Consider the following 103,208-nt stretch of genomic DNA (forward strand, 5'->3'; position numbering starts at 1 on the left):
TTAGAAAGGAAAAAATTGAGCGAAGCTTCGCAGACTCAAAAGAGCTGCACGGGCTTCGCTATTGCCGGTTACGGGGATTGAAGAAAGCAAGCGAACAGGCTCTCCTTACGGCAGCCTGCCAAAATATGAAAAAGATTGCAACACAATTAGCAAGGCTAGAAAAAGTGTGTTGCAATTCTTTAGGTTGATTACCTCCCTGTTGATTTCCGCGGAAGGCACGCAGACTCCTGCGGGAGTACGGGGCAGGGGAGACCCCGCAGGCGCTTCAGCGCCGAGGAGGCTCCCCGGCACGCCCGCGGAAAGCGAAGTGCCTGGAGCGCAAATCAACAGACATGCTGCAAAGCCTATATATTAATAATATTATAACGAATTAACGCGGTGAATTGTTAAAGTTATTGTAGAAAATAAGAGGCTGTCGAAAGTTTCTCGACAGCCTGAGCACAGAGAGAATTTATCTGTGCTATTTTCTATATATGTTCAACTAGAATTGCAACAAATTCTTCCAACATTTGTTGATCAAGTGCATCAAAACGGTTTTTTTCAGGTGAATCAATATCCAAAACTCCAATTAGCTGCTCATTTTTAATGAGAGGGATAACAATCTCGGATTGGGAGGCTGCATCACAAGCAATGTGGCCGGGAAACTGATGAACATCTGCCACAAGAACGGTTTCTTTTTTCAAAGCAGATGTCCCGCAAACACCCTTACCCAAAGGAATACGTACACATGCAGGAAGACCTTGGAATGGTCCTAATACTAGTTGTTGATTCGTATCCATTAAATAAAATCCGACCCAATTAATTCGGTCAAGAAATTGGTTCAAAAGGGCACTGGCATTGCTGAGATTCGCAATCTGATTGTTCTCATCGTGAATAAGAGCATGCAGTTGTTTTTTAACAAGATTATAATTTTCCTCGCGGCTCGCAGTATACATTTCGACGTTAAACATGGTATTTCCCCTTCGTTTCAACAATTTTATTTATTATTTTATCAAATTTACAAGAAAATGAGCAGACTTTGTCGATTTTTTCATAAAGGAATCTGTGTTATAACAAAGAATTATAACGTAAGGGGATTTTTGGGTATACCAGAAGGGGGACAATTTATGAAGAAAAATGCTAAAGAAGCAATTGTTAAGGCCGCTATAACATTGTTTAAGTCCAATGGATACTCTGGAACATCAATTCGGGATATCGCCCGACTGGCAAAAGTAAATACGGCAACGATTGCCTACCATTTCGAAAATAAACCAGGTCTGCTAGAATATTGCTTTACGCATTTTTTTGAACAGTATATTAGTAAAATGGAAGAAGCCTATGCATCGATAGATAAGGGAGCAAAGGAGTGTTTAAAGCGAATTGTCACTGATTTACTTCATTATCAATGTGAAAATAGTAAATTAGCCAGTCTTGTCTATCGGGAAATGTCCATGGATTCGCAAGTGGTTCGCGAAATCATGTCAACCTATTTACTTAAGGAAAAATACTATTTTCAATTAGTATTTGAGCGTGGTTTTGAATGGAATGAATTCCGCCCTCACTCGATTCCTTATTTAATTATTCAACTTAAAGGATTATTGATGATGCCATTTATGAATACACATTATATGAGGGAAGTCTTGTATGTCTTTCCAAATGAACCATTTTTTGAGCAGAAATATTTAAAGGATATTAATTTGTGGATTGATAAAACACTATGCTCGGATGTACCAATGAAAATGAGTGCAGTCATAAAATAGCGGCCATCGCTATTTTTTTTTAGTTAATAGGAAAGCATAAATTCAACTGCGCCTCATGAACCGTCCTATCAAACTCGCCAATTAGTGAGTTTTCATTTATTTTACAAAAAAAATGAAAATAATAGTCAAAAAATGTCGTTAACATGGTATCATAATAGCATTGAATCGAACATTAAGAGATTTTTTTATAATAGATGCATGAAAACTGGAATTTGGAAGAATGTTTTGGGAAATAGGGGGCTTACTTGTGAAATATTTCATTGGATTTTTTATCCTTTTACTAGCCTTATTTGTAATTGGGTATTTAATAAAGAAAAAGTACTTTAAGGAAATGGATCGATTGGAAGCCTGGAAAATCGATTTAATGAATCGTCCAGTACTGGATGAAATGTCAAAAGTGAAGCTGCTTAATATGACAGGGCAAACTGAAGAACTATTCGAACGTTGGCGAAATCAATGGGACGATGTGGTAACGGTACAGCTGCCTGATTTAGAGGAAATGCTTTTTGATGCCGAAGAGTACATAGATAAGTACCGATTCAGTAAAGCGAAAGGTGTTCAGCAAGCAATTGGAGCAAAGTTACAAGAAACTGAGGATCAAATAAAAAGTATATTAGAAGAGTTACATGAATTGGTTGGCAGCGAGGAAAAGAACCGAGTTGAAATTGAAGAGCTTAAAGAGCAGTATCGGGAATCAAAAAAAATGCTGCTTGCCCATCGTCACAGCTTTGGAAGTTCAGAAAAGTGCTTAGAGGAACAACTCAACGTCGTTTCACTAAAATTTCAGGAATTTGATGAGAAAACGGAACATGGTAATTATCTTGAAGCCCGTGAAGTAGTTTTAATGATTCATAGTCAGCTTGGAATGATTAAAAAAGATATGGACTTGATTCCGCAGCTGTTAATTGAATGTCAATCACTTCTGCCAAATCAGCTTTCAGATATTCTTGACGGATACCGTGAAATGTCTGATCAAGAATACTATTTAGAACATATTAATTTGGAAAAAGAAATCAAACGCTTAGAAGAGAAACTGGCTGAGAATCTAGAGCTTATCGAAGCAACGAAGATTGATGAGGCAGTAGAATGTATAAAAGAAATAAAGGAAAGAATTGATGTCCTTTTCGATTTATTGGAAAAAGAAGTACACGCCAAGCATTTTGTCATAAAAAATGAAAAAATAGCAAGTGAACTTCTTATTTCTGCCCAAGAGGAAAATAGTCATCTTTCAAATGAAGTCATTCATGTTCAAGAAATCTACCAGTTGTCTGAAGGTGATTTTGAAACGCAGCGACAGCTGGAAAAAGAACTTTCCACTGTGTATAAACATTTTGAGATTCTGATTGAAAAAGTAAAGTTAAACGAAACAGCACAAACGGTGATTAGTGAAGAGTTAGCTCAAGTAAAAGAACAGTTGGATATCATCCGAGAAGGGCAGCAAGATTTTGCTTTAAAACTTCAAGCCCTTAGGAAAGATGAATTTGAAGCAAGGGAAAAGCTTAAAGAACTTACCAAGAAAGTTGGAGAGACGGTTCGTCTCGTATCTAAGAGTAATGTCCCTGGCTTGCCAGAAGATTATAAGTATTTATTTGAGGATACAAATGAAAGTATTCAAAATGTGAGATACCAGCTTGGAGAAAAGCCACTTAACATTTCTGCTCTCAATCAATATTTAGAAATTGCTGTATTAACGGTGGAGAAACTTACCAATTCAACGATAGAATTGCTAGAAAATGTGATGTTAGCGGAAAAAGCCATTCAATATGGAAATCGTTATAAAAGCCAATATCCAAATGTAGCCAAAGGATTATTGGAAGCAGAAATGGCATTTAGACACTATGAATATCAAGAGGCTTTAGAACAAGCGGCAGCAACACTTGATGTTATTGACCCAGATGCATTGAAAAAAATAAAAGCCACATTTGTAACCGAATAAATAACAAAAAACCGATCAGTGCCATTTTCGCTGAATCGGTTTTTTTGTTATTCTTTTTTTGGTCTATATGATAAGATTTATTTTTGTAAGAGTTCGGAGGAGAAAAAATGATCTATTTTGATAATAGTGCAACGACAAAACCGTTTAAAGACGTTATAGATTCGTTTGTTACGGTGTCTAGTGAATATTATGGGAACCCTTCCTCACTACACAGTATGGGGGGACAGGCAGAGAAGCTGCTATCCCAGGCGCGGGAACAAGTAAGCAAGCTCTTAACAGTAAAGCCATCTGAAATTTACTTTACTTCCGGGGGAACGGAAGGTAATAATATAGCGATAAAAGGATCTGCTTTATTACATAAAAATAAAGGTCGGCACCTGATTACATCAAGTGTTGAACATCCATCAGTTAGAGCCGCAATGGAACAGCTTGAACAGGAGGGTTTTGAGATTACCTACTTGCCTGTTGACAGGTTTGGAAGAATTAATGTTTCGGATCTTGAAAAAGCGATAAGAAAAGATACCATTTTAATATCCATTATGCAGGTGAATAATGAAGTGGGTACGGTTCAGCCAATTAAAGAAATTGGAGACCTATTAAAAAAACATCCAACGATTTTATTTCATGTTGATGCAGTCCAAGGAATAGGAAAGATTCCCCTTTCTCTCTATAAAAACAGAGTGGATCTTTGTTCGATATCCGGTCATAAATTTCATGGCCTAAAAGGCACCGGTGCCCTTTTTATCCGTGAGGGTGTGAGACTTGCTCCATTATTTTCTGGCGGCAATCAGGAACGGAAGATTCGAAGCGGTACAGAAAATGTGGCAGGCGCCGTTGCGATGGCAAAGGCACTTAGGATGACATTAATGAAAGGCGAAGCAGAGATGGTACGAATGAAGAATATCCACAGCCTGCTCAGGAAGGGGTTAGCAGAAATAGAAGGTGCTCAAATTCATACACCTACTGAAAATGCAGCACCCCATATTTTAAATTTCTCATTAAAGGGAATAAAATCAGAAGTATTCATTCATTCACTTGAGCGGAAAGGGATCTTTGTATCCACCACAAGTGCATGTTCCTCAAAAAAGAAATCACCAAGTAAAACGCTTCTCGCAATGGGCGTTCATGAAACGCAAGCTGAAAGTGCCATCCGGATTAGTCTCTCATTTGAGAATACCAGAGAAGAGGCAGTGACAGCTCTAGTTGCTTTTAGAGAATCCGCAAACCAATTACGAAAGGTTATGAAATAGATGGAATATGATCGTATACTCATTCGCTACGGTGAAATATCGACAAAAGGAAGAAATCGCAATCAATTTGTAGAAAAATTAAGAAAAAGTGTTAGAATTGCTCTTGCTCCCTTTCCAAAAATTAAAGTAGAAGCAAGCCGTGATCGGATGTATGTCTTATTAAATGGTGAAAGCAGCGAAGCAATTATTGGAAAATTGAAGAATATATTTGGAATCCAATCCTTTAGTCCGGCCATCAAGCTGAAAAGAGATATTGAGGTATTAAAACAGACTTCACTTGATATGATGCGCTCCCTATACAAGAAGGGTCAAACCTTCAAAATTACTCCGAAAAGATCTGATAAAACATTTGAGTTGGATACGGACGGAATTAACCACGCCCTTGGCGGTCATTTGTTGCAGCATATTTCTGGAATCAAAGTGGATGTGAAAAACCCGGATATTAATTTACGGATTGAAGTCAGAAAGGAAGCCATTTACCTATCATGCGAAACCATACAGGGTGCTGGTGGACTACCGATTGGATCAAGTGGAAAAGCCATGCTCATGCTTTCTGGTGGAATTGACAGCCCTGTTGCCGGCTATATGGCAATGAAGAGGGGACTAGAAATCGAAGCGGTTCATTTTTTCAGCCCCCCATTTACAAGTGAACGATCGAAGGAGAAGGTCATTGACCTTTCAAAAAAACTGGCTGAAATATATGGATCGATGACCTTGCATATTGTTCCGTTTACTGATATTCAGCAAACAATTCGCGAACAAGTACCTGAAAATTATTCGATGACATCTACGAGAAGGATGATGCTTCGAATCACGGATGAGATTAGGAAAAAACATGAAGGTCTTGCTATAATTACCGGTGAAAGCCTCGGGCAGGTTGCGAGCCAGACGCTTGAGAGTATGTACGCAATTAATGATGTAACAAATACGCCTCTTTTGCGGCCATTGATTACGATGGATAAAACGGATATCATTAAAATCGCACAGGAAATTGATACACTTGAAATTTCGAATAGGCCGTTTGAGGATTGCTGTACCATCTTTGTCCCGGCTTCTCCAAAAACAAAGCCAAAAAGGGAAAAGGTTCAGCATTATGAAAGCTTCTTTGATTTCGAACCACTCATTCATGTAGCAGTGCAAGATACAGAGACACTTGTAATAAAACCTGATAACAAGCAGCACTCAGAATTTAGTGAATTATTTTAAAAAGGTAAAATTTGAATATTTTGCGAACAATTACCAATTGTAATTTAGAATGAAGCTTTTAAGTTCTACACATTCTATACTCACAAGGAGGTGATATCACATGGCAAACAACAACAACTCAAATCAATTATTGGTTCCTGGTGTTGAACAAGCTCTAAGCCAAATGAAATATGAAATTGCTTCTGAATTTGGTGTAAATCTTGGAGCTGACACTACTTCACGTGCCAACGGATCTGTTGGTGGTGAAATCACAAAGCGTCTAGTAGCAATGGCTGAATCTCAATTAGGCGGCGGATTCTCTCGTTAATAAAAAATTAATACGATGGCTACAGAGAGCGAGGGGCTTCCCCCCGCTCTCTTTTTTATGCTCAAGATAGTGAAAAATATTTTTAAATGAATAACAATTTAAAATTTTTAAATAATTCTGTATAATTAATTTTGTGGGATAAATACGAAAAAGTTAAGGGGGAGAAGTATGAAGCGGGAAGATTTAATTGCACCAGAAAAGTATAATCTTGTTTCTGAAATGGAGCGTTTTGCCAAAGAACCGAACAGAGTCGCATTGAAGTGGGAGAATGAGACTGGAGAGACAAAACAAGTTACATATCAGCAATTAATGAAGAAGGTTAACCAAGCAGGGAATGTTTTCGCCAAGAATGGTTTAAACAGGGGCGATGTGGTCCTTGTAATCGTGCCCCGTCTGATTGAAGCATATGTTGTTTATTTAGCCGCATTAAAAGCTGGAATGGTTGTCATTCCAAGCTCTGAAATGTTAAAGGAAAAAGACCTAAAGTATCGTATTACACACGGTGATGTTAAGGGGATCATTAGTTATTATCCATTCGTTGATCAATTTGAAAATATAACGGCACCACAAGCTTTGGTTAAATTTACAATCGGAGGGTCTGAAGAAGGCTGGATTCATTTGGACGAAGAGATGAAAGATGCATCAGAAGAATTGGTGCTCGCAGATACGTTTAGAGACGATATGGCATTTTTGTCCTATACCTCCGGCACAACGGGGAATCCTAAAGGGGTTGTACATACGCACGGCTGGGCCTATGCTCATTTAAAAACAGCTGCGCCAAAGTGGCTTTGTATTGAAGATGGTGATACGGTTTGGGCAACTGCAGGTCCAGGCTGGCAAAAATGGATTTGGAGTCCCTTCCTATCGGTACTTGGCTCGGGGGGAACAGGATTAGTCTACAACGGAAAATTTGATCCGAAAAAATATTTGAGCCTCCTTCAAAAATATGATGTCAATGTCCTTTGTTGTACACCTACCGAATATCGATTAATGGCGAAGGTAGATAATTTAGCTGAGTATCAATTGCCAAATCTTCATAGTGCGGTTTCAGCAGGTGAACCTTTAAATAGAGAGGTTATTGATACGTTTAGAAAGTATTTTAATATTGATGTCCGTGACGGTTATGGACAAACTGAAAATACCTTGTTAGTAGGGGTTACAAAAGGGATGGAATTGAAGTCTGGATCCATGGGCAAGCCGACACCTGGAAATAGAGTTGAAATCATTAACGAAGAAGGCCAAGTTTGTGCTGTCGGAGAAGTGGGCGATATTGCTGTCCATGTAGAAACTCCAGCTCTTTTCAAAAATTATTATAAAGATCCAGAAAGAACGGCAATGCAGTTCCGAGGTGACTATTATGTAACAGGCGATAAAGCCAAAATGGATCAAGATGGCTACTTCTGGTTTGAAGGCCGCGATGATGATATTATCATTAGCTCGGGCTATACAATTGGACCATTTGAAGTGGAGGATGCGCTCGTTAAACATCCATTTGTTAAGGAATGTGCCGTCGTGGCAAGCCCGGATGAAATTCGTGGCTTTATTGTCAAAGCATTTGTGGTCTTACAAGAGGATATTGATTCAACGGACCCAGAATTAACAAAGAACTTGCAGGAGCATGTCAAAACACTTACAGCTCCATATAAGTACCCTAGAAAAATAGAATATTTGAGTGAACTTCCAAAAACAACCTCAGGGAAAATCCGTCGAATTGAACTCCGCAAAAAGGAACTCGAGGCGGCTAAACAAGTTTAGTTTAATATTTCAAGGAAGCAGGCGGAATTCCGTCTGCTTTTTATTGGAAGCAAAAAATTCCCCATTTCAGGATGTTTCGAGTTATAATAGAAATTATTTCGAAACTAGAAAGAATAGGGGCTCGAAAACAGATGAAAAAAACTGAAACGCAAAAAGGAGTCATTTATGCCGGCTTTTCTTACTTGCTGTGGGGATTATTGCCGATTTATTGGAAGCTTTTAGACAATGTTAATGCAAAGGAAATTTTAGCGAGCCGTGTTTTATGGTCGTTTATTTTTATGATCATCATTCTCTTCCTAACAAAAAAATTAGGACTATTTCTCCAAACCATTAAAGGGTTTACTAAGAATAAAAAACAAATGTATGCCCTGACGATTGCCTCCTTATTAATAAGTGTGAATTGGTTCATTTATATTTGGGCGGTTAATAGTGGTCATATGATTGAAGCTAGCCTTGGATATTATATCAATCCATTAATTAGTATTTTATTAGGAATGATTGTTCTTAAGGAAAAATTAACTATTTATCAATACGTCTCTTTCATTTTAGCTGCAATAGGGGTATTGATTATTTCTATTTCGCATGGGCAGTTTCCGTGGATTGCCATTTCTTTGGCCCTATCCTTTGGCGTGTATGGTTTAGCGAAAAAGTTAATAAACGTTGATTCTGCAGTCGGATTAACATTAGAAACACTTGTTGTTACACCTGTTGCCGCCATTTATATTGGTTACTTATTTATGAATGGATCCAATTCCTTTATAACATCAGGGATCCAAACCGATCTGCTTTTAATCGGTGCAGGAGTTGCAACAGCAGTGCCGCTTCTATATTTTGCAAAAGGAGCACAAAAAATTCCCTTATCTTTATTAGGATTTCTCCAATATATTGCACCTACATTAACCTTATTATTAGGGGTATTTATCTATCATGAACATTTTTCAAAAATACAACTTCTATCCTTTATGTTCATCTGGTCTGCGTTAACAATTTATTCCCTTTCAAAAACAAAACTATTGTCTCCACAATGGTTACATTTGCGAAAAGAAAAGAGCACGAGCATATAAGCAAAAACCTTATCCCTTTAATAGGATAAGGTTTTTCTATTCTTAAGAAAAACTTATTACTTCGCTATACGGGCGCTTCCGCTTTTCTTATAAAAAAGTCCGTTTCACTTTTTCCCAGAAGGAGTTGTCCTTAAGCTTTAGTGTTTTTAACTTTTTATCACTTATTCTTATGCTGATTTTCTCAACGTGACGAATACTTAATGCTTCATTATCCATCCCCATGGTAGGATAATCATTGCCTTCGGATATTACATTGAATGTAAGTGTTCGTTCACTTCCAACAATAAAGGAGGAATCTAGTGTTCGGTAAAGATTTGTATTTAGGGATGCTACTTCACTCACCTGCATGCATGGGATAAGAGGGTCAACAATCGAACCCTTCACCGATTTATTATAAGCAGTACTTCCGGTTGGTGTCGCAACAATCAACCCATCCCCGCGAAAGGTTTCTAAATGGAGCTTATTAATAAAGACATCTACCACTAGTGTTTTTATGATCGAAGAACGTATGCTGAATTCGTTTAAACAAGTAAAAGTACCCTGACCATCAACGGATACGTCAATTAATGGATAACGACGGACTTTTAAATTTTCATTTGTAATAATAGCGTCAATCATTTTTGAAATATCATTAATTCGGAAATCACAATACATATTCAAGCAATCTTTAGTTGAAATCCCCATGTAAAGGCAATCATCACGGAAGCCGGTTTTCCTGACAGCTTGTAGAAATGTTCCGTCATCTCCAACACTGGCAATGATATTAGCATTTCGGTAATCAGTGACAATCGTAAAACCATAACGGTCGGCCACATCAAAAAGAGGAGCCATTTTTGAAAGCATATCCTCATCCCGTTTATGATAAAAGTAAATATTGCGCCTGTTTGCCATTTTATGTACCCCCTGGAAAAAGATGAGATAATTGTAACATGATTACCCAACCCAAAAATAATCTTTGGTAAAATAATGTTAGTCTGAAATTAGTTTAGCATTTTATTGAAACAATATAAGGAGGTCATAAATTTTAGACTAAAAGAAAAAGGGGGACTTGCATATCTATGAATGGAAAACGGTGGGCTGCTTTAGGGATTGCGGCAGCGTTATTTTTTGTTTCTGTGGTAATTAATTTTTTATCAGCTACTGCTTTTAAAGGAATTCAAACTGATTTTACCGACTTTATGGCATCTGCTGAGCAGCCTTTTACGGAAGAGGTTGTCAATGAAGGCAACGAATTAAAGAAAATAGTGATTCTCGATGTCAATGGTGTCATTCAGGACACTGGGGAATCAGCTTCTTTGCTTGGAAGTTCAGGCTATAATCATCAGGATTTTATGAAAAAGTTAAACTACGTAAACGAAGATGATTCTGTAAAAGGGATAATAGTAAAGGTCAACTCACCTGGCGGCGGCGTGGTTGAAAGTGCAGAGATTCACGATAAGCTAATTGAAATTCAAAAAAACAGTAAAAAACCAGTCTATATCTCAATGGGTTCAATGGCAGCATCAGGAGGATATTATATTTCAACTGCTGCAAAGAAGATTTATGCAAGTCCTGAGACGATGACGGGAAGCCTTGGGGTTATTATGGAAGGCATCAATTATGAAGGTCTTGCCGATAAGTATGGGGTTGATTTTGTTACCATTAAAAGTGGCAAGCATAAGGACATTATGAGCCCAACAAGAAAAATGACAGATGAAGAACGGCAAATATTACAGTCGATGATCAATAATTCCTATGAAGGATTTGTCAAAGTGATTTCAGAAGGGCGTAACTTGCCAGTCGCCCAGGTGAAAAAAATTGCTGACGGTCGTGTTTACGATGGACGACAAGCGAAGGATTTACACCTAATCGATGGGTTTGGCTACTTAGACGATGTAGTGAATCTTATGAAAAAACAAGAAAAGCTCAAAGGAGCGCAGGTGGTTCGTTATTCAGATTCTCTTGGTTTGGGTTCCTTATTTACTATGCAGGCAAAGAAATTAATGGGTGAAAATGTTGAAATGGCTGGATTAATGCAAATACTTTCGAAGCCGAATTCTCCACGGCTCATGTATCTGTATGCAGAATAGGGGGGCTAATTAATGGAAATAAATGAATATCAAGAAACCTCGACTGACAGAAAGGAAAATTATACCGTTCGTTATGCGGGCTTCTGGATGCGCTTTTGGGCGTATCTGCTTGATTTAGTGGTTGTGGGAAGCATTGTTCGGCTGCTAATTAAACCTATATTTCGATTATTGGATATTCCTTTATCAGAAACCAATATGTTTGCGCCAGTCTCCATTTCATCGGCGGTCATCTTTTATTTATATTTCGTCTTGATGACAAAATATTTTAATCAAACCCTTGGGAAAATGGTGTTTGGATTGAAGGTAGTCGATTTAAAAAATGATCATTTGACTTGGGGAACCATTCTCTTTCGTGAATGGATCGGCCGATTTATATCAGCAACGATTATCTTCGGATATATCATTGTTGCTTTTTTACCAAAAAAACAGGGCTTGCATGATCTCTTCACTGACACAACAGTTATCCATGTGGAACGGTAAAAATAAACCTATCAACAATTGTTGGTAGGTTTATTTTTTTATATAAAAGCAAATACTACCCGCTGAAAGGTTGTGATTAAAATTGTTTTGGGTGCTCTTGGTTTTGTCCATTCTATTGCTCTTATTCATTCTCATTCTTTTTACTAAATTAACAATCCTAATTAATTATTATCATCATAATGACAATGACGATCTAAAGATAAAATTAAAGATTTGGTTCGGGTTAATAAAATATACAATAAATGTTCCGTTAATAAAAGTGGATGATAATTCTCCTGACATAGTTGTAGAAAGTAATACTAAAATGGGAGATTCCGCACGAGAATCAGCTAAACAAGACACGAATCATATTACAACAGATGAGGTGGAGACTAATTTATCAAATGCCAAAAAATTACTCAATCATGTGTTTGGATTACATCGTATTGTCAGGAATTTTTTTCGGAAGGTCACAATGAAAGGCTTAGAATGGAATACACTGATTGGTCTAGGAGATGCGGCGCACACTGGGACAATAACCGGAGCAATATGGGCCTTTAAGGGGAGCATCATAGGGCTTCTCAGTCATTATTTCAAACTTAAAGAAATGCCCAAAATAACGGTTACCCCACACTTTCAAGCAGCCGTAATTCAAACAAGATTTACATGTATTATTCAGTTTCGTATCGGGTATGCTATTCTAGCAGGATTAAAACTGTTTAGATTCTGGAAGGGCGGACTTCCGCACTTTAAAAAGAAAACTAATTTTGCAAATGATAAAACAAAATCCGTTTGAAAAAGGAGGAAACAGCCATGTCTGACCACCCAATTCAAGGTTTGATGACAACTGCAATGGAAAGTTTGAAAGAAATGATTGACGTTAATACGATTATAGGGGACCCAGTTGAGACCCCAGACGGCAGTGTTATTTTGACAGTATCGAAAGTAGGCTTTGGATTTGCTGCAGGTGGTAGTGAATTTAAGCTCCAAGGGTCTCAAAGTCAAGGTCAAGGACAAGGAAAAGAACAAGGTCAAGGACAAGGACAAAGTCAAGGTTCATCCCATCCATTTGGGGGAGGGAGCGGGGGCGGTGTTTCAATCACACCAATTGCTTTTTTAATTGTCAATTCTCATGGAGTTAAAATGCTTCACCTAGATGAAAGTACCCATTTGTATGAGAAAATACTAGAACTTGCTCCATCAGCGATTGATAAAATTCAGCAAATGTTCTCAAAAAAGGACCAAGGCCAACAGCAAAATAGTTCGCAAGGATCTAAAAACGAGCATAAACCAAAAGAAGAGCTTGAATTATAGCATGAAAGGTTAATCTTCCAAGAGATTAGGAAGATTAACTTTTTTCATGTCGCTAAACGGGGCGCTAGCGATTTTCAATAAGTCTAAATAATTGCAAAATAGATATTGAAAAGATATATTTACACTGTACATATTTGAAGTGAAGTGGTTTACAACAATCGCTTGAACTTGGATACGACAAAGGAGGATGTATTATGGCAAATGTAACATTTAAAGGAAACCCAATTACTCTATTAGGCAATGAAGTAAAGGTAGGGGACAAAGCGCCTAACTTCACAGTCCTAGCGAATGACTTATCAGCAGTAACATTAGAGAATACAAAGGGTCAAGTGCGTTTAATTACTTCTGTCCCATCTTTGGACACGGGTGTGTGTGATGCAGAAACACGCCGTTTTAATGAAGAAGCAAACAGCTTAGGCAACGTGAAAATTTTAACTGTGAGCGTTGACTTACCATTTGCACAAAAGCGCTGGTGTGCTGCAAGCGGAATAGAAAACGTTCAAACGTTATCTGATCACCGTGACCTTTCATTTGGAGAAGCATATGGGGTTGCTATCCAAGAATTAAGACTATTGGCTCGTGCTGTATTTGTTGTTGATTCAAATGATACAGTGACATATGTTGAGTATGTTAGTGAAGCAACAAACCACCCTAACTACGAAGCAGCAATTGAAGCTGCAAAGGCTGCAAAATAGTAAAACAGAAGGCCTCGGTATTACGAGGCCTTTTTGTTTGGTTAAAACTTGTATAAAATAGCTATACTCGATTAAAATGGATAAGGAATTTAAAGAGGGAGGGGAAAAGATGAACGTTTCTCCAGTAGAACAACTTTTTACGTTATTTAATGAAACAGCACTTCTTTTACAGGAAGAACTTAATTGTACATATTTAGAGGCACTTGCAGAAACAGGAGAGAATTTATTCCATGGCTCTATCCTTCAGGATGAGATCAGCGAACTAACAGAAAAAAGGATTAAGAAACAATATGAACAGATCAATTTAAACAAATTTTCAAACGAGGAAATTCGAAAGGCATATCAGCTTGTCATTTTAAAAGGGATGAAAGAAAGTGTTCAGCCTAACCATCAAATGACACCTGATACAGTGGGGATGCTTGTCGGTTATTTAGTAAATAGATTTATGAAACAGTCAACATTCCGCTTGCTTGACCCAGCAGTAGGAACCGGTAATTTGTTAACAACTGTATTAAATCACCTCCAAAAAAAAGTAGAATCTGTCGGTGTGGAGATTGATGACCTGTTAATTAAGCTTGCCTATGTTAATGCAAATTTACAAGAGCACCCTATTCAACTCTTCAATCAAGACAGCCTTGAGCCACTGTTTATCGACCCCGTAGATGCGGTCATTGGTGATTTACCTGTTGGATATTATCCGAATGATGTTAGAGCAGCGGATTATCAAGTAAAGGCAGATGAGGGACATACCTATTCCCATCATTTATTCATTGAGCAAAGTGTCATGTCTACAACACCTGGTGGGTATTTATTCTTTATTATTCCTAATGGTTTATTTGAAAGTGAACAAGCCTCCCAACTAAGTGAATTCTTTAAAGATCATGTCATTGTGCAAGGATTGTTACAATTACCTACGAGCATGTTTAATAATAAAAATACAGCTAAGAGTATCATCATCCTCCAAAAAAAGGGTTTAGGCGTACAACCGCCAAAGCAGGCATTACTTGTCGATTTGCCTAGCCTTTCGAATGCGGTAGAGATGGATAAAATACTATCTAAAATGGAAAAATGGTTCCAAGAGAACAAAGGATGAACAGGGTTTAAACCCTGCTCATCCTTTTTTTCTGAGTGTTATAAATCTTATAAAATTACCGAAATATGTGAATATATTAACATTCGTAATGTAAGCGCTGCCAGGTGAATTATACCTTGAAATATAATATACACAATGATTAAATGAGGAAGGAAATAATCAAGAGCGGTTTGAGCAAAATAATGTTGTACTAACAAAAATAACTCCAAACCAGTGTTGTTATATAAAAGGAGCGGTAACAAAAATGGCAAAAATTATTGCAATTAATGCAGGAAGCTCTTCCTTGAAGTTTCAATTGTTTGAAATGCCAAACGAAGATGTTATTACAAAAGGATTAATTGAAAGAATCGGATTGAACGATTCGATTTTTAATATTACAGTAAATGGAGAAAAAATCCAAGAAATCAGTGATATTCCTGATCATGAAGTCGCGGTTAAAATGCTTTTGGATAAACTAACCACTTTAGGGATTATCAAATCACTTGATGAGATTGTCGGAATGGGACACCGAGTGGTCCATGGTGGAGAAACATTTAATGATTCAGTGCTGATCACCGATGAAGTATTAAAGAAAATTGATGAATTATCAGAACTTGCACCTTTGCATAACCCTGCAAATCTTACAGGAATTAAAGCTTTCATGAGTGTGCTTCCAAATGTTCCTGCAGTAGCTGTTTTTGATACGGCTTTCCACCAAACGATGCCAGAAAGTTCTTACCTGTATAGCCTGCCAATGGAGTATTACGAAAAGTATGGCATTCGTAAGTATGGCTTTCATGGAACATCACATAAATATGTTTCACAACGTGCTGCAGAGTTACTAGGTCGACCCGTTGAACAACTTCGCCTTATTTCGTGTCATTTAGGGAATGGTGCAAGTATTGCTGCGATTGAAGGCGGTATGTCGATTGATACATCTATGGGCTTCACACCACTTGCAGGGGTAACAATGGGAACTCGCTCAGGTAATATTGACCCTGCACTCATTCCTTATATTATGGAAAAAACAAATAAAACAGCGGATGAAGTCCTTGATGTTTTGAATAAAAAGAGTGGTATGCTCGCTATGTCAGGCTTCTCTAGTGATTTAAGGGATATTGAAATTGAAGCGAAAAAAGGTAATGACCGCGCTCAACTTGCTCTAGATGTATTTGCAAACCGTATCCATAAATACATTGGTTCCTATGCTTCAAGAATGAATGGTGTAGATGCAATTATTTTCACAGCTGGTATCGGTGAAAATAGTGATACGATTAGGGAGAAGATCTTAAGAGGCCTTGAATTTATGGGTGTTTATTGGGACCCTGCTTTGAACAAAGTGAGAGGCGAAGAAACATTCATCAACTATCCACACTCACCAGTTAAAGTATTAATTATACCGACCAATGAAGAAGTAATGATTGCTAGAGACGTCGTTCGACTAGCAAATACTCATTAATAAACAGAAGGCAAAAGCTAATTTAATGGCTTTTGCCTTTTGCCTTTTTATCCTTTTATTTCATTGTGATATACTGGAAATAGAAAGCCTTGCTGTGGAGGGGAATCGATCATGCCATTAACAGACCGTGAAGCAAAGGTCTTGAATGAAATACAGGATTGGGAAAGAAATTTACGTGAATTTGAGCCCAATGATTTCCAATTAACTTATGAAAAATATCTGCAACAATCATTCTTATTATTACCCGAAAAGGTTCAACGGCAATTCTTTACTGTTATTGATAGTTGGCTGTTTCATTTACATAGTATGATACAAGGCTCGCAGCTACAGATGGATGCAAAGGAGAGAATTCTTTCTGCGGGGCGGATATTTCATAATGACTTAGAAAAAGTAGAAGACTTACGCCAATTAAAAATTGAGCAATTACAATACATTGCAGAGCAGCAAATTGCGAGGCATCGTCTATACTCTTTTGCTCAAGGTGGTTTAGCTGGGACTGGTGGTCCACTTCTTCTAAGCACAGATATACCAGCAATAGCCGTTATTAATTTAAGGGCCGTCCAATTAATTGCAATGACCTATGGGATTGAGGTTAATACCCCGTTTGAAATGATGACCTCTCTGAAGGTGTTTCATACGGCAACATTGCCGCCAAGGCTTCAACTAGAGGGATGGACCTTGTTGATGGATGAATTGGAGAATCGGGATGACTATTATTTTTATAAAGGAAATGAAGAAATTATTGATATTACATGGATTGAACAGCCAGTGCAGCAACTATTGAAAGCGTTGGTTATTACATTGTTCCGAAAAAAGGTGATACAAGGTATCCCGCTTGTCAGTATGGCGATTGGTGCAGGCGCTAATTATCAGTTAACGAGAAAGGTAACTGATTTAGCCCATAAATATTATCAACTTCGCTACCTAAAAGAAAAAGAGGAGTTTAATGAATGAGTACTAAAGAACATAAACAGGAAGCCCCAAGGACGGTAAATTGTAAAGTAATCACAGTTAGTGATACAAGAAATAGCGAAACAGACAAAAGTGGTAAACTGATGATGGACCTGCTTGAACAAGCAGGTCACAAAATTATAGATTACGTGATTGTAAAAGATGAGGCCGCACCAATTCATGATGAAATAGTAAAGGGCTGTTCAAAAGAAGAAATTGATGTCATTTTAACAAATGGCGGCACAGGGATTGCTAAGCGAGACGTAACGATAGAAACCGTACAAAATCTACTAGATAAAGAAATTGTTGGATTTGGAGAATTGTTCAGGATGTTGAGCTATCAAGACGATATTGGAAGCGCTGCAATTCTTTCAAGGGCCATTGCGGGTGTAATAAAAAATAAAGCGGTATTCTCCACCCCAGGCTCAACTGGTGCAGTGAAACTAGCAATGAATAAATTAATTCTACCTGAACTTGGCCATGTAGTCAGAGAAATACAAAAAGACCTTTAATAGAGAAAACTCCCTTTTTCGATGGAAAGGGAGTTTTTTATTGATGGACTTTTGTTGAAAGAACTTCGTTTGCTCGGTACCATAGCCATAAATCATTAATAATCGAAGCTAGTTCTGCAATTTCGGTGTTCAGTTGACAGGAGCGAGGGAAATTACTTTCATTCGAAAGAAGTGCTTGTTTCTGATTAATTTGGATTTCTAGTTCTCCAATCCGGTCCGGGATAGAGCCGCGAACTTGTTCCCAATATAAGAGAATCTCTTCCTGTGTTTCTATGCTGTAATCAGCCAATTCCATTGTTAAATCGGGGAGCTGGATACCAAGACGATCATCAAATGAAAAATATTCTTTCATATAGTTGCCTCCAATCTGTTTATTAGTATTTTATTATACTATACATATTTAAACCATTCTCTACAAACCTATTTTTAAAGTCAATTTAGTGTATAAAAAAGCACGAAGCATCATTGCTGCGTGCTTTTGAAAACTTCATATTTATTCGGAATCTTTGTCTGTGCGAACGACGAGAACGTCACAAGCTGCATATCGGGTAATATGTTCAGAAACACTGCCGATAAAGAACCTTTCCACTACATTTAATCCAGTAGCACCGCAGAGAATTAAATCAACATTGTGTTTTTTAGCCAAATCTCTAGGAATTCTTATTTTAGGAGAGCCGTAGTCAATTTCATATTGCACTTTTGTTAATCCTGCATCCTCCGCTTGTTTTAGATAATTTTCAAGCATATCTTTTGCAAGCTTTTCTGCCCGATCACCAATAACTGTATCGTAAGCCTCAATTAATGCAAACGTCCTAGTGTCAATAACATGGACTAATAATAGGGTGGCGTCATTTCTTTTGGCAATTTCAATCCCCTTTTTAAAAGCCCAATCTGCTTCTTTTGAACCATCAATAGCGACTAAAATATTCTGATATTTAAGTCCCATGATTTATCATCTCCTTACTTAAATTATACATTATTTAACATGGAATAACTGTTGCAATTTTTCGAACAATAAAGAGGTAATTTACAAAGGAAAGGAGATTGTCGGATGGTAAAACATGACCAGAATAAAAAGTTTTTGTTTGAGTTTGATGAACAGGGTACAATTGAAGTAAGACAACAAATTATGAATTCGTATAATAGTGGTTTTATTGGCGAAGGAGCAGCGATTGCTGATAGTGAAGATTTTTCTGGTACTGAGAGTTAAATGGTGTGGTAATGTGGGACTGTCCTAAATAAGGGGCAGTTTTTTTTTGTATTAGAAGGCGCTTGCGCCTCTTGTTTATGGACAAATGCCTTGGAATTTTTGTAAATACAGGCAAATACCCAAGAATCTACTTTTGCAAATGCATATTCTTTAGTGTGTCATTAAATTAAAATGAGGAGGAGAATTATGAGTACAGAAATGTATGGAATGCCTAATAACATTGATGTGCAATATGATATGATGAACCCAGCAGATGAAAGAATTCATGGGGGATTCGGCCACGGAGGATTCGGACACTTTGGTGGATTCGGCCACGGAGGATTCGGACACTTTGGTGGATTTGGCCGTCCAGGATTTGGATTTGGTGGCTTCGGCCGTCCAGGATTTGGTTTTGGTGGCTTCGGAAGACCATTTGGATTTGGCTTCGGAAGACCATTTGGATTTGGATTTGGGTTCCCATTCTTAACTGGGTTAGCAGCAGGTGCCTTATTATCTCCAGGCTACGGATATGGTTACGGATATCCGTACTATCCACCATACCCATACCCATACCCATACCCTTATTATCCTTGGTATTAATGAATCATTAAAACATAGGCTTTGCCATAATCGGCAAAGCTTTTGCTATATTTTTTTGTGGAATTAAAATGTGTATTTGTTATCATCAACGAGAATACATCTAACTTATGAAAAAGGTTATAATAAAATTGGCTTGGTCTATTTTTCTATGAATAATAATACTTGGAGGAAAACACATGCGGATCGGAGTACCTACGGAAATCAAAAATAATGAAAACCGTGTAGCAATGACACCTGCTGGAGTGGTCAACCTAGTGAAATTTGGTCATGAGGTTTTTATTGAAAAAGGAGCAGGGCTAGGCTCAGGTTTTTTAAATGAGGATTATGAAACTGCTGGTGCGAAATTAGTAGATACAGCAGAAGAAGCATGGTCCATGGAAATGGTAATGAAGGTTAAAGAGCCGCTTCCTAGCGAATATAAATACTTCCGAGAAGGCTTAATATTATTTACATACTTACATCTTGCACCTGAACCAGAATTAACCAAAGCATTGATTGATAAAAAAGTAGTGGGTATAGCCTATGAAACGGTGCAGTTACCTAATAGAAGTTTACCATTATTAACACCGATGAGTGAGGTCGCTGGAAGAATGGCTGCTCAAATTGGTGCTCAATTCCTTGAGAAGGTTCATGGAGGGATGGGTATTCTTCTATCCGGTGTCCCAGGAGTCCAAAGAGGAACGGTAACTATTATTGGCGGAGGTGTGGCTGGAACGAATGCGGCTAAAATGGCGATTGGTTTAGGCGCAAAAGTGACCATTATTGATTTAAATCCAGATCGACTTCGTCAATTAGATGATATTTTTGGATCCGATGTGACAACCTTAATGTCCAATCCTTATAATATTGCCGAAGCAGTAAAGGAGTCGGATTTGGTCATAGGCGCTGTTCTTATTCCAGGGGCCAAAGCACCGAAACTTGTAACGGAAGCGATGATTCAATCCATGAAACCTGGCAGTGTCGTTGTCGATATTGCAATCGACCAAGGAGGTATTTTTGAAACGACTGATCGGATTACTACTCATGATAATCCAACCTATGTGAAGCATGATGTTGTCCATTATGCTGTTGCCAATATGCCTGGTGCTGTACCAAGAACATCAACCATTGCGTTAACAAACGTAACCGTACCGTATGCGGTTCAAATTGCCAATAAAGGATACAAACAAGCATGTCTTAGCAATGAAGCATTATTGAAGGGTATCAATACACTAGGCGGGTATGTAACTTACGAAGCAGTCGCAGACGCACATGGACTTGAATTTTTAGATACCAAAACATTGTTGGAAAAATAATGATTAACTAGGAAGGAGGAGGCACGGATATGTCCCTCCTCCTTTTTATAAAGGGTGATTCTACGTGACCGAAAAGAGCCAGGAACTTTGGCACATTTGGCGTATAAAGTCTAAAATTATTAACAAAGCATTTAATAAAAATAAAACCAGCTCCTAAAAAGGAACTGGTTTAATAAAACTAAATATGTAGCCGCATTTGCCGTATTAATATAAGAAAGTTTTAAACCACCACTCCTCAAAGTGGGTGTTCTCAGAAACTTTTCTGCATGTCCTCCAGGTCTTATAGACAGAGGCTTGTCATTCGAGCTCCAATGGTTAAACTCCCTTTTACAGCTTAAAGGTTAAAACTTTATTATGACTACGAACAACGCAGCTTGTATTTATATAATATATCAACTCTTCACAGATTTCAATGTAAAAAAAGTCCAAAAAAAATTATTTAATGATCTGTAACTCTTTTGGGAATTTTGTTAGGACCTTTGCCCCGTCTGCGGTAATAAACACATCGTCTTCAATGCGAACACCAGCCACATTTGGTACATAAATACCTGGTTCAATCGTGTATACCATACCTTCTTCAATAATAAGGTCATTTGTCTCGGTTAGAGATGGGTATTCATGCACGCTTATCCCGAGGCCATGCCCAAGGCGGTGTGGAAAATACTCTCCGAATCCGGCTTCAGCAATGATTCGACGGGCAGTTAAGTCCACTTCGGCTGCACGAACCCCTGGTTTGCTTGCTTCAATGGCAGCAAGCTGCGCTTTTAATACGGTGTCATAGATTTCCTTTTGCTTGTCATTAATGTCCCCATAAGCAACCGTTCTAGTGATATCAGAACAATACCTGTCAACGACCACTCCCAAATCAAATAAAACAAGATCGCCTTTTTGAATTTTTGTTTCTCCAGGGTTTCCATGGGGAGAAGCTGCATTTGCTCCGGTAAGCACCATTGTCGAAAACGACATTTCGGTCACACCCTTTTGTTTTAGGGCGTATTCTAAGGCATTAAGTATTTCCAATTCCGTTTTGCCTTCCTTGATTTCACTAGCACCGAATTCAACTGCGTAATCGGCTAGAGCACAGGCCTCTTCAATAGTTTTTAACTCCTTGGCATCCTTAATCATTCGAAGCATTCGTAATTTTTCTTCAGCAGAAACAAATAATGCCTGCGGGAATAACTTTGAGAGTTGTTCATAACGTTCCACATTCATATGCTCTTTTTCAATCGCTGCTTTTGACACATTGTTTATTCTTTTATTAATGGAATTTAGAATCATTTCCCACGGATTGTCAATGTCGCTATAGCCGAGAATTTCATAGTCCCAGCCAGAACGTTTGGCATCATGGACTTCCATCCCTGGGCAAACAAGGAAGGGCTCGTCTGTTTGAAAGACTGCTAGTGCGAGCAAGCGTTCATGTGGATTGGTGTAATATCCGCTTAAATAAAATACATTCTCTGATGAGGTTAGAAAGCTAACTTCAATATCGTTTTCTCTCATCCATGTTTGAAGCTTAGTTAATCTCTGATTCATTTTTACTCCCCCTATGTAATTCATGTACTATGATGAGATTATCAATTAAAACTTGAAATGTAAACTAACTGACCACCTTGTACTTCTCCTTGCTTAAAATCAATATATTAGGATTAAACTAGAGATATGGAAGGAATTCCAGTTATTGTATGGAAGTATATACTATATGAAAACCGAGAGGAGCAAGTCTAATGAAAATTTCGTATCATGGACATTCTGTTGTACAAATTCAAACAAATGGGAAAACCATCTTAATTGACCCATTCATAAATGGTAATCAATTGACGGACTTGAAAGTGGAGGAACTAAGACCAGATGTCATTATTTTATCGCATGGTCACAATGACCATGTCGGGGATACGGTTGAGCTGGCAAAGAAAAATAACTCCCTTGTCGTTGCTAACCACGAAATTTCTACTTACTTAAGCTGGCAGGGAGTTCATACCCATGGGATGCACATCGGTGGAGCCCATCAATTTGAGTTTGGCAAAGTTAAACTAACTCAAGCCTTTCATGGATCAAGCTTTACAACAGAAAATAATGAACTCATCTATTGCGGCATGCCTGCTGGAATCTTATTTATGAATGAAGGAAAGACGATTTATCATGCTGGTGATACGGGGTTATTTTCAGATATGAAGTTGATTGGTGAGCGCCATCCGATTGAATTAGCCTTCCTGCCCATAGGTGATAATTTTACAATGGGGCCTGAAGATGCAGCATACGCAGCCAAGCTGTTAAAAGCTAAAACAGTTGTGCCGATCCACTACAATACCTTCCCGCCAATCAAACAAGACCCGTTTACGTTTATTGAGATGCTGGAAGATAAAAACGGTAAAGTACTCCAACCAGGCGAAGCCATCGAAATTTAATTGTTCTTAGGTGATTTACATACTTTTTTCCCTCCACAATGCATAAATATGGAACAAGCAGTCTTTTAGGGGAGGAAATAAAATTGAAAAAGAACAGATATTTACTTTGCCTGTTACTCTGTGGCATCTTGCTTTATTATGGAGCACCAAGATTATCTATTTATGCTGAAGGGGCTCAAGGGATATTTTCATTAGCCTGGCTCTCATTTGCCTTATTCGTTATCGCTGGAAATCTTACTGGGCTTCTTTATAGCCCAAAAAAGCAAGGACAAAAACTTCAATCGGAGCGACGATCTAGGAAGAAATCTAGGTTCTATCATTGAGAATTAAGACTAATGTGAGAATCCGCATTGAATCAAGGCTTTCAACACTCTATAATAAAAATTATATGTAATCCGGGTTATTCTAAATAGAATAATTGGAATTTGACTATAAAGGGTGAAGGTCTTGGCCACTAAGCATGAACAAATTTTACAATATATTGATGGTCTCCCTATTGGGGAAAAGATATCTGTCAGACAAATTGCCAAGGCGATGTCTGTTAGTGAAGGTACAGCCTACCGTGCGATTAAAGAAGCGGAAAATAAAGGATATGTAAGTACCATCGAACGGGTTGGAACGATTAGAATAGAACGGAAAAAGAAAGAGAATATTGAAAAACTCACTTTTGCTGAGGTAGTAAATATTGTTGATGGTCAGGTATTGGGCGGAAGAACGGGCTTGCATAAAACCCTAAATAAATTTGTTATTGGTGCCATGAAATTAGAAGCCATGATGCGCTACACTGAGGCTGGTAACCTATTAATAGTTGGGAACCGGACTCAGGCGCATGAACTTGCTTTAAAAGCTGGAGCCGCTGTGCTCATAACCGGTGGATTTGATGCGGACGATCATATCAAAAAGCTAGCAGATAAACTAGAAATACCGATCATCTCAACGAGCTATGATACGTTTACGGTCGCAACCATGATTAACCGGGCGATTTATGACCAATTAATCAAAAAAGAAATTATTTTAGTCGAAGATATTTTAACCCCTCTTGCTGATACTTTTTATTTAAAAACGACGGATAGGGTGTCAAAATGGCATGAATTTAATCAACAAACTGCACACAGCCGCTACCCAGTTGTTGACCAAAACATGAAGATTCAAGGGATGGTGACAAGTAAGGACATTTTAGGTCAGGATTTAGAAACATCCATCGATAAGATTATGACCAAGCATCCCATGTCCGTTAATGGGAAGACAAGTGTGGCTTCAACTGCACATACCATGGTCTGGGAAGGAATTGAAGTACTTCCTGTTACAAATGACTCAAACCGTCTGGAAGGTATTATTAGCAGGCAGGATGTTTTAAAAGCATTACAAATGAACCAGCGGCAGCCACAGGTTGGGGAAACTCTCGACGATATCGTTACAAATCAAATGGTATTAATGCAGGGAAAAGCAAAAGGAGAAGAGGTATACTCTTGCGAAGTAACCCCGCAAATGACCAACCAACTTGGAACAATCTCTTATGGTGTGTTTACAACGATTGTCTCTGATGCGGCAAACCGTGTATTAAGGAGCTATAAAAAAGGCGATCTTGTCGTTGAAAATATGACTATTTACTTTATTAAACCTGTTCAAATGGAGAGTATATTAGAAATTTATCCGAAAGTACTTGAAGTCGGACGTAAATTTGGAAAAGTGGATGTAGAAGTTTTCAATGAAGGAATATTAGTTGGAAAAGCAATGATGATGTGTCAGTTGCTTGATAGAAATTAGACAGCTATCAAATTTATACTAATAAAAAAAGCCGCTTCACTAATGGAGAAGCGGCTTCTATATTTATTTTTGCATTTCAAAATTTTTAGCTTCCTCGATTGCGAATGGAAGGTAATGTTTATATTTTTTGAAACCGATCCAGCTGAATAATGCTCCATAAACAATAAATACTGCAGCAACTATATACATAACCGTTGTTTCGGAAATAAATAGCATGTGATTAACTCCAAATAAAAAGACAAAAAGCCCTAGGGCAATATTTGATTTAGCAGCAAGCCATTTCTTTTCTACTAAACGGTTGCTTCTGATGTATTTTGTTTTATAAAATAGATAGAAAGCAAAAAGTATAGCAATTAATACAACAAGTACAAACATATTATTTCCTCCAAGCATAGAAAATCTTCTATTATTGTAACTGTAAAAACAAAAAAATACCACATTTGGTTTATTAGTTGGTAAAGGAGCATTGCACATGATTGAGCAGATTTTAGCAGAGATTGAACAATTTGAAACCATCATTATTCATCGTCACGTACGTCCAGATCCTGATGCCTACGGTTCACAAGGTGGATTGGCAGCGATTCTTCAAGAATCCTACCCGAATAAAAAGATTTATGCGGTTGGTCTAGAGGAACCCACCCTTCATTACATGCGCAGGCTTGATGTGATTGAAGATGAAGTATATAAGGGTGCATTAGTGATCGTTTGTGATACCGCAAATGCTGAAAGGATTTGTGACAAGCGTTATTCTCTGGGTGAAAAGTTAATAAAAATTGATCATCATCCAAATGAGGACCCGTATGGTGATTTATTATGGGTGGATACAAGCGCTAGCTCGTGCAGCGAAATGATTTATGAATTTTATTTAAACGGAAAAGACAAAGGGCTAAAAATGAACGATGCAGCAGCGAGATTGTTATACGCTGGCATTGTCGGTGATACTGGAAGATTTCTTTTTCCGAGTACGACGGAAAAAACACTGGGGTATGCTGGGGAATTAATTCATTACAATTTTTCACGGACTGAGCTATTTGACAAGATGTATGAATTGGATACCAATATCATTAAGTTAAACGGTTTTATACTGCAAAATTTTGAGTTACAGAATAACGGTGTTGCCTCCGTTAAGCTAACAAAAGAACTATTACAAGAATACAATGCAAAACCCGCAGAGGCATCCCTCTTAGTTGGAACATTAGGAAATGTAAAAGGAATAAAGGCATGGGTATTCTTCATCGAGGAAGCCGAACAGATAAGGGTACGTCTGCGTTCAAAGGGTCCTGTCATCAATGGAGTTGCAAGGCAGTTTAAAGGTGGGGGACATCCACTAGCATCAGGAGCATCCATCTATTCTTGGAACGAAGTGGACGATGTATTGAAAGCACTTGACGAAGTATGTGAAAATTATTCTTTTAATAAATAGAAAAATCGGCCCTCGTGAGAGTGAGGGTCGATTTTTTATTATTCAAACTGAATCTCTAATTGGATCGAAAGGTTTGTATAAAAAACCATTTCTTTAACCTTTAGTTTATACCTTTTATCATTTATTTTAATTGGTTTATTTTCAATAATTTTTTTCAAAAGGTCCTTACTTTTGTAGACGGTTTCGATATCTTTTGCAATCATCATGCTAATATCATCTCTAACCGAGTCTTCTGTCTCTAATACACTTAACGAATCAAGTTTATATTTTTCCCAGTTCGCAATTCTAATGTTGATTTTCTGGACTGTAAGCTGTTCAATATTTCGCTTATTAATTTCTTTATATTCTTCCTGCCAAATTTTTTTCTCTTCGTTTAAGTCAACAATTGTCTGCGCTTGTTTCCGAATTAATTCGGTGTTCTTTTCCTGCCAAACGCCATAAATATATAAAAAAATACACCAGCTAATCACACCACCTACGGCCATTCCTCCAAAAAAACGCTGCCAGGAAGGTCTTCGATATAATGGCGGGATTCTCATGATGAGATATGCTCCTGGGTTAACCAATTAATCAGGAGGGCACCAGTCTGGGCCCCGCCTAAGGCAGAGAGTATTAATAAAAATTGTTTAAAAAGATCCTTTGTATTCGCATCAAATAAACCTCTTTCAAACGTATAAACCGCATCAAATGTCCCGCCAATCGCCGAAACAATCGCCCAAATTCTAAGCGCTGATGATAAGCGGTATACGGTCGTAAGTGGTGGCTGTCCGGTTAGAAATGAGGCTATCCCACCAATAAGCGAACCACCAAGCACCACACCTAAGGCAATAAAGTAGCTTTCTATAAAAGCAGGAAAAAAACCAATTTCTTTCATCTCGTCAACCGCCCTTACCCATAATCAATCCCAATACTCATTTATATGGACAAACAATTGCAAATATGTTTTTTAAAATGAGAACATATTTTCTTTTTTATCAATAACGTTCTATAATAAAGGGAGAGATTATGGAATTAAGGGTGTGACAATATGTCTTTTATTCACCTACATGTATATAGTGCATATAGTTTATTAACAAGTACGGCATCTGTCCCGGATTTAATTGAAAATGCACAAAAAAAAGGCTTTTCTGCGATCGCCTTAACCGACAGAAACGTCATGTACGGAACGATTGAATTTTATAAGTTGTGTAAGAAAAATAATCTTAAACCCATCATCGGGTTAACTGTGGATGTAGAAAGTGAAAACAACAATAACGAGTCCTATCCATTGGTCTTACTCGCAGAAAATGATCATGGCTATAAAAATCTATTAAAGATATCTAGTACAGTTCAAACAAAAACGGATCATGGGATTCCGCTCAGATGGTTGAAACATTATTCGGAAGGGCTTATAGCAATTACACCTGGACTAGAAGGTGAAATTGAGCAGTCCATCTTAAATGGTGAAGAAGAAATTGCCAGAAATATAATAAGAAAACTAGATACCATCTTCGGTAGAGACTGCTTTTTTCTAGCGATTCAAAATCATCAACTTGAACAAGAAACAACAATTAGAAATCAGTTTAACTTGATTTCAAAAGAAATGAATGTTCCGCTTGTAGCGACAAATCAGGTCTATTATTTAGAAAAAGAAGATATGTTTGCCCAAGAGTGTTTGTTAGCCATAAAAAATGGTGATAAATTGCAGGACGATCACAGAGAAAAGTTGGAAAACGATCAGTTCTATTTAAAAACTGCAGGTGAAATGGTGGATCGTTTTTCTGATGTCCCAGATGCATTAGAAAATACACTCAGGATTGCAAACAGATGCGACTTTAACATTGAACTGAATAAGACCTATCTGCCAGCATTCCCAACGGAGAATGGAATGCAAGCTCCGGAGTATTTGGAATTGTTATGCAAACAGGGATTAAGTGAACGTTTTCCTGCCCCATCTCAGGAATATTATGATCGTTTGTCCTATGAACTATCGGTTATTAAGCGAATGGAGTTTAGCAATTATTTTTTAATTGTTTGGGATTTTATGAGATATGCCCGCACGCAGGGAATTTTAACAGGTCCAGGAAGGGGTTCAGCAGCAGGATCGCTTGTTGCTTATGTTTTATACATAACGGATGTGGACCCATTAAAGCATAATCTATTATTTGAACGATTTCTAAATCCTGAGCGGATTTCGATGCCTGATATTGATATTGATTTTCCAGATCATCGGCGCGATGAGGTGATTAATTACGTTGCGGCGAAATACGGTGAACTACATGTCGCGCAAATCGTAACATTTGGAACCCTCGCAGCAAAAGCTGCATTAAGGGATGTCGGTAAGGTATTCGGGTTAAATTCAAAGGAACTAGAACATTTATCAAGGACGATTCCGTCGCGATTAGGAATAAACCTGCAAGGAGCCTATAAAGAATCGGAACCACTTAGAAGATTTATTAAGGAAAGCCCGATGAATCAACGGCTTTTTGAAACGGCTTTAAAACTAGAAGGTCTACCGCGCCACACTTCCACTCATGCAGCCGGTGTGGTCATAAGTGAGAAGCAGCTAATTGATTTAATCCCCATTCAACGCGGGTCTAACCATGTATATTTAACGCAATTTTCAATGGAACATCTCGAAGAAATCGGCCTCTTGAAAATGGACTTTCTAGGCTTACGGAACCTTACATTAATCGATTCAATTTTATCTTCTATTTATCGGAAAACTGGTAAGAAAGTAAACATCAACTCGATTCCATTAGAGGACACTGTGACCTTCGACCTGTTAGCGTGCGGAGAAACGACAGGTATATTTCAGCTGGAATCTGAAGGGATGCGCAAAGTTCTAACTCGCTTAAAACCTTCCCGATTTGAAGATATTGTGGCAGTCAATGCCTTGTACCGTCCAGGACCAATGGAAAATATCCCACTCTTTATTGATCGAAAACACGGCGTAAAGAAAGTAGAATATCCACACCCTGATTTGCATCCTATTCTTGAGAATACATATGGCGTCATTGTTTACCAAGAGCAAATTATGCAAATTGCTTCGAAAATGGCTGGTTTTTCACTTGGTGAAGCCGATCTTTTAAGAAGAGCGGTCGGGAAAAAGAAAAAGGAGATTCTTGATAAAGAGCGGAGTCATTTTGTCCAGGGAGCTCTTAGAAAAGGGTATGAACAAACACTAGCAAATGACATCTACGATTTAATAGTCCGTTTTGCTAATTATGGCTTTAACCGAAGCCACGCTGTTGCCTATAGTATGATTGCTTACCAGTTAGCTTTTTTAAAAGCAAATTATCCGGTTTATTTTATGGCCGGCCTGCTTACATCGGCAATCGGAAATGATACGAAAATAGCTCAATACATCATGGAAACAAAACAAAAAGATATCAAGGTCCTGCCTCCATCCATCAATAATAGTGGTTACTCCTTTCAAGTTGAACAGGAAGGAATACGTTACAGCTTAGCAGCCATTAAAAGCGTAGGGGCTGCCGCCTTAAAAGAGATCTTTCAGGCAAGGAAAAAGAAAAGATTTGTAGACTTATTTGATTTTTGCATTCGGGTTTCCTCAAAAGCCATCAATCGAAAAACGCTTGAGTTCCTAGTCCATTCTGGCTGCTTTGATGAATTTGGTGAGGATCGTGCCGTTTTGCTCGCTAGTTTAGATGTAGCGATGGAGCATGCACAAATATTTAAACCATCTGAAAATAACCAATTTGATTTATTTGAAGAAGAATTCATGCCAAGGCCTAACTATATGCAAGTCGATCCCATTAGTCTGGAGAATAAGCTGACATTTGAAAAGGAAGCACTTGGCTTTTATTTATCGGACCATCCGGTCTCTATTTTTGAAGAGCAACTCAAACATGCAGGGGCACACGCCCTATTTGGGATCAAAAATCAAGCCCAAAGGATCTCATCAGGCGTTTATGTCACCTCGATGAAATCCATTCGTACCAGGAAAGGAGATTCAATGGCCTTTTTAACGGTAAGTGATGCAAGCGGCGAAATGGAAGCAGTGGCATTCCCGAATGTTTACAAAAAATATTCGCATCTATTAGGGCACGGGAAATTTTTATTGATTGAAGGGAAAATTGAAGAACGTGAAGAGAAGCAGCAATTTATCATTCAACAAGTTTCAAACTTAGAAGAGTGGTTACAAACTAAAACTGTAAAACAGCCAGTCTTATATTTGAAAATAGTTGAGGATAAACAGGATGAATCTTCCCTTCAGCAACTAAATCAGCTGCTAAAAGAACATCAAGGAACAGCAGCAGTGATCTTACACTATGAAAAAAAACGGAAAACAATTAGACTGGGGTCAGAAAATAATATCAATCCTACCCCCAAATTACTGCAATTATTAAGAAATCTGCTAGGTCCAAAAAATGTTGTCCTGAGGGAATAATTCTTTACAACTTTCGAAGATATGTTATAGTGATAATGAGACAAGTGTGGTCTGACCACCAAAAAATCGAACTACATATAGCGGGATGTTAAATAATCTTTTGTAAAAATTTGAGGGGTGAACTATCTTGACTTTACGGGAAGAAGCATTACATATGCATCGAATTAATAAGGGAAAGTTAGAGTCGAAATCAAAAGTTTTAGTCCGAAATGCACATGATTTAAGTTTAGCTTATTCACCAGGTGTTGCAGAGCCATGCAAAGATATTTATGAGAAACCAGAATTGGTTTACGAATATACCATGAAAGGGAACATGGTTGCGGTTGTATCTGATGGCACCGCTGTTCTTGGACTTGGTAATATTGGACCTGAGGCAGCTCTCCCTGTTATGGAAGGTAAAGCAGTATTATTTAAAAGCTTTGCTGGTGTTGATGCTTTTCCCATCTGTTTGAACACAACTGATGTTGACAAAATTGTTGAAACTGTAAAATTACTTGAACCTACTTTTGGAGGCGTCAATCTTGAAGATATTGCTGCTCCAAATTGTTTCGTAATTGAAGAAAGATTAAAAAAGGAAGCAAATATTCCAATCTTTCATGATGATCAGCATGGCACAGCAATTGTTACGGTTGCAGGTCTTGTCAACGCACTTAAGCTTATCGGCAAAAAAATGACAGAAATTAAAGTGGTCGCAAACGGTGCTGGTGCAGCGGGAATTGCCATTATTAAATTGTTATATAGTTACGGTGTTAGGGACATAATTATGTGTGATACAAAAGGCGCCATCTACGAGGGGCGTCCACAGGGTATGAATGCAGTTAAAGCTGAAGTAGCGAAATATACAAACCGAGATAACCTAACAGGCAGCCTTGCTGATGTAATTAAAGGTGCGGATGTTTTTATCGGAGTTTCAGTTGCAGGTGCACTTACAAAAGAAATGGTAGCATCAATGCATCCAGATTCTATTATTTTTGCTATGGCCAATCCGGACCCTGAAATTATGCCTGATGAGGCAAAAGCAGCAGGAGCAAAAGTGGTCGGAACAGGCCGTTCAGATTTTCCAAACCAAGTTAACAATGTTCTCGCATTCCCAGGAATTTTTCGTGGGGCACTCGATGTTCGTGCCACCCATATAAATGAAAAAATGAAAGTCGCGGCTGTAGAAGCTATTGCCAACTTAATCAGTCCAGATGAGCTGAATGCCGACTATGTCATTCCCGGACCTTTTGATCCGAGAGTTGCTCCAGATGTTGCAGCAGCAGTCGCAAAAGCAGCAATGGAAACCGGGGTTGCCCGCATTAAGGTTGATCCTGAAGAAATAAAGGAAAAAACAAAGAGGCTCGCTATTATTGGCAAAAGTGAGTGATACGTTAGTGGGAAACAATACTAAGGTATATTTAGAGATTGTTAAGCAGTTACGAGAAATGATTAAAATCGATGGATTACAATCCGGAGATAAGATCCCATCTGAACGAGAGTTGTCGGAGCGCCTGAATTTCGGGCGCTCTTCCGTTAGAGAGGCACTTAGGGCATTAGAATTGCTTGGGTTAATTGAAACACGGAGGGGCGAAGGGACGTTTATTCGCGACTTTCGGGGCAATCATCTCGTCCAGCTTCTTAGTACATTTATTTTACAGGATGAAAAAGCGAAACGTGATGTATTTGAGACAAAGTGTTATATTGAGATGGACTGCCTAAGATTAGCCTTGCAAAAAATAGATAACAAAAATATAGTGAATTTGAAAGAATGGGCAAATCAAGATAACAGCGTAATTGATGATGAGTTTTTTTATCAAATTATTGAGATCGCTGATAACCATCTTTTCTCTAGAATTTGGTCTATTTTAAAAGAGTATTACCATTCGCTTGAATCAAAAAAAATCGTCAATCCTCGTCAAGACTATCTATTACTAATTGAGGCCCTGTCTGAAAAGAATGAAGTCAAAACACTATCTGCATATTACAATCTACGGAATTTGTCTGTTTTTAACGACAAATACTAACAGATTTTGAACCCATTTTAATTTATAGTGTAGGTTAACCAAGCCCTAAGATAGGGTATTTTTGTTTCAATGGTGGTCTGACCACAATGGATGTATGAAGTTTAGTATGAATAGAAAAACTTCTAAATAGTATTAATTGGAGAAACTTGCCAGAGTTATCGTAACACAAGGGAGGTTTAATTTTTGGCGCTAAAAGATCTTTTTTCAAAAAATCCTACAAAAAAGAAGAAATATGCTCAAATACCGACGGAAACTGCAAAAAATGATGTTCCTGAAGGAATTATGTCAAAGTGCCCTTCATGTAAGAAGATTATGTATACAAAAGAATTAATGAAAAATTTAAAAATATGTTTGCATTGCGGTCATCATTTTCCAATGAACTCAAAAGAACGGATTGACACTTTCATAGATAAAGGAAGTTTCATGGAAATGAATGATAATATGATTTCAAAAAATCCATTAAACTTTCCTGACTACCTTGAAAAGCTTGAAAAAGACCGACAAAAGAGTAAATTGAACGAGGCTGTTGTCACTGGAATTGGAACAGTTAACGGTCATAAAATTGTTCTCGCCATTATGGATGCATCGTTCCGAATGGGAAGCATGGGCTCAGTTGTTGGCGAAAAAATTACGCTAGCTATTGAAAAAGCGGATGAGTTAAATGTTCCGTTTATTATTTTTACCGCATCAGGTGGAGCGAGAATGCAAGAGGGTGCCTTAAGTTTAATGCAAATGGCAAAAACAAGTGTTGCCTTAAAAAGGTTTAGTAATAATGGTGGATTAATCATTTCGATTATGACGCATCCGACAACTGGTGGTGTATCTGCGAGCTTCGCATCATTGGGAGATTTCAACCTAGCTGAACCAGGTGCGCTCATTGCATTTGCCGGGCGGAGAGTTATTGAACAATCCATCCGCGAAGAATTGCCTGAGGATTTTCAAACGTCAGAGTTTCTGTTAAAACACGGTCAGTTGGATGCAATTATCGTTCGAAATGACTTAGTTGAGAAAGTCACAAACATTCTAGAAATCCATCAACCTGGAGGTGTGCTCAGATGGTAGGAGAATTAGAATTTGAACGCCCGGTCATCGAGCTGAGAAAGAAAATCACTGATTTAAAAGAGTTCACCAAAACCGCTGATGTTGACTTAAGTTCAGAAATTAGCAAATTAGAGACTAGGCTTGAAAAGCTTGAGCAGAGTATTTATGAAAACATTAAGCCTTGGGATCGGGTACAAATTGCTCGTCTTCCAAACAGGCCGACAACGCTAGATTATATTCCTTATCTGTTTGAGAATTTCTTTGAATGTCATGGCGACCGAACCTTTGCTGATGATGAGGCAATAGTGGGCGGAATTGCTAAATATAAAGGATTACCTGTAACAGTGATTGGCCATCAGCGCGGAAGAGACACGAAAGAGAATATTCGCAGAAACTTTGGAATGCCACATCCAGAAGGCTACAGAAAAGCACTTCGATTAATGAAACAAGCAGATAAATTTAATCGACCGATTATCTGTTTCATTGATACAAAGGGTGCCTATCCTGGAAAGGCAGCAGAAGAACGCGGGCAAAGTGAAGCAATTGCTCGTAATTTGTTTGAAATGGCTGGTCTTAGGGTTCCAGTGGTTTGTATAGTGATTGGTGAAGGCGGGAGTGGCGGCGCTCTTGCACTTGGAGTTGGTAATCGTATCTATATGCTGGAAAATTCAACCTACTCGGTTATTTCACCGGAGGGTGCTGCGGCAATATTATGGAAAGATGCAGCTTTGGCTAAAGATGCAGCTGAAACAATGAAAATAACCGCACCGGATTTAAAAGAACTAGGTGTCATTGATGGGATCATTCCCGAAATTAAGGGCGGTGCCCAAAGAGACGCAATCAAGCAAGCAGAAGAAATTGATAATGTACTTAAGACAGCGTTGCAGCAGCTGCTTAAGCTTTCAGAAGATGAATTAATTGCTGATCGTTACAAACGTTTCAGGACTATTGGTGAATTTGCAATTGTCAATGAATACATCGGGGTTAATTAATTTAACGTGCTCATAACGATGGGCACTTTTTTTGTTTAATTCACAAAATGTTCATCATAAATCCATAAAAAGTTTGTTGATGACGCTTACAAGAGTGAATAAAGCGTTTCCAGTTAATAGACTATTCTGCCTATTATAATTACTAATACCATAAGGTTGTTATAGTTATTTCTTCATGTTATTTTATAAATATTCGAGGGTTTTAAGTAAATAATAAAAGAAGTAATTTTTAATAAGATCGTAACTTTATTTTCTTTTTTCAAATGAGGATATACATATTTTTTTAAATTAAAAATAGAGGTGGTAACCATGAAAAAAATAGGAGTACTTACAAGTGGTGGAGATTCCCCAGGGATGAATCCAGCCATTCGTGCTGTGGTTCGGAAAGCAATTTATCACAATCTTGAGGTTTATGGTATTTATGGTGGTTATACGGGATTAATTTCTGGAAATATTAAAAAGCTAGAACTTGGTTCTGTTGGAGATATTATTCAGCGCGGCGGGACAATGCTCCAATCGGCACGCTGCCCAGAATTTAAAACAAAAGAAGGACAGCAAAAGGGAATCGAGCAGCTAAAAGCACATGGAATTGAAGGCCTAGTGGTTATCGGTGGAGATGGTTCTTACCGTGGGGCAAAAGCGTTAACAGAGCATGGCTATCCGTGCGTTGGGGTTCCGGGTACGATTGATAATGATATTCCTGGGACAGAACTTACGATTGGGTTTGACACAGCTTTAAATACAGTTATCGATTCATTAGATAAAATTCGTGACACTGCGACTTCTCATGAAAGAACTTTTATTATTGAAGTAATGGGGCGAAACGCTGGGGACATTGCTCTTTGGGCAGGACTTGCTGGCGGCGCAGAAACGATATTAATACCTGAAGAAGGCTATGACATGAATGATATCGTTGAAAAACTTCGAAAAGGGCAGGAACGCGGTAAAAAGCATAGTATTATTGTTGTTGCTGAAGGTGTGTGCAGTGGTGTTGAGCTTGGGAAGCAAGTTCAGGAGGCAACAAACTTTGATACGAGAGTTTCTGTCTTAGGTCATATTCAACGCGGCGGCTCACCAACTGCAGCTGACAGAGTTCTTGCAAGTAGATTAGGAGCAAGAGCAGTTGAGCTTCTTATTGAAGGGAAAGGCGGCCGAGCAGTAGGGATTGAAAAGAATCAGCTTGTAGATTATGACATCATTGAAGCGCTTGGCAGACAGCATACTTTAGATCATGATCTATACAAACTTTCTATGGAATTATCGATTTAAGGATTTATGAATTTAAGAAATGGCAAAATTGCTTTTCTAATACGGGAGGAAAAATAAGAATGTTACGTAAAACAAAGATCGTTTGTACGATTGGTCCAGCTAGTGAAAGCGTTGAAAAATTAACACAATTAATCAATTCGGGTATGAACGTAGCTCGATTAAATTTTTCACATGGAGATTTTGCAGAACATGGTGCACGAATCCAAAATATTCGCGAAGCATCTAGGCAAACTGGCAAAATCGTTGCCATCCTATTAGATACAAAAGGTCCTGAAATTCGGACAAACAACATGGAAAACGGTGCACTTGAGCTAACGGCTGGAGAAAATATTATCGTTTCCATGACCGAAGTAGAAGGAACACTTCAAAAGTTTTCAGTTACATATCCAGGGCTAATTGAAGATGTCCATGTTGGCTCAAAGATTCTTTTAGATGATGGCTTAATTGGCTTAGAAGTAACAAATGTGGATAAATCTGCGAATGAAATCCATACCAAAATTTTAAACAGCGGTACATTGAAAAATAAAAAAGGTGTTAACGTTCCAGGTGTATCAGTAAACCTTCCTGGAATTACAGAAAAAGATACTCAAGATATTCTTTTCGGAATTGAACAAGGTGTTGATTTTATTGCTGCCTCCTTCGTTCGACGTGCAAAGGATGTTTTAGAAATCCGTCAGTTATTAGAAGAAAATAATGCTACACATATCCACATTATTCCTAAGATTGAAAACCAGGAAGGCGTCGATAACATTGACGAAATCTTAGAAATTTCTGATGGCTTAATGGTTGCTCGTGGAGATCTTGGCGTAGAAATCCCTGCTGAAGAGGTTCCACTTGTCCAAAAGATGTTAATTAAGAAATGTAATGCGCAGGGCAAACCAGTTATTACTGCGACTCAAATGCTTGATTCCATGCAGAGAAATCCTAGACCAACTCGTGCAGAAGCTAGTGATGTAGCGAATGCGATATTTGATGGAACTGACGCAATTATGCTTTCTGGTGAAACTGCTGCAGGACAATATCCTGTGGAAGCAGTCCAAACGATGCACAATATTGCTTCCAGAGCAGAATCAGCTTTAGATCATAAAGAAATACTCTCAAGCCGCAGTAAAGATACAGAACATAATCTTACAGATGCGATTGGACAATCTGTTGCACATACTGCTTTAAATCTTGAAGTAAAATCAATTATTACCCCTACTGAAAGCGGACATACTGCTAGAATGATTTCTAAATATCGTCCAAAAGCTTCGATCGTTGCGGTAACTTCCGTTGAACATGTATGCCGCCGTTTATCCCTTGTTTGGGGTGTTTACCCGCAATTTGGGAGAGTCGCTACCACAATAGACGAAATGTTAGATATTGCTGTTGAAGAAAGCTTAAATAGCGGTATCGTTAACCGTGGTGATTTAGTTGTCATTACAGCTGGTGTGCCAGTGGGTGAAGCCGGTACAACAAACCTAATGAAAATCCATGTTGTCGGCGATATTATTACAAAAGCGCAAGGAATTGGCCGTAGATCAGCCTTTGGGAAAGTGGTAGTTGCCCATGATGCGAAAGAAGCTTTAGAAAAAGTAAAGCAAGGTTCGATTCTTGTGACAATTGGTACGGACCGTGATATGGTGCCAGCACTTGAAAAATGTGCGGCTGTTATTACCCAAGAGGGTGGATTAACGAGCCATGCAGCAGTGGTTGGACTAAACCTTAGCATCCCAGTGGTTGTTGGGGTAGATAATGCCTTAGAATTGTTTAAAGATGGCCAAGAAATAACCGTAGATGCTACTAGTGGAGTTATCTACAACGGACATGCTAGTGTCTTATAAGAGCAGATAAGAAAAAAAGAAGGGGAGACCCCTTCTTTTTTTAATAACCACAAAATCATCCCCATTGGTAATATAATAAGAATAAGCCGTTTGAAAGGGGACAATCTATGCGTTATTTATTTTTATTGATCATTGTAATTCCTGCTATGGATATTGGTGTTTTACTTTTTTCAGGTAAAGCTATTGGTGTTTGGCCAACCATAGCCCTAATTTTATTAACAGGAATCATTGGGGCTTATTTAGCTAAAAGAGAGGGACTCCAGACAATCAGAAGGGTGCAGGAACAACTAAGCTACGGTCAGATTCCAGGAGAAGCTCTTTTAGATGGAATTTGTATCTTAATTGGCGGAACACTTTTATTAACGCCAGGATTTATCACTGATGTTACCGGATTCCTATTTCTTTTCCCTCCAACCAGGAAGCCGATAAAATTTCTAATCCTCAAAGCGTGGCGAAGACGGATTAATAAAGGAAATATTAAAATCATAAAATAAGAAAAGTCAGCATCCAATTGGGGCTGACTTTTCTTATTAAGAAGTCTCAAACCTCTTTTCCTTTAATAAAAACCCATAAATCATGAAAAACATTAGCACGATACAAGGTGCTAATAATGACAAGGGTGACCGGGCCAACAATTAATCCTAAAAGACCAATCAATTTAAAACCGACAAATAACGCAATCAGTGTGGCTAATGGATCAAGTCCAATATTAGAAGAAAGGATTTTGGGCTCCATGACTTGCCGTTGAACGATGACAACAATATAAAGTACCCCTAAGCCAATTGCAAGACCCGTATTGCCTCCAATCGCCACATAAATAATCCATGGGACAAAAACAGCACCCGTACCCAGGTAAGGAATAACATCCACTATTCCGGTTACTAAAGCGATAGTTATCGCGTAATCAACACGAAGAATAAGTAAGCCGATTAGTATAATAACTGTGGTAATCGATATTAGTGTTAATTGGGCTTTTATAAAACCAAACAGCGCCTTCTTTAAATCAACAAAAACTGACCGGCTGCTTGTTTTTGCTTTCTCAGGTAAGAGTCTGCCGCCCAATGTCGATAAACGGTACCAATCTTTACTAATAAAAAAAGTAGCCAATAAGGAAAAGATTAAAACGGTAGCAGCATTTGGAAGCCAAGCGATGATATTTGGGATAATACCAAATAGGTTCTGAATAAAATTGCCAACGGTTGAGCCAATTCTCCTCCCAACATTCTGTATATTACCAATAATCGTGTCCTGCTGCCCTGATTCAAGTTTATTAAACACACTTGTTAATTGATCATATATCGGAAGAATTTGAGCAGTAAAATATTTCTCTATATATTCAATTAACGTATCTAGATGATCTGGGACTACCGTAGACAAGTAATTTGCACCAGAGACAATCTCGGCTATTAGTAGTGTAATTAAACCTGCAAATAAGGCAAAAATAATAATAAGTGCAATAAAAACAGCTAATGCACGAGGCATTCTAGCCTTTTTTTCAAAAATATCTACAAGTGGATTAATCATAAACGCAATAATTAGTCCAATTAAAAATGGATAGGTCACTTTTGACAGAAAGTAAAAAGAGTAAAGCGCCAAAACAATAGCACCTATTACAATTAAGAATCGTATTGTCCGGTATAAGTACTTTAGATTCAAAGACAAACCTCCTTTAAATGTATGTTTGGTAGTTCTAGTTTAACATTTTATGAAATAAACTGCATAACTTTTCCAGATAAATATCATAGGATTAAAAATATTACGAACATTTTATTTGAAGAATTCGCAAGTAGATAGAACAGAAACTTATTGTAATCATTAATTTCATGCTTATGCTGATATTATGTTACGATAATTTGGATATGGGATGGTGAGAACATGCTAAATGAGTCATTTTTATTTTTACTGTTATTGCTTGTTATTGGTTTTATTGCGAAAAACAGTTCCTTACTGGTTGCCATTGCAGTACTCATTACCTTAAAGGTAGTAGGACTGGATACAAAGGCATTCTCATTTATTCAGTCCAAAGGTATTAATTGGGGTGTCACAATTATTACAATTGCGGTATTAGTCCCGATTGCAAGTGGAGAAATTGGTTTTAAAGATTTAACAGGAGCATTTAAATCATCATATGCTTGGATTGCCCTGATCTCGGGCATGATTGTCGCTATGCTGGCAAAAGGAGGGGTTAAGTTACTAGCAGATGATCCACAGATTACAACAGCACTAGTTCTTGGCACTATTTTATCTGTGTCAATATTTAAAGGGGTCGCAGTTGGCCCTCTAATTGGAGCTGGAATTGCCTATACAGCAATGAAAATTTTTAGCTTTTTTACCTAGATTTTTTGTAAAATAATATTTTTTTGCATTTTTCGGTTCCTTTTCATTCACAAAAATCTGATAATTGTTTATAATAGGCTTGTAAGCGTATCCTTTTTTTACATAAACCACATAGATATGCTGACTTGATTGTAAACCAATTTATGCCTCTAAAAGGAATCTCATTTAAACTATTTGCTTTTTACCCGAGCAATCGCTCAGTCAATTTAAAGGATGAAATAAAGGGAAAAAATTTTTACTTAAAAGGTATGGGGAAATTTAGAATGTGAAGGAGAGATATACTATGACAGTAACACGCGGTTTAGAAGGGGTAGTGGCAACAACTTCCTCAATCAGTTCAATTATTGATGACACGCTAACATATGTTGGCTATGACATTGATGATCTAGCTGTGAATGCTAGTTTTGAAGAGGTAATTTATTTATTATGGCACTTAAAGCTGCCAAATGCAGAGCAGTTAACAGAATTGAAAAAAGAACTTTCTGAGAATGCAGCACTTCCACAGGAAGTAATTGAGCATTTTAAGATGTACCCAATCCAAAAGGTCCACCCAATGGCAGCCCTTCGTTCAGCCGTTTCCCTTTTAGGTTTATATGACGAAGAAGCTGATTTAATGGACGCAGAGTCAAACTACCGAAAAGCAATTCGCCTTCAAGCAAAAATGCCTGCCATTGTTGCAACATTTGCACGTGTTAGAAAAGGACTTGAGCCAATTCCTCCTAAAAAGGAATTAAGCTTTGCAGCAAATTTCTTATACATGTTAACTGGTAAGGAACCAAAACCAATTGCTGAAGAAGCAATAAATAAAGCGCTCGTATTACATGCGGATCATGAATTGAATGCATCTACATTCACAGCACGTGTTTGTGTAGCTACGTTATCAGATGTTTATTCTGGAGTAACTGCAGCAATCGGAGCCCTAAAAGGACCACTTCACGGTGGGGCAAATGAAGCGGTAATGAAAATGCTAAAAGAAATTGGCACTCTTGAAAATGTAGAGCCATACGTCCGTGGTAAGCTTGAGAAGAAAGAAAAAATCATGGGCTTTGGCCACCGTGTATATCGACAAGGTGACCCACGTGCCAAGCACTTAAGAGCAATGTCTAAAAAGTTAACTGAACTAACGGGCGAACCACAATGGTATGATATGTCTGAAAAAATTGAAAGCATTGTCACAGGTGAAAAGAATTTGCCACCTAACGTGGATTTCTATTCAGCCTCTGTTTATCACAGTTTAGGGATTGATCATGATTTAATGACACCAATTTTTGCTGTCAGCAGGGTATCAGGATGGCTTGCACATATTCTTGAACAATATGAGAACAACCGGTTAATCCGACCGCGTGCAGATTATATTGGTCCTGGAAAGCAAAAATATGTTGCAATCGGGCAACGAGGTTAATATTTTACTTTTGTTAAAATAATTGGTCTAATAGTTATGTATGAAAAGGTTAGAGACTAACCTCTCTAACCTTTGATAAGACAAAGGGTGTATGTTTTTTTTAGTTTTCTTTTACATAATAGGAGGGAGAATCAACTATGTCAGGCGAAAAAATCACGGTTACAAACGGAGTATTAAATGTACCAAATAATCCAATCATCCCATTTATTGAAGGTGACGGTATCGGTCCAGATATTTGGGCAGCTTCCGAGCGAGTTTTAAATGCAGCAGTTGAAAAAGCCTATAAAGGCGAGCGTAAATTGATTTGGAAAGAAGTTTTAGCAGGAGAAAAGGCATTTAACCAAACAGGTGAATGGCTTCCAAGTGAAACGCTTGACGTGATCAGAGAGTATTTAATTGCCATTAAAGGTCCATTAACCACTCCTGTTGGCGGAGGAATTCGTTCATTAAATGTGGCTCTTAGACAAGAATTAGATTTGTTTGTCTGCTTACGTCCAGTTAGATGGTTCGAAGGTGTTCCTTCTCCGGTTAAGCGCCCACAAGATACGGATATGGTTATTTTCCGTGAAAACACTGAAGATATTTATGCGGGTATTGAATATGAAAAAGGTACTGAAGCAGTTAAAAAGGTTATTGACTTCCTACAAAACGAAATGGGTGTTAAGAAAATCAGATTCCCTGAAACTTCAGGGATCGGTATTAAACCAGTTTCGGAAGAAGGAACAAGCCGTCTAGTACGTGCAGCGATCAATTATGCTATTAAAGAGGGCCGTAAATCCGTTACACTCGTGCATAAAGGAAATATCATGAAATTCACTGAGGGCGCGTTTAAAAACTGGGGTTATGAGCTTGCTGAGAAGGAATTCGGCGATAAAGTATTTACATGGATACAGTATGACCGCATTAAAGCGGAACAAGGTTCTGAAGCTGCTAATAAGGCTCAAGCTGATGCAGAAGCTTCAGGCAAAATCATCGTAAAAGATGCTATTGCAGATATCTTCTTACAGCAAATCCTTACACGTCCACGTGAGTTTGATGTGGTTGCAACAATGAACTTGAACGGAGATTTCATTTCTGATGCACTTGCAGCGCAAGTAGGCGGTATTGGTATTGCACCAGGCGCCAACATCAACTATGAAACAGGACATGCCATTTTTGAAGCAACACATGGTACTGCCCCTAAGTATGCGGGACTTGATAAAGTAAACCCTTCTTCTGTCATTTTATCAGGTGTGTTATTACTTGAGCACTTAGGCTGGAATGAAGCGGCTACAATGGTTATTAAATCTGTTGAAAAAACAATTGCTTCTAAAGTTGTAACTTATGATTTTGCTCGTTTAATGGACGGAGCAACTGAAGTAAAAACTTCTGAATTCGGTGACGAGCTAATTAAGAACATGGAATAAGAATGGAAAGTGAAGAGCAGATGCGGGCTGTTAATAAAAATAGCCCCTTCTGCCTTTTCTAGATTTAAGTGCAACATTAAAAAGTTCAAGGGGGAGAATTAAAATGTCATTAAAACGTAAAAAGGTATCTGTTATCGGCGGCGGATTTACAGGAGCAACCACTGCATTTTTACTGGCACAAAAGGAACTTGGCGATGTAGTTCTAGTTGATATCCCACAAATGGAAAACCCAACAAAAGGTAAAGCGTTAGATATGCTTGAAGCGAGTCCAGTACAAGGCTTTGATTCTAATATTACAGGTACTTCAAATTATGAAGATACTCGTGATTCTGATATTGTTGTTATCACTGCTGGTATTGCCCGCAAACCTGGAATGAGCCGCGATGATTTAGTCCAGACAAACCAAAAGGTAATGAGAAGTGTTACACAGGAGATTGTAAAGTATTCTCCAAACTGTACGATTCTTGTTCTAACCAACCCAGTAGATGCAATGACATATACTGTATTTAAAGAATCAGGATTCCCTAAAAACCGTGTAATTGGTCAATCCGGGGTTCTAGATAGTGCTCGTTTCCGCACATTTGTTGCTCAAGAATTAAATCTTTCTGTTAAAGACATTACGGGATTTGTATTGGGTGGACATGGAGATGACATGGTTCCGCTTGTACGCTACTCCTATGCTGGTGGTATTCCATTAGAAACATTAATTCCTAAAGACCGCCTAGAAGCAATTGTAGAACGCACAAGAAAAGGCGGCGGTGAAATTGTAAACCTTCTAGGTAATGGAAGTGCTTATTATGCGCCTGCAGCTTCTTTAGTAGAAATGTGTGAAGCAATCCTTAAAGATCAACGTCGAGTGATTCCTTCAATTGCTTATCTTGAAGGGGAATTTGGTTACGATGGCATTTACCTCGGAGTACCAACGATCCTTGGTGCAAATGGTATTGAAAAAGTAATTGAGCTTGAGTTAACTGCTGACGAAAAAGCTGCATTAGATAAATCAGCAGAATCCGTTCGCAATGTAATGCAAGTGTTAGCATAAAAAATTATAATAGAGAAATTCGGGGCTGCAAGGGTTTCCCCGAATTTCTTTGCATTCAAATGAAATCGCTTACAACAGAGGTGGAGTTATATGCTTTTAGGTAAAAAAAGAAAGTTAGGTAGAAGGATTGAAGAAATTACTGTCGGTGAAAAATTGTCTATGTCTGAAAAGATAGAAGACAAGGATATCCTCCTTTATTTAGGTTTAACAGACGATGCTAACCCTCTCTATATTCAACATGATTATGCTTCACAGACTCCTTTTGATAAACCAATCGTTCCTAGTATTATGCTTACGGGAATGATAACCTCTGCCATCTCAAAATATTTACCCGGTCCTGGGAGCCATATCTTAAGCCAAGATATTGAGTTTCCTAAGCCGGTATATCATTATGGAACCGTCGAGTTTTTGTTTGAAGTGATTGAGGTTGTAAGAGATGAGCATACCATAGTGATCAGTGTCATTGGAATGAATGAAAAAAATGAAACTGTCATACTGGGAAGGGTTAAAGTTTGTCCTCCACATCGTTTGGAGGAAATACATGGGAAGACGTTGGATAATTTTTAATAAAATTGATAAGGTTCCAGTATTTTTACTGAAATGATGCTGGAAAACTGGATCACTAAGTAATATCTGTGTTCAATAGTGGTCCATGAGGACAAAAAATGTTTGGAAAGAGCTAAAGTTGTCCTCATGAGGAGTTCATGAGGACAAAAAATGTTTGGTAAGAGCTAAAATTGTCCTCATGAGGGGTTCATGAGGACAAAAAATGTAAGAGAAGAGTTAAAGTTGTCCTCATGAGTTGTCATTAATTAAAAAAACATAACCCTAAAGAAAAACTAGTGGGTCTTTCGCTTACATTCAATTATCTACATAGTAAGAAAACCTCCCTTGCCCCATTCTTTTATAATATTTTGTTAATATTCTATTGATTTTCTTTTTAGAAACAACCTCCCCACACCAATCATAAACACAATTGGTGGTAATCTTCATTTCCGGAAATAGTAGTTTAATTTCCTCCACGCTGCGCAAAACAGCCGACTCTATCCCTTCTTGGAGCCCACATTGGTTACACGCTAAATGATTTCCATTTACAAAAAGTGAAAATGAATTACATTTCGCACAAGTAAACCCCATTCTTAGATGCTCATACTTATATGGTGGTAGCCTCCTATAAGGTGATTCAACTTGATGTAAGGAAATAAGCTTGTCAGCGAGCTTATTATGCCGACTAGTTAGTTTGGAGGTCTGCATATCTAATTTTTTCATGAATCGATTTAGTTGTGAATGATAAACAATGGGTTCGTTCAGGGGTGCTTGATATAATGTAAACTCGGGGTTAATAAACACAACGGTTCCCTCAATGGGGATATTATATCCTAGATTTTGCAGTAACTGGCGGAGCATGAATTTGGTGCGTTTCAATTGGTCTAGTGGATTTTTATAATCTTTACCGGAAATCCTCTCAAGCCTGTCAAGTTTGAAAATGAAGTCGCTTTCATAATTTTTTACCTCAAAAGGGTAAATCGTTTCTTGAAATATAATAGTGGTATCAATTTGGAATTTAGAATTGTTAACCTCAAGCAGCAGATCGTTTAAAATAAAGCACTCACATTGAAGTTTCTCTGTTAATAAATCAAACTGAACTTCACCTTCAAAGCCTTTTTCCTTGTTTTTATAATGCAACTGCTCCTCGGTTGTTAAATTCATTCGTTTATTCAAAATTCTTAGGATTAATAATTCTCCTGTTTCAAAACGTGGTTTGTACGCCATATTCCACTCCCTTTCATAGTTAATTTTATTAAAAAATATGGCGAAATTTGGCACCAAAAATGGATATTTTGTTAATTATTTAAAAAAAATTCAAACTCATTACGATGGCTATGTGCACACTCTTTTGAATGTTAAAGTTTTGTAAAACTAGATTATATGTAATGTTTATTATTATAATGGAGGTAACTTATTTAGTGGGGGATATTATGAAAAATAAAATACTTGTTGTCGATGATGAACAGTCAATTGTTACTTTGCTTCAATATAATTTGGAGCAGGCCGGGTATGAAGTGATTACAGCAATGGATGGTGAAGAGGGGAAACATCTTGCAGAGACACAAGACCCTGATATCATTGTTTTAGATCTCATGTTACCGAAGTTGGATGGAATGGAAGTATGTAAGCAGCTCCGTCAAAAGAGTATAATGACCCCAATTTTAATGTTAACTGCAAAAGATGATGAGCTTGATAAAATATTAGGTTTAGAGCTTGGGGCAGATGATTATATGGTTAAACCCTTTAGTCCACGAGAAGTGATCGCCCGCGTGAAAGCAATTCTTAGGAGGACACAAGCCCAAACGGAGGCAATTGACGCAAGTGAAAAAGAGACGGGGCAACTAGTGATCGCTAGTTTAAGAATCGATCCTGAAAAATATGAGGCTTATTTTAACGACCAACTTTTGGAGTTAACCTTAAAGGAATTTGAATTACTTCTTTATCTCGCGCAAAATAAAGGCCGCGTCTTGACGCGTGATCAATTACTTAGTGCTGTTTGGAATTATGACTTTGCTGGGGATACTAGAATTGTGGATGTACATATATCACATTTAAGAGAAAAAGTTGAAGTGGATACAAAAAAGCCGGCCTATATCAAAACATTACGTGGCCTGGGCTATAAATTGGAGGAGCCGAAAGGAGAATGACCAAATACCGAAAAGGTCTGCTAATTACACTAATCTTATTAATTATGGCGGTTTTAGTTGGATTAGGAATATTGCTTGGCCAATTTTTTAAAAGTTATTACATAGAGTCCCTAAATGAACATTTTAAAGTAGAAATCTTGTGGGTCCTTTCCATCTGTCTAGGGATTGCAATAATAATTATTATTTTTCTATCCATTAGAATTACCTCAAAGTATACAAAACCAATTGAAGCTGCCACAAATGTAGCAATTGAACTGGCAAACGGAAACTACCGGGCACGAACAAAAGTAGATCGATTGGATGAAACCGGCTTGCTTGGGTCATCGATCAATATGCTGGCCGAAAACCTCCAAGAACTTGTTAAAGCACAAGAAATGCAACAGGACCGGTTAAGTGCTTTAATTGAAAATATGGGAGCAGGATTAGTCTTAATAGACAGTCGCGGTTACATTAATCTCATTAATAAAGGGTTTATTGATATTTTTCAGGTGAATCCAAGTGATTATTTAAATAAACTCTACTATGAAGTGATTGAATATGAAGAAATTTGTCATTTAGTAGCAGAGGTTTTTCGGACTGAAAAGAAGGTTAGTGAACAATTACTTGTGCCTTTTTTGATCGAACGAAGGTATTTTGTTGTGTATGGTGTCCCGATAATCGGAACAAATAATGTTTGGAAAGGGGTACTGCTTGTTTTTCATGATATCACCGAAATAAAAAAACTCGAGCAAATGCGGAAGGATTTTGTCGCCAATGTTTCGCATGAATTAAAAACCCCAGTAACTTCTATTAAAGGATTTACTGAAACATTGCTGGACGGTGCTATGAACAATAAAGAAACATTAGAAGCGTTTCTTTCGATCATTTTAAAAGAGAGTGATCGCCTGCAAACACTTATACAAGACCTGTTAGAGCTTTCAAAAATAGAGCAGCAAGGCTTCAGATTAAACATTCAAGAAATAGATTTGTATATGTTATTAAAAGAAGTAATCACGATTCTTACAGGAAAAGCAGAAGCAAAGAATATCAAACTTGAACTTTACAGCAAGCAAAATCAAGTGTTAATCAATGGCGATTCGGACCGTTTAAAACAAGTATTTATCAATTTAATCGGCAACGCAATTAACTATACCCAGCAAGAAGGGGAAGTAAAAATTATCCTTCTTGAACATGGTGAGAACGTACGGATCCATGTGAAAGACTCAGGGGTAGGAATTAGTAAAGAAGAGATTCCACGTATTTTTGAACGATTTTACCGTGTGGACCGTGCCAGAAGTCGTAACTCGGGTGGGACAGGCCTTGGATTAGCAATCGTAAAACACTTAATAGAAGCGCATCATGGTAACATTAGTGTCAGAAGTAATTTGGGTGAAGGAAGCGACTTTATTATTGAACTACATAAATATTCGATATGATTTTCGGAAGGTGGATATAAATGGAAAAAAAGAAACTTGTCCTGATTGACGGTAATAGTATTGCTTACCGAGCATTTTTTGCATTACCCCTGCTTAATAACGATAAAGGAATCCACACGAATGCGGTATATGGCTTTACGATGATGTTGATGAAAATTCTTGAAGATGAAAAGCCAACACATATACTTGTCGCATTTGATGCTGGAAAAACTACTTTTCGCCATAAAACCTTTAGTGAGTATAAAGGTGGAAGGCAAAAAACCCCACCCGAACTATCCGAACAATTTCCGTTTATCCGTGATCTTCTTGATGCTTATGGGATTTCCAGATATGAGCTTGAAAATTATGAGGCCGATGATATCATTGGTACCCTTTCATTAACTGCAGAAAAGGATGGGTACGAAGTAAAAGTGATTTCAGGAGACAAAGATTTAACCCAACTCTCTTCCGCCACTACAACCGTCGGAATTACTCGAAAGGGTATTACGGATATTGAAGAATATACCCCTGATCATGTAGCCGAAAAATATGGACTTACACCAGAACAAATCATTGATATGAAAGGGTTAATGGGGGACCCTTCCGATAATATTCCTGGTGTTCCTGGGGTAGGTGAGAAGACAGCGATCAAATTGTTGAAGGAGTTTTCAACCCTCGAAAATTTATTAAACTCAGTTGAACAAGTAACAGGGAATAAGCTGAAAGAGAAGCTAGAAGAATTTAAGAACCAAGCATTAATGAGTAAAGAACTTGCTACGATTGAAAGACAAGCACCTGTCGAAGTTGATTTAGAAAACGTCGCATACGAAGGCTTTACGCGCGAAAAATTAGTAGCCTTATTTAAAGAATTGGGCTTTCATTCATTATTGGGCAAGCTTGGAGAAGGTCCAGACACTATTGAAGAGCAGGAACTTGAAGATATTGATTTCCAAATTCCAACTGAAATAACAGAAGAACTGTTTGCAGACACTAATTATTTTTACGTTGAAATGCTGGATGATAATTATCATTATGCAGAGATTATTGGTTTCTCTCTTGTCAATGAAATAGGACATTTCTACTTGCCAACTGACCTGGCATTACATTCAGAAGCTTTTAAAAAATGGGCGGAAGATGAGAGTAAAAAGAAAACAGTTTATGATGCCAAGCGATCTGAAGTTTCATTAAGAAGACATGATATTCATCTAAAAGGGGCCAATTTTGATATTCTAATGGCTTCCTATATCATAAATCCTTCAGAAAACATTGAAGACCTCGCTGCAATAACGAAAAGATTCGATCTACATAATATTCAATCTGATGAATCGTTTTATGGGAAAGGGGCGAAACGAAAGGTCCCTGAAGTGTCTAAGCTCGCAGAACATCTAGTCCGGAAAAGCCTTGCAATGTCTGATATTAAAGAAAAACTAGAAGATGAATTAAGAAAAAATGAACAATATGAATTATTTACTGAGCTTGAAATGCCTTTATCGCTGATTTTGGCTGATATGGAATCGTGCGGGATCAAGGTGGAACAGGAACGCCTTCAGACAATGGGTAAGGAGCTAAATGATAGACTCGTCGAGATTGAAGAGAAGATTTGTGAATTAGCAGGTGAAAAGTTTAATATCAACTCACCGAAACAACTTGGTGTAATTTTATTTGAAAAATTAAACCTTCCTTCGTTTAAGAAAACGAAAACAGGTCATTCAACTTCAGCAGATGTATTGGAAAAATTAGCAGAAGACCATGAAATCATCGAGCATATTCTTCTATACAGACAATTAGGTAAGCTTCAATCCACCTATATAGAAGGATTACTAAAGGTTATTAATCCTAAAACGGGAAAAGTCCATACCAGGTATCAACAAACTTTAACTGCGACTGGCAGATTAAGTTCAATTGATCCTAATTTGCAAAATATACCGATTCGCCTTGAAGAGGGACGTAAAATCCGCCAAGCCTTTGTTCCATCAGAGGAAGGCTGGATCATTTTTGCAGCCGACTATTCGCAGATCGAACTGCGTGTTCTTGCTGATATTGCTGGTGATGAAAAGCTGATTCAGGCCTTCAAAGAGGATATGGATATTCATACAAAAACAGCAATGGAAGTTTTTCATGTCAATAAGGATGAGGTAACTTCCAATATGAGGCGTCAGGCCAAGGCTGTTAACTTTGGAATTGTTTATGGAATCAGTGATTATGGTCTGTCCCAATCCTTAGGAATTACAAGGAAAGAAGCTGGTCAATTCATTAATCGTTATCTAGATACCTATCCAGGTGTCAAAGAATACATGGATGATATTATTCACTCGGCAAAACAAAAAGGCTATGTCTCCACTTTGATGCAGCGAAGAAGATACCTTCCTGAAATTACAGCTCGTAATTTTAACATCAGAAGCTTTGCAGAAAGGACAGCCATGAATACTCCAATTCAGGGCAGTGCCGCTGATATCATAAAAAAAGCAATGATTGATATGGACGATGCTTTAAAGGACAAGGGTTTAAAGACGCGCCTCTTACTTCAAGTGCACGATGAATTGATATTTGAAGCACCTGAGGACGAATTGGAAATTTTAAAGAAGTTAGTCCCAGACGTGATGGAAAATGCCCTCGAATTGAAGGTGCCGTTGAAAGTTGACTATGCCTATGGACCAACATGGTTTGACGCCAAATAAAAGGGGGACCCCTCAGCAATGCCGGAGCTTCCAGAAGTAGAAACCGTAAGGAAAACGTTAAAAAAATTAGTTGTCAATAAAACCATCAAAGATATCTCCGTCTTTTGGCCAAAAATCATTAAAAGCCCACTTGAAGTGGAACAATTTGTCGATGCTTTAGCAGGGGAGACCATTGTTGATGTAGGCAGAAGAGGGAAATTTTTAATCATTTATACGGATCATTTCGCGTTAGTATCGCATTTGAGAATGGAAGGGAAGTACGGGCTTTATCCTAAGGAAGAACCCTATGATAAACATACACATGTACTCTTTCACTTTACAGATGGAACAGAATTAAGGTATAGGGACGTTCGGAAATTTGGAACGATGCACTTATACAAAAAAGGGGACGAATTCTTAACGGAACCGCTCATAGGGCTTGGTCCTGAACCTTTTTCAGAGGAATTTACGGTAGAGTACTTGACTAAGAAGGTTGAAAAAACGAATCGAAAAATTAAAACAGCCCTATTGGACCAAAAATTTTTTGTGGGGCTCGGTAATATCTATGTGGATGAGGCACTTTTTCGGGCAGGTATACACCCAGAACGTATTGCTAACACATTAAATAAAAATGAACTTGCCCTTCTTCACCGTGAAATTGTTGCGACCTTAAGCGAAGCCGTCAAAAAGGGCGGAAGTACGATCCGCTCATATGTTAACTCCCAAGGGGAAATAGGTATGTTTCAGCTTGAACTATACGCTTATGGTCGTAAAGGGGAAGAGTGTAAACGATGTGGAACACCTTTAGAAAAAACGACCGTAGGGGGCAGAGGGACCCATTACTGCCCGCATTGCCAAAAGATATAAGTGGGAAAAAAAGTAAAAAAAGTGAGAATTGAATAATATTAACCTTTGATAGGCTCCTGCCATATACTATCGTAATGATTTTGGAGGAAGGAGCCCTAGACATCATGGTTCAGTTGTTCTCACTTCTCATACTTGCTTTTGCTCTCAGCCTTGATAGCTTTAGCGTGGGTTTTACCTATGGACTAAGGAAAATGGTCATGCCGATCCGATCAGTGATTATTATTGCAAGTTGCTCGGCTATTTCTTTAATGATTGCCGTGTCAATTGGGCATGGACTTGAAAAAGTTCTATCTCCAAGTATTACGGCAAGCCTAGGGGGAATCATTCTAATTGCTCTTGGTGCATGGGTTTTGTTTCAATTTTTCAAACCAGAAAAAGAAAAAGACGTACTAGAACATGAAAAAACAATCGTAAATTTTGAAATTAAATCCCTAGGATTAGCCATCAACATCTTGAAAAAGCCGATGTCGGCTGACTTTGACCAATCGGGTACGATTACGGGGATCGAAGCTTTAATGTTAGGCTTTGCCTTGTCACTGGATGCCTTTGGAGCCGGGATTGGTGCAGCGATGCTTGGTTTCTCTCCCTTTTATTTAGCATTTACAGTCGCGATTATGAGCTCGTTATTTGTTCTATTAGGGATAAAAAGCGGAACTTTTTTTCATAAGTTTGATTGGATCCAAAAGTTCACGTTTTTGCCAGGGATTTTATTAATCATAATTGGAATATGGAAGTTATGAATCTAGAAAGGAAAAGACTATGTCATTAGTTATCGGTTTAACAGGCGGAATCGCCAGTGGAAAAAGCACAGTCTCAAACTTTTTCAAAGAAATGGATGTCACTGTAGTCGATGCTGATATAGAATCACGCCTAGCGGTAATGAAAGGTGAATCCGCTTATTTTAAGATTATTGAAGAGTTTGGCCGTGATATTTTATTGGAAGATGGTGAAATTGACAGGCAAAAGCTTGGCGCAATTATTTTCCATCACGCTGAAAAACGGCAAATTTTAAACGAAATCGTACACCCTGAGGTTAGAAAAAGAATGAGGGACCAAGTCGATCAGGCAATAAAAAACAGTGAAGAAGTGGTTGTTCTTGATATCCCTTTATTATTTGAAAGTAAACTTACGTATATGGTGGATAAAACGTTACTTGTTTATGTTGACGATGAAACACAATTAAAAAGATTAATCGAGAGAAATAATCTATCAGTTGAGGATGCCGAAGCAAGGATTCGTTCTCAGATGTCCCTGTCTGAAAAAATAAAGCTCGCAGATGCTGTAATTGATAATAATGGTTCGATCGCAGATACAAAAAAACAACTTCTTGAAATTTTAGCCCAGTTTGGCATCGATATAAATAATCTTAAGTAATGGGAGAGAAGGGCAACCTTCTCTTTTTTTCTGTTTCTAAGTTGCCTGAATTGTAAAACATTTTAAAAATCCGCAGATTATTCATCACAATTAAACCTAAATATGTTATACTAATTACAAGATATAAGTATTAAGTATGACATTAATACAAAAAGGGGATGTAAAATGAAGACGAGAGTTGCAATAAACGGATTTGGGAGAATTGGCAGGATGGTTTTTAGAAAAGCGATCCTTGAAAATAAGCTTGAGGTTGTTGCCATAAATGCAAGTTATCCAGCGGAAACATTAGCACATTTACTTAAATATGATACAAATCATGGACCATTTCAGGGAGAAGTTATCCCATTAGATGATGAGTTAATCGTCAATGGCAAAAGAATTAAACTATTAAGCAGTCGTAATCCAGAGGAGCTTCCCTGGAGAGAGTTTGGTATTGATATTGTTATAGAGGCGACAGGAAAGTTTAATGCTCGTGAAGCGGCGGCACTGCACTTAGAAGCAGGAGCCAGGAAAGTGATCTTAACTGCACCAGGGAAAAATGAGGATGTTACAATTGTAATGGGTGTTAATGAAGAAATGCTTGATATCGGTCATCATGACATTATCTCAAATGCATCATGTACCACCAACTGCCTTGCACCTGTTGCAAAGGTGTTAGATGAAAAATTTGGCATTGAAAGCGGATTAATGACAACGATTCATGCCTATACAAATGATCAAAAAAATATCGATAACCCTCATAAAGATTTACGAAGGGCTCGTGCATGTGGACAATCTATCATTCCAACAACAACAGGAGCGGCCAAGGCAATTTCACTTGTGTTACCGCACTTAAAAGGTAAATTACATGGGATGTCACTTCGTGTGCCAACACCAAACGTTTCACTTGTTGACTTAGTAGTTGATCTTAATCAAGATGTGACCCTTGATGATGTCAATAACGCATTTATTGAAGCGGCAAATGGCCCATTAAAAGGCATTTTGGATTTGACGATGGAACCATTAGTATCCGTTGACTTTAATACCAATGAACATTCTGCCATCATTGATGGTCTTTCCACAATGGTGATGGGAACAAGAAAAGTAAAGGTTTTAGCATGGTATGATAATGAGTGGGGGTATTCTTCACGTGTCGTGGATCTCACCATGTATGTTGCAGAGGAAATAGCAAAATCATCACAAATAAAGGTCGGATAAAATGCTGTCGATAGACAGCATTTTTTTTGCCTTGCTTGAGCCATTTGGGTGTTTTTTGCATAAAATAGCTTTGATTTAGTGTGTTATTATTGAATGAAAAATGGAACACGCCCGTTAACCTTGTTACAAAATAAACATATAAAGTTTTTTATATTGATAGGTTGCAAAAAAAATATAAACAAAGTATACTAGTCATCGTGAACTTCTTGAAATTAGGTAGCTATTAATTACTTAAAGGGTTAGGACCTCTCTGGACTAACTTTCCCCCGTGGTAGTTACTCGGATACCGTCAATAACAGGATTTCAAGAAAGAACATAAAAGGTTAGAGGGGGAAAAATGAATATGGAAACAATGGGACGTCACGTAATCTCTGAGCTTTGGGGATGCGACTTTGAAAAATTAAATGATATGAATTTTATTGAAACAACTTTTGTTGAAGCAGCTCTTAGATCAGGTGCGGAAATCCGTGAAGTAGCATTTCATAAATTTGCCCCACAAGGTGTAAGTGGTGTGGTTATTATTTCTGAATCACATCTTACCATTCACAGCTTCCCCGAACATGGATATGCCAGCATAGATGTATACACTTGCGGAGATTTGAATCCTAATGTTGCGGCCGATTATATTGCTGAGGCATTAAATGCACAAACACGTGAAAATATTGAAATTCCGCGTGGCATGGGTCCTGTTCATGTTAAACAGGCAAAGGTTTTATAATCACTATAAAAATAATTAACGTAGAGGTGTATTTATACATACACCTCTTTTTATATTTTCTAGACTAATGTTGTACAATAAGAACAAAGCTACATCATGGGAGGAATAGTATGGCTATGTTAGGTAACCTATTTGTTCGTTTTAAAAAGCAAATTGAGACTTCAGATCAGATTAAGGATGATTCCTTAAAAACGCATTATTATAAGGCGATGTTTAATCAATTATTTGCATCTGTTGAAAAGTTATTCCATGAAGATGCTGATTGCCGGGTCACCACGGTTTCTAAAGAACATGGAGAAATTGCTGTTGAAATCAGTAAACCCATCCCCTGCTTTCTAATTGTTACAATTGTGGGAGTAAAGCCAATGGAAACAGCGGTAGACTTTAATATTTCATCTGAAAAATTTTCCTTACTCGGCACCTATCCCGATTTAAAAAAGCGGATTAATTCTTACTACGAGCGGATTAATCAATTACATACCTTTATAGGAATAAAAAACTCCTAGTACTACTACTTGTATAAAGATAGTCTTTTTTATAAGATGAAAGTAAGCGTTTTTGTTCGGGAGTAAAGTGTAGATTTGGAGTTGATTACAATGAAATGCCCATCTTGTCAAAATTATGGTACACGCGTCCTCGACTCTCGCCCAGTTGATGAAGGTCGAGCAACACGGAGACGACGCGAATGTGAAGAATGTGGGTATCGTTTTACTACGTTTGAGAAGATTGAAGAGATCCCGCTGATTGTAGTCAAGAAAGAAGGGACCCGAGAAGAGTTTAGCCGTGATAAAATATTACGTGGCTTGATTAAGGCATGTGAGAAGCGGCCGGTAGCCTTAAAGGAATTAGAAGATATAACGCATGGTGTTGAAAAGGATTTGCGGAGTCAGGGTATTTCTGAAATAAAAAGTGAAGCAATCGGTGAAATGGTCATGGACAGGCTGGCACATGTGGACGAAGTCGCCTATGTTCGGTTTGCATCCGTTTACCGTCAGTTTAAAGATATTAATGTTTTTATTGATGAATTAAAAGAATTAATCAAAAAAGAAAAATCTTAAGAGCTAAAGAGTTTTTGGCTCTTTTTGATTTTATAACAAGAAAGGTTGGAGTGATATGGCGCAGCATTGGCAGGAAATTCTCCCTATCGACCGTTATATAGTTGCGGCTGATGGGCTGCTGCATGAGTATGACCGTAAAGTGCTGACGTTTTTATATCAGCCCTTGATTGGGTCAACTTGCTTTAGTTTGTATATGACGCTCTGGGCGGAGTTAGAGGAAAATCGGCTCTGGTCTGAGTCTTCCACTCATCATTTATTGATGAATCTCTTAGAGATGAACTTAAAGGATATTTACGAAGCCAGATTGAAGCTAGAAGGAATTGGTTTATTAAAGACGCGTGTCAAAACAGATGAAGGGGGACGGTCCTTCATCTATGAACTGCATCCACCTTTAAGTCCTGAGCAATTCTTTTTAGATGGGATGCTAAATATTTATCTTTATCGAAAAATTGGAAAAAACCATTTCTCCCGTCTGAAGCGCTTTTTTAGTGATCAACAAAAGCCCAGTGAAGACGAGTATATAGATGTTACAAGAGCCTTTCAGGACGTGTTTGCATCAGGAGCCCCTGGCAGTATGCAATATATTCAAGCCCTTTCCGAAGAATTACAAGAGGAAGAAAATCAACAGTTTATCGGTCGAAATGAGCCGAGTCCGATCCAAATTGGTGTGGACACGTTTGATTTTGATTTGTTAACAGCAGGGCTGAATGAATCACTTGTTCCCAAAAAAGCGCTAACACCAAAAGTAAAAAGTGTAATTAGTAATCTTGCATTTCTGTACCAAATTGATGCAATCGAAATGAAAAATTTCATCTTGGGTGCTATTAACGAGCATGAAGAAATTGATATTGAGGACTTGAGAAAGGGGGCTCGTGATTGGTATCAATTTGTCAATTACGATCAACTTCCGAGTCTTATTAACCGAACACAACCAATTGTTCATCAAACTCAAATAACCGAACCTAAAACACAGGAAGAAAAGTTAATTCGCTCGTATGAGACGACCCCGCCACTCATCGTTTTTAAAGAAATCTCGGGCGGTGTTGAACCTTCGAATGCCAATTTGAAAACCTTAGAAGAGATCATGATTAAATATAAACTTCCCCCAGGTGTGGTAAATGTCCTAATTGAAGTGGTTATGAGAAAAACGGACATGAAATTTACAAAGGGGTTTGTCGAGTCAATCGCTAGTCATTGGGCAAGGAAACAAGTGAAAACGGTGAAGGAAGCGATGGAGCTCGCGAAGAATGAGGAACACAAGGTAACAGAAAGCAAAAAAACTACAAGATCGACTAATAAAAAACCAATTCGGACAGAGTTAATTCCTGACTGGTTTGATGAAAGTACGAAAGATGCGGGCAAAGATCCCGCGCAAGGAAATAACAGTGAAGTTGAAGCGAAAAAGCGTGCAATTGAAGAAAAGTTAAAAGCGTTTCGCAAATAGGGGGTGACCAAAATTGGAAAAAATCAATCGGACATTGAAAAAATTAGCTTCTAATGAAAACTTTCAAAAACGATACGAACAACAACGCAGGCAAGTCCTTGAAAATCCGGATATTCAAGCCTTTTTAGCACAACATCAAAATGAGATTGATCAATCTATGATTGATAAAAGCATGAGTAAACTGTACGAGTATACGAACCAAAGCAAGGAATGCCACAAATGTGAAAGTCTGGATAGCTGCATCAATTTCATGAAGGGATATCACCCAGATTTGGTATTATCCCGAAACTCCATTGATGTTGTTTATAAACGCTGTCCTCAAAAAATCATGGCAGATGAAAAAAAGAAAAATGAAAAACTAATCAAAAGTCTATATGTGCCAAGAGACATACTTAAGGCCACCTTTGAAGACTTTGAAGGAGACTCAGGCAGGCTTGATGCAGGAGATAAGGCCGCAACCTTTTTAATGAATTATGAGGCAGGTAAAAAACCAAAGGGTCTCTATCTTTACGGGAAATTCGGTGTCGGGAAGTCCTATTTATTAGGGGCAATCGCCAATGAATTGGCAAAAAAACAGATTTCTTCGATGATTGTCTATGTCCCTGAACTATTAAGGGAAATGAAAAGCTCGATTGCGGATTCGACTTTGAATGAAAAAATTGAAGCATTAAAAAGAGAACCGATTCTAATGCTTGATGATATTGGTGCAGAAGCTGTCTCGAGTTGGACAAGGGATGAAGTTTTAGGTCCAATTTTGCAGTTCCGTATGCTTGAAAGCCTGCCGACATTTTTCACCTCAAACTTTAATTTTGGGGAGCTGGAACATCATTTAACCTACAGCCAGCGGGGCGAAGAAGAGAAGATGAAAGCACGACGAATTATGGAGAGAATTCGCTCCCTGAGTGTGCCAGTGATGGTCGATGGTCCAAACAGACGGTAATAAAACGGGTTTTCCGGATTGCTGAAACAGGTCAGCAGTCTTTTTTTTGCTAATAAGAAAGTATAAACTTTCGGTGCGAAAGTTCATACTTTCTTATTTCGCATAAGTGCAACTACGACTCTGTCTTCGCCTAACGGCTCGCCAATCGTCGAGTTTTCTTTATATTTTTTTCTGTAAATAACAAAAGCAACTGTCAGCTAACTTCTATTTTAGCCAAGTCCCCCATATATATTAACAAAGATTGGCTTAAAGGGGGGATTTGGTTGGCGGAAATCATCTTCCAAAGCAAGCTGGATGCTCAAAAGTTTTATTACCACTTGCTGGAGTACTTACCAAATAATTATGATAAAGAAACTATTCTTCTAATAGAAGATCAACATATAGTAAAATTTTTAGGTAGCTTCTTATCCATTGAAATTTCTACTATGGTTAAAAATGCATTTTACGAATTTATTACGAACATAAAACGTGACGATTGGTTCAGGGAAATATTAAAAAACCGTTATTTTTATGAGGATCTAGAAGAACAACAACAAATAATGGAAATTATCTATTCCATTCTTGAAGGTCAAAGAGAAGATCTGATTGTCTTTTTGAAGGATTCAAATGAAGAGCCTAATATTAGAGCAGCCATCGAGTATATCTTTCAGGATGATATTTCTTTTTCGTTTGACTCCTTCCATAAATTTCGTTTGCGGCCATACCTCCAGTTACTGGAAGGTTATGTTGAGATTGCCATTGATGAATATAAAATGGAGCAGGAGTATCAAATGTTTGTGCAAATGCTCAGGGACTTTTTACTGAACAGGGAACCAAAAATGGACGTTCTTCATTTATTGTTTGACGAGGAAATTACTTTTTATAACGACCAGTTTGTAGAGATGAAAAGAGCTGAATTAATTAGATTGATTGACCGAAAGTTACTTGTTAATCATCCTGTTTATGTCGATTCTGCTTCCATTGCACCACTTTTATCGCTTGCGCCTACAACTATTTTTCTGTATACAAAAGACCCAGAAGAACCCTTAGTTCGCACAATCAAAAACATCTTTGAAGAAAGAGTAACTGTGAAATCGTTTGCGTCCCTCCGTGAAGTTAAAAAATGGGCGGCAGATAATAATTCTTCGGAGAACCATGCTTGAGATACAGGAATTTTTGTAATAATTTGTTTTTGTAGGTTGATGTCCCTTGATTTTTAGGGAATTAGTCATTATAATAACGTACATAGAATATTCATAGCAAAAGTAATGATAAGGATAACAGTATTTTTTACGGTTTCTAGAGAGGGAGGACAGGGCTGAAAGCCTCCTAACACGAAAATAATACTTACCACCTTTAAACTTCAGCAGTGAACACTTCATGTTTCCATGAAGTCAGTAATTGTTGACGGCCACAGCCGTTAACTGACCAAAGTCATTTTCAATGTGTGTCATTCGAAAATGAAAAATTGGGTGGAACCACGTGTTTATCAAAACTCGTCCCTATTCCAGGGACGGGTTTTTTTATTTTTCAAAAGCGAATTTTCTGGGTAAAAATGACCCGAAGACGCTTCATTACAAAGGAGGAATTACCATGTCAGACGTTGTTAAGATTTCGTTTCCAGATGGGGCAGTAAAGGAGTTCCCACGTGGAACAACAACGGAAGATATCGCCGCTTCCATCAGCCCCGGCCTAAAGAAAAAAGCGATTGCCGGTAAATGGAACGGTCAACTTTATGATCTTCGCCGTCCAATTAATGAAGACGGTTCAATAGAAATCGTCGTCCCTGATTCCGTAGACGCATTAGAGGTTTTACGGCACAGTACAGCACACTTAATGGCACAGGCTGTTAAAAGGCTTTATCCTGGGGTGAATTTAGGAGTAGGTCCTGTTATTGAGGGTGGTTTTTATTATGATATGGACCTTGAGGAATCATTAACTCCAGAAGATCTGCCAAGGATTGAAAAAGAAATGGCGAAAATCGTCAATGAAAATATTGAAATTGTTCGCAAGGAAGTAAGCCGTGCGGATGCTGTTCAGCTATTTAAAGAAGCGGGTGACCCTTACAAGCTGGAACTAATCGAGGCGATTCCTGATGAGGAAACAGTGACAATCTATGAGCAAGGTGACTTTTTTGACCTTTGCCGTGGTGTCCATGTTCCATCGACAGGAAAAATTAAAGAATTTAAATTGTTAAGCATTGCGGGTGCATACTGGCGCGGTGACAGCAAAAATAAAATGTTACAGCGTATTTACGGAACAGCCTTTTTTAAGAAAGAGGATTTAGCTGAGCATCTTCGCTTGCTTGAAGAAGCGAAAGAACGTGACCACCGTAAAATTGGAAAAGAGTTAAACCTTTTCACTAGTAACCAATTGGTAGGACAGGGATTACCGTTATGGCTTCCGAAAGGCGCAACAATTCGTCGTGTGGTTGAACGTTATATTGTTGATAAAGAACAACGTCTGGGTTATGACCATGTGTACACTCCGGTCATGGGCAGTGTTGATTTATATAAGACTTCAGGTCACTGGGATCATTACCAGGAAGATATGTTCCCGATCATGGAAATGGACAATGAACAATTGGTTCTTCGTCCAATGAACTGTCCACATCATATGATGGTGTACAAGAACAGCATTCACAGCTATCGTGAACTTCCAATCCGAATTGCCGAACTTGGAACAATGCATCGCTATGAAATGTCTGGTGCCCTTTCAGGACTACAGCGTGTTCGTGGAATGACTTTAAATGATGCACATATTTTTGTTCGTCCTGACCAAATTAAAGATGAATTCAAACGGGTTGTTAACCTAATCTTAGCGGTCTATAAAGACTTTGATATTAATGACTATTCCTTCCGTTTATCTTACCGTGACCCGCAAGATACTGAAAAGTATTTTGACGATGACGCGATGTGGGAAAAAGCACAATCGATGCTGAAGGATGCCATGGATGATCTTGGTCTTAACTACTATGAGGCAGAAGGAGAAGCAGCATTCTACGGTCCTAAGCTTGACGTTCAAGTTAAGACAGCTCTAGGGAAAGAAGAAACACTTTCCACTGTTCAATTAGACTTCTTATTACCGGAACGTTTTGATTTAACATATGTTGGTGAGGACGGCAAGCAGCATCGTCCAGTTGTTATCCACCGTGGCGTTGTGTCAACAATGGAACGATTTGTTGCCTTCTTAATTGAAGAATACAAAGGCGCTTTCCCTACTTGGCTGGCTCCAGTACAGGTACAGGTTATTCCAGTATCTCCTGGTGCACATTATGATTATGCTAAGCAAGTACAGGAGCAACTTCAAAATGAAGGATTACGTGTCGAATTGGATGGCCGTGATGAAAAAATCGGCTATAAAATTCGCGAAGCTCAAATGCAAAAAATACCATATATGCTGGTTGTTGGTGATAAAGAAGTCGAAGACCAAGCTGTCAATGTCCGTAAATATGGTGAACAAAACTCAGAAACAAAGCCATTTTCAGAGTTTTTAGCAGCAATCGTTGCTGAAGTGAAAAGAGGATAATTTTTATTCGGAAGAGGGAGCAATCTCTCTTTCTTTTTTAAAAATAAAAAAATATATTGAATAATTTTCAGTTTCTTGCTAAAATAAATTTCGTTGTCAAAGGAAATAGTTTGTTTGACATTCGTCTTTGCTTATGTTATATTAACTAAGGTGAAAAATTGAATACTTGTTTTTGGGAAAAGAAGAAGCACCCGCTTCTCACCTGATTGACGCAATTGGCAGTTGGCAGGTTTACGTGAACTTTTTGGTTTTATTACTTATGTTCTGTAAAGTGTGGGTGCATTCATCCGCACTTTTTTGTTTGTTCACTTAATAGCGCTGCTAAAAAGCTTTACTACCTGTTGATTCAATAGGGTGTCAGACGTTTAGGTTGAAAAGGGTTCCTTATGATTTTCTTGACCAAAACGTTGTATTCGTGATAAAACCTTGGAGGTGGCTAATTATTAGCAAAGACATGTTGTTAAATGAGGGCATTCGCGCTCGCGAAATCCGCCTAATTGATCAAAATGGCGAACAGTTAGGGATTAAAACCAAAACTGAAGCCTTAGAGATTGCCGGAAGAGTGAATCTTGATTTGGTACTAGTAGCACCAAATGCAAAGCCTCCAGTCGGCAGAATTATGGACTATGGCAAGTTTAAATTCGAGCAGCAAAAGAAAGACAAAGAAGCTCGTAAGAACCAAAAGATCATTACTACTAAAGAAGTCCGTCTCAGCCCAACGATTGATGAGCATGACTTTAATACAAAGTTACGTAATGCGATTAAGTTCTTGGAAAAAGGCGACAAGGTAAAAGCTTCAATCCGTTTCAAGGGCCGGGCGATTACCCATAAAGAAATTGGTCAACGCGTGTTAGACCGTTTTTCAGAGGCGTGCAAGGAAGTTGCAACGATCGAGTCTCATCCTAAAATGGATGGCCGGAGCATGTTCCTGGTTTTAGCACCTAAAATCGAAAAGTAATAAGGAGGATATCCCAAATGCCAAAAATGAAAACTCACCGTGGCGCTGCAAAGCGTTTCAAGAAAACTGGTTCAGGTCAACTTAAACGTGACCACGCTTATACAAGCCACTTATTTGCTAACAAATCTACAAAAGCAAAGCGTAAGCTTCGCAAAGCATCCCTTGTTTCTAAAGGTGATTTCAAACGCATTCGTCAAATGTTAACTTACATGAAGTAAAAAATTTAAGTGATCGATTTATATATTGGAGGGAAATTACATGCCACGTGTAAAAGGCGGTACAGTTACGCGCAAGCGTCGTAAAAAAGTTCTTAAATTAGCAAAAGGTTATTACGGTTCCAAACATACATTATATAAAGTTGCTAACCAACAGGTTATGAAATCATTAATGTATGCTTTCCGCGATCGTCGTCAGAAAAAACGCGACTTCCGCAAATTATGGATTACTCGTATCAATGCAGCAGCTCGTATCAACGGTCTTTCATACAGCCGTTTAATGCATGGCTTAAAGCTTGCTGGTATCGAAGTAAACCGCAAGATGCTTGCTGAATTAGCAGTAAGCGATGCAAACGCATTTGCTGAATTAGCAAACGTTGCAAAACTACAACAAAACAAGTAATAAGAAAAGCTCCAGCGCCCCTAGGCGCTGGAGCTAGACAGATAAAAGCCATTCTCTTTGATGAGGATGGCTTTTTCTATAAGGGGGATATCGTATATGAAAATATGGTTATTGGCCTATCTAATCATGAATATTGCCGGGCTCGTAATTATGTGGGAGGATAAGAAGCGGGCTAAAAAGCATGAGTACCGAATCCGAGAGAGGACCTTGTGGCTGGTGGCATTATTTGGAGGCGCTGTCGGTGCAACGGCAGGTATGCAGCTTTATCGACATAAAACGAAGCATACATCGTTTAAAATTGGTTTTCCTGTCCTAGCAGTAATCGAATTCGTTCTTTTAATAAAGTTTCTACTATAAAAAGCCGCATGAATGGCGGCTATTCCTGTAAAAATTCCTTCACCGGACTTTTCCAATGGATTTCGGCATTTGGATAGTAATCAAGGATTTTTTTATCGATATAAAAAAAGTCATCCTTAACTAGACCTTTTAACGAGACTGCATTTTCAGGCCAGATGATGATCGAGACGACGTCAAAGGTGTTGTCAACGGGACCCATGTATTTCTCACCACCAAACATAGCACCTTTATAGGTAAGTAAGAAATTCTTTCTGACATCCTTATCATCGATTAATAAAAAACGTTTATGTTTACGGGCAGCTTTTAGTTTTCGGTTCGATGTAAAAAGGGATTTTAACGCATATCTAAATAAGAAGAATAGGATAAACAACAATACGAAGCGCAGCAACCAAATCATGGCTAAGCCTCCTGCATCTTTTTCCTAATAATACGAAACAGCCCGAAAAAAGTTTCAATCATTTCTCAGTTTGATATAATTTTTCCATAAGGAGTGATGGAAGTATGCAACTAGAAAAACTGTTTCACATGCAAAAAGCATTAGATACTCATATTGAAGAAAAGCACAACTTGCAGGACGAAGATTTATTTGATAGAAAGGTACTGGCCTTACTCGTTGAAATTGGTGAGTTGGCAAATGAAACACGCAGCTTTAAGTTTTGGAGTATCAAGCCGTCTTCGGCGAAAGAAGTCATTTTAGAGGAATTTGTTGATGGGGTTCATTTTATTTTATCGATCGGGATTGAATGTGGATTTGATGCGGTGAAAATTGATTTGAATGTTCAGGAGTCATCTGTGAATGTGACAGAACAATTTTTAAGCGTCTATGACAGGATTAGTATTTTTCTAAAAAGCAAAGGTTTGGATGATTACATAAAGTTATTTAAATCTTACTTGCAATTAGCTTTGCTGCTTGGTTTTACGAATCAAGATATTGAAAGAGCATATTTCCAAAAAAACGAAGTAAATTATCAAAGACAGCAGAATAACTATTAGCAGAAAAATTGCGGATTTATTGTTATTTTCTGTATAATGAAGGTCGAACAAACATAAAAGGGGGCTAATAAATGGTAAAACTAGATGAAACCTTGACGATGTTAAAAGAGTTAACCGATGCCAAGGGGATTCCCGGCAATGAGCGTGAAGTTCGCGAGGTCATGGAAAAATACATAGCTCCATTCGCTGATGAAATCACAACCGATGGACTTGGCAGTTTGATTGCACAAAAGGTAGGTAAAGAGGGCGGCCCGAAAATCATGGTGGCTGGTCACTTAGATGAAGTCGGGTTTATGATTACTCAAATCGATGACAAAGGTTTCCTTCGTTTTCAAACGGTTGGCGGCTGGTGGGGGCAGGTAATGCTTGCACAGCGCGTGACGATTGTTACAAGAAAAGGAGATGTAACCGGGATTATCGGTTCTAAGCCTCCGCATATTTTATCAGCGGAAGCTCGCAAAAAACCGGTTGAAATTAAAGACATGTTTATTGATATTGGTGCATCTAGCCGTGAGGAAGCCGCTGAATGGGGGGTTCGTCCAGGCGATATGGTTGTGCCGTATTTTGAATTTACAGTGATGAACAATGAAAAAATGCTATTAGCCAAGGCTTGGGATAACCGGATTGGCTGTGCAATTGCCATTGATGTCCTGAAACAATTAAAGGGTGTAGATCATCCGAACGTTGTTTATGGGGTAGGTAATGTTCAAGAAGAGGTAGGGTTGCGTGGTGCCAAGACAGCCACTGCAAAAATCAAACCGGATATCGGCTTTGCTGTTGATGTCGGTATTGCAGGGGATACACCTGGAATTTCGGAACGAGAAGCAATGAGTAAGATGGGGAAGGGACCACAAGTTGTTATCTATGATGCCTCACTAGTAGCGCATAAAGGTTTACGTGATTTAGTGACCGATACAGCCGATGAATTGAACATTCCCTATCAATTCGAGTCCATTCCTGGTGGTGGTACGGATGCAGGGTCAATTCACTTGACACATCATGGGGTTCCGGCGCTTCCGATTACAATTGCGACACGCTATATTCATTCACATGCGGCTATGCTCCATCGTGATGATTACGAGAATGCTGTTAAGTTGATTGTCGAGGTTATCAAACGTTTAGACCGAGAGACCGTTGATAAAATTACGTTTGAATAACTTTGTGTGGGGTCCCCGGTTGAACTTTGCCGGGGGTTTTTTTAAATAAAAAACTGCCGATGGGTAATCGGCAGCGTCAACAAATGATTACTTTAACCCGCTTTCAAGGGTTGTAAGCATTTCTTTTTTCTCATCTTCGGATGAATTTTTCCAAATGATTTCAAATAAAACACCAAGACCTGGGAGCATTTTTTCTTCTCCATTTTGAATGGCATCAACAATGGTATCTTCTAATTGATCTTGTGTATTCCCCGAAACATTGTGAACAATGGCATTACGTAAATTTAAATTCATGTATATGCACTCCTTTTTATCCTGTCTTACTTTAATATGTTTTCTATTTTGGGTTTTATTATGTATTTTTGTTAGGCTATAATTAAAAAATCATCGTTATAGTAAAAGGAGAGCGGGTTTTGAAATATATTGAATCGATAAATAACCCTAAAGTAAAACAGTGGAAAAAGCTTTTAACCAAAAAAGAACGGGATAAGTCAGGAACATTTTTAGTCGAAGGCTTTCATTTAGTGGAGGAAGCGCTAAAACAAGGCGAGCAAATTGTAGAAATTATCGTTTCTGAAAAAGTAGATTTACCTTCCCGCTTCGATACTGGTTCGACGCCACTTATACAAGTCACGGAAGAGATATCGAATGCATTAACAGATACAGAGGCACCACAAGGAGTTTATGGGGTTTGCCGAATAGCAAATGCTGAAGTGGTAGATGCCAAAACCTTCCTGTTTATCGATGCCGTTCAGGATCCAGGAAATCTCGGAACCATGATTCGTACAGCGGATGCAGCAGGGATCGACGCCGTTGTGGTAGGACGGGGAAGTGTGGATATTTACAACTCAAAGGTCCTTAGGTCTGCACAAGGAAGCCATTTTCACCTTCCAATTATAAGAGGCGACCTTCATGAATGGATGGATAAGCTTCAGGAAAAGAATATTCCTGTGTACGGTACAGCACTTGAAGGGGCATCTGCATATACTGACATTTCCACAGGTGATTCGTTTGCCCTGATCGTTGGAAACGAAGGGAATGGCGTCGGGAAAGATATACTCTCAAGCACCACAGCCAACCTATATATCCCGATTTACGGCAAAAGTGAATCGTTAAATGTTGCCGTAGCAACAGGGATTCTGCTCTATTATTTGAAAAAATAGGCGGAAACTAGTTTGACCTTTACAGGGAAATTATTATATAATAATGAACAATATTGAATATTAAAGAACGATGACGGAGAAAAGTACCTTATTTAGTAACCATTTAGGGAGAAAGTGCCGCGACTGAAAGCACTTTTATGGAAAGAATAAGCGAAGTTCACCTCCTGAGTTGGCATCGGGACCACAATAAAAAGCAATAGCTTGAGAGTAGATTACTGTCTAGCTACAGCGCCCAGCCCCTCGAGGTCATAAGCCAATCACTACGGAAGGCAAAATGCACGCCTTCCGAAGCGCTTGTCTTATGCTTGTCGGGGCTGACCAGGGCGCTTCCGCTTTTCGTGTAAAGATGCACCGGCAGATGCCGTTATCCGAATGAAGCGAACACAATGTTTCTTTACATAACGTGTTTACAAGGGTGGTACCGCGAACTATAAACCTCGTCCCTTTCCAGGGATGGGGTTTTTTTGTTTTTTCATTGGTGCCTGACACCGATTAATATTAAGGAGGAATTGACATGCAAGAACGTTTAAAGGAATTGCAGGAAGAGGCTATTCAAAAAATTGAACAGTCGGTAAGCTTAAAAGAATTAAATGACATTCGTGTTGCCTACCTAGGTAAAAAGGGCCCAATCACGGAAGTACTACGCGGAATGGGAAAGCTTTCTGCTGAGGAGCGTCCAGTTATGGGGGCATTAGCAAACGAAGTCCGTGAAGCGATTGCTGTTAAAATTGAAGCCAAACAAACGGGGTTAGAAGAGGCGGCTGTTTTAGAAAAATTAGCTTCTGAAAGCATCGATGTTACCCTCCCAGGACGACCAGTTAAGGTTGGAAACCACCATCCACTGACAAGAATCATCGAAGAAATTGAGGATTTATTCATTGGCATGGGGTATCAGGTAGCGGAAGGTCCTGAAGTAGAGCAGGATTATTATAACTTCGAAGCTCTTAATTTACCGAAGGGGCACCCGGCCCGCGACATGCAGGACTCTTTCTATATCACAGAAGATATCTTGCTCCGTACCCATACATCACCAGTTCAAGCGCGGACGATGGAAAAGCACCAAGGCAAGGGCCCAATCAAAATTATTTGCCCGGGTAAGGTGTACCGTCGTGATAATGATGATGCGACACACTCCCATCAATTTATGCAAATCGAAGGCCTTGTGGTCGGTGAGAACATCCGCATGAGTGACCTGAAAGGAACATTAGAAGTTTTTGCGAAAAAAATGTTCGGCGAAGATCGTGAAATCCGCCTGCGTCCAAGCTTTTTCCCATTTACTGAACCTTCAGTAGAAATGGATATTTCTTGTAAAATCTGCGGCGGTCATGGCTGCAGCGTTTGTAAGCGAACAGGCTGGATCGAAATTCTCGGTGCCGGTATGGTCCATCCTAACGTTCTTGAGATGGCTGGATATGACTCTAAAAAATACACTGGCTTTGCTTTCGGTATGGGACCAGAGCGGATTGCGATGTTAAAGTACGGTGTTGATGATATCAGACATTTCTATACAAATGATGTTCGTTTCTTAAAACAATTTTCAAAACACGAGTGAAACTGAATGCTTCAACCCAAGCCGTTGAAGCTTGATAAAAATAAAGGAGGATGACGACATGTTCGTTTCATATAAATGGCTCCAGGATTATATTGATTTAACTGGAGTAACTGCATCTGAATTAGCTGAAAAAATTACAAAAAGCGGTATTGAGGTCGAAGGAGTAGAAATCCTTAACGACGGCATCCAAGGTGTAGTCGTTGGTCATGTCCTTGAACGCGAGCAGCACCCAAATGCTGATAAATTAAGTAAGTGTCTTGTTGATGTCGGCGGAGAACAACCGGTCCAAATTATTTGCGGTGCTCCGAATGTGGCCCAAGGTCAAAAGGTTGCAGTGGCCACAGTTGGTGCAGTTCTTCCAGGTAATTTTAAAATTAAACGGGCGAAACTACGCGGCGAAGAATCGAACGGAATGATTTGTTCGCTTACTGAGTTAGGGATGGAAGGAAAAGTTGTACCGAAAGAATATTCTGAGGGAATCTTTGTTTTTCCAGCGGATGCTGAAGTGGGTGTTGATGCACTTGCCATGTTAAATCGTGACGATGAGATCCTTGAGCTGAGCTTGACTCCAAATCGTGCGGATTGCTTAAGCATGCTAGGAGTTGCCTATGAAGTGGCGGCGATCCTTGGGAGAGAGGTTAAACTTCCGGAAACGAATCTTCAGTCTGCAACTGAAAAAGCATCTGATTATGTGAAAATTGTCGTTGAGGCAAAAGAAGATAACCCATTATATGTGGCAAAAATCATTAAAAATGTAAAAATCGGTCCATCACCTTTATGGATGCAAACGCGCTTGATGTCAGCAGGAATTCGTCCACACAATAACGTGGTTGATATTACTAACTATATTCTTCTTGAATACGGTCAGCCGCTCCATGCGTTTGATTATGACCGCTTAGGTTCAAAAGAAATCCTTGTCCGCCGTGCAGCAGATGGGGAGAAATTTGTCACGCTCGATGATGCAGAACGCACACTTACAGCTGATCATTTAGTCATTACAAATGGAACTGAACCTGTTGCCCTAGCTGGTGTTATGGGGGGAGCAAATTCAGAAGTAATTTCAGACACAACGACTGTTTTACTTGAATCAGCTTACTTTAACGGGGCTACGATCAGAAAAGCTTCGAAAGATCATGGTTTAAGAAGTGAAGCGAGCGCTCGATTTGAAAAAGGTGTCGACCCGAATCGTGTTCGTGTTGCTGGAGAGCGTGCCGCCTATCTTATGGCAAAATACGCGGGCGGTGAAGTATTAGAAGGTGCTGCTGAAGCAGACACAATGACGGTTGAGCCGGCAGTTGTTTCGATTACTTTAGAAAAAATCAATCGTGTCCTTGGCACAGACCTTGCGATGAAGGACGTGAAGGAAATCTTTGATCGTCTTCAATTCGGTGTAAGTATCGAAGAAGATACCATCACCGTAACGGCACCGACACGCCGCGGAGATATTAAGATAGAAGAAGATTTACTGGAAGAAGTAGCTCGCCTTTTTGGTTATGATAATATTCCAAAAACGTTGCCGATTGGATCAACTACACCAGGTGGTTTGTCTGAATATCAGAAAAAACGCCGTGTGGTTCGTCAATATCTTGAGGGTGCCGGCTTGTACCAAGCTGTTACGTATTCCCTTACAAGTGAGGAGAAAGCAGCACAATTTGCGCTTGAAAAGCGGGATACGATTCGTCTTTCGATGCCAATGAGTGAAGAGCGCAGCATTCTTCGTTTGAGCATTATGCCACAACTTTTGGAAGTATTAAAATATAACAGTGCACGCCAAAACGATAGTTTGGGTGTATATGAAACAGGTGCTGTGTTCTTAGCAAATGGTACTGACACGCTTCCAACAGAAAAAGAACATTTAGCAGCAGCCGTTACCGGGCTTTGGTCCAGTCATTCTTGGCAAGGGGAGAAGAAGGCTGTTGACTTCTTCGTTGTTAAAGGCATTTTAGAAGGGTTGTTTGCTAAACTTGGTCTGCTTGAACAGGTTGAATTTGTTCAAGCACAGATAGATGGTATGCACCCTGGCCGTACAGCGGAAATTCACCTAAACGGTGAGAAAATCGGCTTTATCGGGCAAGTCCACCCAACGGTTCAAAAAGAGCTGGATTTGAAAGATACCTACGTATTTGAACTTTCATTGAAAGCAGTACTTGAAGCAGAAACACCTGCATTACAATACGAAGCCATCCCGCGCTTCCCGTCAATCACAAGAGACATTGCCCTTGTGGTAAACAAAGAAACGGTGTCAGGCACCTTAAAGGAAATTATTTTAACAACTGGTGCACCGCTCTTGAAAGAGGTTAACGTGTTTGATTTATATGAGGGAGACAAGATGGAAGAGGGTATGAAGTCGATTGCGTTCTCTTTGAAGTATGTTGATCCAGTGCGTACGTTGACTGATGAAGAAGTAACAAAGGTTCATGAGAAAGTGCTTAATACCTTGAAAGAAAAGGCAGGAGCCGTTCTAAGAGGTTAAATTAATAGAAGCCAGCCCGAGGGTAGATTATCGGGCTGGCTTTTTTTGTATGTTTGAGGCGGTAATTTCGCTTCGCGGATAAAATAGCATTTATCGCTGATATATTAAATTTATCGCTGATAAATCGTGGGTAATCGCTGATATATTGGCTAGCTTCGCTGATAAATTAATCATTAGCGCTGAAAAAATAAATAGACAAATATTATTAACAAATTTCGCTAAAATTCGGCAGGGATTTCATTCTTTGATCAGAATTATAGTAGTATAATGAAAGGGGTGTTAAGTTTGATCATAAAAGCAAGGACCATTCCATTAGTAATTCTAATTTTAGAGGCATTATGCCGGCGTCTCCCTCTAAATTACCCAAAGTATCAGCAAATTTTAGAGGAGCTGGGGAGGAGGCATGCCGGATACAAAGGTGAGGTTAGTCTTGATTATTATTTACGTCTCCTTTCCATTGATAAATATCTGATCCTCCACGATCTAAATCTTCCTGATGGTGACTACAACTGCCAAATTGATACCCTTCTCCTCACACCAGAATTCGCCCTAATTATTGAAGTGAAAAATATGACTGGTAAATTAATATTTGATACAGATAATGAGCAGTTTACCCAAATAAACAATGACAAGGAAAAAGGTTACCCTGATCCGATTGCTCAATCAGAAAGGCATAAAGAGTATATAGAAAAACTGATGGCAGAACATAAATTTCCTAAAGTTCCAGTCGATTATCTAGTAGTTATCAGCAATGGATATGCTTCATATGTCATCACCGGGAAAAATGCTCATAAAGTGAAGCCTCGAATATGTAAGTCAGATGCTTTCATAAATAAAATTCAGTTTTTTGAAAAACAATATATTAATCCTCTCCTTCATGCGAAAGAACTCCGAAAACTGAGCCGACTCCTTGTAAAGATGAATAAGGTACCGACAAGCTATATTTTGAATAAGTATGGAATTAACAAAGCGGATTTATTAACCGGTGTTTGCTGCACTGGCTGCAATCATGTTCCACTTATTCGAGTGAAAAAGAAATGGTACTGCTCTTCATGCGATAAATTTTCAAAAGATGCACATATTAATGCCCTGAGAGATTACTTTCTCCTCTTTGATTCGAAAATTACAAATCAGCAGTTTCGGGAGTTTGCGCAAATAAAATCACATGATACAGCAAAAAGATTACTGCTTTCTGTAAATCTGAATTTTTCGGGAACAAAAAAGGGACGCATTTACTTTCCGAAGACTTTACCATGGTAAACTTCCCTTTCGCTGATAAAAATTAATAATCGCTGATATATCGGATTTATCGCTGATAAATGGTTCGGAAGCGCTGATAAAACTCTATTTTTCGCTGATATAATTAAAAAGTTCTATTATGGTAGTAAATTTGTGCATTTTTTATTTAATTTGTGCTTTTTAAAAAGAGTAAATATCATATTTTTAAGAAAAAATCACTAAAAATCACTAAAAATCACAAAAAGAGGTTGCACCAAAGGGCAACCTCCTTCAAATTCCGCATTAAATTATATTTTCTCAAAAATGGAGTCATAGTTTTTCGCTAAGACTATATCTAAATCGGTTAATCCGCCTGCATTCCATGAGGTTAGTCTAAGTGTCACTAATTTATAGTCTATTGAAATAAATGGGTGATGATTTTTTTCTTCCGAGAGCTGGGCAATGACATTCACGAATGCAACGCCTTGTAAAAACTCACGGAAGCGGTATTTTTTCACGATGAATTTTCCGTCTAGTTTCCAGCCTGATAATCCCGCAACAGCGGTAGTAATCTCCGCTTCACTTAGTCGATTTGCCACCACTATCCCTCCAAATACCGTTTCTATTATATCTATTTGCCACCCTAAATCCCTCCAAACACCGTTTCTATATATCTATTCTATTCGCAACAACCCCAAAAAACATGTCAATTTCGTTTTTTATTAACAAGTGCCATCGCTTTGTCGGTATTAGCAAAGTGAAGCTTAACAAAAGACGGAAGGATTTCGCGGCCTTTGCTCATAATCAGCTTGGCTGCTGCTACATCCACCTGTGCCCCGGCACCTTTTGGAATCTTAAAGCCGGCCGCCTCGCTAAGTTTATCGATATATTGGATAAAGGCATAGCGGGCGAGAATACTTGCAGCAGCGACAGCCAAATGGATACCTTCAGCTTTCGTACTAAAATAAACATTCTCTTTGGCAATCGCTTTTTGGCTTTTTAAATGCTGAAAATAGGTACTGCCTTGAACAAATTGGTCAATCAGAATCGCTTCAGGTTTCTCGGGTGAAATTTTGTCTAACACATTTAAGATCGCTTGATTATGTAAAATTGCCTTCATTTTCCCTTGCGACATGCCTGACTGCTGGACCTGATTATATTTTTCGTTTTTTAACGTCATCAAACTAAATGGAATAATATCTTTAATGACCTTGGCAATTGCAATGATTTTTTCATCGTTTAAATCCTTCGAGTCGCGCACACCTAATTCTTTTAATAAAGGGATATTTTCCTTTTTCACGTAAGTCGCCACGACAGTTATCGGACCGAAGAAGTCTCCCGTACCAACTTCATCTGAACCAATAGCAGACATTTGACCGATGCCGGTTGGAAGGTCACCTTTCGCAACAGATTTCGAATGGGAAGAGCTCGGCTTTTTCGAGGACGCGCTTGCACTGCCCCATCTACCTGCCTCTTTTTCACTATCATTTCCCTGAAATAATACTTTACCTGATTTATAAGCTGTGATCATACAAGCAGACGTTTTCGCTGCAAACACACTTCCAGGAATGTTTTTATCTAATAAATTTTTTCCGTAAAAGTTTCTCATTTCCATTATCTTATTCATTTCTAAATTCAATACAACATTACCCATACTACAAACACCACATTTCTAAATAATATAAAATATGCTTTAACTTTTCCACAGATAACGGTTCATGTTATGATATAGAGTAGGATTCTCTGAATGGAGGCAGGACGTTGTCGAATAATCAAAAAAATAGAACAACCGTAGATATATACGGTCAAGCTTACGTTATTATGGGCACGGAAAGTCCAAGCCACATCCGGCATGTGGCTTCATTAGTTGACAATAAAATGCGCGAAATCAGTTCTAAGAATCCAAATTTAGACGCAAGTAAACTCGCCGTTTTAACAGCCGTAAATGCAGTCAATGATTATCTCAAAATGAAAGACCAATTAGATCGGCTTCAATCAGAACTACTAAAAGAAAAGGACTAAAAAATATGTTGGATTTAGCAATTATCATCTTTTTAATTATTGGATTCTTTGTAGGCCTAAAAAGAGGCTTAATACTGCAGCTTGTTCATTTAATAGGTTTTATTATTGCATATGTAGTGGCAAATTCATACTACGAACAGTTAGCACCCAAGTTAACACTATGGATTCCTTATCCAAACTTTGGAAATATTGCTACATTAAAACTTCTAACTGATAGCAGTAATATGGAGGCAGCTTTTTACCGAGCGATCGCCTTTGTTATTATCTTTTTTGCTGTAAAAGTGTTATTGCAAATTATTGGTTCAATGCTTGACTTTATTGCCCATTTGCCAGTACTTAGGCAGTTAAATGTTTGGGCAGGAGGCCTTTTTGGTTTCATTGAAGTATATTTAGTTATTTTTATTTTATTATATATTTCAGCTCTGGTACCAATTGAATTTTTACAAAATGCTTTGGATCATTCGATTATGGCAAAAGCAATTGTGAATCACACTCCTATCCTTTCACAGCAAATAAAGAGCATGTGGATTGAATATACAGCTGCTTTAACTTCTCTGTAGCAGAGAAGTTTTTCTATTCATGCCTTAAAGTAGGATAAAATGAAAATGCTAAAAGTAGGTAGGTGGATAATTAAATGGAAGTTAATAAAAAAGAAATCATTCGTTTGCTAGAAACGATTGCGGTCTATATGGAGTTAAAGGGGGAAAACCCTTTCAAGGTTTCAGCCTTTCGGAAAGCGGCTAACGCTTTGGAAGCCGACGAACGCGACGTAACAGAGATTGAAGACTTTACCGCCATATCTGGAATCGGTAAAGGTACGGCCGCTGTCATTGATGAATACATAAAGGATGGTACTTCTTCGGTATTAAAGGAGTTGAAGGATGAAGTCCCAACAGGTCTAATCCCGTTATTGCAGCTTCCGGGGCTTGGCGGAAAGAAAATTGCTAAACTATACAAAGAATTAAAGGTCGTTGATGTTTCCAGTTTAAAAGAAGCCTGTGAAGCAGGGCAAGTACAAGCGCTTGCTGGTTTTGGTAAAAAAACAGAAGAAAAAATCCTAAGTGCGATTGCCAATGTCGGCTCTAGACCGGATCGATTGCCATTAGCATACATGCTTCCGATTGCGGAGCAAATTGAAGCAACCTTAACCGAATTACCAGATATTCATCGGTTTTCACGTGCCGGAAGTTTGCGCCGGATGAGAGTGACGATCAAAGACCTTGATTTTATTATCGCCACTAATGAACCTGAACGAGTGCGCGGGCATCTATTGGAATTGCCAAATATAAAAGAAGTGATTGGTGCGGGCGATACCAAGGTTTCGGTAGTTTTTGGATATGATTATGATATTTCCGTTGATTTCCGTCTGGTTAAGCCGGAAGAATTTACAACCACCTTGCACCATTTTACCGGATCAAAAGAACATAATGTCCGGATGCGGCAATTGGCGAAAGAACGCGGTGAAAAAATCAGTGAGTATGGCGTGGAAAACGTGGAGACGGGAGAAATTCGCACGTTTTCTTCTGAAGAAGAATTTTTCAAGCATTTTGATCTTCCATTCATTCCTCCGGAAATTAGAGAGGACGGTAGGGAAGTAGAAACGTTCTCTTCAAATGAGGAATTAATTGAGCTTGAAGATATCAAGGGTGACCTTCATATGCATTCCACCTGGAGTGACGGTGCCCATTCGATTGAACAAATGGCTCAAGTCTGCCGGGCTAGAGGCTATCAATATATGGCGATTACTGACCATTCACAGTATTTAAAGGTGGCGAATGGTCTGACTCGTGAAAGACTTTTAAAACAAAGAGAAGAAATTAAAAAATTAAATGAAAAGTACGATGATTTTCTTATTCTGGCCGGTGTGGAAATGGATATCCTTCCTGATGGCACGCTCGACTATGACGACGAATTCCTAGCTGACATGGATTTCGTTATTGCCTCCATACATTCTGCTTTTTCCCAATCAAAGGAAAAAATTATGGAGCGGCTTAAAAACGCGTTGACGAATGCTCATGTGGATTTAATTGCCCATCCAACCGGCAGAAAAATCGGCCGCCGCGAAGGGTACGATGTCGATATTGATTTACTTATCCAACTCGCCAAAGAAACCAATACGGCGCTTGAATTAAACGCCAATCCAAACCGTCTGGACCTTGCAGCTGAATATTTACGAAGAGCACAGGATGCAGGGGTGAAAATTCTCATTAATACCGATGCACATAAAATGGATACATTAAAGCATATGGAAATCGGTGTTTCTGCAGCCAAAAAGGGCTGGATCAAAAAATCATCCGTAATAAATGCACTAGATAAAAATGACCTGCTAGAATTTTTGCATAATCGAGGATAAGGAGGTTATCTCCATGCAAGAAAAAGCTTTAAAGGTATTAGAATTTACTAAAGTAAAAGAGCAGCTTTTAGAACATGCTGCTTCGTCACTTGGTAGAAAAAAGATAAAGGACTTAGTCCCCTCCACTGATTTTGATGAAGTGGTCAAACTTCAAGCAGAAACAGATGAGGCGTCAACCGTGTTTCGTGTAAAAGGAAATGTTCCACTCTCAGGTGTCCATGATATTCTTGCACACATCAAACGTTCCGTAATTGGCGGTGTGTTAAGTCCGCATGAACTGGTCCAAATTGCTAGCACGATCCATGCCAGCCGGCAAATGAAACGATTTATTGACGATTTCGCTGACGAAAGAACAGAAATTCCGATTTTGTCCGAACAAGCAGAGCGGATTATTCCGCTCACCAACCTCGAGCAATCGATCAAACAAGCGATTGATGAAAGCGGCGAGGTGTTAGACAGCGCAAGTGACCTGCTTCGTTCATTAAGGCATCAACTCAGGTCCAATGAGTCACGGGTTCGGGAAAAACTTGAAAGTATGATTCGGTCATCAAATGCCAGCAAGATGCTTTCCGATGCCATAGTCACTATTCGTAATGATCGCTTTGTTATTCCTGTTAAACAGGAGTATCGCGGTCACTACGGCGGAATTATTCATGACCAGAGTGCATCCGGACAAACACTTTTTATTGAACCCCAAGTCATTGTCCAGTTAAATAATCAGCTGCAGGATATTCGTGTCAAGGAACAGCTGGAAATCGATCGAATTCTAACAGCACTATCAGCTGAAGCAGCCGAGCATGAGAGCGAACTCAAAGTGATTGTGGAAGTCCTGGCTAATTTGGACTTTATTTTTGCAAAAGCAAGATATGGGAAACGAATAAAAGCATCGATGCCGATTATGAATAATGAGGGGAGAATTGCTTTATATAAGGCAAGACACCCGCTCATTCCAATCGAAGAAGTGGTTGCTAACGATATCATGCTTGGGAAAGACTTCACAACAATTGTGATTACTGGTCCGAATACGGGCGGTAAAACAGTCACCTTAAAAACACTGGGATTATGTACATTAATGGCTCAGGCAGGATTGCAGGTTCCGGCCTATGACGGATCTGAACTTGCTGTCTTTGATGCTGTGTATGCTGATATTGGCGATGAACAGTCGATTGAACAAAGCTTAAGTACATTTTCCTCCCATATGGTCAACATCGTCGAAATCTTAAATAGAGTGGATTTTAATAGTCTTGTGTTATTTGACGAGCTAGGTGCGGGAACGGATCCACAGGAAGGCGCTGCCTTAGCTATTTCGATTTTAGATGAGGTCCACAAACGGGGCGCAAGGGTGATTGCTACGACCCACTATCCGGAGTTAAAGGCATATGGTTATAATCGTGAGGGTGTGCTGAATGCGAGTGTCGAGTTTAATGTTGAAACATTAAGCCCTACATATAAACTACTGCTAGGAGTCCCAGGCCGGAGTAATGCCTTTGAAATCTCGAAACGGCTGGGCTTAAATGAACGGGTCATTCTGGCTGCACGTTCCCATGTGAGTGAAGATACGAACCAAATCGATAAGATGATAGCATCCTTGGAAGACAGCAAACGGCTGGCAGAAAAAGAGCAGGAGGAAGCCCGCGATTATTTAAAATCTGCTGAAAAGCTTCATCAAGACCTGCAAAACCAACTGATAGAGTTTTACGAGAAAAAAGACTCTATGCTCGAAAAGGCAGCAGAAAAAGCTGGGGAAATCGTGGAAGAGGCGAAAAGTGAGGCCGACAAGGTAATCCGAGACTTGCGTAAAATGAGAACAGAAAAGCACGCAGAAATTAAGGAGCATGAATTAATTGATGCAAAGCGGCGTCTAGAAGGAGCAGCACCGGAAGTACCAAAATCAGCCAATCTCACAAATAAGAAAGTGAAAAAGCATACGTATATGCCAGGTGACGAGGTGAAAGTGCTTACCTTTGGTCAAAAAGGCACGTTGGTTGACAGAGTTTCTTCGAATGAATGGCAGGTTCAAATCGGAATTCTCAAAATGAAGGTAAAAGAAAAAGACATCGAATATATGAGTACCCCGAAACAAGTAGAAACCAAGCCGATGGCGATTGTAAAAGGTCGGGATTCATTTGTTAAACTGGAGTTAGATCTACGCGGGGAAAGGTATGAAGATGCTCTCCTTAAGGTGGAAAAATATATTGATGATGCCCTGCTATCCAGTTATCCGCGTGTATCGATTATCCACGGGAAAGGGACTGGTGCATTAAGACAGGGAGTTCAGGAATACTTAAGAAACCATCGTCAAGTTAAAAAAATTCGCTTTGGGGAAGCCGGCGAAGGTGGATCAGGCGTAACCATCGTTGAGTTTAAATAATGTCCGGGGAGTTTTGGCAATGGACCAGTTTTGGGAGAATGAATATATCCAAATAGCTGCTTATTATAGCGTCGTGATATTATGCTTGGTTGTCTTTTTAGCTATTTTTGAAATGGTAACCAAATATAAAAATTGGGAAGAAATCAAAAAAGGGAATGTGGCTGTGGCGATGGCAACCGGAGGGAAAATTTTGGGCGTTGCCAATATCTTTCGCTATACGATTGAGCAGAATAATTCGCTGCTTTCAATGGTTGGTTGGGGGATCTATGGCTTTATTCTATTAATAGTCGGTTATTTTATCTTTGAATTTTTAACGCCAAAATTCAAAATTGACGAAGAAATCCAAAAGGATAACCGCGCAGTTGGTTTTATTTCGATGGTTATTTCAATTGGCTTATCGATTGTAATCGGTGCAGGAATTACATAAGGGGAGAATAAAAAAGTGGAGACCTTAGCTAAAGTACTTCTTGGATTATGCGGCTTGTTTTTGCTAATCGGCTTGATCTATATGTTGTTTTTTGCTTAACTCAAAATCATCGCTGAGAGATACCAGCGGTGATTTTTTTATTCTTACCGCTAAACGGACACCTCCACTTTTCTTTCAACTTCAATTGTTAATTGTAAAATACTGTACTATAATAAAAATAGAAGTGTGAATTTTTATAATTTTCCAAATAGAAAAGGGGGATCTTATGTATGAATCAAAACCGTGGCTGGCCCTGTACCCAAAAGAAATTCCCGCCACACTGGAATACACCTCAGAGCCAGTACAGCAATACTTAGTGAATTCTGCTCGAAAATTTCCAGAAAAAGTGGCCATTCATTTTATGGGAAAAGAAATTACCTACATGAAGCTTTATGAAGAAGTAATGAATTTTGCTGGCTATTTGCAGGGAAACCTAGGCATTTCCAAAGGGGACCGCGTTGCTATTATGCTTCCTAATACACCTCAGGCTGTAATTAGTTATTTTGCGATATTAATGGCAGGCGGAATTGTCGTTCAAACCAACCCATTATATACGGAACGTGAACTTGAATACCAGATGAAAGATTCTGGCTCAAAGGCCATCATCACACTCGACATCCTCTACCCACGCGTATCTAAAGTGATGCCGCAAACAGAATTACAGCATGTAATTGTAACCGCTATCAAGAGCTACTTACCATTCCCTAAAAATCTAATTTATCCCTACATCCAGAAAAAACAATATGGAATTGTCGTTAATGTTCAACACAAAGGAAGCACGCATTTACTTTCGGAAATATTAAAAATGAAGCCTCAAAAAGTGAGGGATTATGATTTCAATCCTGAGGAAGATGTAGCACTCCTTCAATATACAGGAGGGACGACAGGATTTCCAAAAGGAGTGATGTTAACACATAAAAATTTAATTGCCAATACAAAGATGTGCCAGGCATGGCTTTACAAATCCAAGCAAGGTGAGGAATCAGTTCTCGGGATTATCCCGTTTTTCCACGTCTATGGAATGACAACCGTTCTTATTTTATCTGTGATGCAGGCAAATAAAATGATATTATTACCTAAATTCGATGTTGAGACCACATTAAAAACCATTCAAAAACAGCGCCCAACTCTGTTTCCTGGTGCACCGACGATTTATATTGGAATATTGAATTATCCTGATCTAAGAAAATATGATTTATCATCAATTCATTCTTGTATAAGTGGTTCAGCTGCGTTGCCAATTGAAGTACAAGAGCAGTTTGAGACCGTAACAGGAGGGAAACTAGTTGAAGGTTATGGTTTAACGGAAGCATCTCCTGTAACACATGCGAACTTTTTATGGGATGTACCAAGGATGAAGGGAAGTATTGGTGTGCCTTGGCCTGATACTGAGGTAAAGATCGTATCGATCGAAACAGGTGAACCCGTCCCAGTAAAGGAAATAGGCGAATTTGCCATAAAGGGTCCGCAAATCATGAAAGGGTATTGGAATCGTCCAGAAGATACTAAGGAAGTCTTGCATGATGGCTGGCTGTATACAGGTGACCTTGGTTATATGGATGAACAAGGATACTTTTATGTGGTGGACCGCAAAAAGGACATGATTATTGCAGGAGGTTACAATATATATCCTAGAGAGATAGAGGAAGTATTATATGAACATCCAGATGTTCTTGAAGTGGTGGCAGCAGGTATTCCTGACCAGTACCGTGGAGAAACGGTAAAAGCATATATTGTCTTAAAAGAAGGTTCATCGGTTACCGAAGATGAAATGAACCAATTTTCAAGAAAATATCTTGCTGCATATAAAGCCCCGAGATTATATGAATTTAGAAAAGAATTGCCTAAAACAGCTGTAGGGAAAATTTTAAGAAGGATGCTAGTGGAAGAAGAAAAACAAAAAATAGAAGAAGAAACCCAAAAACACGCATAATTGCTTCCTCTTTTTTTTGACAGTTTAAGCCTGTCCCTAGGTTGTGAATATGAAAAAGGTATAGAGTATATCTTGACAGATATACGAATAATAACTATTATGAAAATATGAATGATTATTCATTCATATTTTCTTTCATTTAATTAGATCAACAGTTAAACTGTAACAGAATTTTCTTCAAAGGAGGGATATAGTTGAAAAAAAATAAACCTAAATACATGCAAATTATTGATGCTGCGGTGATTGTGATCGCAGAAAATGGCTATCACCAAGCCCAGGTTTCAAAAATTGCCAAGCAGGCAGGAGTGGCTGATGGAACCATTTATCTATACTTTAAAAACAAGGAAGACATCCTAATCTCTCTCTTTGAAGAAAAAATGGGAAGTTTTATTGAAAAAATAGATACAATGATAGCAGGAAAAGGGACGGCGGCAGAGAAATTATTAATGATGATAGAAGCTCACTTTAGTATGCTTTCTGACGACCATCACATGGCGATCGTAACGCAATTGGAGTTACGGCAATCCAATAAGGAATTGCGACTCCGAATAAATGATGTTCTAAAAGGTTACCTAAAGGTGATCGAAAGGATTGTTATTGAAGGCAAAGAAACAGGAGAGTTTTCAGTCGACCTCGATATTCGTCTGGCCCGGCAAATGATATTCGGTACAATTGATGAAACCGTTACATCGTGGGTGATGAATGAGGAAAAGTATGATTTGCTTGCACTGGCGTCTCCAGTCCATCGACTCTTGATCAATGGCTGCGGAAGCCGGTAGAATTTAAAATAGGGGGGAGTTTTTTTGGAATACTTAAAATGGTCCTATCAAGACAGTATTGCCACGATCACAATTGCTCGTCCTCCGGCAAATGCCCTTTCTTCAGGTCTTTTAAGGGAATTGTCGACAGTGCTTGATGAAATCGAACCAAACCGTGAAATTAGAGTCCTTGTCATTCACGGGGAAGGGCGGTTCTTCTCGGCTGGGGCAGATATTAAAGAATTTACAACGGTATCTTCATCTGAAGGTTTTTCTAATCTTGGTAAGTTTGGACAGGATTTATTTGACCGGATGGAAAAATTTCCGAAACCGATTATTGCGGCAATCCATGGTGCGGCGCTTGGCGGTGGTCTCGAACTTGCCATGGCTTGTCACATTCGCCTTGTCAGTGAAACCTCAAAACTCGGTCTTCCGGAGCTGCAACTCGGCTTAATTCCTGGATTTGCCGGTTCGCAGCGTCTGCCGAAATATGTAGGTGTGGCAAGAGCTGCTGAAATGCTGTTCACATCCGAGCCAATTACAGGTATTGAGGCCGTAAAATATGGCTTAGCGAATCATGCCTATGTAGAGGAAGAAGTATTAGAGCAGGCGTATAAGCTCGCTGGAAAAATTGCTAAGAAAAGTCCAGGCTCTATTAAAGCAGCCATCGAATTATTAAATTATGCAAAAACAGAAGAGTTCTATGAAGGTTCGAAAAGAGAATCTGAGTTATTTGGTCAAGTTTTTGTCTCTAACGATGGTAAAGAAGGCATTCAAGCTTTTATTGAAAAAAGGGAACCACAATTTAAAGGTGAATAAACGTATCTTTGTAGTATAATTGAAAAGGGAAGTCCTTTTTTTCTAAGAAATTTTCTTAATCTTTCAAACTGAGCGAATGCTCGAAATTTTATTAGGAGGGAAACCATGAATATTTATGTATTACTGAAAAGAACCTTTGATACTGAAGAAAAAATTACGATTAGCGGCGGAAAAATCAATGAGGACGGTGCTGAATTTATTATCAATCCTTATGACGAATATGCGATTGAAGAAGCCATCCAAGTTCGCGATGCTAAGGGCGGAGAAGTAACTGTCATTACTGTTGGTACGGAAGAGTCTGAAAAGCAATTACGTACAGCACTTGCGATGGGCGCTGACAAAGCTGTCCTTATTAATACAGAAGATGATGTGGAAAATGGGGATCAATTTACTACAGCAAAAATCCTTGCTGAATATTTAAAGGATAAAGATGCTGATTTAATCATTGGCGGAAATGTGGCGATTGACGGTGGTACAGGTCAGGTCGGACCACGTGTCGCGGAACTACTTAACATCCCTTACGTAACAACAATCACAAAATTAGAAATCGACGGTACAAATGTAACCGTTACCAGAGATGTTGAAGGCGATTCTGAAGTTATAGAAACGAGCCTTCCTCTATTAGTAACTGCACAACAAGGTCTAAATGAGCCGCGCTATCCTTCATTGCCTGGGATCATGAAGGCAAAGAAAAAGCCGCTTGAGGAATTAGAATTAGACGACCTTGATCTTGAAGAAGACGATGTGGAAGCAAAAACAAAAACAATCGAAATTTATTTGCCGCCTAAAAAAGAAGCAGGCAGAGTATTAGCCGGCGATTTGAATGATCAAGTAAAAGAACTTGTTCAGCTACTTCATACCGAAGCAAAAGTAATTTAATTGATTTTTTACAAATATGTTTTCAGGAGGTATATGGAATGTCAAGAAAAGTTTTAGTATTAGGAGAAGTTCGTGACGGTTCATTACGTAATGTTTCTTTCGAAGCGATTGCAGCAGCAAAAACGGTTGCTGAGGGCGGAGAAGTGGTTGGTGTTTTAGTAGGTGCTTCTGTAAGCGCTTTAGGTATGGAGTTGATCCACAACGGTGCCGACCGCGTAGTAGTTGTTGAAGATGAAAAATTAAATCTATATACTTCAGATGGATACGCTCAGGCGCTTTTAGCAGTGCTTGACCAAGAAAAACCAGAAGGGTTAGTGTTAGGTCATACCTCACTTGGCAAAGACCTATCTCCAAGAATTGCTGGAAAATTAGCATCAGGTTTAATTTCAGATGCAACTGCTGTTGAGGTTGCAGGTGGAAATGTTGTGTTCACAAGACCCATCTATTCTGGGAAAGCATTTGAAAAGAAAATTGTAACGGATGGCTTAATTTTTGCAACGGTCCGTCCAAATAATATTGCGCCATTGGAAAAAGATGAAAGCAGAAGCGGCGAGGTTTCTACCCTTTCTGTAGTCATCAAAGACCTACGTGCCATTATTAAAGAAGTCGTTAGAAAAGCAAGCGAAGGTGTGGACCTAAGTGAAGCAAAAGTGGTTATCTCAGGAGGACGCGGGGTTAAGAGTGCGGATGGTTTTGAACCGCTTAAAGAACTTGCGAATGTCCTTGGCGGAGCGGTAGGCGCTTCACGTGGTGCCTGTGATGCCGACTATTGCGATTACTCTTTACAAATTGGTCAAACTGGCAAGGTAGTCACACCAGACCTTTACATTGCTTGTGGTATTTCTGGAGCAATTCAGCACTTAGCCGGCATGTCTAACTCAAAAGTAATTGTAGCCATTAACAAAGATCCAGAGGCTAATATCTTCAAAGTAGCTGATTACGGAATCGTAGGCGACTTGTTTGAAGTGGTTCCATTACTAACTGAAGAGTTTAAAAAACTGAAAGTGCACTCATAATATAAAGGCGAGCGGAAGTGGTTCCGCTCGCTTTATTTAAGGATATTATGAAGTAAATCGGGGGAAAATTAAGATGAAGCAATTTATTAGCTTGATTTTCCAAACGATGTTATACTTTCGGTAAGTAATTCAGTAATCATTAGGAGGGCAATATAAATGGCAATTTCACACTTAACAGATCAAAACTTTTCTGCTGAAACAGGTTCAGGCCTTGTTCTCGTAGATTTTTGGGCACCATGGTGCGGACCTTGTAAAATGATAGCTCCAGTTCTTGAAGAACTTGACTTAGAAATGGGCGAAAAAGTTAAAATCACTAAACTTGATGTGGATGATAACCCGCAAACTGCAGCAAATTTCGGTGTTATGAGCATTCCAACATTATTAGTAATGAAAAATGGCGAAGTGGTAGACAAAGTAGTCGGCTTCCAACCAAAAGATGCATTAGCAAGTGTATTAGAAAAACACGTGTAAGTATAGAAAGACAAAACCTTAGCTGGGAACAATCCAGCTAAGGTTTTTCTTTTTTGCAAATGACTACCACTTTCATTTATAAGCCTTTTCCTTTAAAATTTTAACAGATACTATATATATAGACGGGAGTGGAGTGGCCGGAATGAATGAAATAATCAAGCAAAAACTGACGCTGCTGCCGGATCAACCTGGCTGCTACTTAATGAAAGACCGTCAGGGTACGATTATTTATGTGGGGAAGGCAAAAGTATTAAAGAATCGCGTACGTTCTTATTTCACTGGGTCACACGATGGAAAGACGCTTAGACTAGTCAATGAGATTGAGGACTTTGAATATATTGTAACCTCTTCAAATATTGAAGCACTTCTACTTGAACTCAACCTAATAAAAAAATACGATCCGAAATACAATATCATGCTGAAGGATGATAAAACCTATCCATTTATTAAGCTGACAGCTGAAAAGCATCCGAAACTCATCATTACAAGAAAAGTAAAAAAGGACAAAGGTAAATACTTTGGTCCTTACCCAAATGCGACGGCTGCCAATGAAACCAAAAAGCTTCTTGACCGAATTTATCCGCTGCGGAAATGCTCAACCCTGCCTGACCGGGTCTGCTTGTACTACCATCTAGGGCAGTGCCTGGCACCGTGTGTCAATGAAATTCAGGAACAACAGTATAAACAAATGACGGATGAAATTACCCGCTTTTTGAATGGCGGTTATAAGGAAATAAAAAAAGAGCTTCAGGCAAAAATGTCAGCAGCTGCTGAAGAGTTGGACTTTGAAAGAGCGAAAGAGTTCCGTGATAAAATCATTCATATCGAAACCATCATGGAAAAACAGAAAATTACCATGAACGATTTTACGGATCGTGATGTTTTTGGTTATGCAGTCGATAAAGGCTGGATGTGTGTGCAGGTCTTTTTTGTCCGCCAAGGGAAACTAATTGAGAGGGACGTCTCCATGTTCCCCTTCTATAATGAGCCTGAGGAAGAAATACTAACTTTCCTCGGTCAATTTTATTCGAAAGCTAATCACTTCAAGCCGAAGGAAATCCTGATTCAAGATGAAGTCGATTTGAGTCTGGCGGAACAACTACTTGAAGTAAAAGTGCTCCAGCCACAACGGGGGCAGAAAAAGGATATTGTCAAATTGGCAATCAAAAATGCAAAAATAGCCTTAAATGAAAAGTTTTCCTTGATCGAGAAGGATGAAGACCGCACCATTAAGGCTGTCGAGAACTTGGGGGAATTACTCGGAATTTATACGCCGCACCGGATTGAAGCATTTGATAACTCCAACATCCAAGGGACAGACCCAGTATCAGCCATGGTCGTTTTCATTGATGGAAAGGCAAATCATCGGGAATACCGGAAATATAAGATCAAAACCGTTCAAGGACCTGATGATTATGAATCCATGCGTGAAGTGACAAGAAGAAGGTATTCACGCGCCTTAAAAGAAGAACTTCCCCTCCCTGATTTAATCATCATCGATGGTGGTAAAGGCCATGTTGAAGCCGTAAGAGATGTGTTGGAAAATGAGTTAGGACTGGATATTCCACTCTCGGGACTCGTCAAAGATGACAAACACAAAACTTCCCAATTGCTGTACGGCAATCCTTTGGGAATTGTTCCATTAGGCCGAAACAGCCAGGAGTTTTATTTACTGCAAAGAATTCAAGATGAGGTCCATCGCTTTGCCATTACGTTTCATCGTCAGCTTCGTGGAAAAAGTGCTTTTCAATCCTTGCTCGACGATATTCCAGGAATCGGTGAGAAACGGAAAAAGCTATTGCTAAAACAATTTGGCTCTGTGAAAAAAATGAAAGAGGCTAGTATGGAGGAATTTACAAATATCGGAATTCCTATGAACGTAGCCGAAGAATTAATTAAAAAACTTCAATCCTAGTGATTGTAAGAAAAAATAGAACATGCTATAATAAGTGAAAATTTAATTTACTATCACTTTTACGTATTAAGTGAAGGTAGAGGTGCGAGCTTCAAGAGTAATGGTTCTGAGAAGGATGAGCTTCTAAGACGGATCATGAAAGGGAATGTTCGCCGAAGTAAAGAAAGTCTCATTTCTTTCTTTGCTGGTCCTGTATTGAATAAATGCCGGATTGTCAGGACGAATGTCTTGGAGAGCTATCTTACATTGTAGGTGCGAGAATATTTTTTCGTGTTCTAAAGCAATGAGATGCCCTTCTCATTGCTTTTTTTGTTTTTTGGGGGATAAATAAGGTATTCACTTGAAAGAAGGAGAAACAAACATGGGGATTATTGTACAAAAATTCGGAGGCACCTCCGTTGCGAATGTAGAAAGAATACTAAATGTTGCATCCTGTGTAAAAGAGGAGACAGACCGTGGCAATAATGTAGTCGTTGTTGTTTCTGCAATGGGAAAATCAACGGATACACTTGTCGGATTAGCAAAAGAAATTTCCGCACAGCCAAATAAGCGGGAAATGGACATGCTGTTATCAACAGGAGAACAGGTGACTATTGCGTTATTGTCAATGGCTTTAAATCAGCAAGGGCTTGACGCCGTTTCCTTTACAGGCTGGCAGGCAGGAATCATCACAGAACCTGTCCATGGAAATGCCCGCATTTCGAATATTAAAACGTCTGCAATTGAAACGGAACTCGCAGCGGGTAAAGTTGTCATTGTGGCAGGATTCCAAGGAATCACGGAAGAAGGCGCAATTACGACGCTCGGTCGTGGTGGTTCTGACACGACAGCTGTGGCATTAGCGGCAGCCTTAAAGGCAGATAAATGCGATATTTATACCGATGTTACTGGGGTTTTCACCACGGATCCAAGATATATCAAGAATGCTCGCAAATTATTATCAGTATCGTACGATGAAATGCTAGAGTTAGCTAATTTAGGTGCTGGCGTGCTCCATCCAAGAGCAGTAGAATTTGCTAAAAACTATCAGGTTCGTCTTGAGGTTCGCTCGAGCATGGAGAGAGTAGAAGGAACAGTTATTGAGGAGGAAGCAGCAATGGAACAAAACTTAGTAGTTCGCGGTGTCGCATTTGAAGACGAAATAACAAAAGTAACAGTATTAGGATTGGCGAATTCATTAACAAGTCTATCTACCATCTTTTCAACACTAGCGGAAAATCACCTGAATGTTGACATTATTATTCAAAGTACTACAGAGGGCGATACGGCTAATTTGTCTTTCTCTATCCATACTAATGATTTATTAGAAACATTAAAGGTATTAGAAGACAATAAAGCAGTGCTTGCTTATGAGCAGATTGATGCGGAAAATAAATTAGCGAAGGTGTCAATTGTGGGCTCAGGTATGATTTCCAATCCCGGAGTAGCAGCAAAAATGTTTGAGGTACTCGCTGTAAACAACATTCAAATTAAAATGGTCAGCACATCCGAAATCAAAGTATCAGCAGTAGTAGAAGAAAAAAATATGTTAAAAGCAGTAGAAGCCTTACACGAAGCCTTCGAACTGGCAAACAAATAAAAAAAGGGTGTCAGGCACCGAAGCGGTGCCTGACACCCTATTCCCACGTTTAGTTCTTTTCCCATTTAACAGTGAAAAGGACTTTATTTGATTTCTTTACAGGATGTTCAAAGGTTTCTGCATTGGCTTCTTTTTGAAGTTCCATTTGTTGGGCAAGGAAGCCGGCTTCGAGTTGGAAAAAGTGCTCAGCTTTTGATTTCACACGCGGGACAATAACTGGACTCATTAGTTCAAATTGAATCTCAGTTTTATTTTCTTTTGTAATTTCAAGTTGGCCCCAAGAGGCTTTGGCGAAAAACTCCATAATCTGAGCAATATCAGTTAGTGGAAATTTACGTGCGAGGCGTTTTCCGGCCCAATATAAAATTTCAGGTGTATCTTTTCCTAAAATCTCAGGTAAAAGAATTTCTCTGATTAATTCATACCCAAAAAGAGATATGGATTTTGGTTCATCGGTATCTATAGTCTCAACAACAACTGTACTATCGTTCACAAGCTTCCCCTCTTTCTATCATTCTATTATATACGCTTTTTGTTAGGTGTCAGTACAGTTTTTCTAGATAAAACGAATCAATTTACAGTAGTTTTTTTGTTATTTTGCAATATCTTGCCTTGTTTTCCATGATAATTATAATTCCCGATATGGTAAAAATAACAACCGTTATATCTTGGTAATAAATTGTAATTATCTATTTATTTTTAATTTAAATCCAAATTATTGGTGGAAATAACCAATCTATTATAATTTCAATATATTTTAAAAATTTTATTATTTATGATAGAATTGTGTATCCGTTTTCTTGACGCTCTAACATGATGGGAGTAAAATGGACATGTCACATTATTGTCACACTGATGCTAGGTTTCATATAAGGGAATTTAAATGCTAGAAACTGAACATCATTTTTTTTTAAACATTATAGGGGGGTAAGTTTATGGCAGGTAATCGAGAGTTTGTTTATCGGAGATTGCATTCGTTGCTAGGGGTTATTCCAATCGGGATCTTTGTCATCCAGCATCTGATTGTGAACCACTACGCGACAGTTGGGGTAGAATCCTTCAACAAAGCTGCGAATTTTATGGGAAATCTTCCTTTTCGCTATGTGTTAGAAACTGTAATTATTTATTTACCAATTTTATTCCATGCAATCTACGGGCTGTATATTGCTTTTACAGCCAAAAACAATGCAAGCCAGTATGGATTCTTTAGAAATTGGATGTTTATGCTTCAACGTGTGTCTGGTGTGATTACACTTATTTTTATCACATGGCATGTATGGGAAACACGGGTAGCAGCGGCGTTTGGAAATGAAGTTAACTTTCAAATGATGGAAGATATTCTTTCCTCACCGTTTATGTTTGCGTTTTATGTCATTGGGATTATTTCAGCAATTTTCCACTTTGCAAACGGATTGTGGTCATTCTTTGTTAGCTGGGGCATCACGGTATCTCCACGTTCTCAAGTTATTTCTACATACGTGACAATCGTTATTTTCTTAGCACTATCCTATGTTGGAGTAACGACTTTATTAGCTTTTGTATAACAAATTAATGATTGATCGGAAAAATATTGGATTTTGGATTAAGGGAGTGAGTCACGAATGAGTAAAGGTAAGGTAATTATTGTCGGCGGCGGTTTAGCTGGCTTAATGGCAACGATTAAGGTTGCAGAAACAGGAACACCTGTAGAGTTGTTTTCTCTTGTTCCAGTTAAACGCTCTCACTCGGTTTGTGCCCAGGGTGGTATTAATGGAGCTGTAAATACCAAAGGTGAAGGCGATTCAACATGGATTCACTTTGATGATACCGTTTATGGTGGAGACTTCTTGGCTAACCAGCCGCCAGTAAAGGCGATGTGTGATGCCGCACCAGGTATAATTCACTTAATGGACCGTATGGGCGTTATGTTTAACCGTACACCAGAAGGACTATTGGACTTCCGCCGTTTCGGGGGAACACAATATCACCGGACAGCATTTGCAGGCGCAACAACTGGTCAACAGTTGCTTTATGCTTTAGACGAACAAGTTCGTCGCGAAGAAGTAGCTGGTCTGGTTACGAAATACGAAGGCTGGGAATTCCTGGGTGCTGTCGTTGATGACGATGGTGTGTGCCGTGGAATTGTGGCTCAAAATTTAAAAACAATGGAAATTAAGTCATTCTCAGGGGATGCCGTCATCATGGCAACCGGCGGCCCTGGTATTATCTTTGGAAAATCTACAAACTCAGTTATTAATACAGGTTCAGCAGCATCGATTGTGTATCAGCAAGGTGCTTATTACGCTAACGGTGAAATGATCCAAATCCATCCAACGGCCATTCCTGGTGACGATAAGCTTCGCCTCATGAGTGAATCGGCTCGTGGTGAAGGCGGCCGTATCTGGACATATAAAGATGGGAAACCATGGTATTTCTTAGAGGAGAAATATCCTGCTTACGGAAACCTGGTACCACGTGATATCGCCACTCGCGAAATTTTTGACGTTTGTGTTAATCAAAAACTCGGAGTAAATGGCGAAAACATGGTATACCTCGATCTTTCTCATAAGGATCCACATGAGTTAGATATTAAACTTGGCGGGATTATTGAAATTTATGAAAAATTCATGGGTGATGATCCTCGTAAAGTTCCAATGAAAATCTTCCCTGCTGTTCACTATTCAATGGGTGGACTTTGGGTTGATTATGACCAAATGACAAGCATCCCTGGTCTATTTGCAGCGGGTGAATGTGATTATTCTCAGCATGGTGCGAACCGTTTAGGTGCCAATTCCTTGCTTTCAGCCATTTATGGCGGAATGGTTGTAGGACCAAACGTAGTTAAATATATCAAAGGCTTGGAGAAGAGTTCCGATGCAGTTTCTTCTACCGTATTTGACCGACATGTTAAAGAACAAGAAGATAAGTGGAATTCAATTATGTCCCTAAATGGAAATGAAAATGCTTATGTTCTTCATAAAGAGCTTGGGGAATGGATGACAGATAATGTAACCGTTGTTCGTCATAACGACAGGCTATTAAAGACAGATGAGAAAATTCAGGAACTTCTAGAACGTTACCAAAACATCAATATTAATGATACATCCAAATGGAGCAACCAAGGGGCAGCCTTTACTCGTCAACTTCAAAACATGCTGCAATTGGCTCGTGTTATTACAATTGGTGCATACAACCGGAATGAGAGCCGTGGTGCTCATTATAAGCCTGACTTCCCTACACGTAATGATGAGGAATTCTTAAAAACAACAATGGCGAAATTTGTTGACAGTTCATCAGCACCGGCTTTCCATTATGAAGATGTTGATGTTTCATTGATCAAGCCACGCGAACGAAATTACGCAAAAAGTTAAGGGGGAGTAGGAAGAATGTCTGAAACTAAAATGGTTAAATTTATTATTTCACGTCAGGATAACGAAAATACTACTCCTTACCAGGAGGAATTTGAGGTTCCTTACCGTCCGAATATGAATGTCATCTCGGCGTTAATGGAAATCCGTAAGAACCCATTAAACGCAAAAGGACAAGACTCTAGCCCAGTTACCTGGGATATGAACTGTCTTGAAGAAGTATGCGGTGCATGTTCAATGGTCATCAACGGGAAGCCTCGTCAAGCCTGTTCAGCACTTGTCGACCAATTGGAGCAGCCGATTCGATTAGCTCCGATGAAAACTTTCCCTGTCGTTCGTGACTTGCAGGTTGACCGGAGTAGAATGTTTGATGCCTTAAAGAAAGTGAAAGCATGGATCCCAATCGATGGTACCTATGATTTGGGCCCAGGACCACGTATGCCTGAGACAAAGCGTCAATGGGCTTATGAGCTTTCTAAATGTATGACATGTGGTGTTTGCCTTGAGGCATGCCCGAACGTAAACAGCAAATCAAACTTTATTGGGGCACAGCCGCTTTCTCAGGTTCGTCTTTTCAATGCCCATCCAACTGGTGCAATGAATAAAGCAGAAAGACTTGAAGCGATTATGGGCGACGGCGGACTTGCAAACTGTGGTAATTCACAGAACTGTGTTCAATCTTGTCCGAAAGGTATTCCGTTGACTACCTCGATTGCTGCATTAAATCGTGATACAACCATTCAAGCCTTCAGAAGCTTCTTTGGAAGCGACCACGCATAGAATGGCGGAAGACTTTTCGTTTAATTAAAATGTGATTCAAAAAACCTTCTTTTCTATCATCGAAAAGGAGGTTTTTTGTCGAATAAGGGTAATAATTGCAATGGTTCTTTCAGTAGTGATTTGTTATACTCTTATTAATAACGTTAGTTCGTTGAAAAAGGAAGGTACATACAGGTGAAATCTAAATTTCCGCTGTTAATTATTCTTACAGGATTAATTTTAGTAGGTATTGGGCTTTGGCAATTTATAGATGTGAAAACGCAAACACATGCTTCACTCAAGCAGGCTAAGGAACTAATTGCAGATCAGCCTGAGAATGCCCCTAAAAAGAGGGATGTAAACAGCAAGCCGCCAGAAATGGGGGAGACAGTCGGTCTTTTAGCCATTCCAAAAATTAAAGCAGAGTTAGCAATCATCGAAGGAACCGACCCCGATGATCTCGAAAAAGGTGTCGGCCATTATAAAGGAGCCTATTACCCAGGCGATCAAGGACAAATTGTTCTTTCCGGACATCGAGACACCGTTTTTCGTAAATTAGGCGAACTTGAGATTGGCGATTCACTGAAACTGGAAATGCCGTATGGATCCTATACTTATGAAATAATTGGTACAAAAATTGTTAAATCTAATGATACGAGCATTATTTCGCTCCAGCATAATAAAGAGGAATTAATCTTAACAACCTGTTATCCGTTTAGTTATATAGGAAATGCCCCAAAACGATACATTATTTATGCAAAGCCCAAAAACTCCTAATCGCTAGGAGTTTTTTTTTATAAAAAGAATCATCTGTTTGTAAATATAGTCACTACATTCGTACTGTTCACATAAGATATTTTGACTAAATATATACCCACCCCGTGTTCATACTGGCGAAGGCAAGGAGGGTTACAGTACTTGAAGGAGAATGTTTATAATCACAAGCCGTTACTCACCAAACGAGAAAGAGAAGTATTCGAGTTATTAGTACAAGACAAAACAACGAAAGAAATCGCTGGTGAATTATTTATAAGCGAAAAAACGGTTCGGAATCACATTTCAAATGCCATGCAAAAGCTTGGTGTAAAGGGGCGTTCACAAGCAGTTGTAGAGCTCCTTCGAATGGGAGAGCTAGAACTTTAATTATGACCGGCATCCTTTTGGGGAGGCCGGTTTAATTTTGGATACATAAGAAAACCAGATAAGAAAGGCAAGCATATTGCTATGCTTACCCCTTTTCGACAACAATGCGGACCACGATACTTGAACACTTCTCAATACTTAGGCGAAAACGGGCATTCTTAACAACGCTTTTAACCGAGTGGTCGTTTTACTAAATAAGAATGCTGCTCTAATACCCATAATAATTAAGGTTGAGAATAAGCTAAAGAGAATATTCAAAGTATATCCCTCCACATTGAAGTTTCGTGTTAAAAAGTAACACTAAGATTATTGTTAATCTAGGAAATAATTTTATTCGAGTTAATCAAAGAGTGTGCAATAATAAATCCCGAATAAATTTGTCTTTGTCATCTAAAAGTAAATTTTTCACATAAATTACGAATAAATCTTCATAAATAAATTGATATTCTAGTTATAGACATTTAAAATAAACCTAGGATAAAAGAAATAATGCTTTTATCTCATAAAAGGATGTTATTCTTGGAATACAAACAAGTGCAAACAGAACTGGCGGGTTATATTGGGAGAACACTCCGTGAAAACTTCGGGAAAGGTCCCGAATCTGTTTATGTTTCCTATAATCACACGATACTGACTGTTTATTTACGGAACTTTATTTCGCCTTCTGAAAGTGTTTTGTTAGGGCAGCAACAAGAAGCAATGATCCAAACAACAAGAGATTTGTTGATGCAAAAATTAATCCCTGAGTTTAAAGCCTATATTAAAATTCTGACAAGTATGGAAGTTAATGAGTTTTATTATGATTGGGGTTTACATAATAAAAGTGGATTATTTGTTTGTATTGGCTCTACCTCGTCCGAAATCGAAATTAATAATGAAAAAACCTGTAATTATCATGGTCAAGGATCCCTTCACCAAGAAATTAATAGAATAAGCCTTCAAGCGGAAAAAACGCCTGAAGAGGTTGTTTCCTATTTATTAAATGAAAGAACGCTGGTAGTTATTCGAAATGGTATTCTTGTGCCAATTGAGAAGGAGTTAATTCGTTTAGGGAACTTTGAGATATTAAGGATTGCTAAACGGAATCTAGAGAAGCGATTATTACATAATAGTGGTAATTTTGAATCGATTCTACAAACGAAAGTGAATGATATATTTGTGGATTGGGATTTTTATCGCGATAAAAGTGTAATCGTACTAATATTATCACCAACAGCATAAAGGCGGAAGTGAACTAGACAATTTAAATTGAGCTAGACATAAGCCAAGATGGGATGACTCCTATCTTGGCTTTTATTTTATGGGGGAAGGAATAGATAAATAGAGATGGGCAGTTCAATAAAAGCAGCTTATAATGGATCAATTAAAACGAATATAGAAGAAGAATTAGAAAAACGTGAAGAATCCTATCGGGATTTAGTTGACAATTCACCTGACGCCGTAATCATTGCCTGTGAAGATGACATTCTTTTTATAAATGAAACGGGTGCAAGGTTATTTGGAGCATCAAACAAAGAAGAAATTCAACAAAAGAAAATAGTCGATCTCATCCATCCTGATTATCATGGGCGTATTAAAGAACGGGTGGAAATAGTTACCCGTGGGGATGCAACAGACTTTTTTGAATATAAATTGATCAGGTTGGATGGCACTGTGTTTGAGGCGGAAGTAAAAGGAATTCCGACTATATTTCAAAATAAACCTGCAAGACATATAATTATTAGGGATATAACTGATCGAAAAAAAACACTAGAACTATTACTAAATGCTGAGAAATTAAATGTAGCTGGCCAATTGGCAGCAGGGATTGCACATGAAGTACGAAATCCACTCACTGCGATTAAAGGGTTTCTTCAATTAATAGAAACAAAGCTAAATGACCATAAATCTTACTTTGATATTATCCAATCGGAAATTGATAGAATAGAACTCATTCTCAGTGAGTTATTGATACTCGCAAAACCACAAGATCTAAAGTTTGAGCCTGTGCTTTTACAGGCATTGATTGAAGATGTGAAAACACTGATTGATACCCAGGCAATTATGAATAATGTGCAGATTGAATTTGTTAATGATTGTGGAAATTTAATCATCAACGGCGATAAAAATCAACTAAAACAAGTGGTTATAAATTTTTTAAAAAATGCGATTGAAGCGATGCCGAATGGAGGGGTGATCACTATTGAGCTGAAGAAGCACGGTTTTAATCAAGTAAAGATGCTTATTAAGGATACAGGAAGTGGAATGCCGCAACATGTATTAAAACGAGTCGGGGAACCATTTTTTACAACAAAAGAGAGTGGCACTGGATTAGGAATTATGAATTCCAAACAAATTGTTGAAAATCACCATGGGACCGTTCATTTTTGGAGCGATGGAAAAGGAACGCTAATCGAAGTGATACTGCCAATTAATGGAGATAAGATTGAAAGGTCTAAACAGAGGTGGAGAGGTTTTTCGAAAAAATGGTAAATAAAATAGGCAGGAGTTTTAATAAAGACTAAAATAGGAGGGCTGAGAACAACCTTCCTATTTTTGTTGAGTAGTCTATTATACCGGTGACTTGGTATAACTATATTCTAATTCATCTGTTTTTTCATTGTAATTTACCTGTAAATCATGTCCATTAAAAAACCACAAGTCCCTTTCTTCAACATAAAACCACATGCCCTCTGATTCGAATTTAGTTATCATATCGATTGGCTCGTTATCTACTGTGAAGCCGAGCGAGAAACCTTCTTGCACAGGGCTGTTTCCATAAACCTTTGGATAAAACTTCACCTTATCTCCTGTTTTTAACTCTACTTCGTCTTTAAACCACTTTAGTGCTGTCTTGCTGATTACAATTTCCATTCTTTTCTCACCTTTGGTTGATTATTCTAATTTCTATTTTATTATACTCCAAAGTGTCTCAAACTAATATTTCTAATAGTTTCAACTTGAATTTTTAGCGAAAAAAGTAGAAAATAAGGTAAGTATTTAGATATTTAATTTTTGAACAATATGTTTAAATAGATATGGTCTTGAGGAGAAGAGAAGCTTTTTATAGGAGTGTTATGAGATGAAACACGAAAATTCACAAGAAGCAAATGGTGACATTGTTGCCAATATAGAGAAGGATTTACGCTACATCTCTGGGATCATCAAGCAAAAAGGAAGAGAAATGCTAAGTAATTATACGATTACTCCACCGCAATTCATTGCATTGCAATGGCTCTTTGAAGATGGTGATATGACAATCGGGGAGCTCTCTAATAAGATGTATTTGGCATGCAGTACGACGACAGATCTTGTTGATCGAATGGAGAAAAATTTACTTGTAGAACGGGTAAAAAATCCAAACGATCGTCGTGTTGTCAGAATTCATCTACTTGAAGAGGGCAAGCGAATCATTGATGAAGTGATTAAAAAGCGTCAAGTTTATTTAGAAGAAGTGTTGGTCGATTTCTCATCTGAAGAAATTCAACTTCTTCAAAAAAGCTTAACGAAATTGCATCAGGAAATGCGTTAAAAGAGGCGATAAGTTTGAAACAAGCAATTGGTGTTATTGATTCCGGCGTTGGCGGATTAACTGTTGCCAAAGAGGTAATCAGACAGCTTCCAAATGAGAAAATCATCTATTTGGGGGATACCGCACGTTGCCCATATGGGCCGAGAACAACAAAGGAAGTAAAGAGGTTCACATGGGAAATGACCTCTTTTTTATTAGAAAAGAAGATTAAGATGCTCGTTATTGCCTGCAATACGGCAACAGCAGCGGCACTAGACGAGATTCGTAAGGAATTGTCCATCCCAGTTTTAGGAGTAATTAATCCAGGAGCACGGGCGGCAATCAAAAAAACAAAAAACTACCGTGTAGGAATTATCGGCACAGAGGGTACTGTAAAAAGTGGTGCATATGAAAGAGCCTTGAAATCATTAAATAGCCGGCTTTTTGTCAAAGCACATGCTTGTCCAAAATTTGTCCCTCTTGTTGAGAGTAATGAATTTGGTGGGCCGATTGCGGAAAGAATTGTCGACGAGGCCTTAAAGCCGATGCAGAATCAGAACCTGGATACCCTTATTTTAGGCTGCACCCATTACCCATTGCTTGAGCCCGTCATAAAAAATGTTATGGGTGAGTCTGTAAGCGTAATTAGCTCTGGTGATGAGACCGCTCGAGAAATAAGTGCAATCCTCCAATATAATGGGTTACTAGATTCGTGTGAAGAAGAACCAGAGCATGAATTTTACACAACCGGTTCAAGGCGGATATTTTCAAAAATCGCCTCACAATGGCTGGGGAATCCAATTAACAATGTGCAAAAGATCAAGCTATAAGTTGAGCCTTCTTTAAATAAGAGGCTCTTTTTTATTTTGCTGAAAAAACGATAATGTCCATAACTCGTGGACATTTGTACACGCGTGGTGCCTGACACCATTTTTAACATTGTTACTATTTTTACTATTTATATTATTTTTTAAAATATTGTTCTATTTTTCTTGTTTAAGTCGGTCTAATTTCTCTCTAGGCTCGTATACATGTTAGTACAAACTGTCTTAGGGGGAAATAGTTATGTCTAAAAATAAAGCCAAGATCCTTATGTCGACTGTGCTTACTTCAACAGTTCTACTCTCAGGTTGTGGATTATTAGGGTCGGAAACACAAAAGAAAATTGATCCACCAAAGAGTACGACGATTGCAGAAAAAACAACAAGTAAGGAACCGACGGCTAAAGAAACGGCTAAGCAAGAAAACACAGTCAAAACGGAGCTTTATCTGGTTGATAAAGATGGCTATGTTGTACCGCAAACTTTGGACCTACCGAAAACAACATCAGTTGCTAAACAGGCCCTTGAATATTTAGTGGTGAATGGACCTGTTACAGATCAACTACCAAATGATTTTCGAGCAATCCTCCCAGAGGACACGGATCTGTCTGTGAATATTGATAAAGATGGCGTCGCCACGGTTAATTTTTCAAAAGAGTTTAAGAATTACCAAGCTGAAGATGAGATGAAGATCCTCCAATCGGTCACTTGGACGCTGACTCAGTTTGATAATGTTAAAACCGTTAAGCTAAAAATGAACGGTCATGATTTAACGGAAATGCCTGTTAATGGAACACCAATAAGTGAAAACCTCTCAAGAGCCACCGGTATCAACTATGATACAGCGGATGTAACTGATATCACCAATACCAAACCAGTAACTGTCTATTATATTGGCGGTGAAGAAGGCTCCTACTATTATGTACCTGTGACGCGCCGGGTTAGCAACACTGAGAAAGATCCCTATGTTGCAGTCGTCAATGAATTAATAAAAGGACCTAGTGGGAAATCACCACTCGTATCTGAATTTATGTCAGATGTTAAACTCCTAGAGGCGCCAAAGTACGAGGACGGACAAGTAACCTTGAACTTTAATGAGAATATTTTTGGCAGCTTTGAAGAAAAGGAAATTTCACAACATTTACTAGATGCACTCGTGCTTTCCTTAACGGAACAAGAGGGTGTTGAAAAAGTGGCTGTTCAAGTAAATGGCAAGGCAGACATCAAAAATGACAATGGCAAAAAATTAACTGAACCAGTAACTCGACCAGAAAAAGTCAATACAGGTAGTTTTTAAAAAAAATTATTTGTTATACTATATAGTGACCAAGAAAGAGGTTGGCTTTAAGCCCGCCTCTTCTTTATTTGGTATAAGTAAAATTCATGTACCAATTTAAAAATGCTTTACAAAGTTGAAGGAGGTAGTATTTGTGCGTGTTGATGGAAGAGAGCCGCTCCAACTAAGGCCCATACATATTGAACCAAATTATTTAATGCACCCTGAAGGTTCTGTCCTTATTTCTGTTGGTAATACGAAAGTAATTTGTGCTGCAAGTATTGAAGAGAGAGTTCCTCATTTTATGAGAGGGGAAGGCAAAGGCTGGATTACTGCCGAGTATTCGATGCTGCCAAGGGCGACAGAAACAAGAAACATTCGCGAATCGTCAAAAGGGAAGGTCTCTGGCCGGACAATGGAAATTCAACGGTTAATCGGGCGTGCCCTTAGAGCAGTTGTCGATTTAGGGGCGTTAGGTGAAAAAACCGTTTGGATCGATTGTGACGTGATCCAAGCGGATGGTGGGACACGAACAGCCTCGATCACCGGTGCATTTGTGGCGATGACCCTCGCTTTAAATTCTTTAGCAGAGAAAAAGTCGTTTGCAAGGTTTCCGATTACGGATTATTTAGCAGCAACAAGTGTGGGGATTTTACAAAATAACCAAACTGTTCTTGACTTAAATTATGCAGAGGATTATAAGGCACAGGTCGATATGAATGTAGTCATGACTGGAAATGGCGAATTTGTTGAACTGCAGGGAACGGGCGAGGAATCAACATTCTCCTACGAGCAGCTTCAAGGTCTGCTTAGTGCTGCTCAAACTGGGCTTATGGAACTATTTGAACAACAAAAAGCGGTACTCGGTGAAGAGATTACCCGAAAAATAGAATCACGAAGACAAAAATAAGGGGCGACTGTGAATGAAAGAAGTTATTATTGCGACGAAAAATCCCGGAAAGGCGAGGGAATTTGAGCATATCTTTGCGTCAAGAGGGATCGAAGTCCGAACCTTGCTTGATTTTCCTGAAATACCCGACGTAGACGAAACGGGCTCGACGTTTGAAGAAAATGCGATCTTGAAGGCGGAGGCTGTCTCCCAAGCACTTGGGAAAATGGTGATTGGCGACGATTCTGGCTTGATGGTGGATGCGCTTGAAGGAAGACCAGGAATCTATTCAGCACGCTATGCTGGGGAACCAAAAAATGACCAAAACAATACAGATAAAGTCCTGTCAGAATTAAAAGGACTTCCAGATGAAAAGCGATCCGCACGATTCTACTGTGCTTTAGCTGTCGCCGTTCCAGGTCAAGAAACCATAACGGTGTCAGGCACCTGTGAAGGTCGTATTCTTGAAGAACAAAGAGGTACCAATGGATTTGGCTATGATCCTGTTTTTTATGTGCCTGAGAAAAGTCTAGCCATGGCCGAATTATCATCAGATGAAAAAAATAAAATCAGCCACCGTGCGAATGCATTGAAGAAGCTCGATGTGGTCTTGGATTCTATTTTAGAAAGAGCGGAGAAGTAATGAGTAAGGTTTTAGTGGTTAGTGATAGCCATGGGTTGACGAAAGAACTCAATGTTTTAAGAGAAAGGCATTCTGAAGATGTTGATTTAATGATTCATTGTGGCGATTCGGAATTGATGCCTGATGATCAAGCGATATCTGGTTATATAACGGTAAGGGGAAATTGTGATTTCGGCAGCGTATATCCGTTGGAGATGATGGCTGAGGCGGCGGGGAAGAAATTCTTCATTACTCATGGGCATCTTTATTCAGTAAAATCTTCTTTGATGAATATTAAATATAAAGCACAGGAAGTAAACGCCGATATCGTCTGTTTTGGCCACTCGCATGTCCTTGGTGCGGAAGTGATTGATGGTACCTTATTTTTAAATCCAGGCAGCATTCGCTTGCCAAGGGAACGCTTAGAAAAAACCTATGTTATTCTTGATTTACAGGATGAGAAAGTTAAAATGTCAGTGTTTGAAGCGGATGGACGAGAAATTCCAGAGCTTGCCCGTGAATTTGCCCTTCGATAAATAAGAGGGAGAGTTCCTCTCCCTTTTATTTTTTTAAAAAAATAATCGAAAGTCTGTTGACTTTTTGATATTACGGTAATATAATAAATCTTGTCTTAAACAACTTATATGTCCCAGTAGCTCAGCTGGATAGAGCAACGCCCTTCAAGAAAATAGGAGCCTTTATAGGGAAACAAGAACCTATAAAGTGGACGACACTATATCGGTGAAGCCTTAACAGATTATGCTGATGGTAATACCGAGGAAACTTACGCCTTTCATAAGGAAGAGAAATCTTGAATGACTGACAACTGTCAGTGGTAAGGATTTTAAAAAATAATCTTTTTGATTATCGTGAGGTTCCGTAGAGACTACACGTGTCGCACCTGAAATGGTGAAGATATAGTCCAGACCACAAACAGCATTTGTTTGGTGACGAAAGTCATAGTGGTAAGCTAAGGCGTGGGTCGGGAGTTCGAATCTCTCCTGGGACGCTATACTACATACTAGAGAAAAAAACTCACTTTTATAAGTGAGTTTTTTTCTGTTTATTGATACTTGCTTACAATCCAAATAATTTTATTTGCCAAACAATTTTCTAAAAATTGAAGAAGGGTGGTAATCAGATGAAACATCATACTAAGAGTAAAGGGGACTTAGGTGTTTTAAAGGCTCAGGTTGACCTTTATGAAAAGGGGTATATGATTTTACTTCCACAAACAGAGCATGCTCCATTTGATTTAGTTGTTTATAAAGATCAGAATTTTAAAAGAGTGCAGGTTAAATATAGAAATTTAAATAAAAAAGGGATTTTAGAAGTTAGATTTAGTTCATCCTATAGTACTAGCAATGGTGTAATGACCAAATATGTAGACAAAGATGAAATCGATGTATACTGCCTTTACTGTCCTCAAACAGATGAATGTTATTACTTTGATCCAAAATCCTTCCATAATTCGATTAGCTTGAGAGTGAAAATACCAAAGAATAACCAAATGCTAAATGTTAAATTTGCTAAAGATTATCGTGAGGTTCCGTAAAGACTACACGAGTTGCATTAACCTAGGTTCACCACCATTAAGGTCACATAGAACCTCTTTAAGTGACCGAAACCATGGCTGTAATGGCTATACGGTCACATAGAACGCCTTTAAGTGACCGAAACCCTGGCTTCAGCGGCAATACGGTCACATAGAACGCCTTTAAGTGACCGAAACCCTGGCTGCAGTGGCAATACGGTCACATAGAACG

The 103,208-nt window shown here is 38.7% G+C and carries 104 protein-coding genes, 1 other RNA gene, 1 riboswitch and 2 other annotated features; of the genes, 88 read left to right on the top strand and 17 right to left on the bottom strand.

The window, feature by feature from the left end; translation table 11 throughout:
• The coding region (locus J7E63_RS08220; RefSeq protein WP_215009856.1) for a transposase at positions 1–188 on the top strand (188 nt) is incomplete at its 5' end.
• 279 nt (positions 189–467) lie between these two features.
• Here the strand turns inward: J7E63_RS08220 and J7E63_RS08225 are convergent.
• Positions 468–950 (bottom strand): GAF domain-containing protein, encoded by a 483-nt coding sequence (locus tag J7E63_RS08225; RefSeq protein ID WP_214732630.1) that lies wholly within the window; start codon positions 948–950, stop codon positions 468–470.
• A gap of 156 nt (positions 951–1,106) precedes the next feature.
• Between J7E63_RS08225 and refZ the strand changes: the two genes are divergently transcribed.
• From refZ to rarD, 7 genes are all read left to right on the top strand, one after another.
• Positions 1,107–1,739 carry a forespore capture DNA-binding protein RefZ gene (gene refZ / locus J7E63_RS08230; RefSeq protein WP_088089263.1) on the top strand — a complete coding sequence of 211 codons (633 nt, stop codon included), beginning with the start codon at positions 1,107–1,109 and terminating at the stop codon, positions 1,737–1,739.
• 247 nt (positions 1,740–1,986) lie between these two features.
• Positions 1,987–3,675, top strand: coding sequence for a septation ring formation regulator EzrA (gene ezrA / locus J7E63_RS08235; RefSeq protein ID WP_215011010.1), 1,689 nt, complete (start codon positions 1,987–1,989; stop codon positions 3,673–3,675).
• Positions 3,676–3,782: 107 nt separating this feature from the next.
• Positions 3,783–4,925 (top strand): cysteine desulfurase family protein, encoded by a 1,143-nt coding sequence (locus J7E63_RS08240; protein ID WP_215011011.1) that lies wholly within the window; start codon positions 3,783–3,785, stop codon positions 4,923–4,925.
• The gene (gene thiI / locus J7E63_RS08245) at positions 4,926–6,131 is read left to right on the top strand and encodes a tRNA uracil 4-sulfurtransferase ThiI (protein WP_215011013.1); all 1,206 of its coding nucleotides are present in this window, start codon (positions 4,926–4,928) and stop codon (positions 6,129–6,131) included. It abuts the gene before it with no gap.
• Between the two features lie 100 nt (positions 6,132–6,231).
• On the top strand, positions 6,232–6,438 hold the full coding sequence (locus tag J7E63_RS08250) for an alpha/beta-type small acid-soluble spore protein (protein ID WP_088089259.1): 207 nt from the start codon (positions 6,232–6,234) through the stop codon (positions 6,436–6,438).
• Positions 6,439–6,606: 168 nt separating this feature from the next.
• Positions 6,607–8,193 carry an acyl-CoA synthetase MbcS gene (gene mbcS, locus J7E63_RS08255; protein WP_215011014.1) on the top strand — a complete coding sequence of 529 codons (1,587 nt, stop codon included), beginning with the start codon at positions 6,607–6,609 and terminating at the stop codon, positions 8,191–8,193.
• A 131-nt stretch (positions 8,194–8,324) separates the two neighbouring features.
• Positions 8,325–9,257 carry an EamA family transporter RarD gene (gene rarD, locus J7E63_RS08260; RefSeq protein ID WP_215001086.1) on the top strand — a complete coding sequence of 311 codons (933 nt, stop codon included), beginning with the start codon at positions 8,325–8,327 and terminating at the stop codon, positions 9,255–9,257.
• Between the two features lie 87 nt (positions 9,258–9,344).
• On the opposite strand, the gene J7E63_RS08265 is transcribed toward rarD, so the two are convergent.
• The gene (locus J7E63_RS08265; protein ID WP_215011016.1) at positions 9,345–10,148 is read right to left on the bottom strand and encodes an NAD kinase; all 804 of its coding nucleotides are present in this window, start codon (positions 10,146–10,148) and stop codon (positions 9,345–9,347) included.
• A gap of 167 nt (positions 10,149–10,315) precedes the next feature.
• Between J7E63_RS08265 and sppA the strand changes: the two genes are divergently transcribed.
• The 9 genes from sppA to J7E63_RS08310 all read left to right on the top strand — a co-directional run bounded on the left by sppA (position 10,316) and on the right by J7E63_RS08310 (position 17,788).
• Positions 10,316–11,326: a signal peptide peptidase SppA gene (sppA, locus tag J7E63_RS08270; protein ID WP_215011017.1), complete on the top strand. Its 1,011-nt coding sequence runs from the start codon at positions 10,316–10,318 to the stop codon at positions 11,324–11,326.
• Positions 11,327–11,338: 12 nt separating this feature from the next.
• On the top strand, positions 11,339–11,806 hold the full coding sequence (locus tag J7E63_RS08275) for an RDD family protein (RefSeq protein ID WP_215011018.1): 468 nt from the start codon (positions 11,339–11,341) through the stop codon (positions 11,804–11,806).
• 103 nt (positions 11,807–11,909) lie between these two features.
• On the top strand, positions 11,910–12,581 hold the full coding sequence (locus tag J7E63_RS08280) for a DUF2953 domain-containing protein (protein ID WP_251033434.1): 672 nt from the start codon (positions 11,910–11,912) through the stop codon (positions 12,579–12,581).
• A gap of 17 nt (positions 12,582–12,598) precedes the next feature.
• Entirely contained in the window at positions 12,599–13,099 is a 501-nt protein-coding gene (gene ytfJ, locus J7E63_RS08285; RefSeq protein WP_215011020.1) for a GerW family sporulation protein, read from the top strand.
• Positions 13,100–13,293: 194 nt separating this feature from the next.
• Positions 13,294–13,794, top strand: a complete 501-nt coding sequence (gene tpx / locus J7E63_RS08290; RefSeq protein WP_215011021.1) for a thiol peroxidase — start codon at positions 13,294–13,296, stop codon at positions 13,792–13,794.
• Positions 13,795–13,903: 109 nt separating this feature from the next.
• Complete coding sequence (locus J7E63_RS08295) at positions 13,904–14,887, top strand: class I SAM-dependent methyltransferase (RefSeq protein WP_215011022.1); 984 nt, start codon at positions 13,904–13,906, stop codon at positions 14,885–14,887.
• A gap of 244 nt (positions 14,888–15,131) precedes the next feature.
• Complete coding sequence (locus J7E63_RS08300) at positions 15,132–16,325, top strand: acetate kinase (RefSeq protein WP_215011023.1); 1,194 nt, start codon at positions 15,132–15,134, stop codon at positions 16,323–16,325.
• Between the two features lie 111 nt (positions 16,326–16,436).
• Entirely contained in the window at positions 16,437–17,279 is an 843-nt protein-coding gene (locus J7E63_RS08305; protein ID WP_215011024.1) for an EcsC family protein, read from the top strand.
• Positions 17,276–17,788: a MogA/MoaB family molybdenum cofactor biosynthesis protein gene (locus J7E63_RS08310; protein WP_215011025.1), complete on the top strand. Its 513-nt coding sequence runs from the start codon at positions 17,276–17,278 to the stop codon at positions 17,786–17,788. Before J7E63_RS08305 ends, J7E63_RS08310 begins: the two co-directional genes overlap by 4 nt.
• A 37-nt stretch (positions 17,789–17,825) precedes the next feature.
• On the opposite strand, the gene J7E63_RS08315 is transcribed toward J7E63_RS08310, so the two are convergent.
• Together J7E63_RS08315 and J7E63_RS08320 are read right to left on the bottom strand one after the other, a co-directional pair.
• Positions 17,826–18,140, bottom strand: coding sequence for a DUF4391 domain-containing protein (locus tag J7E63_RS08315; protein ID WP_168245320.1), 315 nt, complete (start codon positions 18,138–18,140; stop codon positions 17,826–17,828).
• A 141-nt stretch (positions 18,141–18,281) separates the two neighbouring features.
• A complete protein-coding gene (locus tag J7E63_RS08320) occupies positions 18,282–18,734 on the bottom strand; it encodes a universal stress protein (protein WP_215011026.1) in 453 nt (150 codons plus the stop codon).
• A 105-nt stretch (positions 18,735–18,839) separates the two neighbouring features.
• Between J7E63_RS08320 and J7E63_RS08325 the strand changes: the two genes are divergently transcribed.
• The 3 genes from J7E63_RS08325 to ald all read left to right on the top strand — a co-directional run bounded on the left by J7E63_RS08325 (position 18,840) and on the right by ald (position 20,872).
• On the top strand, positions 18,840–18,998 hold the full coding sequence (locus J7E63_RS08325) for a hypothetical protein (RefSeq protein ID WP_215011027.1): 159 nt from the start codon (positions 18,840–18,842) through the stop codon (positions 18,996–18,998).
• A gap of 186 nt (positions 18,999–19,184) precedes the next feature.
• The gene (locus tag J7E63_RS08330; protein ID WP_215011028.1) at positions 19,185–19,577 is read left to right on the top strand and encodes a hypothetical protein; all 393 of its coding nucleotides are present in this window, start codon (positions 19,185–19,187) and stop codon (positions 19,575–19,577) included.
• Between the two features lie 176 nt (positions 19,578–19,753).
• Positions 19,754–20,872, top strand: coding sequence for an alanine dehydrogenase (gene ald, locus J7E63_RS08335; protein WP_215011029.1), 1,119 nt, complete (start codon positions 19,754–19,756; stop codon positions 20,870–20,872).
• 183 nt (positions 20,873–21,055) lie between these two features.
• Here ald and ssrS read toward each other — a convergent pair.
• A non-coding RNA gene (ssrS, locus tag J7E63_RS08340) (6S RNA) lies at positions 21,056–21,251 on the bottom strand.
• A gap of 56 nt (positions 21,252–21,307) precedes the next feature.
• A complete protein-coding gene (locus J7E63_RS08345) occupies positions 21,308–22,405 on the bottom strand; it encodes a M24 family metallopeptidase (RefSeq protein ID WP_215011030.1) in 1,098 nt (365 codons plus the stop codon).
• Positions 22,406–22,596: 191 nt separating this feature from the next.
• Here J7E63_RS08345 and J7E63_RS08350 point away from each other — a divergent pair, with 191 nt between their 5' ends.
• The 3 genes from J7E63_RS08350 to J7E63_RS08360 all read left to right on the top strand — a co-directional run bounded on the left by J7E63_RS08350 (position 22,597) and on the right by J7E63_RS08360 (position 25,044).
• Complete coding sequence (locus J7E63_RS08350) at positions 22,597–23,277, top strand: metal-dependent hydrolase (RefSeq protein WP_215011031.1); 681 nt, start codon at positions 22,597–22,599, stop codon at positions 23,275–23,277.
• Between the two features lie 83 nt (positions 23,278–23,360).
• Positions 23,361–23,600: a hypothetical protein gene (locus J7E63_RS08355; RefSeq protein WP_251033435.1), complete on the top strand. Its 240-nt coding sequence runs from the start codon at positions 23,361–23,363 to the stop codon at positions 23,598–23,600.
• Positions 23,601–23,724: 124 nt separating this feature from the next.
• Entirely contained in the window at positions 23,725–25,044 is a 1,320-nt protein-coding gene (locus tag J7E63_RS08360; protein ID WP_215011033.1) for a CBS domain-containing protein, read from the top strand.
• Between the two features lie 63 nt (positions 25,045–25,107).
• On the opposite strand, the gene J7E63_RS08365 is transcribed toward J7E63_RS08360, so the two are convergent.
• Complete coding sequence (locus J7E63_RS08365; RefSeq protein WP_215011034.1) at positions 25,108–25,419, bottom strand: YtpI family protein; 312 nt, start codon at positions 25,417–25,419, stop codon at positions 25,108–25,110.
• A gap of 97 nt (positions 25,420–25,516) precedes the next feature.
• On the opposite strand from J7E63_RS08365, the gene J7E63_RS08370 reads away from it, so the two are divergent.
• Positions 25,517–26,467, top strand: coding sequence for a DHH family phosphoesterase (locus J7E63_RS08370; protein ID WP_168245311.1), 951 nt, complete (start codon positions 25,517–25,519; stop codon positions 26,465–26,467).
• A 38-nt stretch (positions 26,468–26,505) separates the two neighbouring features.
• Here the strand turns inward: J7E63_RS08370 and ytrI are convergent, their stop codons facing one another.
• Positions 26,506–27,006, bottom strand: a complete 501-nt coding sequence (ytrI, locus tag J7E63_RS08375) for a sporulation membrane protein YtrI (protein ID WP_215011035.1) — start codon at positions 27,004–27,006, stop codon at positions 26,506–26,508.
• Positions 27,003–27,341, bottom strand: coding sequence for a sporulation membrane protein YtrH (gene ytrH, locus J7E63_RS08380; protein ID WP_088089236.1), 339 nt, complete (start codon positions 27,339–27,341; stop codon positions 27,003–27,005). The genes ytrI and ytrH overlap by 4 nt, the downstream gene beginning before the upstream one ends.
• A 153-nt stretch (positions 27,342–27,494) precedes the next feature.
• On the opposite strand from ytrH, the gene dnaE reads away from it, so the two are divergent.
• The 8 genes from dnaE to J7E63_RS08420 all read left to right on the top strand — a co-directional run bounded on the left by dnaE (position 27,495) and on the right by J7E63_RS08420 (position 38,479).
• Positions 27,495–30,857, top strand: coding sequence for a DNA polymerase III subunit alpha (dnaE, locus tag J7E63_RS08385; protein WP_215011037.1), 3,363 nt, complete (start codon positions 27,495–27,497; stop codon positions 30,855–30,857).
• Positions 30,858–30,984: 127 nt separating this feature from the next.
• A complete protein-coding gene (ystJ, locus tag J7E63_RS08390; protein WP_215011039.1) occupies positions 30,985–32,223 on the top strand; it encodes an NADP-dependent malic enzyme in 1,239 nt (412 codons plus the stop codon).
• Positions 32,207–32,860: a FadR/GntR family transcriptional regulator gene (locus tag J7E63_RS08395; protein WP_285289919.1), complete on the top strand. Its 654-nt coding sequence runs from the start codon at positions 32,207–32,209 to the stop codon at positions 32,858–32,860. The genes ystJ and J7E63_RS08395 overlap by 17 nt, the downstream gene beginning before the upstream one ends.
• Positions 32,861–33,043: 183 nt before the next feature.
• Complete coding sequence (gene accD / locus J7E63_RS08400) at positions 33,044–33,922, top strand: acetyl-CoA carboxylase, carboxyltransferase subunit beta (protein WP_215011041.1); 879 nt, start codon at positions 33,044–33,046, stop codon at positions 33,920–33,922.
• Entirely contained in the window at positions 33,916–34,893 is a 978-nt protein-coding gene (accA, locus tag J7E63_RS08405; RefSeq protein ID WP_215011043.1) for an acetyl-CoA carboxylase carboxyl transferase subunit alpha, read from the top strand. Before accD ends, accA begins: the two co-directional genes overlap by 7 nt.
• Positions 34,894–35,202: 309 nt before the next feature.
• Positions 35,203–36,162, top strand: coding sequence for a 6-phosphofructokinase (gene pfkA / locus J7E63_RS08410; protein ID WP_215011045.1), 960 nt, complete (start codon positions 35,203–35,205; stop codon positions 36,160–36,162).
• Positions 36,163–36,221: 59 nt separating this feature from the next.
• Positions 36,222–37,985, top strand: coding sequence for a pyruvate kinase (pyk, locus tag J7E63_RS08415; RefSeq protein WP_215011047.1), 1,764 nt, complete (start codon positions 36,222–36,224; stop codon positions 37,983–37,985).
• A 107-nt stretch (positions 37,986–38,092) separates the two neighbouring features.
• Positions 38,093–38,479, top strand: coding sequence for an FxsA family protein (locus J7E63_RS08420; RefSeq protein ID WP_214731903.1), 387 nt, complete (start codon positions 38,093–38,095; stop codon positions 38,477–38,479).
• A gap of 46 nt (positions 38,480–38,525) precedes the next feature.
• On the opposite strand, the gene ytvI is transcribed toward J7E63_RS08420, so the two are convergent.
• On the bottom strand, positions 38,526–39,641 hold the full coding sequence (ytvI, locus tag J7E63_RS08425) for a sporulation integral membrane protein YtvI (protein ID WP_215011049.1): 1,116 nt from the start codon (positions 39,639–39,641) through the stop codon (positions 38,526–38,528).
• A 219-nt stretch (positions 39,642–39,860) separates the two neighbouring features.
• Here ytvI and J7E63_RS08430 point away from each other — a divergent pair, with 219 nt between their 5' ends.
• From J7E63_RS08430 to J7E63_RS08450, 5 genes are all read left to right on the top strand, one after another.
• Positions 39,861–40,322 carry a DUF441 domain-containing protein gene (locus J7E63_RS08430; RefSeq protein ID WP_215011051.1) on the top strand — a complete coding sequence of 154 codons (462 nt, stop codon included), beginning with the start codon at positions 39,861–39,863 and terminating at the stop codon, positions 40,320–40,322.
• Positions 40,323–40,605: 283 nt separating this feature from the next.
• Entirely contained in the window at positions 40,606–41,724 is a 1,119-nt protein-coding gene (citZ, locus tag J7E63_RS08435; protein ID WP_215011053.1) for a citrate synthase, read from the top strand.
• 137 nt (positions 41,725–41,861) lie between these two features.
• A complete protein-coding gene (icd, locus tag J7E63_RS08440) occupies positions 41,862–43,130 on the top strand; it encodes an NADP-dependent isocitrate dehydrogenase (protein WP_215011055.1) in 1,269 nt (422 codons plus the stop codon).
• Between the two features lie 103 nt (positions 43,131–43,233).
• Positions 43,234–44,172, top strand: a complete 939-nt coding sequence (gene mdh / locus J7E63_RS08445; RefSeq protein ID WP_088089224.1) for a malate dehydrogenase — start codon at positions 43,234–43,236, stop codon at positions 44,170–44,172.
• 90 nt (positions 44,173–44,262) lie between these two features.
• A complete protein-coding gene (locus tag J7E63_RS08450; RefSeq protein WP_215011057.1) occupies positions 44,263–44,739 on the top strand; it encodes a MaoC/PaaZ C-terminal domain-containing protein in 477 nt (158 codons plus the stop codon).
• A gap of 294 nt (positions 44,740–45,033) precedes the next feature.
• On the opposite strand, the gene J7E63_RS08455 is transcribed toward J7E63_RS08450, so the two are convergent.
• The gene (locus J7E63_RS08455) at positions 45,034–45,945 is read right to left on the bottom strand and encodes a nuclease-related domain-containing protein (protein WP_215011059.1); all 912 of its coding nucleotides are present in this window, start codon (positions 45,943–45,945) and stop codon (positions 45,034–45,036) included.
• A gap of 206 nt (positions 45,946–46,151) precedes the next feature.
• Between J7E63_RS08455 and J7E63_RS08460 the strand changes: the two genes are divergently transcribed.
• From J7E63_RS08460 to J7E63_RS08545, 18 genes are all read left to right on the top strand, one after another.
• Positions 46,152–46,868, top strand: coding sequence for a response regulator transcription factor (locus J7E63_RS08460; RefSeq protein ID WP_215011061.1), 717 nt, complete (start codon positions 46,152–46,154; stop codon positions 46,866–46,868).
• A complete protein-coding gene (gene pnpS / locus J7E63_RS08465; RefSeq protein WP_215011063.1) occupies positions 46,865–48,283 on the top strand; it encodes a two-component system histidine kinase PnpS in 1,419 nt (472 codons plus the stop codon). The genes J7E63_RS08460 and pnpS overlap by 4 nt, the downstream gene beginning before the upstream one ends.
• 20 nt (positions 48,284–48,303) lie before the next feature.
• Positions 48,304–50,940: a DNA polymerase I gene (gene polA / locus J7E63_RS08470; protein WP_215011065.1), complete on the top strand. Its 2,637-nt coding sequence runs from the start codon at positions 48,304–48,306 to the stop codon at positions 50,938–50,940.
• An 18-nt stretch (positions 50,941–50,958) separates the two neighbouring features.
• The gene (gene mutM, locus J7E63_RS08475) at positions 50,959–51,786 is read left to right on the top strand and encodes a DNA-formamidopyrimidine glycosylase (protein WP_215011068.1); all 828 of its coding nucleotides are present in this window, start codon (positions 50,959–50,961) and stop codon (positions 51,784–51,786) included.
• A gap of 104 nt (positions 51,787–51,890) precedes the next feature.
• A complete protein-coding gene (gene ytaF / locus J7E63_RS08480) occupies positions 51,891–52,526 on the top strand; it encodes a sporulation membrane protein YtaF (protein ID WP_215001023.1) in 636 nt (211 codons plus the stop codon).
• Positions 52,527–52,545: 19 nt separating this feature from the next.
• On the top strand, positions 52,546–53,160 hold the full coding sequence (coaE, locus tag J7E63_RS08485) for a dephospho-CoA kinase (RefSeq protein ID WP_215011070.1): 615 nt from the start codon (positions 52,546–52,548) through the stop codon (positions 53,158–53,160).
• 165 nt (positions 53,161–53,325) lie between these two features.
• Positions 53,326–54,357 carry a glyceraldehyde-3-phosphate dehydrogenase gene (locus tag J7E63_RS08490; protein ID WP_215011072.1) on the top strand — a complete coding sequence of 344 codons (1,032 nt, stop codon included), beginning with the start codon at positions 53,326–53,328 and terminating at the stop codon, positions 54,355–54,357.
• 343 nt (positions 54,358–54,700) lie between these two features.
• On the top strand, positions 54,701–55,075 hold the full coding sequence (gene speD, locus J7E63_RS08495) for an adenosylmethionine decarboxylase (RefSeq protein WP_088089215.1): 375 nt from the start codon (positions 54,701–54,703) through the stop codon (positions 55,073–55,075).
• A 110-nt stretch (positions 55,076–55,185) separates the two neighbouring features.
• Positions 55,186–55,581, top strand: a complete 396-nt coding sequence (locus tag J7E63_RS08500; protein ID WP_215001018.1) for a hypothetical protein — start codon at positions 55,186–55,188, stop codon at positions 55,579–55,581.
• A gap of 90 nt (positions 55,582–55,671) precedes the next feature.
• Entirely contained in the window at positions 55,672–56,133 is a 462-nt protein-coding gene (gene nrdR / locus J7E63_RS08505; RefSeq protein ID WP_026563356.1) for a transcriptional regulator NrdR, read from the top strand.
• Between the two features lie 55 nt (positions 56,134–56,188).
• Positions 56,189–57,577, top strand: coding sequence for a replication initiation and membrane attachment family protein (locus tag J7E63_RS08510; protein WP_215011074.1), 1,389 nt, complete (start codon positions 56,189–56,191; stop codon positions 57,575–57,577).
• A 13-nt stretch (positions 57,578–57,590) separates the two neighbouring features.
• Positions 57,591–58,517, top strand: coding sequence for a primosomal protein DnaI (gene dnaI / locus J7E63_RS08515; protein WP_215011076.1), 927 nt, complete (start codon positions 57,591–57,593; stop codon positions 58,515–58,517).
• Between the two features lie 263 nt (positions 58,518–58,780).
• Positions 58,781–59,659 carry a sporulation protein YtxC gene (gene ytxC, locus J7E63_RS08520; protein ID WP_215011078.1) on the top strand — a complete coding sequence of 293 codons (879 nt, stop codon included), beginning with the start codon at positions 58,781–58,783 and terminating at the stop codon, positions 59,657–59,659.
• A gap of 96 nt (positions 59,660–59,755) precedes the next feature.
• Positions 59,756–60,003 (top strand) — a binding site (T-box leader).
• Between the two features lie 86 nt (positions 60,004–60,089).
• Positions 60,090–62,024: a threonine--tRNA ligase gene (gene thrS / locus J7E63_RS08525; protein WP_215011080.1), complete on the top strand. Its 1,935-nt coding sequence runs from the start codon at positions 60,090–60,092 to the stop codon at positions 62,022–62,024.
• Positions 62,025–62,197: 173 nt separating this feature from the next.
• Positions 62,198–62,329: a sequence feature (ribosomal protein L20 leader region), on the top strand.
• A 134-nt stretch (positions 62,330–62,463) separates the two neighbouring features.
• A complete protein-coding gene (infC, locus tag J7E63_RS08530; RefSeq protein WP_215011300.1) occupies positions 62,464–62,982 on the top strand; it encodes a translation initiation factor IF-3 in 519 nt (172 codons plus the stop codon).
• Between the two features lie 17 nt (positions 62,983–62,999).
• Positions 63,000–63,200, top strand: coding sequence for a 50S ribosomal protein L35 (gene rpmI / locus J7E63_RS08535; protein WP_066258063.1), 201 nt, complete (start codon positions 63,000–63,002; stop codon positions 63,198–63,200).
• Between the two features lie 40 nt (positions 63,201–63,240).
• Positions 63,241–63,600, top strand: coding sequence for a 50S ribosomal protein L20 (gene rplT / locus J7E63_RS08540; protein ID WP_215011082.1), 360 nt, complete (start codon positions 63,241–63,243; stop codon positions 63,598–63,600).
• A gap of 96 nt (positions 63,601–63,696) precedes the next feature.
• Positions 63,697–63,957, top strand: coding sequence for a DUF1294 domain-containing protein (locus tag J7E63_RS08545; protein WP_215011084.1), 261 nt, complete (start codon positions 63,697–63,699; stop codon positions 63,955–63,957).
• A gap of 19 nt (positions 63,958–63,976) precedes the next feature.
• Here J7E63_RS08545 and J7E63_RS08550 read toward each other — a convergent pair whose 3' ends face one another.
• The gene (locus tag J7E63_RS08550; RefSeq protein WP_215011086.1) at positions 63,977–64,354 is read right to left on the bottom strand and encodes a sigma-w pathway protein ysdB; all 378 of its coding nucleotides are present in this window, start codon (positions 64,352–64,354) and stop codon (positions 63,977–63,979) included.
• Positions 64,355–64,458: 104 nt separating this feature from the next.
• Between J7E63_RS08550 and J7E63_RS08555 the strand changes: the two genes are divergently transcribed.
• Together J7E63_RS08555 and J7E63_RS08560 are read left to right on the top strand one after the other, a co-directional pair.
• Entirely contained in the window at positions 64,459–64,950 is a 492-nt protein-coding gene (locus tag J7E63_RS08555) for a dUTP diphosphatase (RefSeq protein WP_215011088.1), read from the top strand.
• A 71-nt stretch (positions 64,951–65,021) separates the two neighbouring features.
• Entirely contained in the window at positions 65,022–66,107 is a 1,086-nt protein-coding gene (locus J7E63_RS08560) for a M42 family metallopeptidase (protein ID WP_215011090.1), read from the top strand.
• Between the two features lie 87 nt (positions 66,108–66,194).
• On the opposite strand, the gene sspI is transcribed toward J7E63_RS08560, so the two are convergent.
• Positions 66,195–66,401: a small acid-soluble spore protein SspI gene (sspI, locus tag J7E63_RS08565; RefSeq protein ID WP_088089203.1), complete on the bottom strand. Its 207-nt coding sequence runs from the start codon at positions 66,399–66,401 to the stop codon at positions 66,195–66,197.
• 119 nt (positions 66,402–66,520) lie between these two features.
• On the opposite strand from sspI, the gene J7E63_RS08570 reads away from it, so the two are divergent.
• The 4 genes from J7E63_RS08570 (at position 66,521) to J7E63_RS08585 (ending at position 72,555) form a co-directional block, all read left to right on the top strand.
• Positions 66,521–67,270, top strand: coding sequence for a TrmH family RNA methyltransferase (locus J7E63_RS08570; protein ID WP_215011092.1), 750 nt, complete (start codon positions 66,521–66,523; stop codon positions 67,268–67,270).
• A gap of 514 nt (positions 67,271–67,784) precedes the next feature.
• Entirely contained in the window at positions 67,785–68,822 is a 1,038-nt protein-coding gene (gene pheS, locus J7E63_RS08575; RefSeq protein ID WP_168245278.1) for a phenylalanine--tRNA ligase subunit alpha, read from the top strand.
• Between the two features lie 58 nt (positions 68,823–68,880).
• A complete protein-coding gene (gene pheT, locus J7E63_RS08580) occupies positions 68,881–71,295 on the top strand; it encodes a phenylalanine--tRNA ligase subunit beta (protein ID WP_215011093.1) in 2,415 nt (804 codons plus the stop codon).
• A gap of 285 nt (positions 71,296–71,580) precedes the next feature.
• Positions 71,581–72,555, top strand: a complete 975-nt coding sequence (locus J7E63_RS08585; RefSeq protein WP_215011094.1) for a nuclease-related domain-containing protein — start codon at positions 71,581–71,583, stop codon at positions 72,553–72,555.
• A gap of 266 nt (positions 72,556–72,821) precedes the next feature.
• Here the strand turns inward: J7E63_RS08585 and J7E63_RS08590 are convergent, their stop codons facing one another.
• Positions 72,822–73,112: a 4a-hydroxytetrahydrobiopterin dehydratase gene (locus J7E63_RS08590; protein WP_215011095.1), complete on the bottom strand. Its 291-nt coding sequence runs from the start codon at positions 73,110–73,112 to the stop codon at positions 72,822–72,824.
• 107 nt (positions 73,113–73,219) lie between these two features.
• Positions 73,220–74,167: a ribonuclease HIII gene (gene rnhC / locus J7E63_RS08595; RefSeq protein WP_215011096.1), complete on the bottom strand. Its 948-nt coding sequence runs from the start codon at positions 74,165–74,167 to the stop codon at positions 73,220–73,222.
• Positions 74,168–74,274: 107 nt separating this feature from the next.
• Here rnhC and zapA point away from each other — a divergent pair, with 107 nt between their 5' ends.
• The 13 genes from zapA to J7E63_RS08660 all read left to right on the top strand — a co-directional run bounded on the left by zapA (position 74,275) and on the right by J7E63_RS08660 (position 89,095).
• Entirely contained in the window at positions 74,275–74,535 is a 261-nt protein-coding gene (gene zapA / locus J7E63_RS08600; protein WP_214731856.1) for a cell division protein ZapA, read from the top strand.
• 5 nt (positions 74,536–74,540) lie between these two features.
• Positions 74,541–75,095, top strand: coding sequence for a CvpA family protein (locus J7E63_RS08605; RefSeq protein WP_088089195.1), 555 nt, complete (start codon positions 74,541–74,543; stop codon positions 75,093–75,095).
• Positions 75,096–75,169: 74 nt separating this feature from the next.
• Complete coding sequence (gene polX, locus J7E63_RS08610) at positions 75,170–76,888, top strand: DNA polymerase/3'-5' exonuclease PolX (protein ID WP_215011097.1); 1,719 nt, start codon at positions 75,170–75,172, stop codon at positions 76,886–76,888.
• A 13-nt stretch (positions 76,889–76,901) separates the two neighbouring features.
• Entirely contained in the window at positions 76,902–79,259 is a 2,358-nt protein-coding gene (locus tag J7E63_RS08615) for an endonuclease MutS2 (RefSeq protein ID WP_215011099.1), read from the top strand.
• Positions 79,260–79,278: 19 nt separating this feature from the next.
• Positions 79,279–79,686: a DUF350 domain-containing protein gene (locus J7E63_RS08620; protein WP_215011101.1), complete on the top strand. Its 408-nt coding sequence runs from the start codon at positions 79,279–79,281 to the stop codon at positions 79,684–79,686.
• 265 nt (positions 79,687–79,951) lie between these two features.
• Positions 79,952–81,658: an AMP-binding protein gene (locus tag J7E63_RS08625; protein WP_215011103.1), complete on the top strand. Its 1,707-nt coding sequence runs from the start codon at positions 79,952–79,954 to the stop codon at positions 81,656–81,658.
• A gap of 194 nt (positions 81,659–81,852) precedes the next feature.
• Complete coding sequence (locus tag J7E63_RS08630) at positions 81,853–82,437, top strand: fatty acid metabolism transcriptional regulator FadR (RefSeq protein WP_215011105.1); 585 nt, start codon at positions 81,853–81,855, stop codon at positions 82,435–82,437.
• A 24-nt stretch (positions 82,438–82,461) separates the two neighbouring features.
• Positions 82,462–83,235: an enoyl-CoA hydratase gene (locus J7E63_RS08635; RefSeq protein WP_215011107.1), complete on the top strand. Its 774-nt coding sequence runs from the start codon at positions 82,462–82,464 to the stop codon at positions 83,233–83,235.
• Between the two features lie 105 nt (positions 83,236–83,340).
• The gene (locus tag J7E63_RS08640; protein ID WP_168245266.1) at positions 83,341–84,114 is read left to right on the top strand and encodes an electron transfer flavoprotein subunit beta/FixA family protein; all 774 of its coding nucleotides are present in this window, start codon (positions 83,341–83,343) and stop codon (positions 84,112–84,114) included.
• Between the two features lie 38 nt (positions 84,115–84,152).
• Positions 84,153–85,130 carry an electron transfer flavoprotein subunit alpha/FixB family protein gene (locus J7E63_RS08645; RefSeq protein WP_168245265.1) on the top strand — a complete coding sequence of 326 codons (978 nt, stop codon included), beginning with the start codon at positions 84,153–84,155 and terminating at the stop codon, positions 85,128–85,130.
• 156 nt (positions 85,131–85,286) lie between these two features.
• The gene (gene trxA / locus J7E63_RS08650; RefSeq protein ID WP_088089186.1) at positions 85,287–85,601 is read left to right on the top strand and encodes a thioredoxin; all 315 of its coding nucleotides are present in this window, start codon (positions 85,287–85,289) and stop codon (positions 85,599–85,601) included.
• Between the two features lie 142 nt (positions 85,602–85,743).
• A complete protein-coding gene (uvrC, locus tag J7E63_RS08655) occupies positions 85,744–87,516 on the top strand; it encodes an excinuclease ABC subunit UvrC (RefSeq protein ID WP_215011109.1) in 1,773 nt (590 codons plus the stop codon).
• A gap of 69 nt (positions 87,517–87,585) precedes the next feature.
• Positions 87,586–87,763: riboswitch (Lysine riboswitch) on the top strand.
• 114 nt (positions 87,764–87,877) lie between these two features.
• A complete protein-coding gene (locus tag J7E63_RS08660; protein ID WP_215011111.1) occupies positions 87,878–89,095 on the top strand; it encodes an aspartate kinase in 1,218 nt (405 codons plus the stop codon).
• Positions 89,096–89,144: 49 nt separating this feature from the next.
• On the opposite strand, the gene J7E63_RS08665 is transcribed toward J7E63_RS08660, so the two are convergent.
• Positions 89,145–89,588 (bottom strand): YslB family protein, encoded by a 444-nt coding sequence (locus J7E63_RS08665; protein ID WP_215011113.1) that lies wholly within the window; start codon positions 89,586–89,588, stop codon positions 89,145–89,147.
• A gap of 442 nt (positions 89,589–90,030) precedes the next feature.
• On the opposite strand from J7E63_RS08665, the gene J7E63_RS08670 reads away from it, so the two are divergent.
• From J7E63_RS08670 to J7E63_RS08700, 7 genes are all read left to right on the top strand, one after another.
• Complete coding sequence (locus J7E63_RS08670; RefSeq protein WP_215011115.1) at positions 90,031–90,639, top strand: succinate dehydrogenase cytochrome b558 subunit; 609 nt, start codon at positions 90,031–90,033, stop codon at positions 90,637–90,639.
• A gap of 57 nt (positions 90,640–90,696) precedes the next feature.
• Positions 90,697–92,445 (top strand): succinate dehydrogenase flavoprotein subunit, encoded by a 1,749-nt coding sequence (gene sdhA, locus J7E63_RS08675; RefSeq protein ID WP_215011117.1) that lies wholly within the window; start codon positions 90,697–90,699, stop codon positions 92,443–92,445.
• A 15-nt stretch (positions 92,446–92,460) separates the two neighbouring features.
• Entirely contained in the window at positions 92,461–93,222 is a 762-nt protein-coding gene (sdhB, locus tag J7E63_RS08680; RefSeq protein WP_215011119.1) for a succinate dehydrogenase iron-sulfur subunit, read from the top strand.
• 174 nt (positions 93,223–93,396) lie between these two features.
• On the top strand, positions 93,397–93,978 hold the full coding sequence (locus J7E63_RS08685; protein ID WP_215011120.1) for a class D sortase: 582 nt from the start codon (positions 93,397–93,399) through the stop codon (positions 93,976–93,978).
• 141 nt (positions 93,979–94,119) lie between these two features.
• Positions 94,120–94,344 carry a spore germination transcription factor GerE gene (gene gerE / locus J7E63_RS08690; protein ID WP_026563391.1) on the top strand — a complete coding sequence of 75 codons (225 nt, stop codon included), beginning with the start codon at positions 94,120–94,122 and terminating at the stop codon, positions 94,342–94,344.
• Positions 94,345–94,854: 510 nt separating this feature from the next.
• Positions 94,855–95,565: a Na-translocating system protein MpsC family protein gene (locus J7E63_RS08695; protein ID WP_215011302.1), complete on the top strand. Its 711-nt coding sequence runs from the start codon at positions 94,855–94,857 to the stop codon at positions 95,563–95,565.
• Between the two features lie 105 nt (positions 95,566–95,670).
• A complete protein-coding gene (locus tag J7E63_RS08700; protein ID WP_215011122.1) occupies positions 95,671–96,816 on the top strand; it encodes an ATP-binding protein in 1,146 nt (381 codons plus the stop codon).
• 78 nt (positions 96,817–96,894) lie between these two features.
• Here J7E63_RS08700 and J7E63_RS08705 read toward each other — a convergent pair whose 3' ends face one another.
• Positions 96,895–97,197 carry a HesB/YadR/YfhF family protein gene (locus tag J7E63_RS08705; protein WP_215011124.1) on the bottom strand — a complete coding sequence of 101 codons (303 nt, stop codon included), beginning with the start codon at positions 97,195–97,197 and terminating at the stop codon, positions 96,895–96,897.
• A gap of 208 nt (positions 97,198–97,405) precedes the next feature.
• Here J7E63_RS08705 and J7E63_RS08710 point away from each other — a divergent pair, with 208 nt between their 5' ends.
• From J7E63_RS08710 to J7E63_RS08740, 7 genes are all read left to right on the top strand, one after another.
• Positions 97,406–97,855 (top strand): MarR family winged helix-turn-helix transcriptional regulator, encoded by a 450-nt coding sequence (locus J7E63_RS08710; protein WP_215000924.1) that lies wholly within the window; start codon positions 97,406–97,408, stop codon positions 97,853–97,855.
• 14 nt (positions 97,856–97,869) lie between these two features.
• Positions 97,870–98,664 carry a glutamate racemase gene (racE, locus tag J7E63_RS08715; RefSeq protein WP_251033436.1) on the top strand — a complete coding sequence of 265 codons (795 nt, stop codon included), beginning with the start codon at positions 97,870–97,872 and terminating at the stop codon, positions 98,662–98,664.
• 235 nt (positions 98,665–98,899) lie between these two features.
• Positions 98,900–99,952, top strand: a complete 1,053-nt coding sequence (locus J7E63_RS08720; RefSeq protein ID WP_215011126.1) for a GerMN domain-containing protein — start codon at positions 98,900–98,902, stop codon at positions 99,950–99,952.
• 133 nt (positions 99,953–100,085) lie between these two features.
• Positions 100,086–100,841 (top strand): ribonuclease PH, encoded by a 756-nt coding sequence (rph, locus tag J7E63_RS08725; protein WP_215011128.1) that lies wholly within the window; start codon positions 100,086–100,088, stop codon positions 100,839–100,841.
• Positions 100,842–100,854: 13 nt separating this feature from the next.
• Positions 100,855–101,463 (top strand): XTP/dITP diphosphatase, encoded by a 609-nt coding sequence (locus tag J7E63_RS08730; protein WP_214731816.1) that lies wholly within the window; start codon positions 100,855–100,857, stop codon positions 101,461–101,463.
• Positions 101,463–101,978 (top strand): metallophosphoesterase family protein, encoded by a 516-nt coding sequence (locus J7E63_RS08735; protein WP_215011130.1) that lies wholly within the window; start codon positions 101,463–101,465, stop codon positions 101,976–101,978. The genes J7E63_RS08730 and J7E63_RS08735 overlap by 1 nt, the downstream gene beginning before the upstream one ends.
• Positions 101,979–102,583: 605 nt before the next feature.
• Positions 102,584–102,997 (top strand): group I intron-associated PD-(D/E)XK endonuclease, encoded by a 414-nt coding sequence (locus J7E63_RS08740; protein WP_215011132.1) that lies wholly within the window; start codon positions 102,584–102,586, stop codon positions 102,995–102,997.
• Positions 102,998–103,208: the final 211 nt, after the last annotated feature.

It is taken from the genome of Bacillus sp. ISL-75, from assembly GCF_018613095.1.

Coding starts and splice junctions, on each gene's coding strand:
- pfkA (WP_215011045.1), top strand. CDS start 35,203: ATGAAAAAAATAGGAGTACTTACAAGTGGTGGAGATTCCCCAGGGATG.
- J7E63_RS08705 (WP_215011124.1), bottom strand. CDS start 97,197: ATGGAAATTGTAATCAGCAAGACAGCACTAAAGTGGTTTAAAGACGAA.
- J7E63_RS08365 (WP_215011034.1), bottom strand. CDS start 25,419: ATGTTTGTACTTGTTGTATTAATTGCTATACTTTTTGCTTTCTATCTA.
- accA (WP_215011043.1), top strand. CDS start 33,916: ATGGTAGGAGAATTAGAATTTGAACGCCCGGTCATCGAGCTGAGAAAG.
- J7E63_RS08420 (WP_214731903.1), top strand. CDS start 38,093: ATGCGTTATTTATTTTTATTGATCATTGTAATTCCTGCTATGGATATT.
- rpmI (WP_066258063.1), top strand. CDS start 63,000: ATGCCAAAAATGAAAACTCACCGTGGCGCTGCAAAGCGTTTCAAGAAA.
- J7E63_RS08555 (WP_215011088.1), top strand. CDS start 64,459: ATGCAACTAGAAAAACTGTTTCACATGCAAAAAGCATTAGATACTCAT.
- J7E63_RS08735 (WP_215011130.1), top strand. CDS start 101,463: ATGAGTAAGGTTTTAGTGGTTAGTGATAGCCATGGGTTGACGAAAGAA.
- J7E63_RS08550 (WP_215011086.1), bottom strand. CDS start 64,354: ATGATTTGGTTGCTGCGCTTCGTATTGTTGTTTATCCTATTCTTCTTA.
- pheS (WP_168245278.1), top strand. CDS start 67,785: ATGCAAGAACGTTTAAAGGAATTGCAGGAAGAGGCTATTCAAAAAATT.
- J7E63_RS08700 (WP_215011122.1), top strand. CDS start 95,671: ATGGGCAGTTCAATAAAAGCAGCTTATAATGGATCAATTAAAACGAAT.
- rnhC (WP_215011096.1), bottom strand. CDS start 74,167: ATGGGTAATGTTGTATTGAATTTAGAAATGAATAAGATAATGGAAATG.
- mbcS (WP_215011014.1), top strand. CDS start 6,607: ATGAAGCGGGAAGATTTAATTGCACCAGAAAAGTATAATCTTGTTTCT.
- sppA (WP_215011017.1), top strand. CDS start 10,316: ATGAATGGAAAACGGTGGGCTGCTTTAGGGATTGCGGCAGCGTTATTT.
- mdh (WP_088089224.1), top strand. CDS start 43,234: ATGTCATTAAAACGTAAAAAGGTATCTGTTATCGGCGGCGGATTTACA.
- tpx (WP_215011021.1), top strand. CDS start 13,294: ATGGCAAATGTAACATTTAAAGGAAACCCAATTACTCTATTAGGCAAT.
- sdhB (WP_215011119.1), top strand. CDS start 92,461: ATGTCTGAAACTAAAATGGTTAAATTTATTATTTCACGTCAGGATAAC.
- pnpS (WP_215011063.1), top strand. CDS start 46,865: ATGACCAAATACCGAAAAGGTCTGCTAATTACACTAATCTTATTAATT.
- pyk (WP_215011047.1), top strand. CDS start 36,222: ATGTTACGTAAAACAAAGATCGTTTGTACGATTGGTCCAGCTAGTGAA.
- J7E63_RS08740 (WP_215011132.1), top strand. CDS start 102,584: ATGAAACATCATACTAAGAGTAAAGGGGACTTAGGTGTTTTAAAGGCT.
- J7E63_RS08455 (WP_215011059.1), bottom strand. CDS start 45,945: ATGGCGTACAAACCACGTTTTGAAACAGGAGAATTATTAATCCTAAGA.
- J7E63_RS08560 (WP_215011090.1), top strand. CDS start 65,022: ATGGTAAAACTAGATGAAACCTTGACGATGTTAAAAGAGTTAACCGAT.
- J7E63_RS08660 (WP_215011111.1), top strand. CDS start 87,878: ATGGGGATTATTGTACAAAAATTCGGAGGCACCTCCGTTGCGAATGTA.
- J7E63_RS08345 (WP_215011030.1), bottom strand. CDS start 22,405: ATGAATCAGAGATTAACTAAGCTTCAAACATGGATGAGAGAAAACGAT.
- pheT (WP_215011093.1), top strand. CDS start 68,881: ATGTTCGTTTCATATAAATGGCTCCAGGATTATATTGATTTAACTGGA.
- J7E63_RS08225 (WP_214732630.1), bottom strand. CDS start 950: ATGTTTAACGTCGAAATGTATACTGCGAGCCGCGAGGAAAATTATAAT.
- citZ (WP_215011053.1), top strand. CDS start 40,606: ATGACAGTAACACGCGGTTTAGAAGGGGTAGTGGCAACAACTTCCTCA.
- ytrI (WP_215011035.1), bottom strand. CDS start 27,006: ATGAGAATCCCGCCATTATATCGAAGACCTTCCTGGCAGCGTTTTTTT.
- coaE (WP_215011070.1), top strand. CDS start 52,546: ATGTCATTAGTTATCGGTTTAACAGGCGGAATCGCCAGTGGAAAAAGC.
- uvrC (WP_215011109.1), top strand. CDS start 85,744: ATGAATGAAATAATCAAGCAAAAACTGACGCTGCTGCCGGATCAACCT.
- J7E63_RS08275 (WP_215011018.1), top strand. CDS start 11,339: ATGGAAATAAATGAATATCAAGAAACCTCGACTGACAGAAAGGAAAAT.
- J7E63_RS08645 (WP_168245265.1), top strand. CDS start 84,153: ATGTCAAGAAAAGTTTTAGTATTAGGAGAAGTTCGTGACGGTTCATTA.
- J7E63_RS08370 (WP_168245311.1), top strand. CDS start 25,517: ATGATTGAGCAGATTTTAGCAGAGATTGAACAATTTGAAACCATCATT.
- J7E63_RS08325 (WP_215011027.1), top strand. CDS start 18,840: ATGGTAAAACATGACCAGAATAAAAAGTTTTTGTTTGAGTTTGATGAA.
- ytaF (WP_215001023.1), top strand. CDS start 51,891: ATGGTTCAGTTGTTCTCACTTCTCATACTTGCTTTTGCTCTCAGCCTT.
- J7E63_RS08490 (WP_215011072.1), top strand. CDS start 53,326: ATGAAGACGAGAGTTGCAATAAACGGATTTGGGAGAATTGGCAGGATG.
- J7E63_RS08430 (WP_215011051.1), top strand. CDS start 39,861: ATGCTAAATGAGTCATTTTTATTTTTACTGTTATTGCTTGTTATTGGT.
- J7E63_RS08720 (WP_215011126.1), top strand. CDS start 98,900: ATGTCTAAAAATAAAGCCAAGATCCTTATGTCGACTGTGCTTACTTCA.
- J7E63_RS08730 (WP_214731816.1), top strand. CDS start 100,855: ATGAAAGAAGTTATTATTGCGACGAAAAATCCCGGAAAGGCGAGGGAA.
- J7E63_RS08710 (WP_215000924.1), top strand. CDS start 97,406: ATGAAACACGAAAATTCACAAGAAGCAAATGGTGACATTGTTGCCAAT.
- J7E63_RS08295 (WP_215011022.1), top strand. CDS start 13,904: ATGAACGTTTCTCCAGTAGAACAACTTTTTACGTTATTTAATGAAACA.
- nrdR (WP_026563356.1), top strand. CDS start 55,672: ATGAAATGCCCATCTTGTCAAAATTATGGTACACGCGTCCTCGACTCT.
- J7E63_RS08450 (WP_215011057.1), top strand. CDS start 44,263: ATGCTTTTAGGTAAAAAAAGAAAGTTAGGTAGAAGGATTGAAGAAATT.
- polX (WP_215011097.1), top strand. CDS start 75,170: ATGGAAGTTAATAAAAAAGAAATCATTCGTTTGCTAGAAACGATTGCG.
- J7E63_RS08320 (WP_215011026.1), bottom strand. CDS start 18,734: ATGGGACTTAAATATCAGAATATTTTAGTCGCTATTGATGGTTCAAAA.
- ald (WP_215011029.1), top strand. CDS start 19,754: ATGCGGATCGGAGTACCTACGGAAATCAAAAATAATGAAAACCGTGTA.
- J7E63_RS08545 (WP_215011084.1), top strand. CDS start 63,697: ATGAAAATATGGTTATTGGCCTATCTAATCATGAATATTGCCGGGCTC.
- J7E63_RS08615 (WP_215011099.1), top strand. CDS start 76,902: ATGCAAGAAAAAGCTTTAAAGGTATTAGAATTTACTAAAGTAAAAGAG.
- refZ (WP_088089263.1), top strand. CDS start 1,107: ATGAAGAAAAATGCTAAAGAAGCAATTGTTAAGGCCGCTATAACATTG.
- thiI (WP_215011013.1), top strand. CDS start 4,926: ATGGAATATGATCGTATACTCATTCGCTACGGTGAAATATCGACAAAA.
- J7E63_RS08460 (WP_215011061.1), top strand. CDS start 46,152: ATGAAAAATAAAATACTTGTTGTCGATGATGAACAGTCAATTGTTACT.
- J7E63_RS08240 (WP_215011011.1), top strand. CDS start 3,783: ATGATCTATTTTGATAATAGTGCAACGACAAAACCGTTTAAAGACGTT.
- J7E63_RS08330 (WP_215011028.1), top strand. CDS start 19,185: ATGAGTACAGAAATGTATGGAATGCCTAATAACATTGATGTGCAATAT.
- J7E63_RS08510 (WP_215011074.1), top strand. CDS start 56,189: ATGGCGCAGCATTGGCAGGAAATTCTCCCTATCGACCGTTATATAGTT.
- trxA (WP_088089186.1), top strand. CDS start 85,287: ATGGCAATTTCACACTTAACAGATCAAAACTTTTCTGCTGAAACAGGT.
- speD (WP_088089215.1), top strand. CDS start 54,701: ATGGAAACAATGGGACGTCACGTAATCTCTGAGCTTTGGGGATGCGAC.
- polA (WP_215011065.1), top strand. CDS start 48,304: ATGGAAAAAAAGAAACTTGTCCTGATTGACGGTAATAGTATTGCTTAC.
- thrS (WP_215011080.1), top strand. CDS start 60,090: ATGTCAGACGTTGTTAAGATTTCGTTTCCAGATGGGGCAGTAAAGGAG.
- J7E63_RS08350 (WP_215011031.1), top strand. CDS start 22,597: ATGAAAATTTCGTATCATGGACATTCTGTTGTACAAATTCAAACAAAT.
- ytfJ (WP_215011020.1), top strand. CDS start 12,599: ATGTCTGACCACCCAATTCAAGGTTTGATGACAACTGCAATGGAAAGT.
- J7E63_RS08250 (WP_088089259.1), top strand. CDS start 6,232: ATGGCAAACAACAACAACTCAAATCAATTATTGGTTCCTGGTGTTGAA.
- J7E63_RS08695 (WP_215011302.1), top strand. CDS start 94,855: ATGTTATTCTTGGAATACAAACAAGTGCAAACAGAACTGGCGGGTTAT.
- ytrH (WP_088089236.1), bottom strand. CDS start 27,341: ATGAAAGAAATTGGTTTTTTTCCTGCTTTTATAGAAAGCTACTTTATT.
- icd (WP_215011055.1), top strand. CDS start 41,862: ATGTCAGGCGAAAAAATCACGGTTACAAACGGAGTATTAAATGTACCA.
- J7E63_RS08310 (WP_215011025.1), top strand. CDS start 17,276: ATGAGTACTAAAGAACATAAACAGGAAGCCCCAAGGACGGTAAATTGT.
- J7E63_RS08625 (WP_215011103.1), top strand. CDS start 79,952: ATGTATGAATCAAAACCGTGGCTGGCCCTGTACCCAAAAGAAATTCCC.
- J7E63_RS08620 (WP_215011101.1), top strand. CDS start 79,279: ATGGACCAGTTTTGGGAGAATGAATATATCCAAATAGCTGCTTATTAT.
- mutM (WP_215011068.1), top strand. CDS start 50,959: ATGCCGGAGCTTCCAGAAGTAGAAACCGTAAGGAAAACGTTAAAAAAA.
- J7E63_RS08640 (WP_168245266.1), top strand. CDS start 83,341: ATGAATATTTATGTATTACTGAAAAGAACCTTTGATACTGAAGAAAAA.
- sdhA (WP_215011117.1), top strand. CDS start 90,697: ATGAGTAAAGGTAAGGTAATTATTGTCGGCGGCGGTTTAGCTGGCTTA.
- J7E63_RS08500 (WP_215001018.1), top strand. CDS start 55,186: ATGGCTATGTTAGGTAACCTATTTGTTCGTTTTAAAAAGCAAATTGAG.
- rplT (WP_215011082.1), top strand. CDS start 63,241: ATGCCACGTGTAAAAGGCGGTACAGTTACGCGCAAGCGTCGTAAAAAA.
- J7E63_RS08305 (WP_215011024.1), top strand. CDS start 16,437: ATGCCATTAACAGACCGTGAAGCAAAGGTCTTGAATGAAATACAGGAT.
- J7E63_RS08265 (WP_215011016.1), bottom strand. CDS start 10,148: ATGGCAAACAGGCGCAATATTTACTTTTATCATAAACGGGATGAGGAT.
- J7E63_RS08315 (WP_168245320.1), bottom strand. CDS start 18,140: ATGAAAGAATATTTTTCATTTGATGATCGTCTTGGTATCCAGCTCCCC.
- dnaE (WP_215011037.1), top strand. CDS start 27,495: ATGTCTTTTATTCACCTACATGTATATAGTGCATATAGTTTATTAACA.
- J7E63_RS08300 (WP_215011023.1), top strand. CDS start 15,132: ATGGCAAAAATTATTGCAATTAATGCAGGAAGCTCTTCCTTGAAGTTT.
- sspI (WP_088089203.1), bottom strand. CDS start 66,401: ATGAATTTAAATTTACGTAATGCCATTGTTCACAATGTTTCGGGGAAT.
- J7E63_RS08670 (WP_215011115.1), top strand. CDS start 90,031: ATGGCAGGTAATCGAGAGTTTGTTTATCGGAGATTGCATTCGTTGCTA.
- J7E63_RS08605 (WP_088089195.1), top strand. CDS start 74,541: ATGTTGGATTTAGCAATTATCATCTTTTTAATTATTGGATTCTTTGTA.
- rarD (WP_215001086.1), top strand. CDS start 8,325: ATGAAAAAAACTGAAACGCAAAAAGGAGTCATTTATGCCGGCTTTTCT.